This window comes from Streptomyces sp. S4.7, from assembly GCF_010384365.1.
Taxonomy (GTDB): domain Bacteria; phylum Actinomycetota; class Actinomycetes; order Streptomycetales; family Streptomycetaceae; genus Streptomyces.
Genome location: NZ_CP048397.1, coordinates 6975192 through 7090534 on the forward strand (window position 1 = coordinate 6975192; position 115343 = coordinate 7090534).

The following is a 115343-nucleotide window of genomic DNA, read 5'->3' on the forward strand; positions in this document are numbered from 1 at the left end:
GGACGACGTCGCGGAAGTGCCGGTGCGTTCCGGGTCCGGGTCCATCAGCCGTTCGATGTCCCAGCCGCGATCGGTCGGGAAGTCACCGATCCCGTCCCGTCCTTCGGCGAGCAACTCCCACAGGTCCTCCGGCGAGGAGACCTCACCCGGGAAGCGACAGGCCATTCCGATGATGGCGATCGGCTCGTCGTGCGCGATCGGCGCCGCGGCGCCGATCGCGGTGGCCGGCAGCGTGCCGAGCAGTTCCGTGAGGAGGAAGCGGGCCGCCAGGATCGGCGTCGGGTGGTCGAAGATGAGGGTCGTCGGGAGCTGGAGACCGGTCGAGGCGGTGAGCCGGTTGCGTACCTCAACGGCGGTCAGCGAGTCGAAACCCAGCTCCCGGAACGTGCGGTCGGCCTCGATGGCCGCCGCGTCACCACGTACCAGCACGGTCGCCACATGGCTCCGTACCAGGTCCAGAAGGTGACGCTCCCGCTGCTCGGGGGCCAGCAGGGACAGCGCCTCCGCCAGTGAGCCGCCCTTGCCCGTGGACGCGCCCGAACCCCGAGCCGCGCGGGACACACTGGCGCGCCGGGGCTGCACCAGAGCGCGCAGAAGCGGCGGCGGGGCCGTCGAGCCCAGAGCCCGGGTGTCCAGCCCGGTGGGCAGCAGGAAGGGCCGGTTCTCGGCCAGACCCATATCCAGCAGTGCCAGCCCCTGGGGCGTCGTCAGGGGTACGACCCCCGCGCGGCTCACCCGCGCCACATCCGCGCCGTCCAGGTGCTGTGTCATCCCACTGGACTCGGCCCACAGTCCCCACCCGAGTGAGGCCGCGGGCAGACCCCGACGGTGGCGATGGGCGGCCAGGGTGTCCAGGAAGACGTTTGCCGAACCGTAGTTGGCCTGGCCCGGCGCACCAAATGTCGCGGCGGCGGAGGAGAAGAGGACGAACGCGTCGAGGTCGGATTCCGCTGTGAGTTGGTGGAGGTTCCAGGCGGCGTCGACCTTGGGGGCGAGCACGGCGGTGAGCTGCTCGGGGGTGAGACGGTCGACCGTCGCGTCGTCGAGGACGCCTGCGGTGTGGATGACGGCGGTGAGGGGGTGTTCGGCGGGGATGGTGTCCAGCAGTGCGGTGAGCTGTTCGCGGTCGGCGGCGTCGCACGCGGCGATGCGGACGTCGGCGCCCAGCGCGGTCAGCTCTTCCTGAAGCTCCCGCGCCCCACCCGCGTCCGGGCCGGACCTGCTGGTCAGCAGCAGGTGCCGGGCGCCGTGTTCGGTGATCAGATGGCGGGCCGTCAGCGCACCGAGCGTTCCCGTGCCGCCGGTGACCAGGACGGTGCCCTCGGCGCGCAACGCGGACGGCAGCGTCAGCACGACCTTGCCGATGTGCCGGGCCTGGCTCAGGTAGCGCAGCGCCTCCGGTGCGCGTCGGATGTCCCACGCGGTGACGGGGAGCGGGCTCAGTACCCCCTCCTCGCACAGCGTACGGAGCTCCTCCAGCATCTCCTGAATGCGCTCGGGCCCCGCGTCGCCCAGGTCGAACGCCTGGTAGACGGTGCCCGGGTACGCCTCCGCGACGGCCTCGGAGTCCCGGATGTCCGTCTTGCCGATCTCGATGAAGCGTCCTCCGTCGGAGAGCAGCCGCATCGACGCGTCGGCGAAGTCCCCGGCGAGAGAGTTGAGTACGACGTCGACACCCGCGCCCTCCGTCGAGGCGCGGAAGTGCTCCTCGAAGTCGAGGGTGCGTGACGACGCGATGTGCGCGTCATCCAGGCCGTGCGCGCGCAGGACGTGCTGTTTGCCGGTGCTCGCGGTCGACAGGATCTCGACCTGCCAGTGCCGCGCGAGCTGGAGGGTGGCCATGCCGACGCCACCGGCGCCCGCGTGGACCAGAAGCCGCTCACCGGGCTCTATCGCGGCCAGGTCGACCAGCCCGTAGTACGCGGTGAGGAAGACGATCGGGACGGTGGCGGCCTCCGCGAAGGTCCAGCCCTGCGGGATACGCGTCAGCAGCCTGGCGTCCGTGACGGTCACCGGGCCGGTGCTGGTGAACAGTCCCATCACCCGGTCGCCGGAACGCAGGTGCGTGACGTCCGGCGCCACCTCCAGGACCACACCGGCGCCCTCACCGCCGACGGCGCGTACATCGCTGACCATGCCGAGGGTGACGACGACATCGCGGAAGTTCAGGCCCGCCGCGCGGACGGCGACCCGTACCTCACCGGGGGCCAGCTCCGCCGACGCCTCGGGCGACTCGACCAGGGCGATGTGGTCCAGGGTTCCCTGCCCCGTCACACCGAGGCTCCAGTCCGACGCGCCCGCGGGGACGGCCAGCGCCTCCTTGGTCGAGTACCGGCCCAGACGGGCCGCGAGCGGCCGGCCCTCACGTACGGCCACCTGCGGTTCGCCGCTGAGCACGACGGCCGGCAGCGCGGCTGCCGACTCCGGTTCACCGTCCACGTCGACCAGCAGGAACCTGTCCGGGTGCTCCGACTGCGCCGAGCGCAGCAGACCCCACACGGACGCGGATACGACGTCGGAGACCGGGTCCCCGGGCTCGGCGGCCACCGCCCCGGACGTCACCACGACGAGTCGTACCGCCGCCAGCGACTCGTCACGCAGCCAGCGTTGGACGAGCGCGAGCAGGCGGGTGCCGAGCTGCCGCACCCGGGCGGGCACAGGCTCGTCGTCCGCATGCATGCCGCGGTCCATGACGGGGAGGAAGACCGTCGCCGGTACTTCGTCCCCCTCTGCCAGTCGGTCGAGGTCCGTCGTCCCCTCGCAGCCGACGGCCGCGGCCAGCGAGGCGGCGAACTCGGCTGCATGGTTGGTGCTGTTGTCGTCCGAGCTGCTGCCGTCCGCGAGCGGGGCGAGAACGGCGTACTGGCCGCTGCTCCCGGCACCGGCTTCCGGAAGCGGGACGGGCGACCAGTCCAGGCTGAACAGAGTGTCGCGGTACGGATCGGACTCGCCGGCCCGGTGCAGCTGGGCGACGTCGAGAGGCCGCAGCGTCAGCGTGTCGATATGTCCAACCGGCTGGCCCTCCGGGTCGGCGAGAGTGATCCGGGCGGTGGTGGGTGTCAGCCTGCGGACATGCGCCCGGAGAGCCGACGCGCCGGTGGCGTGGAGGTCGACTCCGCTCCAGGAGAAGGGGAGTTGGGCTTTCCCGTTCTCGTACCCGTCTTCGTCCTGCTGGTCTGTGCCGGGGGCCAGGCCGAGGGCGTGGAGGGTGGCGTCGAGGAGTGCGGGGTGGATGCCGTAGCCGTCCGGGTCGGCGTCCTCGCCGAGCGTGATCTCCGCGTACACGTCGTCGCTGTCGCCCGAACGCCAGGCCGCCGTCAGACCCCGGAAGGTGGGGCCGTAGTGGTAACCGTGCTCGGCGAGGTCGTCGTACAACGTGTCGACGGACAGCGCCTCGGCACCGGCCGGCGGCCAGACCGTGAGGTCCTCGGCGGGGGCCGGGGGCGTCGTCGTGAGATGGCCGGTGGCGTGCAGGGCCCACGACTCACCGTCCTCGGCGCGCGAGTGGACGGTGACCGGACGCCGTCCGCTCCCGTCCTCGTCGGCACCGGCGGTCACCTGGAGATGGACGCTGCCGGTCTCCGCCATGACGAGCGGGGCCTGGAGCGTCAGTTCCGCCAGGTGGGGATGGCCTGTGTGCTCACCTGCGTGCAGGGCGAGGTCCACGAACGCGGTGCCGGGCAGCAGCACGGCTCCTGCGACCGCGTGGTCCGCGAGCCACGGGTGCGTGCGCAGACTCAGGCTTCCCGTGAACGTCACGGCGCTCCCGCCGTCCGCGAGCTCAACCGCGGCACCTAGCAGGGCGTGTGCCGTACGGCGGAGTCCGAGACTCGCCGGATCGCCGCTGTTTGCCGGTGCGTTGAGCCAGTAGTGGTGGTGTTGGAAGGCGTAGGTGGGGAGGGTGGGGTGGTGGTGGGTGGGGTGGGTGGTGGTGGGCCAGGTGAGGGGGGTGTGGTGGGTGTGGAGTGTGGCGAGTGCGGTGTGGAGGGTGTGGTGGTGGGGGTGTTTGGGGTGGAGGGTGCCGATGGCGGTGGCGTCGGGGAGGGTTTGGGTGGTGAGGGTGGTGAGGGTGGTGTCGGGTCCGAGTTCGAGGTAGGTGGTGGTGCCGGTGGTGTCGAGATGGTGGGTGATGTCGGTGTAGTTGACGCTGTGGCGGAGCTGTTCGGTCCAGTAGTCGGGTGAGAGGGCCTGTTCGGGGGTGAGGGGCTGTCCGGTGCGGTTGGAGATGACGGGCAGTGTGGGTGGCTGGGGGTTGAGGGTGGTGAGGGTGGTGCGGAAGGTGTCGAGGACGGGGTCCATGTGGGCGGAGTGGAAGGCGTGGCTGACGTTCAGCGCACGGGTCCGGATGCCCGCCTCGGCCGCGCGTGCGGTGAGGGTCTCGATGTCGGAGACGGTGCCGGAGACGACGGTGTTGGTGGGGGAGTTGCGGGCGGCGATCTCCAGGGTGGTGCCCTCAAGAAGAGGGGTGATGTGGTCGGGGGTGGTGTGGAGGGTGAGCATGGTGCCCTGCCCGGCGGGCAGCTCCCCCATCAGCCGGGCACGGGTGGTGACCAGAACGGCGGCGTCGGTGAGGGTGAACACGCCCGCCGCGTGGGCGGCGGTGAGTTCGCCGATGGAGTGCCCGGCGAGCGCGTCGGGGCGCACCCCGTAGGACTCCACGAGCCGGTAGAGGGCTGTCTCCAGGGCGAAGAGGGCGGGCTGGGTGTGGGTGGTGTGGTGCAGGAGGTCCGCCTCCGGGGTGCCGGGCCCGGCGAACATCACGCTGAGCAGCGGCACCGGAAGGTGCGGGTCCAGGGCTGCGCACGCCTCGTCGAGGGCGTCACGGAAGACGGGGTGGGTGGTGTAGAGGCCGTGTCCCATCCCGGGGTACTGGGAGCCCTGGCCGGTGAACAGCACAGCGAGCTTCCCGGCCTGGTATCGCCCGGTCACCCCGTGCGGGGTCGGGGTCCCTGCGGCGATGCCGGCCAGCGCGTCCAGCAGCTGCCCGCGTTCGGTGCCGAAGACGACCGCCCGGTGATCGAGAGTCGCACGCGTACGTCCCAGTGCGTCGGCGACGGCGGGGAGATCGGCGTCGGGGTGGTCCTCCAGCCACGCGTGCAGCTGCGCAGCCTGCGCGGCCAGAGCCGGGGCCGTATGACCCGACACCGGCCACACCACCACACCCGAAGACCCGGACTCGCTGGGCTCTGTCTCACCCTCAACGGGTGCGATCGCGGGCGCCTGCTCAAGAACCACATGCGCGTTCGTGCCACTCAGCCCGAAGGAAGAGATGGCTGCCCGGAGCGGCCAATCAGGATGCGACCAGTCCTGCTGCTCCGTCAGCAGACGGACGGTTCCGCTCGACCAGTCGATGTGTGACGACGGCTCGTCCACGTGCAGCGTTCGGGGGAGTACGCCCTCCCGCATCGCCATGACCATCTTGATGATGCCCGCGACACCGGCCGCCGCCTGCGTGTGCCCGATGTTCGACTTCAGCGACCCCAGCCACAACGGAGCATCTTCCGACCGGCCCTCACCGTAGGTCGCCAGCAGCGCCTGCGCTTCGATCGGGTCGCCGAGGGCCGTGCCGGTGCCGTGTGCTTCAACAGCGTCGATGTCGGCAGGCGTGAGCCCGGCGTTCACCAGCGCCTGGCGGATGACGCGCTGCTGCGAGGGGCCGTTGGGCGCGGTAAGGCCGTTCGACGCGCCGTCCTGATTCACTGCCGAGCCACGCAGGACGGCAAGCACCTGGTGCCCGTTGCGCTTGGCGTCCGACAGCCGCTCCACCAGCAGCAGCCCCACACCCTCCGACCAGCCCGTACCGTCCGCACCCGCCGCGAACGGCTTGCACCGGCCGTCCGGCGCCAGACCGCGCTGCCGGCTGAACTCCACGAACGTGCCGGGAGTGGCCATCACCGTGACACCGCCCGCGAGTGCGAGCGTGCACTCACCCTGCCGCAACGCGTGCGCGGCCAGGTGCAGCGAGACCAGTGAAGACGAGCACGCCGTGTCGACGGTGATGGCGGGGCCCTCGAGCCCGAACGCGTACGACACCCGGCCGGACGCGATGCTGCCGGCGCTGCCGTTCCCGACATGTCCCTCGAAGCCGGCCGGGACCTGATGCATCAGGCGGGAGGAGTAGTCGTTGTACATCACGCCCGTGAACACACCGGTGCGGCTGCCGTGCAACGACTGCGGGTTGATCCCCGCCCGTTCGAAGGCTTCCCAGGCGGTCTCCAGCAGCAGCCGCTGCTGCGGGTCCGTCGCCAGCGTCTCCCTCGGACTCATGTGGAACAGGTCGGCGTCGAAGTCCGCGGCCTTCTCCAGGAACCCACCCTCGCGCACGTACGACGTGCCGGGGTGATCCGGGTCGGGATGGTAGAGGGACTCGATGTCCCAGCCGCGGTCGGTGGGGAAGCCACCGACCGCGTCCCTTCCGTCCGCGACGAGCCGCCAAAGGTCCTCCGGCGATCGCACTCCGCCCGGGAAGCGGCACGCCATCCCTACGATCGCGATCGGCTCGTGCTCCTGGGACTCGGCGTCGTGCAGCCTCTGCCGGGTCTGGTGCAACTCGGCAATGACGCGCGTGAGGTAATCCCGAAGCTTGCCTTCGTCCGCCATTTGTACTGCTCCCATTGCCTTACCCGAATGGATTGCTGACCTTTGACCGCGTCCCGGAGAGCCGATTGGGCTCAGAGTCCGAGATCCTTGTCCACGAAGCTAAAGAGCTCCTCATTGCTGGCTTCGCGGAGCGAATCGAGTACGTCCTCGCTGCTTTCGCGCGACCGTGCGCCGGACACCGAGAGAGTCGACAGCAGGACTTCGAGACGCTCCACGATGGCGACGCGTTCCGAGTCGTCCGCCCGCCTGGCGGAAAGTGCGGCGTCGAGACGGTTGAGGTCGTCGACGGTGACCAGCCCTCCTGCTGCAGCGCTTCGGGCCGTGATCCGCGATCGGAGGTACTCCGCGAGTGCGAGCGGCGTGGGGTAGTCGAAGACGAGAGTCGCCGGAAGCGGCTGCTCGACGAGTGCTCCCAGGCGGTTACGCAGTTGTACGGCGGTGAGGGAGTCGAACCCCAACTCCGAGAACGGACGGGTGCGTTCGATGCCGTGCCCGTTGTCGTGCCCGAGAACGTCCGCCACCTCGCTCGTCACCAGTACGAGCATTCGCTCGCCCCGCTTCTCGTCGTCCAGACCGGCAAGCTCGGCGAGCAGCCGGGAAGGCTGCTGCGCCGCAACTGCCGCTGTGGTGCGACGGGTCCGGACGAGGTTGTGAAGGATGGCGGGTGCGTTTGCCGTGTCGAGTCGGGTGGTGTTGATGGTGATGGGGATGAGGTGGGGGTGGGTGGTGGCGGTGTCGAGGAGGGTGAGGGCTTGTTGGGTGGTGAGGGGGGTGATTCCGGTGCGGGTGAGGCGGTTGATGTCGTTGGTGGTCATGTGGGCGGTCATGCCGGTGGGTTGTGCCCAGTAGCCCCAGGCGAGTGAGGTGGTGGGTTGTCCGTTGTGGTGGCGGTGGTGGGCGAGGGCGTCGAGGAAGGTGTTGGCGGTGGCGTAGTTGGCTTGTCCGGTGGCGCCGAGGGTGGCGGCGGCGGAGGAGAAGAGGATGAACGCGTCGAGGTTGTGGTCGGCTGTGAGTTGGTGGAGGTTCCAGGCGGCGTCGACCTTGGGGGCGAGTACGGTGGTGAGCTGTTGGGGGGTGAGGTTGTCGATGGTGGCGTCGTCGAGGACGCCTGCGGTGTGGATGATGGCGGTGAGGGGGTGTTCGGCGGGGATGGTGTCCAGCAGTGCGGTGAGCTGTTGCCGGTCGGCGGCGTCGCACGCGGTGATGCGGATGTCTGCGCCGAGCGCGGTCAGTTCTTGGTGGAGTTCGTGTGCGCCTTCGGCGTCGGGGCCGGTCCTGCTGGTGAGGAGGAGGTGGCGGGCGCCGTGTGTGGTGACGAGGTGGCGTGCTGTGAGTGCGCCGAGGGTGCCGGTGCCGCCGGTGATGAGGGTGGTGCCGTGGGGGTTGAGGGTGAGGGTGTTGCCGGGTGTGGGGGTGTGGCGGGCGAGGCGGGGGACGAGTGTGTCCCCGTTGCGGAGGGCGAGTTGGGGTTCGCCCGTTGCGATGGCGTGGGTGAGTTGCTGCTGGCTGTTGGGGTGGTTGTCGGTGTCGATGAGGGTGATGCGGTGGGGGTGTTCGTTCTGGGCGCTGCGGATGAGGCCCCAGAGGGGTGCGTGGGTGAGGTCCGTTATGTTCTCGCCGGGGTGGGTGGTGACGGCGTGGTGGGTGAGGACGATGAGGTGGCGGTCGGTGTTGGCGGGGTTGGTGAGCCAGTCCTGGAGGTGCTGGAGGGTCTGGGCGGCGGCGTGGTGGACCTGCTCGGGAAGAGGCAGGTCGGTGTGGTGGTCGAGGTGGGTGCAGGTGTCGGTGGTGGAGGTGAGGCCGTCGGGCGTGATGCCGGCGAGGATCAGGTCGTGCGGGACCAGTTCTGGTGTGGCGGATGCGTCGGCGGCCGCGGTGAGGGGTGTCCACTCGACCGCGAACAGCCGGTTGTGGGTGCTCGTCCCGGCCGCCGCCAACTGCGCCGTATCCACAGGACGTACCGACAGCGACTCGATCCTGGCTACGAGCTGTCCGGCGCCGTCCGCGAGAGTGATCTCCGCTGTCGTCTCGCTGGTGTGCCGGAGATGGGCGCGAACGGTCGACGCGCCGGTGGCGTGGAGGTCGACTCCGCTCCAGGAGAAGGGGAGTTGGGCTTTCCCGTTCTCGTACCCGTCTTCGTCCTGCTGGTCTGTGCCGGGGGTCAGGCCGAGGGCGTGGAGGGTGGCGTCGAGGAGTGCGGGGTGGATGCCGTAGCCGTCCGGGTCGGCGTCCTCGCCGAGCGTGATCTCCGCGTACACGTCGTCGCCCGAACTCCACGCTGCGGTGAGGCCCTGGAAGACGGGGCCGTACTGGTAGCCCTTGACGGCCAGGTCGTCGTACAGCGTCTCGACGGGCAGTGCCTCGGCACCGGCCGGCGGCCAGACGCTGAGATCCACAGCGGGACCGGCTGCGGAAGTGCCGAGCCGCCCTGAAGCGTGCAGAGCCCATGGCTCGTCCCGCCCCGCGCGGGAGTGGATCGTGACGGGACGTTCGCCGTCATCATTCTCCGAGCCCACGATCATCTGGAGGTGCACTGTGCCCTGTTCGGGAACGAGCAAGGGGGCTTCCAGAGTCAGGTCGACGAGGTGCGCGTGCCCTGTGTGGTCACCGGCGTGCAGGGCGAGGTCCACGAACGCGCTGCCTGGCAGCAGTACGTTCCCGAAGACCGAGTGGTCGGCGAGCCACGGGTGCATGCGCAGGGACAGCCTTCCCGTGAACGTGACGGCCCCGATTCCGTCTGCCTGCTCCATGGCCGCGTCGAGTAGCGGATGGTCGATCGTCCCGAGACCCAGGCCCTCCAGGTCTGCCACTGCTGGGGTGTCGTTGAGCCAGTAGTGGTGGTGTTGGAAGGCGTAGGTGGGGAGGGTGGGGTGGTGGTGGGTGGGGTGGGTGGTGGTGGGCCAGGTGAGGGGGGTGTGGTGGGTGTGGAGTGTGGCGAGTGCGGTGTGGAGGGTGTGGTGGTGGGGGTGTTTGGGGTGGAGGGTGCCGATGGCGGTGGCGTCGGGGAGGGTTTGGGTGGTGAGGGTGGTGAGGGTGGTGTCGGGTCCGAGTTCGAGGTAGGTGGTGGTGCCGGTGGTGTCGAGATGGTGGGTGATGTCGGTGTAGTTGACGCTGTGGCGGAGCTGTTCGGTCCAGTAGTCGGGTGAGAGGGCCTGTTCGGGGGTGAGGGGCTGTCCGGTGCGGTTGGAGATGACGGGCAGTGTGGGTGGCTGGGGGTTGAGGGTGGTGAGGGTGGTGCGGAAGGTGTCGAGGACGGGGTCCATGTGGGCGGAGTGGAAGGCGTGGCTGACGTTCAGCGCACGGGTCCGGATGCCCGCCTCGGCCGCGCGTGCGGTGAGGGTCTCGATGTCGGAGACGGTGCCGGAGACGACGGTGTTGGTGGGGGAGTTGCGGGCGGCGATCTCCAGGGTGGTGCCCTCAAGAAGAGGGGTGATGTGGTCGGGGGTGGTGTGGAGGGTGAGCATGGTGCCCTGCCCGGCGGGCAGCTCCCCCATCAGCCGGGCACGCGTCGCGACCAGAACGGCGGCGTCGGCGAGGGTGAACACGCCCGCCGCGTGGGCGGCGGTGAGTTCGCCGATGGAGTGCCCGGCGAGTGCGTCGGGGCGCACCCCGTAGGACTCCACGAGCCGGTAGAGGGCTGTCTCCAGGGCGAAGAGGGCGGGCTGGGTGTGGGTGGTGTGGTGCAGGAGGTCCGCCTCCGGGGTGCCGGGCCCGGCGAACATCACGCTGAGCAGCGGCACCGGAAGGTGCGGGTCCAGGGCTGCGCACGCCTCGTCGAGGGCGTCACGGAAGACGGGGTGGGTGGTGTAGAGGCCGTGTCCCATCCCGGGGTACTGGGAGCCCTGGCCGGTGAACAGCACAGCGAGCTTCCCGGCCTGGTACCGCCCGGTCACCCCGTGCGGGGTCGGGGTCCCTGCGGCGATGCCGGCCAGCGCGTCCAGCAGCTGCCCGCGTTCGGTGCCGAAGACGACCGCCCGGTGATCGAGAGTCGCACGCGTACGTCCCAGTGCGTCGGCGACGGCGGGGAGATCGGCGTCGGGGTGGTCCTCCAGCCACGCGTGCAGCTGCGCAGCCTGCGCGGCCAGAGCCGGGGCCGTATGACCCGACACCGGCCACACCACCACACCCGGAGTCTCTTCCAAGTCCGTTGCGGACTCGACGGGTTCGACGGCCGGGGCCTGCTCAAGAACCACGTGCGCGTTCGTGCCGCTCATCCCGAATGAAGAAATACCCGCACGTCGAAGGATCTCCGGCTTGTCAGCCCAGGGCACTTCATCGCGGAGCAGCTCCACGGCTCCCGCCGACCAGTCCACGTGCGGCGTCGGCTCGTCCACGTGCAGCGTTCGGGGGAGTACGCCCTCCCGCATCGCCATGACCATCTTGATGATGCCCGCGACACCGGCCGCCGCCTGCGTGTGCCCGATGTTCGACTTGAGCGATCCGAGCCACAGCGGAGCGTCCTCCGGCCGGTCCTGGCCGTAGGTGGCGAGGATGGCCTGCGCTTCGATGGGGTCGCCGAGAGCGGTGCCGGTGCCGTGTGCTTCCACGGCCTGGACGTCCGCCGCCGACAGACCGGCGTTTGCCAGTGCCTGACGAATGACGCGCTGCTGCGAAGGCCCGTTGGGCGCGGTAAGGCCGTTCGACGCGCCGTCCTGGTTGACCGCCGAACCCTTTACCACCGCGAGGACTTCGTGCCCGTTGCGTACGGCGTCCGACAACCGCTCCACCAGCAGCAGCCCCACACCCTCCGACCAGCCGGTGCCGTCGGCACCGGCGGCGAACGGCTTGCACCGGCCGTCCGGGGCCAGACCGCGCTGCCGGCTGAACTCCACGAACATGCTCGGACTCGCCATCACCGATACACCGCCGACCAGGGCCAGATCGCACTCGCCCTCCCGCAGTGCCTGGCCCGCCATGTGGAGCGCCACCAGGGACGAGGAGCAGGCCGTGTCGACGGTGATCGCAGGACCCTCAAGCCCGAACGCGTACGACACCCGGCCCGACGCGACGCTCCCGGCACTGCCGATGCCGACCTGCCCCTCGTATCCCTCAGGGATGCTGGACAGCCGGGAGTAGTAGTCCTGCGAGATGACGCCGGTGAACACACCGGTGCGGCTGCCTTGCAGCGACTGCGGGTTGATCCCCGCTCGCTCGAAGGCTTCCCAGGCCGTCTCCAGCAGCAACCGGTGCTGCGGGTCGGTGGCCGTGGACTCGCGCGGACTCATGCCGAAGAGCTCGGCGTCGAATGCGGCGGCATCGTGGAGGAAGCCGCCTTCGCGGACGTACGAGGTCCCGGCATGGTCCGGGTCCGGGTCGAACAGGGAATCGGTGTCCCAGCCACGGTTCTCGGGGAACCCCCCGATCGCGTCGCGGCCCTCGGCAACGAGCTGCCACAGATCCTCGGGAGTGCGGATGCCACCTGGGTAGCGGCACGACATGCCGACGATCACCACGGGATCGCTGTTGTCCCGGCTGGTGACGGCTGCGGCCTCGGAAGGCCGCTGCAGCACGCCGAGGACCGTGTCACGCAGGTAATCGGCGAGCGCGGCGGGCGTGGGGTGGTCGAAGACGAGCGTGGCGGGCAGCCGCAGCCCGGTCGCGCTGCCGACACGGTTTCGCAGTTCGACGGCCGTGAGAGAGTCGATTCCCAGGTCCTTGAACGGGCGGGACGCCGCCACGGCGTCCTCCCCGTGCCCAAGCACCGCGCCGACGTGACCGGACACCAGGCGCAGCAGGAATTCCTGCTGCTCGGCCCGGCCGAGCCCGGTCAACTGCTGTGCCAGCGCTGACGGTTCGGCCGCGCCTTGGGCGCTTGCCGAGACGGCGGTACGGCGCTGCGCGCGCAGAAGCCCCCGGAAAAGTGCGGGTGCGTTTGCCGTGTCGAGTCGGGTGGTGTTGATGGCGGTGGGGATGAGGTGGGGGTGGGTGGTGGCGGTGTCGAGGAGGGTGAGGGCTTGTTGGGTGGTGAGGGGGGTGATTCCGGTGCGGGTGAGGCGGTTGATGTCGTTGGTGGTCATGTGGGCGGTCATGCCGCTGGTTTGTGCCCAGTAGCCCCAGGCGAGTGAGGTGGTAGGTTGTCCGTTGTGGTGGCGGTGGTGGGCGAGGGCGTCGAGGAAGGTGTTGGCGGTGGCGTAGTTGGCTTGTCCGGTGGCGCCGAGGGTGGCGGCGGCGGAGGAGAAGAGGATGAACGCGTCGAGGTTGTGGTCGGCTGTGAGTTGGTGGAGGTTCCAGGCGGCGTCGACCTTGGGGGCGAGTACGGTGGTGAGCTGTTGGGGGGTGAGGTTGTCGATGGTGGCGTCGTCGAGGACGCCTGCGGTGTGGATGACGGCGGTGAGGGGGTGCTCCGTGTCGACGCTGTCGAGGAGGGTGGTGAGCTGTTCGCGGTCGGCGGCGTCGCACGCGGCGATGCGGACGTTGGCACCCAGCGCGGTCAGTTCTTGGTGGAGTTCGTGTGCGCCTTCGGCGTCGGGGCCGGTCCTGCTGGTGAGGAGGAGGTGGCGGGCGCCGTGTGTGGTGACGAGGTGGCGTGCTGTGAGTGCGCCGAGGGTGCCGGTGCCGCCGGTGATGAGGGTGGTGCCGTGGGGGTTGAGGGTGAGGGTGTTGCCGGGTGTGGGGGTGTGGCGGGCGAGGCGGGGGACGAGTGTGTCCCCGTTGCGGAGGGCGAGTTGGGGTTCGCCGGCGGTAGTGGCGGCGTGGACGGCGCCGGGGAGGTGCTTGTTGCTGTCGGGGTGGTTGTCGGTGTCGATGAGGGTGATGCGGTGGGGGTGTTCGTTCTGGGCGCTGCGGATGAGGCCCCAGAGGGGTGCGTGGGTGAGGTCCGTTATGTTCTCGCCGGGGTGGGTGGTGACGGCGTGGTGGGTGAGGACGATGAGGTGGCGGTCGGTGTTGGCGGGGTTGGTGAGCCAGTCCTGGAGGTGCTGGAGGGTCTGGGCGGCGGCGTGGTGGACCTGCTGGGGGAGGGGCAGGTCGGGGTCGGCCGGATCGAGTTCGAGGTGGGTGATCGACTCGGGTGGGGCGGTGGCGGGTGTTCCGGCGGTGAGGATCGTCCAGGATTGGTGGTCGCCGGGGTTGCTGTCGGCGTCACTCGCCAGGGCGGTCGCGGTCCACTCGACCGCGAACAGCCGGTTGTGGGTGCTGGTGCCGGCCGCCGCCAACTGCGCCGTATCCACAGGACGCAGGACGAGTCCACCGACGTCGGCGATCGGCCTTCCCGCGAGGTCGGCCAGCGCCACGTCGACTGTCGTGTCGTTCAGACGCGTGACCTGAACGCGGGCCGCCGAGGCACCCGTTGCGTGCAGAGCTACGTCATTCCAGGAGAAGGGGAGATGAACGTCGCCGTCAATGTCCTCGGTGATACCCAGAGTGTGGAGTGCGGCGTCGAGGAGTGCGGGGTGGATGCCGTAGCCGGTGACGTCGGTGTCGGGGTCGAGTTCGATTTCGGAGTAGAGGTTGTCGCCGTCGCGCCAGGCCGCGGTGAGCCCTTGGAACGCGGGACCGTACTCATTGCCGCGCGTCGCGAACGCCTCGTACAGCGCGTCGACCTTCATCTCTTCGGCGCCCTGGGGAGGCCACACGGTGAGATCGGCCGAGGCGGTCTGCTCGCCGGCGGCAGTGCCCAACTGTCCTGTGGCGTGCAGGGTCCAGGGTTCGTCGTCGGCTTGACGGGAGTGGATGGTGACGGGGATGAGGTCCTGAGTGGCCGGGTCTTCGGGGCCGGTGGCTATGTGGAGTTGGACGGTTTCGTTTTCGGGGATGGTGAGGGGGGTTTGGAGGTTGAGTTCGGTGAGGTGGGGGTGGTTTGTGTGGTGTCCGGCGTGGAGTGCGAGGTCGATGTAGGCGGTGCCGGGGAGGAGGATCGTGCCGGTGACGGCATGGTCGGCGAGCCAGGGGTGGGTGCGCAGTGAGAGTGTGCCGGTGAAGGTGGTGGTGTGGCTGTCCGGGTGCTGGATGGTGGCAGGCAGCAGTGGGTGGTTGGTGTGCTGGAGTCCGAGGGTGGTGGGGTCGCTGCCGACGCCGGCTGGTGTGTCGTTGAGCCAGTAGTGCTGGTGTTGGAAGGCGTAGGTGGGGAGGGTGGTGGGTTGGGTGGTGGGGGTGGGCCAGGTGGTGGGTGTGTTGTGGGTGTGGAGGGTGGCTTGGGCGAGGCGGAACTGGGTGGGTCCGTGCTGGTGGCGTCGGAGGGTTCCGGTGACGGTCAGCGGTGTGTCGTTGCCGTTGCCCGTCTCGGGGTTTTCGTTTGTTTGGTTGATGGGGGTGGTGAGGGTGGGGTGGGGGCTTGTTTCGATGTAGGTGGTGTGGCCGGTGTTGTTGAGGTGGGTGAGGGTGGTGTGGAAGTGGACGGGTTGGCGGAGGTTGTCGTACCAGTAGGTGTTGTTGAGGGTGGTGGTGTCGGTGGGCCGGTCGATGGGATGGGTGGTGGAGTGGAAGGGGATGCTCGCCGCTTGCGGCACGATGTCCGCGAGAGCGGTCAGCAGTTCCGCTTCGAGGGCTTCGACGTGGGGGCTGTGGGAGGCGTAGTCGACGGGCAGCAGCCGTGTCTGGACGTTGTTCGCCTGGCAGTGGTCGAGGTAGGTGTGGATGTCCTCGGTGGTGCCGGAGATGACGGTGTGGGTGGGGGAGTTGATGACGGCGACCGACAGGCTGTCGTATCCGGCGATCTGTTCGGTGACCTGTTCGTGCGGCAGGGTGACCGAGGCCATGGTGCCGCGGCCGGTCAGTGTGGTGAGGGCCTTGCTCCGCAGCGCGACGATCTTCGCCGCGTCCTCCAGGCTCAGCGCCCCGGCGATGTGGGCCGCGGCGATCTCGCCCTGCGAGTGACCGATGACCGCGTCCGCGCTGGTCCCGTGGTGCTCCCACAGCCGGGCGAGGGAGACCATGACCGCGAACAACGCGGGCTGGACGACGTCGACACGCTCCAGCAGTCCCCCGGCCGGGTCGGTCAGGACATCCCTCAGCGACCAGTCGACGTACGGGGCCAGGGCTTTCGCGCACGCGTCGATGGACTGGGCGTAGACGGGCTCGGTCGTCAGGAGGTCGGCGGTCATCAGGGGCCACTGGGCCCCCTGGCCGGGGAAGACGAACACCGTCTTGCCCTGCGGTCGTGTCACACCGCTCACGACATGCGCACTGGGAGCACCCTCGCCCAGGGCCGCCAGCCCCTCCATCAGCTCGGCGTACTCCGTCGCGACCACCGCACCCCGGTGGGCGAGTGCCGCGCGAGTCGTGGTCAGGGCGTGCGCGACCTGCTCGGCCGTGATCTCGGGGTGCGCGGCAAGGTGTGCGTGCAGCCGGGAAGCCTGCTCGGCCAGGGCGTCCGATGTGTGACCGGATACCGGCCACACCACCACACCGGAAGAAGACCCGGACTCCGTTGCGGGCTCGGTGACTTCAGCCGCCGGGGCCTGTTCCAGAATGACGTGCGCGTTCGTGCCGCTCATGCCGAACGAGGACACACCGGCCCGCCTCGGCCGGTCCTCCCCGGCGACCCAAGGGGTGTTCTCCGTCAGGAGCTCCACCGCCCCCGCCGACCAGTCGATGTGTGATGACGGCTGGTCGACATGCAAGGTGCGGGGCAGTACCCCTTCCCGCATTGCCAGGACCATCTTGATGACGCCGCCGACACCGGCAGCCGCCTGCGTGTGGCCAAGGTTCGACTTCAGCGATCCGAGCCACAGCGGAGCATTCTCCGGCCGGTCCTTGCCGTACGTCGCGAGCAGCGCCTGGGCCTCGATCGGGTCACCCAGCGTCGTGCCCGTTCCGTGCGCCTCCACCGCCTGGACGTCCGCCGCCGTCAGCCCGGAGTTCGCGAGTGCCTGACGGATCACGCGCTGCTGCGACGGCCCGTTCGGAGCCGTCAGACCGTTCGACGCACCGTCCTGGTTGACCGCCGAACCCTTCACCACCGCGAGTACCTGGTGCCCGTTGCGCTTGGCGTCCGACAGCCGCTCCAGCAGCAGCAGGCCGACACCCTCCGACCAGCCCGTGCCGTCCGCACCGGCCGCGAACGGCTTGCACCGGCCGTCCGGCGCCAGACCACGCTGCCGGCTGAAGACGACGAAGGCATGCGGCGTCGGCATTACGGTCACACCACCGGCCAGCGCGAGGTCGCACTCGCCGTTCCGCAGCGACTGGGCGGCCATGTGCAGGGCGACCAGCGACGACGAACACGCCGTGTCCACCGTCACCGCCGGCCCCTCCAGGCCCAACGTGTAAGCGATACGCCCCGACGCGATGCTGCCGAGCGTGCCGGTGCCCATGAAGCCCTCGTACTCCTCGGGCACGGAGGAGAGACGTGTCAGATAGTCCTGATTGACCAGCCCGGTGAAGACACCGGTCGCGCTTCCCTGGAGCGTCGTGGGATCGATGCCGGCGCCCTCGAAGGTCTCCCACGCCGTCTCCAGCAGCAGCCGCTGCTGCGGATCCGTCGCCGTCGCCTCACGCGGACTGATCCGGAAGAAGTCGTGGTCGAACTCGGCTGCGTCGTAAAGGAATCCACCCTGCCGCACGTACGAGGTACCGGGACGGGTCGGGTCGGGGTCGTAAAGGCCGTCGGTGTCCCACCCGCGGTCGGTCGGGAACTCGCCGATCCCGTCGCGCCCCTCTTCGAGCAGTCGCCACAGGTCCTCCGGCGAGGCCACTCCGCCCGGGAAGCGGCACGCCATGCCGACGATCGCGATCGGCTCGTCCTCCACGGCGGTGCCGCTCGGCGACGCGGGACGCGCCGCGTCCGCCGATTCGGTACCCATGAGCTGGGTGAGAAGGAAGTCCGCCAGCAGCGCGGGCGTCGGGTAGTCGAAGATCAGGGTGGCCGGGAGGGCCAGACCCGTCGCACCGCCGACGCGATTGCGCAGTTCGACGGCGGTCAGCGAGTCGAAGCCCAGCTCCTTGAAGGGCCGCGCGGAGTCGACCGCCGTTCCGCTGTTGTGTCCCAGCACGGCGGCCGCATGAGCGGTCACCACGTCCAGCAGCCGCTGGCGGCGGTCAATCCCGCTGAGACGGGCCAGCTGTCCTGCGAGTCCGGAGCCGCTGTCCGCGTTGCCGCTCGCGGCGGCGCGCCGTGTGCCGCCGCGCGTCAGCCCGCGCAGCAGGGCTGGTACGGGTTCGGTGAGCCTGGCCGTCTGCACCGCGGCGGAGACCAGCATCGGCCGACCACTTAGCAGACCTTCGTCGAACAGCCGTATGCCGAGTTCCGTGCTGAGGGGGACGACTCCGCCGCGTTCCATGCGGGCGAGTCCGTCGGCGTCCATGTGCTTGGTCAGACCGGTGGCCTCGGCCCAGAATCCCCAGGCGAGGGAGAGGGTGGGCAGACCCTGGTGCCGCCGGTGGGCGGCGAGGGCGTCGAGGAAGGCGTTGGCGGCCGCGTAATTGGCCTGTCCGGGCGCGCCGAGGACACCGGCGGCCGACGAGAAGAGCACGAAGGCGTCCAGGTCGGAACCCGCCGTCAGCTCGTGCAGATTCCATGCCGCGTCCACCTTCGGACGCAGTACGTCGCGCAGCCGCTCGGGGGTGAGGTTCGTGACCGTGGCGTCGTCCAGCGCCCCGGCCGTGTGGACGACGGCGCTCAGCGGGTGCTCGGCGGGAACGCTCTCCAGCAGCTCGGCGAGCTGTTCGCGGTCGGCCGCGTCGCACGCGGCGATACGCACCCGCGCGCCGAGCCCGGCCAGTTCCTCGTGAAGCACCGCCGCTCCGGGCGCCTCCGGCCCGGACCGGCTGATGAGCAGCAGGTCACGCACCCCGTGGTCCGTGACCAGATGCCGCGCGATGTGTCCGCCGAGTACGCCGGTGCCGCCGGTGATCAGCACCGTGCCCTCGGGAGAGATCCCGGTCGGCAGGGTGAGAACCACCTTTCCGATGTGCCGGGCCTGGCTGAAGTACCTCATCGCGGTCCGGGCGTCGTGGAAGTCCCACGTCGTCACCGGGAGCGGTCGCAGAGTCCCCGCTTCGCACAGCTCGCGCAGCTCGGCGAGGATCTGCTGTACGCGCTCGGGCGTCGCCTCACCGAGGTCGAAGGCGCGGTACGAGACCCCCGGACGATCTCCGCGGACCGACTCGGCGTCGCGGATGTCGGTCTTCCCCATCTCCATGAAACGGCCGCCGCTCCCGAGCAGCCGCAGAGACGCGTCCACGAAGTCCCCGGCGAGCGAGTTCAGGACGACATCGACACCGGCATCACCCAGCGTCGTACGGAAGTGGTCCTCGAAGCCGAGCGTGCGCGAGGAGGCGATGTGGGCGTCGTCCAGACCATGCGCGCGCAGCACGTGCTGCTTTCCCGGGCCGGCCGTGGCGAACACCTCGACACCCCAGTGGCGGGCGAGCTGGAGCGTGGCCATGCCCACGCCGCCCGCACCGGCATGGACCAGCAGCTTCTCCCCGGGCCGGATCTTTGCCAGATCGACGAGACCCAGATACGCGGTGAGGAAGACGATCGGCAGGGTCGCCGCCTCGGCGAAGCTCCAGCCGCTCGGTACGGTTGTGACCATCCGTGCGTCGGCGACGGTGACGGGCCCCGTACCGTCGATCAGACCCACCACCCGGTCGCCCACCGCGAGGTGGCTGACGTCCGGCGCCACTTCGAGCACCACGCCCGCACCCTCACCACCGAGCGCGCGTGCGTCGTCCACGACCCCCAGCGCGACCGCCACGTCCCGGAAGTTGAGCCCCGCCGCGTGCAGCCGTATACGGATCTGCCCGGAGCCGAGCGGTGCGTCCGCCTCCGGGAACTCGACCAGCCCCAGGTCGTCGAGCGTCCCCTTCCCCGTCACGCCGAGCCGCCTGCGCAGACCGTCGTGCGGTTCCAGGAAACGTTCCGGTGTGGGGAAGGGGGTGAGGCGGGGGGTGAGTATGTTGCCTTCGCGGAGGGCGAGTTGGGGTTCGTCGGTGGTGGTGGCGGTCTGGACGGCGTGGGTGAGGTGGTCGGTGCTGTCGGGGTGGTTGTCGGTGTCGATGAGGGTGATGCGCTGGGGGTGTTCGCTCTGGGCGCTGCGGAAGAGGCCCCAGAGAGGTGCGTGGACGAGGTCGGTGAGGCGTTCGCCGGGTTGGGCCGTAACGGCGCCGTGGGTGAGGACGACCAGATGGCGGCGGGTGTTGTCGGGGTCGGCGAGCCAGCGCTGAAGAAGTGCGAGGGCCTGTTCGCTCGCAGTCCGAACCTGCTCGGGCAGCGACAGCTCACTGTCCACCGGCTCGAAAGCCGCGTGTACGGGCAGGTCGCCGAGCGACTCCAGGGGGACCCCGACCGGTAGGACACTCCAGTCCTGGGCGGCGTCCGGGGCCGGAGCGGCGTCGAGAGCCGGGACGGGCGTCCACTCGACCGAGAACAGCGAACCGTGCGGGCGGGCCGCCCCGGAAGCCTTGAGCTGCGACGGGTCGATCGCCCGCAGCGTGAGTCCGCCGATCCTGGCGACGATCTCGCCGGTGGGGTCGGCGAGCGTCAGCTCAACCGTCGACGGAGTACCGCGGGTGACCTTGACCCGAAGCGCCGTCGCACCGGTGGCGTGGAGCTCAACGGCCGTCCAGGAGAAGGGAAGCAGCACCTCTCCGGTCTCGGCGCCCTCCAGTGCGAGGGTGTGGAGTGCGGCGTCGAGGAGTGCGGGGTGGATGCCGTAGCCGGTGACGTCGGTGTCGGGGTCGAGTTCGATTTCGGAGTAGAGGTCGTCGCCGTCGCGCCAGGCCGCGGTGAGCCCCTGGAAGGCGGGGCCGTAGCCGTAGCCGTGGGTGGCGAGGTCGTCGTAGAGGCTGTCGGTGCTGAGCGCGGTGGCATCGGCGGGCGGCCACGAGGTGAGGCCGTCGGCAGCCGAGGACACCGGCGACTGGACCGAGAGCGTTCCCTCGGCGTGCGTGGTCCAGGGCTCGTCGTCGGCGCGTCGCGAGTGGACGAACAGCGTACGGAGGCCCCCCTCGTCAATGGGGCCCACTGTCACCTGGAGTTGGACGGTTTCGTTTTCGGGGATGGTGAGGGGGGTTTGGAGGGTGAGTTCGGTGAGGTGGGGGTGGTTTGTGTGGTGTCCGGCGTGGAGTGCGAGGTCGATGTAGGCGGTGCCGGGGAAGAGGACGGTACCGGCGACGGCGTGATCGCTGAGCCAAGGATGAGTGCGCTGATTTAGTGTGCCGGTGAAGACAGTGGTGTGGGTGGTGCTGACGGCGAGTTGTATCGCCGCGCCGAGGAGTGGGTGGTTGGCGGGGGTGAGGCCGGCGGTGGTGAGGTTTGCTTGTGTGGGTGTGTCGTTGAGCCAGTAGTGCTGGTGTTGGAAGGCGTAGGTGGGGAGGGTGGTGGGTTGGGTGGTGGGGGTGGGCCAGGTGGTGGGTGTGTTGTGGGTGTGGAGGGTGGCTTGGGCGAGGCGGAACTGGGTGGGTCCGTGCTGGTGGCGTCGGAGGGTTCCGGTGACGGTCAGCGGTGTGTCGTTGCCGTTGTCCGTCTCGGGGTTTTCGTTTGTTTGGTTGATGGGGGTGGTGAGGGTGGGGTGGGGGCTTGTTTCGATGTAGGTGGTGTGGCCGGTGTTGTTGAGATGGGTGAGGGTGGTGTGGAAGTGGACGGGCCTGCGGAGGTTGTCGTACCAGTAGGTGTTGTTGAGGGTGGTGGTGTCGGTGGGAGTCTGGGTGGGGTGGGTGGTGGAGTGGAACGGGATGCTCGCGGCCCGCGGGGTGATGTCCGCGAGGACTGTGAGGAGGTGTTCTTCGAGGGCTTCGACGTGGGGGCTGTGGGAGGCGTAGTCGACGGGCAGCAGCCGTGTTTGAACACCGTTGGTGGTGCAGTGGTCGAGGTAGGTGTGGATGTCCTCGGTGGTGCCGGAGATGACGGTGTGGGTGGGGGAGTTGATGACGGCGACCGAGAGGCTGTCGTATCCGGCGATCTGCTCGGTGACCTGCTCGTGCGGCAGGGTGACCGATGCCATGGTGCCGCGCCCGGTCAGTGTGGTGAGGGCCTTGCTCCGCAGCGCGACGATCTTCGCCGCGTCCTCCAGGCTCAGCGCGCCGGCGATGTGGGCCGCGGCGATCTCGCCCTGGGAGTGACCGATGACCGCGTCCGCGCTGGTTCCGTGGTGCTCCCACAGCCGGGCGAGGGAGACCATGACCGCGAACAACGCGGGCTGGACGACGTCGACACGCTCCAGCAGTTCCCCGGCCGGATCGGTCAGGACATCCCGCAGCGACCAGTCGACGTACGGGGCCAGCGCCTTCGCGCACGCGTCGATGCTCTGGGCGTAGACGGGCTCGGTCGACAGGAGGTCGGCGGTCATCAGGGGCCACTGGGCACCCTGGCCGGGGAAGACGAACACCGTCTTGCCCTGCGGTCGCGTCACCCCGGTGACGGTGTGCGCGCTGGGGGTGCCTTCGCCGAGAGCGGCAAGCCCGTCCATCAGCTCGGCGTACTCCGTCGCGACCACCGCACCCCGGTGCGTAAGCGCCGCACGAGTGGTGGTCAGGGCGTGTGCGACCTGCTCGGCCGTGATCTCGGGGTGCGCGGCAAGGTGTGCGTGCAGCCGGGAAGCCTGGGCACCCAGTGCGTCGGATGTGTGACCGGACACCGGCCACACCAGCACACCCGCCCCGTCCTCAGGGTCGGACTCCGTTGCGGGCTCGGTGACTTCAGCCGCCGGGGCCTGTTCCAGAATGACGTGCGCGTTCGTGCCGCTCATCCCGAACGAGGACACACCGGCCCGCCTCGGCCGGTCCTCCCCGACCGCCCAGGGGGTGTTCTCCCTGAGGAGTTCAACGGCTCCCGCCGACCAGTCGACATGCGGCGTCGGCTCGTCCACGTGCAGCGTCTGCGGGAGTACGCCCTCCCGCATCGCCATGACCATCTTGATCACACCGGCGACCCCCGAAGCGGCGCGCGTGTGCCCGAGGTTCGACTTCAGTGATCCGAGCCACAACGGCTGCTCAGCAGGGCGGTTCTTGCCGTAGGTGTCCAGCAGCGCCTGCGCCTCGATCGGGTCGCCCAGCGTCGTACCCGTCCCATGCGCCTCCACCGCGTCCACGTCCGCCACCGACAGACGGGCGTTGACGACGGCCTGCTCGATCGCCTTGCGCTGGGCGGGGCCGTTCGGAGCCGTCAGGCCGTTCGACGCGCCGTCCTGGTTGACCGCCGACCCCCGCACCACCGCGAGGATCTCGTGCCCGTTGCGCTTGGCGTCCGACAGCCGCTCCAGGAGGAGCATGCTCGCACCCTCGCTCCAGCCGGTGCCGTCGGCACCGGCCGCGAACGGCTTGCACCGGCCGTCCGCGGACATGGCCCGCTGTCTGCTGAAGATCACGAAACAGGCAGGCGTCGCCATCACGGTCACACCACCGGCCAGCGCCAGCGAAGACTCGCCCTTGCGTAGCGACTCGCACGCCAGATGCAGCGCCACCAGCGACGACGAGCACGCCGTGTCCACCGTCACCGCCGGTCCCTCGAAACCGAAGGTGTAGGAGACACGACCGGAAGCGACGCTCATCGAGGCGCCCGTGCCGATGTACCCCTCGTACTCCTCCGGCACGGAGTGCAGACGGCTGATGTAGTCCTGGTCCTCGACTCCGGCGAAGACGCCGACCTGGTGGCCGCGCTCGGCCGTCGGGTCGATACCGGCCCGCTCGAAGGCCTCCCAGGACGTCTCCAGCAGCAGCCGCTGCTGCGGATCCATGGCCGTCGCCTCGCGCGGCGAGATACCGAAGAACTCGGGGTCGAACTGGGCCGCGTCGTGCAGGAAGCCGCCGTGCCGCGAGTAGCTGGTGCCCGGATTGTCGGGGTCGGGGTTGTAGAGCGAGTCGGTGTCCCACCCACGGTCCGTGGGGAACTCCGAGATGGCGTCGGTCCCGTTGGAGACCAGTTCCCACAGATCCTCGGGCGACGAGACATCACCCGGGAGACGGCAGGACATACCGACGATGGCGATGGGTTCGTCGCCGTCCGTTTCGAGCTGGCGCACCCGCTGGCGGGCCTGCCGCAGCTCGGCGGTGACCCACTTGAGGTGGTCGAGAAGCTTCTTCTCGTTCTCCATTAGCGCAAGCTCCTTGAGTCGTCGGGGAAGTGCATGTGTGCGTCCGGTCCGCTTGTGGTCGCCATCACGACTTCCCGAACTCGTCGCTGATCAGGTCGAAGAGCTCTTCCGCGGTCACCGCGTCGAGATCCTGGTGTGAACTGTCTTCATCCGTCTGGTCCGGGCCGTCCCCCCACTTGGAGAGCAGGACTTGCAGCCGGCCCGCGACCCTCCGCCGGCCGCTGTCCGCCAGGGCGAGGGACCTCAGGGCGTCGTCGAGCCTCTCCAGCTCCGCCAGGAGCGTCGCCTCGGTGACGGTGTCCTCCTCGGTGATCTCGGTGAGGAGGTACTGGGAGAGAGCGAGAGGGGTGGGGTAGTCGTAGAGCAGAGTGGCCGACACATTCAGCCCGGTTGCCGCGTTGACGGCGTTGCGGAGCTTGATGCTGCCCAGCGAGTCCAGGCCCACTTCGCGGAATGCCTTGTCGCCCTCGACGAGATCGGCCGAGCCGTGGCCGAGCACCGTCGCGAGGCGGGACTGCACCAACTCAAGTACAACCTGCTCGCGTTCGGCCTTCGAACCCGCGCCCTGGAGCTTGTCCCGGAGAGCGGTGGCGGCCAGCGCGCCATCGGCTGCCACCTGATCGGCTGCCTGCCATACCGCCCGTACCTCCGGGAACTCGCCGAGCAGCGGGTCCCGGCGGGCGGCGTCGGCTGCGGAGGCGGCGACGAGCTGCCAGTCGATGTCCGCGACGACCAGCCGCGTCTCGTCCCGGTCGAGAGCCTCCTGCAGCGCCGCGATCGCGACGTCGGGGGCCAGCGGCCGTACGCCGGTGTCGCGTATGTTGCGGTCGACCGCCTCGTCGGCGGCCATGCCATCGCCACTCCAAGGGCCCCAGGCGATCGAGGTCGTGGGCAGCCCGGCTGCGCGCCGGTACTCGCTGAAGGCATCCAAGTGGGCATTGGCGGCTGCGTAGTTGGCCTGCCCCATGCTGCCCAGGACCCCGGCGATCGAGGAGAAGAGGACGAAGGCCGACAGGTCGAGGTCCTTGGTCAGTTCGTGCAGATTCAGCACGGCGTCCGTCTTCGGCCGCAGCACGCGCTTGAGGCGCTCCGGGGTGAGTGCGTCGAGCACGCCGTCGTCCAGCAGCCCTGCTGTGTGTACGACAGCGGTCAGCGGCTGCTCCGTGGGCACGGCCGCCAGTACGGAGGCGAGCTCGCCCCGGTCGGCCACGTCACAGGCCGCGATGGTGACCGTGGCGCCCAACTCCGCCAGTTCCGCGCGAAGTTGCCCGGCTCCCGGAGCGGACTCGCCCCTGCGGCTGGTGAGGAGGAGGTGCGCCGCTCCCTTGCCGGCCAGCCACCGGGCGACGTGCGCGCCCAGCGCACCGGTTCCGCCCGTGACCAGTACGGTGCCGGCCGGGCGCCAGTCGCGGCGCGGCGGCCGGCCGCCCGACGCGGTCCGCAGCCGACACCCGAAGACGCCGCCGGGCCGGATCGCGACCTGGTCCTCGCCACCATTCCCGGCCAGCGTGGCGGCCAGCAGCCCACCACTGCGCTCGTCGAGCTTGCCGACGACATCCACCAGTCCGCCCCAGCGGTCGGGGTGTTCTGCCGCGGCTACCCTCCCCAGACCCCAGACATGAGCCTGGGCGGGGTGTGTGACGGGGGCCGAGACCCCGGTGGAGACAGCGCCGCTGGTCAGACTCCACATCGGTGCCTGCAACCCGGCGTCGCCGAGAGCCTGGATCAGCGCGGCGGTGGCGGACAACGGTACGTAACCGGTCGCGTCCGTGCCGGTGAGCGCGAGCAGGGACAGAACACCGGCCGGGGGGTGTTCGTCGCCAGGCAGATTGCCGAGCGCCTTGACGAAGTCGGCGCGATCGACGGAGGGGCCGTCCGTCTTCAGCTCCACGACCTCGGCACCGGCGCGGCGCAGGGCCGCGGTGCACCAGGCGGTCCAGTCCGCAGAGGATCCGGCTTCTCCGTGTTCCCCGGCTTCTCCGGCATCCTCGGCGGAGACGACGAGCCATCGACCGGAGAGCGCGGCGGAGGACGGGGTGTTGACCGGTGTCCAGCTCAGTTGGTAGCGGGAGTTGCTCACCGCGGAACGCTCCGCGTGCTGCTTGCGCCACGAAGACAACATCGGGAGCACGGGCGAGAGCGCCGTCATCGTCGCCTCGGCCGAGTCCGCGTCGCCCGGGAGCCGGAGTGCGGTGGCCAGGGCGTCGAGATCACCCTGCTCGATCGCCTGCCAGAACCGCGCTTCCTCGGCGCTACCGACCTGCCCCGAACCGCTGTTGTTCGTCGGTGCGTTGAGCCAGTAGTGGTGGTGTTGGAAGGCGTAGGTGGGGAGGGTGGGGTGGTGGTGGGTGGGGTGGGTGGTGGTGGGCCAGGTGAGGGGGGTGTGGTGGGTGTGGAGTGTGGCGAGTGCGGTGTGGAGGGTGTGGTGGTGGGGGTGTTTGGGGTGGAGGGTGCCGATGGCGGTGGCGTCGGGGAGGGTTTGGGTGGTGAGGGTGGTGAGGGTGGTGTCGGGTCCGAGTTCGAGGTAGGTGGTGGTGCCGGTGGTGTCGAGATGGTGGGTGATGTCGGTGTAGTTGACGCTGTGGCGGAGCTGTTCGGTCCAGTAGTCGGGTGAGACGGCCTGTTCGGGGGTGAGGGGCTGTCCGGTGCGGTTGGAGATGACGGGCAGCGCGGGAGCCTGCGGGTTGAGGGTGCTGAGGGTGGTGCGGAAGGTGTCGAGGACGGGGTCCATGTGGGCGGAGTGGAAGGCGTGGCTGACGTTCAGCGCACGGGTCCGGATGCCCGCCTCGGCCGCGCGTGCGGTGAGGGTCTCGATGTCGGAGACGGTGCCGGAGACGACGGTGTTGGTGGGGGAGTTGCGGGCGGCGATCTCCAGGGTGGTGCCCTCAAGAAGAGGGGTGATGTGGTCGGGGGTGGTGTGGAGGGTGAGCATGGTGCCCTGCCCGGCGGGCAGCTCCCCCATCAGCCGGGCACGCGTCGCGACCAGAACGGCGGCGTCGGCGAGGGTGAACACGCCCGCCGCGTGGGCGGCGGTGAGTTCACCGATGGAGTGCCCGGCGAGCGCGTCGGGGCGCACCCCGTAGGACTCCACGAGCCGGTAGAGGGCTGTCTCCAGGGCGAAGAGGGCGGGCTGGGTGTGGGTGGTGTGGTGCAGGAGGTCCGCCTCCGGGGTGCCGGGCCCGGCGAACATCACGCTGAGCAGCGGCACCGGAAGGTGCGGGTCCAGGGCTGCGCACGCCTCGTCGAGGGCGTCACGGAAGGCGGGGTGGGTGGTGTAGAGGCCGTGTCCCATCCCGGGGTACTGGGAGCCCTGGCCGGTGAACAGCACAGCGAGCTTCCCGGCCTGGTACCGCCCGGTCACCCCGTGCGGCGTCGGGGTCCCTGCGGCGATGCCGGCCAGCGCGTCCAGCAGCTGCCCGCGTCCGGTGCCGAAGACGACCGCACGGTGATCGAGCGTGGCACGGGTATGTCCCAGTGCGTCGGCGACGGCGGGGAGATCGGCGTCGGGGTGGTCCTCCAGCCACGCGTGCAGCCGCAAGGCCTGGGCACGCAACGCATCAGCCGTATGACCCGACACCGGCCACACCACCACACCCGCAGTCTCTTCCAAGTCCGTTGCGGCATCGACGGGTTCGACGGCCGGGGCCTGCTCAAGAACCACGTGCGCGTTCGTGCCACTGATCCCGAACGAGGACACACCGGCCCGCCTCGGCCGGTCCTCCCCGACCGTCCACGGGGTGTTCTCCCTCAGGAGTTCAACCGCCCCCGCCGACCAGTCCACGTGCGGCGTCGGCTCGTCCACGTGCAGCGTCCGCGGGAGCACACCCTCCCGCATCGCCATCACCATCTTGATCACACCGCCCACACCGGCAGCCGCCTGCGTGTGACCGATGTTCGACTTCAGCGACCCCAGCCACAGCGGAGCGTCCTCCGGCCGCCCCTCCCCGTACGTCGCAAGGATGGCCTGCGCCTCGATCGGGTCACCCAGCGTCGTACCCGTCCCGTGCGCCTCCACCGCCTGGACATCCGCCGCCGACAGACCCGAGTTCGCCAGCGCCTGACGGATCACCCGCTCCTGCGACGGCCCGTTCGGAGCCGTCAGACCGTTCGACGCACCGTCCTGGTTGACCGCCGAACCCTTCACCACCGCGAGCACCTCGTGCCCGTTGCGCACGGCGTCCGACAACCGCTCCACCAGCAGCAGCCCCACACCCTCCGACCAGCCCGTACCGTCCGCACCGGCCGCGAACGGCTTGCACCGGCCGTCCGGCGCCAGACCGCGCTGTTGGCTGAACTCCACGAACATGCTCGGACTCGCCATCACCGTCACACCGCCGGCCAGCGCCAGCGACGACTCGCCACTGCGCAGCGACTGGCACGCCAGATGCAAAGCCACCAGCGACGACGAACACGCCGTGTCCACCGTCACCGCCGGACCCTCAAGCCCGAACGCGTACGACACCCGGCCCGACGCGATGCTCGGCGCACTGCCGTTTCCGATCTGACCTTCGAACCCCTCGGGCGTGTCAGGCAGGAGCCGGGCGGCGTAGTCGCTGTACATGACTCCCGCGAAGACTCCGGTCTGGCTGCCGCGCAGCGACCGCGGATCGATACCGGCCCGCTCGAAGGTCTCCCACGCCGTTTCCAGCAGCAGCCGCTGCTGGGGGTCCGTCGCCAGGGCCTCCTGTGGGCTCATGCCGAAGAGCGAGGGGTCGAACTGGCCGGCGTCGTGCAGGAAACCGCCCTCACGCACGTACGAACTGCCGCGCGTGCCGGGAACGGGATCGTAGAGCGAGTCGAGGTCCCAGCCGCGGTTGTCCGGGAAGTCGCTGATGGCGTCCCGGCCTCCCTGGAGAAGTTCCCACAGGTCGTCGGGTGTCGTGACTCCGCCGGGGTAGCGGCAGGCCATCCCGACGACGGCGATCGGCTCCGTGTCCTGGAGCTGTGTGTGGGCCGAGGGCCGGACGGTCGCCGTCTCCGCGAACCGGGTGCTCAGGTACGCGGCCAGCGCCTGCTGCGTCGGATAGTCGAAGACGAGCGTGGACGAGAGCTGGAGGCCGGTCGCGGCACCGAGCTGGTTGCGGAGTTCCACCGCGGTGAGCGAGTCGAAGCCGAGCTCGCTGAACGTCCGCCCGGGGTCGAGCTGTTGGGAGTCCACGTGCCCCAGTACGGCGGCCACCAGGGTCGTGACCAGTTCCGTGAGGCGGGTAAGACGGGCCTCGGGCGGCAGTTCGGCCAGCCCTTGCCCCCCTGCGCCGGACGCGGAGCCGGACGGGCGGCCCGCAACGGCCATGGTGACGGCGCGCCGCTTGCGGACGAGCCCGTGCAGCAGCGGCTGCGCGGAGTCCATGGCCAGCGGCAGTAGGTGGGCGGGCGCCGCCTGGGCGAGTGCGGCGTCGAAGAGTTCGAGCGCGCGCTCGACACTGAGCGGAACGGCACCGTTGCGCGCGAGCCGGGCGCGGTCCCGTTCGTCGAGGTGGCCCGTCATGCCGGCGTCCTGGGCCAGGAAGCCCCAGGCGAGGGAGAGACCGGGCAGACCGTGGTGCCGCCGATGGGCGGCCAGTGCGTCGAGGAAGGTGTTGGCGGCGGCGTAGTTGCCCTGCCCGGCGGTACCCAGCGTCGCGGCGCCCGCCGACACCAGGATGAACGCGTCGAGTTCCAGGTCCCGGGTGAGTTCGTGCAGGTGCCACGCGGCGTCGGCCTTGGGGCGCTGTACCCCGCGCAACTGCTCCGGCGTGAGCTGGGCGAGCGTGCCGTCGTCCAGGACACCGGCGGCATGGACGACCGCCGACAGCGGCCGGTCGGCGGGGATCGCGGAGACGAGCGCGGCGAGGCCGTCGCGGTCGGCGGCGTCGCAGGCGGCGACCACGACTTCGGCGCCGAGCCCGGTCAGCTCCTGGCGCAGTGCGGTGGCCGGCTCGGTGTCCGGCCCGGACCTGCTTACGAGGAGCAGATGACGTACGCCGTGGGCGCTCACCAGGTGCCTGGCGATACGGGCGCCGAAGGCGCCGGTGCCGCCCGTGATCAGAACGGTGCCGTCGGGCCGGAACGTCGTGGCCGAGGCCGTCCGGCTCGCAGTCGCGGACTCCTGTGTTGGAGCGCCGGCGTCGTGGCGTACGAGCCGGGGGACCAGCGTCGCCCCCGCCCTGAGCGCGAGCTGTGGCTCCTGCCGGGCGACCGCCGTCGTCACGGCTGAGGGCAGGGCCGCCAGCGACGCCGGGTCGTCGTCCACGTCGACCAACAGGAAGCGGTGCGGATGCTCGCTCTGGGCGCTGCGGAGCAGGCCCCACAACGGTGCGTGGACGAGATCGATGTCGTTCTCCGGAGTGACGGAGACCGCGCCACGGGTCACCACCACGAGGGGCGCCCCGGAGGCCGAGTCGTCCGACAGCCAATCCCGGACCACGCGCAGGGTGTGCGCTGTGGCGGTGAACACCCGCTCGGGCAGCGGGAGTTCGAGGTCGCGGGGCGGCAGCGCGGCGAACACGGACGTGTTGGACCCGACTGCGTTGAACTCGCCGGTGTCCGGACCCGCGGCGAAGATCCGCAGATCGGACACCACCGTCTCTGTTGTCTCCTCGACAGGACTCATCTCTGTCCAGTCGAGGACGAACAGGTGACCGTCACGGTCCGAGCCGGCCGAAGTGTTGAGCTGCTTGGCGTCGACGGAGCGCAACGTCAACACGTCGATTGCCAGGAGAGGTTGGCCGGTCGCGTCGGAGAGTGTGACCGTCGCCGTCGTCTCGCTCGTGGGTGTCAGCCGTACCCGCGCGGCGGTCGCACCGGTCGCGTACAGGCGGATACCGGACCAGGAGTAGGGCAGTTTGACCTCGTCGCCGCTGTGCCCGCTCGTCCTGGCGTCCAGCGCGAGGGTGTGCAGCGCGGCGTCGAGGAGCGCCGGGTGGACGCCGAACCCGTTGACGTCGACGTCAGAGGCGAGTTCCACCTCCGCGTAGACGTGACCGTCGGCCTGCCACGCAGCGCGCAGTCCTTGGAACGCGGGGCCGTAGGCGTAACCCTGAGCGGCGAAGTCCGCGTAGAGAGCGCCCACGTCCACCGTTGCCGCCCCGTGCGGGGGCCAGGCTTCCAGACCGGTGGCGGGAGCGTCCGATCGCTCTTCCGCCGGCGCCAGCAGACCGGTGGCATGGGCCGTCCAAGGGCTCTCGAACCCTTCCGGACGGGAGTGGATCGTCACGATCCGCTCCCCGGACGCCCCCTCTTGCGCGACGGTGACCTGCAACTGGACGCTGCCCTGCTCGGGTACGGCGAGCGGAGTGGCCAGCGTGAGATCCGTGAGCCGGTCGCATCCCAGGTGCAGTCCCGCGTGCAGGGCGAGGTCCACGAACGCGGTGCCGGGCAGCAGCGCCCGGTTCGCGATGGTGTGGTCGGCGAGCCACGGGTGTGTGCGCAGGCTGAGGGAGCTGGTGAAGACGGCCGAGTCACCCTGCGCGAGGTCGACGGTTGCGCCGAGGAGTGGGTGGTCGGTGGTGGCCAGCCCTGCGGAGGTGAGGTCCCGGATGGCTGGGGTGTCGTTGAGCCAGTAGTGGTGGTGTTGGAAGGCGTAGGTGGGGAGGGTGGGGTGGTGGTGGGTGGGGTGGGTGGTGGTGGGCCAGGTGAGGGGGGTGTGGTGGGTGTGGAGTGTGGCGAGTGCGGTGTGGAGGGTGTGGTGGTGGGGGTGTTTGGGGTGGAGGGTGCCGATGGCGGTGGCGTCGGGGAGGGTTTGGGTGGTGAGGGTGGTGAGGGTGGTGTCGGGTCCGAGTTCGAGGTAGGTGGTGGTGCCGGTGGTGTCGAGATGGTGGGTGATGTCGGTGTAGTTGACGCTGTGGCGGAGCTGTTCGGTCCAGTAGTCGGGTGAGAGGGCCTGTTCGGGGGTGAGGGGCTGTCCGGTGCGGTTGGAGATGACGGGCAGTGTGGGTGGCTGCGGGTTGAGGGTGCTGAGGGTGGTGCGGAAGGTGTCGAGGACGGGGTCCATGTGGGCGGAGTGGAAGGCGTGGCTGACGTTCAGCGCACGGGTCCGGATCCCCGCCTCGGCCGCACGGGCCGTAAGAGTCTCGATGTCGGAGACGGTGCCGGAGACGACGGTGTTGGTGGGCGAGTTGCGGGCGGCGATCTCCAGGGTGGTGCCGTCGAGGAGGGGGGTGATGTGGTCGGGGGTGGTGTGGAGGGTGAGCATGGTGCCCTGCCCGGCGGGCAGCTCCCCCATCAGCCGGGCACGCGTCGCGACCAGAACGGCGGCGTCGGTGAGGGTGAACACGCCCGCCGCGTGGGCGGCGGTGAGTTCGCCGATGGAGTGCCCGGCGAGCGCGTCGGGGCGCACCCCGTAGGACTCCACGAGCCGGTAGAGGGCTGTCTCCAGGGCGAAGAGGGCGGGCTGGGTGTGGGTGGTGTGGTGCAGGAGGTCCGCCTCCGGGGTGCCGGGCCCGGCGAACATCACGCTGAGCAGCGGCACCGGAAGGTGCGGGTCCAGGGCTGCGCACGCCTCGTCGAGGGCGTCACGGAAGACGGGGTGGGTGGTGTAGAGGCCGTGTCCCATCCCGGGGTACTGGGAGCCCTGGCCGGTGAACAGCACAGCGAGCTTCCCGGCCTGGTACCGCCCGGTCACCCCGTGCGGGGTCGGGGTCCCGGCGGCGATACCGGACAGCGCGTCCAGCAGCTGCCCGCGTCCGGTGCCGAAGACGACCGCACGGTGATCGAGAGTCGCACGCGTCCCCGCAAGAGCATCCGCGACCGCCGGAAGATCGGCGTCGGGGTGATCCTCCAGCCACGCATGCAGCCGCAAGGCCTGGGCACGCAACGCATCAGCCGTATGACCCGACACCGGCCACACCACCACACCCGAAGACCCGGACTCGCTGGGCTCTGTCTCCCCCTCAACGGGTGCGATCGCGGGCGCCTGCTCAAGAACCACGTGCACGTTCGTGCCACTGATCCCGAACGAGGACACACCGGCCCGCCTCGGCCGGTCCTCCCCGACCGTCCACGGGGTGTTCTCTGTCAGGAGTTCAACCGCCCCCGCCGACCAGTCCACGTGCGGCGTCGGCTCGTCCACGTGCAGCGTCCGCGGGAGCACACCCTCCCGCATCGCCATCACCATCTTGATGATGCCTGCGACACCGGCAGCCGCCTGCGTGTGCCCGATGTTCGACTTGACTGCCCCGAGCCACAGAGGCGTGCCGTCCGATCGGTCCTGCCCATAGGTGGCCAGCAGTGCCTGGGCTTCGATCGGGTCACCCAGCATGGTGCCCGTGCCATGGGCTTCGACCGCGTCCACATCGGCCCCCGACAGACCCGAGTTGGCCAGCGCCTGACGGATCACCCGCTCCTGCGAAGGCCCGTTGGGCGCGGTAAGGCCGTTCGACGCGCCGTCCTGGTTGACCGCCGAACCCTTCACCACCGCGAGCACCTGGTGCCCGTTGCGTACGGCGTCCGACAGACGTTCCACCAGCAGCAGCCCCACACCCTCCGACCAGCCGGTGCCGTCGGCACCGGCGGCGAACGGCTTGCAGCGGCCGTCCGGCGCCAGACCGCGCTGCCGGCTGAACTCCACGAAGAGATCAGGGCTTGCCATCAGCGAGACGCCGCCCGCGAGGGCTATGGTCGACTCGCCGCTGCGCAGCGACTGGCACGCCAGATGCAAAGCCACCAGCGACGACGAACACGCCGTGTCCACCGTCACCGCCGGACCCTCAAGCCCGAACGCGTACGACACCCGACCCGACGCGACACTCGGCGCCGTACCGATACGGCGGTACCCCTCGAACTCGTCGGGTACGGAAGAGAGACGGGACAGGTAGTCGTGGTTCACCACACCGGTGAAGACGCCGGTGCCGGTACCGCGGAGGGATGTGGGGTCGATGCCCGCACGCTCGAAGGCTTCCCAGGCGGTCTCCAGCAGTAGCCGCTGCTGCGGGTCCGTTGCGAGGGCCTCCCGCGGACTCATGTGGAACAGGTCGGCGTCGAATTCGGCGGCATCGTGGAGGAAGGCGCCGTGACGCACGTACGACGTGCCGGGGTGATCCGGGTCCGTGTCGTAGAGCCGTTCCACGTCCCAGCCGCGATTGGTGGGGAAGTCGCCGACCGCGTCCCGCTCGTCGCGGAGGAGCTGCCACAGGTCCTCCGGGGACCGCACGTCGCCGGGAAACCGGCATGCCATCCCCACGATGGCGATGGGCTCGTCCTCGGCCGTTCGCACCGCGGCGACCGACCGGCGTGGGGCGGCGGTGGTCTGCAACAGCAATCCACGCAGGTGGTCGGCGAGTTCTTGCGGCGTCGGGTAGTCGAACACCACGGTCGTCGGCAGTGCGCTGCCGATGGCCCTGGCGAGGCTGTTGCGCAGCTCGACCGCCGTCAACGAACCGATTCCCAGTTCACGGAACGGCCGGTGAGGAAGGAGAGACGTACCGTCCGAATGGCCAAGTGCGACTGCCGCGTGGGAGACGACGAGAGTGACCAGCCGTTCACGCTGCTCAGACTCCGGCAGAGCGCGGAGTTCCTCGGCGAAACCGCCCATGGTGACGGTGGACCGGGCCGCTGTGGTGCGTCGTGGCCGGATGAGCTTGCGGAGGACGGGGGAGGCGGTGTCGGGGTCGATGGTGGTGGTGTTGATGGCGGTGGGGATGAGGTGGGGGTGGGTGGTGGCGGTGTCGAGGAGGGTGAGGGCTTGTTGGGTGGTGAGGGGGGTGATTCCGGTGCGGGTGAGGCGGTTGATGTCGTTGGTGGTCATGTGGGCGGTCATGCCGCTGGGTTGTGCCCAGTAGCCCCAGGCGAGTGAGGTGGTGGGTTGTCCGTTGTGGTGGCGGTGGTGGGCGAGGGCGTCGAGGAAGGTGTTGGCGGTGGCGTAGTTGGCTTGTCCGGTGGCGCCGAGGGTGGCGGCGGCGGAGGAGAAGAGGATGAACGCGTCGAGGTTGTGGTCGGCTGTGAGTTGGTGGAGGTTCCAGGCGGCGTCGACCTTGGGGGCGAGTACGGTGGTGAGCTGTTGGGGGGTGAGGTTGTCGATGGTGGCGTCGTCGAGGACGCCTGCGGTGTGGATGACGGCGGTGAGGGGGTGTTCGGCGGGGATGGTGTCCAGCAGTGCGGTGAGCTGTTGCCGGTCGGCGGCGTCGCACGCGGTGATGCGGATGTCTGCGCCGAGCGCGGTCAGTTCTTGGTGGAGTTCGTGTGCGCCTTCGGCGTCGGGGCCGGTCCTGCTGGTGAGGAGGAGGTGGCGGGCGCCGTGTGTGGTGACGAGGTGGCGTGCTGTGAGTGCGCCGAGGGTGCCGGTGCCGCCGGTGATGAGGGTGGTGCCGTGGGGGTTGAGGGTGAGGGTGTTGCCGGGTGTGGGGGTGTGGCGGGCGAGGCGGGGGACGAGTGTGTCCCCGTTGCGGAGGGCGAGTTGGGGTTCGCCGGCGGTAGTGGCGGCGTGGACGGCGCCGGGGAGGTGCTTGTTGCTGTCGGGGTGGTTGTCGGTGTCGATGAGGGTGATGCGGTGGGGGTGTTCGTTCTGGGCGCTGCGGATGAGGCCCCAGAGGGGTGCGTGGGTGAGGTCCGTTATGTTCTCGCCGGGGTGGGTGGTGACGGCGTGGTGGGTGAGGACGATGAGGTGGCGGTCGGTGTTGGCGGGGTTGGTGAGCCAGTCCTGGAGGTGCTGGAGGGTCTGGGCGGCGGCGTGGTGGACCTGCTGGGGGAGGGGCAGGTCGGGGTCGGCCGGATCGAGTTCGAGGTGGGTGATCGACTCGGGTGGGGCGGTGGCGGGTGTTCCGGCGGTGAGGATCGTCCAGGATTGGTGGTCGCCGGGGTTGCTGTCGGCGTCACTCGCCAGGGCGGTCGCGGTCCACTCGACCGCGAACAGCCGGTTGTGGGTGCTGGTGCCGGCCGCCGCCAACTGCGCCGTCTCCACGGGACGTAGAGCCACGCTCTCGATCTTGGCCACCGGCTGCCCGACCGCATCAGCGACGAGCACACGGGCCGAGCCAGGACCGGACCGCCCGAGGTGCACACGCAGGGTGGTGGCGCCCGTGGCGTAGAGGCTGATGTCCCGCCACAGGGCGGGCAGTTGCGGTTCGTTGGCGTCCGACGGTGACGTGTCAATGCCGAGGGTGTGGAGTGCGGCGTCGAGGAGTGCGGGGTGGATGCCGTAGCCGGTGACGTCGGTGTCGGGGTCGAGTTCGATCTCGGCGTAGAGGTCGTCGCCGTCGCGCCAGGCCGCGGTGAGCCCCTGGAAGGCAGGGCCGTACTCATTGCCGCGTGCGACGAGCTCGGTGTAGACATCGGCCGGCGCCACGGGCCGGGCGTCCGCGGGCGGCCAGGCGGTGAGATCGGCCTCCGCTGCCGGAACCGCTGCGGACAGGGTGCCGGTGGCGTGCAGAACCCAGGCGGCGTCCAACTCCTGTCGTACGTGAACCGTGACGCGCAGGTCGTCGGAGTCGGGCAGAGGCGCCGTCATTACTTGGAGCTGGAGCGTGGCCTGTTCGGGGATGACCAGAGGCTTGTGCATTTCCAGCTCGGTCAGCCGGGGGTGGTTCGTGTGGTGTCCGGCATGGAGTGCGAGGTCGACGTAGGCCGTTGCGGGGAGAACGGTGATTCCGGTGACAGTGTGATCGCTGAGCCAAGGATGAGTGCGCTGATTTAGCGTGCCGGTGAAGACAGTGGCGTGGGTGGTGCTGTCGGCGAGCTGTACCGCCGCGCCGAGGAGTGGGTGGTTGGTGTGTTGGAGTCCGAGGGTGGTGGGGTCGCTGCCGCCGCCGGTAGGTGTGTTGAGCCAGTAGTGCTGGTGTTGGAAGGCGTAGGTGGGGAGGGTGGTGGGTTGGGTGGTGGGGGTGGGCCAGGTGGTGGGTGTGTTGTGGGTGTGGAGGGTGGCTTGGGCGAGGCGGAACTGGGTGGGTCCGTGCTGGTGGCGTCGGAGGGTTCCGGTGACGGTCAGCGGCGTGTCGTTGCCGTTGYCCGTCTCGGGGTTTTCGTTTGTTTGGTTGATGGGGGTGGTGAGGGTGGGGTGGGGGCTTGTTTCGATGTAGGTGGTGTGGCCGGTGTTGTTGAGGTGGGTGAGGGCGGTGTGGAAGTGGACGGGTTGGCGGAGGTTGTCGTACCAGTAGGTGCTGTTGAGGGTGGTGGTGTCGGTGGGAGTCTGGGCAGGGTGGGTGGTGGAGTGGAACGGGATGCTCGCGGCCCGCGGGGTGATGTCCGCGAGGACTGTGAGGAGGTGTTCTTCGAGGGCTTCGACGTGGGGGCTGTGGGAGGCGTAGTCGACGGGCAGCAGCCGTGTTTGAACACCGTTGGTGGTGCAGTGGTCGAGGTAGGTGTAGATGTCCTCGGTGGTGCCGGAGATGACGGTGTGGGTGGGGGAGTTGATGACGGCGACCGAGAGGCTGTCGTATCCGGCGATCTGTTCGGTGACCTGTTCGTGCGGCAGGGTGACCGAGGCCATGGTGCCGCGCCCGGTCAGGGAGGTCAGGGCCTTGCTCCGCAAGGCGACGATCTTCGCCGCGTCCTCCAGGCTCAGCGCCCCGGCGATGTGGGCCGCGGCGATCTCACCCTGCGAGTGACCGATGACCGCGTCCGCGCTGGTCCCGTGGTGCTCCCACAGCCGGGCGAGGGAGACCATGACCGCGAACAACGCGGGCTGGACGACGTCGACACGCTCCAGCAGTCCCCCGGCCGGATCGGTCAGGACATCCCGCAGCGACCAGTCGACGTACGGGGCCAGGGCTTTCGCGCACGCGTCGATGGACTGGGCGTAGACGGGCTCGGTCGTCAGGAGGTCGGCGGTCATCAGGGGCCACTGGGCCCCCTGGCCGGGGAAGACGAACACCGTCTTGCCCTGCGGTCGCGTCACCCCGCTCACGACATGCGCACTGGGAGCACCCTCGCCCAGGGCCGCCAGCCCCTCCATCAGCTCCCCACGGTCAGCGGCAACCACCGCACCCCTGTGAGACAGAGCAGTACGAGTCGTGGTCAGAGCATGCGCCACCTGCTCAGGTGTGACCTCCGGATGCGCGGAAAGATGCGCGTGCAGCCGGGAAGCCTGCGCGGCCAGCGCGTCCGATGTGTGACCGGACACCGGCCACACCACCACACCGGAAGAAGACCCGGATGCGTCATCCGTCTCCGTGGTCTCGACCGGTTCGGCCGCCGGGGCCTGTTCCAGGATCACGTGCGCGTTCGTACCGCTGATGCCGAATGCCGAGACACCCGCCCGCCTCGGCCTGCCCTCACCCTCGGGCCAGGGAGTGTTCTCCCCCAGCAGCCGAACGGTCTCCGACGACCAGTCGATGTGTGACGACGGCTCGTCCGCATGCAGAGTGCGGGGAAGTACGCCCTCCCGCATCGCCAGCACCATCTTGATCACACCGGCGACACCGGCAGCCGCCTGCGTGTGACCAAGGTTCGACTTCAGCGATCCGAGCCACAGCGGAGCATTCTCCGGCCGGTCCTTGCCGTACGTCGCGAGCAGCGCCTGGGCCTCGATCGGGTCACCCAGCGTCGTACCCGTCCCGTGCGCCTCCACCGCGTCCACGTCCGCCACCGACAGACCGGCGTTCGCCAGCGCCTGACGGATCACCCGCTGCTGCGAAGGTCCGTTGGGCGCGGACAGCCCGTTCGACGCACCGTCCTGGTTGACCGCCGAACCCCGCACCACCGCCAGGATCTCGTGCCCGTTGCGTACGGCGTCCGACAGCCGCTCCACGAGCACGACTCCCGCGCCCTCCGCGAGTCCGGTGCCGTCCGCTCCGTCGGAGAACGCCTTGCACCGGCCGTCCGGTGCCAGACCACCCTGGTAGTCGAAGTCGACCAGCATGCCGGGCGTGGCCATGAGGGTGACGCCGCCGGCCAGCGCGAGGTCGCACTCGCTCTGCCGCAGAGACTGGCACGCGAGATGCAGCGCCGTCAGCGACGACGAGCACGCCGTGTCCACCGTCACCGCCGGACCCTCCAGTCCCAGGGTGAAGGCGACACGGCCCGAGATGACGCTCGGCAGGCTGCCGGTCATCAGATGGCCCTGGACGCCCTCGGCCGGCTCACTGAGCCGGGGGCCGTAGTCCTGGTGGGTGGCACCGATGAACACACCCGTACGCCCGCCGCGCAGTGAGCGCGGTTCGATGCGGGCGTGCTCCACCGCTTCCCAGGCGATCTCCAGGATGACCCGCTGCTGGGGGTCCATTGCCAGCGCCTCGCGCGGCGAGATGTTGAAGAACTCGGCGTCGAATCCCGCGATGTCGTCGAGGAACGCCCCCTGCGGTTCGCGGCCTTCGGGACGCAGTGTCTCGGACTCGCCCACGGCGCGTTCCAGGTCCCAGCCGCGGTCGGTGGGGAACGTGGAGACGGTGTCGACACCGTCGGCCAGGACGCGCCACAGGTCCTCGGGGGAGGCGACACCGCCGGGGAAGCGGCACGCCACGCCGACGATGGCGATGGGTTCCTGCTCTCCCGACACGGCGGCGTCGAGTCGCTGCCGCGTGCGGCGGAGGTCGGCTGTGACGCGCTTCAGGTAGTCGCGAAGTTTGTCCTCGGTGCTGATACTCATCCGCTACCGTCCGCCCTTTCACAGCGTTGGCGGGCCCGATTTCGAGCCGCACAGGAAATCGGCCTGCGCCGCCTGCGTAGTTCGGGCGAGGAGCGGCAAGTGACGGTGAACGGGGTCCCGGTACGCAGGAGGGCGCTTCTTGATCCGTACAAGCGGCTTGACGCTAAGCACGCCGACTAAAGCGGACCTAAGAGTCCGTTCCGTCCGCCGAGCCCTGCTCCGGGCGGGCTTCCACCGCTCTTAGCTGGGCTTTAGCGGTCATGGACAAGGTGAGGCCGGGTAGGGTGCGCGCCGCAGGTGCGACGCATGCGAATGAATTCGTCCGACGCACACAGGAAGTCCTCCACCATGACCAGCACCTCCACGTCCGTGCCCCTTCCTCAGCGATTGCTCGCCATCTGGCGTGACGTCCTGGATACACACCAGGTGGGTAGCGACGGACTCACCATTGACGCGGATCTGCCCGACCTGGGGACGCGTTCGATCCTGATCATCGAGATCGCGATGCGTATTCAGCGTGAGATCGGTGTCGACGTACCGCTGGAAACGTTCATCGAGACGCGGACGATTGACCAACTCGCCAAATCCATCATGGAGATGGACCCGGAGGCGGACTCCCGATGACCGATGTCTCCGTCGAGACACCTGGCACGAACACGAACGGCGATGCGAGCGCCGACGGGAACGAGAACCCCGACGCGACCACGGACGCGAACCCGGACGCGAACGCCGACGTGACGGCGATCGGCCCGCTCACCGAGCTGGCGGACGACGACCTCGAACTGCTCCTGCTCATCCGGCACTTCGAGCGCAAACTGCTCGACCTCTTCGGGCAGGGCGAGCTGAACGGCACCACCCACACCTGTCTGGGACAGGAGTACGTGCCGGTCTCGCTGCGTCCCCTGCTGGAGGATCGCGACTTCGTCTTCAGCAACCACCGGGGGCACGGCCACTACCTCTCCCGATTCCGCGACCCGGCCGGTCTGCTGGCAGAGATCATGGGCCGTGAGGGGGCCGTGTGTTCCGGTGTCGGCGGCAGCCAGCACATCCTGCGTGACCGCTATCTCTCCACCGGCGTGCAGGGTCAGAGCCTCCCGGTGGCCGTCGGCGCGGGACTGCACCAGCTGCGGACCGACCCGGGCTCGCTCGTCTGCGCGTTCATCGGTGACGGCACATGGGGCGAGGGCGCGGTGTACGAGGCGCTGAACATGGCCCAGCTCTGGCGGGTGCCGCTGCTGGTGGCGGTGGAGCACAACGGCATCGCCCAGTCGACCCCGGCCGAGGCGAACATGGCCGGCACCATCGAGGGCCGGGCCGCCGCCTTCGGAATCCGGTACCAGCGGGTCGCCTCGCTGGACGTGAACGCCGTCCGTGCCGGCCTGGCGCCACTGGTGCGAGAGGTGCGGGAGCAACGCAGCCCGCTGGTGGTCGAGTTCGTCACGCATCGGATCGGACCGCACAGCAAGGGGGACGACACCCGGACGCGCGAGCAACTGGCGCACGCCCGGGAGCACGACTGGTACCGGCTCTACGGTGCCGCCTTCCCGGAGCACTTCGAGAGCTGGGACGGCAAGGTCAGGGCCGAGGTGGACGAGATCGCGCGGGACGTCGCCGGACGGCCGCCCGCGGTGTGGAGTGGCTCATGCGCGTAGCCGAGAACCTCAACCAGTCGCTCCACAGCCTGCTGGAGGCGGAGCCCCGGGCGTATGTCCTCGGGGAGGACATCGCCGATCCGTACGGGGGCGCGTTCAAGGTCACCAAGGGCCTGAGCGACAGCTTCCCGGGCCGCGTCCTCACCACGCCCATCAGTGAGTCGGGGATCGTCGGCGCGGGCGCGGGACTGGCACTCGCGGGTGACGTGGCGATCGTCGAGATCATGTTCGGTGACTTCGTCGCGCTCGCCTTCGACCAGATCGTCAACTTCGCGAGCAAATCCGTGTCGATGTACGGCCGCCGGGTGCCGATGCCGCTGGTGGCACGCTGCCCGATGGGCGGCAGGCGCGGCTACGGGGCGACCCACAGCCAGAGCCTCCAGAAACACTTCATCGGCGCGCCCGGTCTGTCGCTCTACGAACTGTCTCCGTTCCGCGATTCCTACGAGCTGCTGTCGGAGATCGTGGAGCGGGAAGAGCCGGCGATGCTCTTCGAGGACAAGGTGCTCTACACGAGCCAGATGTTCACCGACGGCGTCGTGGACGACCTGCTCTCCTTCGACCGGCATCCTCAAGCGCCGGACGTGGCAAGGGTGTTCGTCGATGATCCCGACCGTTACGACGTCGTGCTGATCGCGGCGGGCGGCATGGCGCACCGGGCCTGCGAGGCGGTGCGAGACCTGCTGGTCGAGGAGGAGATCACGGCGCTGCTGCTGGTGCCCACCCGCCTCTACCCCTTCGCGGCGGAGCCGCTGCTCGGCACGCTGGGCGCGGCCGATGTGATCTGTGTGGCCGAGGAGGGCACGGCCGGCGGCACCTGGGGCGCGGAGGTGGCGCAGCAGTTGCACCAGCGGATGTGGGGCACGCTGCGCCGTCCGGTACGGCTCGTCCACTCCGCGGACAGCGTCATTCCGAGCGCCGCCCACCTGGAGGAGCGCGTTCTGGTGAGCGGAGACACGATTAGGCAAGCGGTTGTGGAGGCCCTGCGTGACTGAGATCCGTGTGCCCAAGCTCAACAACAACGACACCGAGTACACACTCGTCGAGTGGCTGGTCGATGACGGCAAGCCGATCGCCGAGGGCGATCCGGTGGCCTTGGTGGAGACCTCGAAGGCGGCGGAGGAGCTGGAGTCCGCGGCCGAGGGTGTTCTGCGTCAGTCGCTGGCGGCCGGGGCGGTCTGTGCTCCCGGTGATGTCATCGGGCATGTACTCGCCCCCGGTGAGACCGTGGAGGCGGCCCCCGTCGCTCCTGTCGCGTCCGCCGCTCCGGTTCCGGGGGCCGAGTCGTCTCCCGCCGGCGTGACGATCACCAAGCCGGCACGGGTGTTGATGTCGGAGTGGGGGATCGGCGAGGAGCAGGTCCTGGGGTGGGGGCTGAAGGTCGTCAGGCGGACGGATGTCGAACGCCTCGCCGGGCCGCCGCCGGCCGGAACGACGGAGACGGTGGGGGAAGCGGAGACGGTGGGGGAGACGGAGACGAAGCCCGCTTCCCCGGCTCCCGCTTCTCCGGCCCTCGCTTCCCCGGCTCGAACTGCCCCGACCCCTGCTTCCCCGGCTCCCGCTGCCCTGACTCCGACCGCGCCCACGCACTCCGCGAAGGGCACCGTTCCGACGCTGTCGCAGGCGCTGCCGTCCGTTCAACAGGCTGTCGGACGCAGCGTTCTGACGTCACATCAGACGATTCCCGCGGCGTACACCGTGGTCAAGGTGGATGTCACCGGGGCGCAGACCCTGGCGGCGCAGGAGGGCAAGCGGCTCCGGCGACTGGTGGGTCTGCCGGAGCTGCTGCTGTCGGCGGTGGCCCGCTCGTACCGTGCCTTCCCGCTGTGCTTCGCCCGCCTGGCCGACGCCCGCACGGCCGAACTCGCCGACGCCGCCCATGTGGGTGTCACGATGGACGTCGGCCAGGGACTGTTCGTGCCGGTGGTGGAGCGTGCGTCGGACCTGGCGTTCGAGGAGATCGTCGAGGCGGTGTCGGGCTTCCGGCGCACCGTCATGTCGGGCACGTTCCGGGAGTCGGAGCTCTCGGGCGGCAACATCACGGTCACCCTGCACAACGACCTCGATGTGGTGGCGGCAGTGCCGTTCGTCTTCCCCGGACAGGCGTGCGCGCTCGCCCTCGCGGGCCCCCAGCAGGAGTTGTTCCTGGACTCCGACGGGGCGGTGACGGCGCGGACGGTGGTCAACGTGGGCCTCGCCTACGACCACCGGCTCCTCAACGGCCGGGACGCCGTGCTGTTCCTCCAGCGCGTCAAGGCGCTGCTTCAGTCGCCGGAGAAGCTGCTCGGCGAGGCGTGACACGGCGTGAAGCGACCGGCTGCGGTCCGCCCCGATGTCAGGGGGACCGCAGCCGCGCGTCCGGACCGTAGCCGAGCGCTCCGTACCCGGGCGGTTGGTAGTCCGGTGTGAAGGCTTCCAGCCTGCTCTTGAGCTCGGTGAGTACGTCGGCCGCTTCGGCGCTGTCGACGATGCGGTGGTCGACAGCCAGGCTCAGCCGCATCATGGGCGCCACCGTCACCACGCCCCCGCGGACGACCGCGCGGTCCACGACCCGGCCCACGCCGACGGTGACGGCGGTGCCGCCGACGAAGTGGAAACTGTCCACGGCGCGGTGACCGAGAGAGGTGATGGCGACCGTGCCGATCAGCTCCGGGCGGTGCCGCAGCGAGCGGGTCCTCAGCTTGAACAGCGCCCGGCCCAGGGGGGTCGGCAGCCGGTGAAGGGCACGTATACGCGCGTACTCCGGCATGGTGTCGGGATCGCCGCCCCGGAAGTGGTTCACCTGTTCCTGGATGGTGTCGAGCGAGGCGTCGTCCAGGGACGGTATGACAGTGGAGAGGACGACCCGCCTGCCGTTCAGCGAGGAGTCGAGGGTGAGCTTCCCGCTGACCATCGAGTACCGGGCGACGCGGGGACGCATCCGGCCGCGGATCGCGGCGTTGACCTCTGGATGGTTGCTGAGGACCCGGCCGACGGCGTGCATGACGTAGGCGACCACGGAGTAGGCCTTCGGAGCCTCGCGTGCGCTGACTCGGTGCTGCTGGACCCTGCTCATGTCGACCTCGGTGTCGAGGAAGGCCGCCGCCGCGGCGCGGTTCTCCTCGCAGAGGTAGAGAGTGTGGCGGCGCTCGGGGTGGAACGCGGTCGCGCTCATCGCCGCGCCACTGTCCTGTGCGTGCCCGCCGGGGCGCCGGTCTCCGGCCGGTCCCGCTCGGGGACGCTGCGCCCGGCGCGTTTGTCGGGCGCGGTGGCCGCCGGGCCGGGGCTGTCGCGGGTCAGGGCGGTGAAGTCGTCGATGGCGTTCACGCAAGTTCCTCCGATGGTCGAATCGGATACTCGCGCCCGAAGCTAAAAAGCTTCTTAAATCATGGACGAGTCCCGCTGGACCGTTCGGAATCAGACGAGACAGAACTCGTGGCCCTCCGGATCCGCCATTTCCATATGGTCCGGCCTGCCCTGCGACTCGTGTTCGCGTATCACCGTCGCTCCCGCCGCCGTCAGCCGTTCGACCGCGGCGAGGACCCGTGGCCACCGTGTCTCCCAGGGGGTGTCCCGGCCGCCCCCGACCTGGATGTCCAGATGCAGCCGGTTCTTGACCACCTTCGACTCGGGGACCTTGAGGAAGGACAGGGCCGGGCCCACGCCGTCCGGATCAGCGAGATAGGCGCCGTCGTCCCACTCCTCCTCCGGAACCCCGAAGTGCCCGAACCACGCCTCCCAGGTGGGGAAACCGGTGGGCGGCGGCTTCTCGGCATACCCCAGGGCGAGTGCCCAGAACTCCGCCAGCTTCGCGGGGTGCGCGCAGTCGATCGTCAGACTCCACTTGGTGGCCACCATGCCTCCTCGGTCGTGTGTGCGAACCGTATCGGGCAGCACTGACAGTGCGGCCGCACGCCGTGGAGCCGGTGCGGCGGGAGAGTAGGGGTTGATCGGCACGGACGCTTGCCCAATTCTTGTCGAATGCGCTACTTGCGGGCACGCCGAGTTCGGAGCGATTACCGATGACCTATGAGATACGTGGTGCGTCGCCGCCTTCGGCCGCCACCGTACCTTCCCTCGTGGAGCCCGCCCCTTTCCCGGCGAGGCCCGGACGGCTCGTCGCGACGAGCGATCTGCACATCCGTTACCCCGAGAACCGGAAGATCGCCGATTCCCTGCGGCCCGAGTCGGAGCACGACTGGCTGCTCGTGGCCGGTGACATCGGCGAGCTGGTGTCCGACATCGAATGGACCCTGCGCACGCTCAGCGAGCGGTTCGCGAAGGTCATCTGGGTCCCCGGCAACCACGAGCTGTGGACCGCGCCCGACGACCCGGTCAAGCTCCGGGGTGACGCCAAATACCGTCATCTCGTCGAGCTCTGCCGGGAGATGGGCGTCGTCACGCCGGAGGATCCCTACCCCGTCTGGGAGGGCGAGGGCGGCCCCGCCGTGATCGCACCGCTGTTCCTCCTGTACGACTACTCCTTCCGGCCCGCCGGAACGTACTCCAAGGAAGCGGCCCTCGCCGTGGCCGAGGCCGCCGGTGTCGTCTGCACCGACGAGTTCCTGCTCCACCCCGACCCGTATCCCACCAGGGAGGCGTGGTGCCGCGCCCGGCTCGCGGCCACCGAGCGCCGGCTCATGGAGATCCCGCCCGAGCTGCCCACCGTCCTGATCAACCACTGGCCGATCGTGCGCGAACCCACGAACGTGCTGTGGCGACCGGAGTTCGCGCTGTGGTGCGGTACGGAGGGCTCGGCCGACTGGCCGCGCCGATTCCGGGCCGCCTCGGTCGTGTACGGGCATCTGCACATACCCCGGCTCATGTGGTGCGACGGAGTGCCTCATCAGGAGGTCTCGCTGGGCTACCCGAGGGAGTGGGGACGGCGCGCGCAGGAGCCCGGCCGGCCCGTGCAGATACTGCCGCTGCCGGTGCGGGGCGAAGCGGGGGTGCCGAGGTGATCGAGCGCATCGTGCCCGCCGAGGCGGAGACGGCCGAGGCTTACGGAGACCTTCCCGAGGCCACGCTCTTCCCGGAGGAGGCGCTGCTGGTGAAGTCCGCCGTCGCGCAGCGCCGTGGCGAGTTCACCACCGCGCGGCACTGCGCGCGGCAGGCCCTGACGCGGCTGGGCGCCCCGGCGGGGGCGATCCTCACCGGCGAGCGCGGCGCGCCGCTGTGGCCTGAGGGTGTGGTCGGCAGCATCACGCACTGCGCGGGCTACCGCGCGGCCGTGGTGGCCCGCCCCGCGCACGTGGCCGCGATCGGTGTCGACGCGGAGCCGGCGCTGCCGCTGCCCGAAGGCGTCCTGGAGGCGGTGGCCCTGCCCGACGAGCAGATCGCGGTGAAGGAACTCCTGGTGACCGCGCCGGGCGTGGCCTGGGACCGGCTGCTGTTCAGTGCCAAGGAGTCGGTCTACAAGGCGTGGTTTCCGCTGACGAGGCGCTTCCTGGAGTTCGAGGAGGCCCGGCTCGTCTTCGACCCGGCGGGAGGGACGTTCACCGCGCACCTCCTCGCCGGGCCGGCGCGGGCCGGGGGCCGTACGCTGCACAGGTTCGAAGGACGCTGGCTGTCGGACGGCGGCATCGTGCTGACGTCCGTGACGGTCCCGGCCTAGGCGCGGCGCGGGGTGCCGGACGGTCCGCACAGGCGGTCCGTCCGGCACCCCGGACATTCAGACGCGGCACATTCGGCGCACGTCGCGCATGCCGTGCACGCGGCGCTCAGGCGATCGACGCCGACACGATCGCCGACACCGCGATGTTGCACGACGCCGTCACCCAGACCGCGGGGTGCGGCTCGGCCTCGACCAGCGTCGCGCCGAGCTTGCCCGGGGTCACCAGGTCCACGACCAGGAACGCCACGGCCATCATCACGAGGCCGAGCACCCCGAACGCGGCCGTGGACGCCAGGCCCTTGCCGAAGTCGTCGTACGTCGTCCAGATCGACGTGAAGACGATGCCGCCGATACCCAGGAGCGCCGAGCTGAGCAGGAGTGCGGCGTTGCGGTTCCGGTCCTCCCAGATCTGCTTCCCGAGCTTCCCCGGAGTCAGCACGTCGATGAGGACGATGCCGAGGATCAGAAGGACCACACCGAGCGCGCCGTAGGCGCCGGCCCGGCCAAGTCCGTTGACTATGTCGTTCATTGAGAAGCCCGTCTCCGCTGCTGAAGATGATCGTGGCAAAGGCGTCGCAAAATGTATCGCACGGGGCGTGAGCCGCGAGAGGGAGCCGGAAACCGCGGCCGAACCGCGCCCGGACCGTTGCCGGAAGCTCACCGGACGGGGCGGCGCACCCTCCTTACTACGATCGGTGCGACCGCCGTCGCGGCAGCCGCGCCGGCACGCGCGTCCGCCGCCGCCGGCGGCCCCGCGCCCGCCACCGAAAGGACCTCAGTCGTGCAAGCCGCCACCCCGGTCAGCTCCCCGGACACCCCGTCGGCCAGGACCGATCCGTACGACCGTCCCGTCGCCGAACTGCTCGCCCGGATGACCGACGAGGAGAAGCTCGGCCAGCTCCAGCAGCTCGCCTGGGCCGGCGCCACCGGCCCCGGCGGCACCCAGACCCGGGAGGCCGAAGAGGCGGCCCGCGCGGGCCTGTTGGGCTCCGTGCTGAACATCCACGGCGCCAGGGAGAGCAACGCGCTCCAGCGGATCGCCGTCGAGGAGTCCCGGCTCGGCATCCCGCTGATCTTCGGTCTCGACATCATCCACGGCTTCTGGACCACCTTCCCGATCCCTCTCGCCCAGGCGGCGAGCTTCGATCCCGCCGTGTCCGAGCTGGACGCGTCCGTCTCGGCGGCCGAGGCGCGGTCCAACGGCGTGCACTGGACGTTCGCGCCGATGATGGACGTCACCAGCGAGCCCCGCTGGGGCCGTATCGCCGAGTCCGGTGGTGAAGACCCCTATCTGAACGGCGTGTTGGCGGCTGCCAAGGTGCGCGGTTACCAGGGCGGCGACCTGAAGGCGAAGGACCGCATCGCCGCCTGCGCCAAGCACTACGTCGCGTACGGCGGGGCCGAGGGCGGCCGGGACTACAACACCGTCGACGTGTCCGAGGCGCGGCTGCGCAACCACTACCTGCCGCCGTTCAAGGCGGCCGTGGACGCCCAAGTGGCCACGGTGATGGCCGCGTTCAACACGATCAGCGGCGTACCCGCACACGGCAACGAGCACACGCTCACCCGGATCCTGAAGGAGGACTGGGGATTCGACGGCTTCGTCGTCAGCGACTGGTCCGGTGTCCAGGAGCTGATCCCGCACGGATTCGCCGCCGACGGCGAGGACGCGGCCCGGCTCGCCCTGGGCGCAGGTGTCGACATGGAGATGGTCAGCACCCATGTCGTGGACCACGGAAGGAAGTTGCTGAGCGAGGGGCGGATCGACGCCGGACGGCTCGACGACGCGGTCACCCGTGTCCTGCGCGTCAAGTTCCGGCTCGGGCTCTTCGACGACCCGTACGTCCCCGAGCAGGCCGAGATCGCCGGACCGACGCCCGAGGCCCGGTCGGCGGCCCGTACGGCCGCCGCGCGCTCCATGGTGCTGCTCAGGAACGAGGGCGGCGCGCTGCCGCTCGCGAAGACGGTCCGCTCCCTCGCCGTCGTCGGGCCGTTCGCCGACTCCGACGATCTCCAGGGCACGTGGGCGGGGCCCGGTGCGGAGAAGTTCCGGTCGGTCACGGTGCTCGACGCCGTACGGGCCACCCTCCCGGACGCCACCGTCACCCACGCCCTCGGCATCGACGCCGCCGGCCAGGACACCGGCACGATCCAGGACGCCGTCGGGGCGGCGCGGGCCGCCGATGCCACCGTCGTCGTCGTGGGGGAGAGCCCGGACATCAGCGGCGAGGCGAACTCGCGCAGCGACATCGGACTGCCGGGCAGACAGGAGGAGTTGATCGCGGCCGTCGCGGCCACCGGCAAGCCGTACGTGGTCGTCCTCGTGAACGGCCGTCCGCTCACCCTCGGCGACTGGGCCGACGACGCCCCGGCCGTGCTGGAGGCGTGGCACCCCGGTATGGAGGCCGGGAACGCGATCGCCGACGTGCTGTTCGGGGACGTCGACCCCGCAGGCCGGCTCCCGTCGTCCTTCCCCCGGACGGTCGGCCAGATCCCGGTCAACTACAACCACGAGCGGACCGGCCGCCCCTACGACCCGGCCGATCCGGACCAGCGCTACGTCTCCCGGTACCTGGATGTGCCGGACGGCCCGCGCTACCCGTTCGGCCACGGTCTGAGCTACACGACCTTCACCATCTCCGAGCCCACGCTCAGCCGCAGCTCCATCGGCGCGCGGGCCCTGCGCGAGGGCGACACGGTGGAGGTCGCCGTCACCGTACGCAACACGGGTGAGCGGGACGGGGACGAAGTCGTCCAGCTCTACCTCCACGACCCCGTCGCGAGCATCGTTCAGCCGGTCCGGCGGCTGCGCGGATTCAGCCGGGTGGGCGTCGCGGCCGGGAAGTCCACGACCGTGCGCTTCAGCCTCGGCGCGGCGGACTTCGGCTTCTGGACCAATGACCCGGACGGCCGGTTCGTGCTGGAGGAGGGCGCGGTCGACATCATCGTCGGCGCCGACTCGACAGCCACCGCCAAGGGCACGCTGACGATCGTCTGAGGACACGTGCCCGCGGCGTCGGGGGGAGTGCCGCCCGGAGGCCGTGGGCACACTCCCGCAGCGTGAGCTTGCCTCACGGAGGGACCCGCCGGATGATTTCGGCGGGCCCTCTCCCGCGCGGGGAGCGACCTGGAGAGCCCCCTGGGGAGCGCTCGCCCGACGACCACGACCAGGGAGACACCCGCCATGACAGAGACCGACATCCGTGACGACCGGGCGCGGGGCAGGTTCGAGGCGTACGAGGGTGACGAGCTCGTCGGCGTCATCGGCTACTTCGTGATGGCCGGAGCGCCCGCCGCGCTCGTGGCCGTCCACACCGTCGTGGAGAAGGGCCACGAGGGCAAGGGCATCGCGGGCGCGCTGGTGAAGGAGTTCTACGCGACGGCGGCCCGCGAGGGCGTGCCCGTCGTACCGCTGTGCCCGTACGCGGCCAGGTGGACGCGGCGGCACCCGGACGAGGCGGCCGTGGCTCCGGCCGCGTCCGAGGACACGGTGCGCGCGGCGGAGGCCCAGCTCAAGGCGGACTCCGGGCGCTGGTGAGGCCGGCGGGGGATCGAGGGGCCGCCCGGATCCCGGTGCACCGGGGCGACCATGAGTGGACCCGGCGCGCGTGGGCACGTGCATCGGGAGACATTGGGAAAGCACGAGTCCGTACTTTTGGAGGACTGGCATGACCCATCCGTATCCCGACCCCGTACCGCCCTCGCCGACCCCGCCGCCGGGGCCGCCCGGTCCCGAACCGGGTCCGGCGCCCGGACCGGTGCCGGGACCGGCGCCCGTCCCCGGGCCGCCTCCGGGCCCGTCACCGGACCCGATTCCCAGTCCGCCTGGCCCCGACCCGGTCCCTGACCCGGAACCGGCACCGGGACCGCTCGGCCAGACACCCGCCCCAGGTGGGTGTCCTCAATCGCCGGACGGGCTCCGAACGCAGCCCGTCCGGCGGTAGAGGACAAGCGCGGGCAGATCAGCCCGAGACCTCGGAGCGGTCCCCGCCCCACAGCGTGTGGAACGAGCCCTCGCGGTCCGTGCGCCGGTAGGTGTGCGCGCCGAAGAAGTCACGCTGACCCTGCGTGAGCGCCGCGGGCAGCCGCTCGGCGCGCAGCGCGTCGTAGTACGAGAGCGCAGCCGCGAAGCCCGGCGTCGGCACACCCTGCCGTACCGCCGTCGCGATCACCTCTCGCCAGTCGTCCTGCGCCGCGCCGATCTCCTCGGCGAACTGCTTGTCGGCCAGCAGGCTCGGCAGATCGCGCTGCGCGTCGTACGCGCCCCGGATCCGGTCCAGGAACGCCGCCCGGATGATGCAGCCCGCACGCCAGATCGCGGCGACGGACCCGAGGTCGATGTTCCAGCCGTACTCCTCGCTGCCCGCCTGGATCTGGTGGAAGCCCTGGGTGTACGACACGATCTTCGACGCGTACAGCGCCTGCTCCACACGGTCCGCGAAGCGCGCCGCCTCCTCCTCGCTCAGCGCGGTCGCCGCCGGGCCCGGCAGCGTCTGCGAGACGTCCCGCAGCGCGGCGTGCCCGGACAGCGAGCGCGCGAAGACCGCCTCGGCGATGCCGGAGACCGGCACACCGAGGTCGAGTGCGATCTGGACCGTCCAGCGCCCGGTGCCCTTCTGCTCGGCCTGGTCGACGACGACGTCGACGAACGGCTTCCCGGTGGCGGCGTCCTGGTGGGCCAGCACCTCGGCCGTGATCTCGATCAGGTACGAGTCGAGCCGCCCCGTGTTCCACGTCCGGAACGTCTCGGCGATCTTCTCGGGGGAGTAGCCGGCGACCGCGCGCAGCAGGTGGTACGCCTCCGCGATGAGCTGCATGTCGGCGTACTCGATGCCGTTGTGCACCATCTTGACGAAGTGCCCGGCGCCGTCGGGGCCGATGTGGGCCACCGTCGGGGTGTCGTCCGGAGCCTTCGCCGCGATCCGCTCCAGGAGCGGGCCGAGTGACTCGTAACTCTCCTTCGAACCACCGGGCATGATGCTCGGTCCGTGCAGCGCACCCTCCTCGCCGCCCGAGATACCGACGCCGACGAAGTGGATGCCGCGCTCGCGCAGCTCCTTCTCCCGGCGGCGGGTGTCGGCGAAGTGCGCGTTGCCGCCGTCGATGATGACGTCGCCCTCTTCGAGCAGCGGAGCGAACTCCTGGATCACGGCGTCGGTCGCGTCGCCGGCCTTGACCATGATGACGAGACGGCGCGGGCGCTCCAGCGCGGCGACGAACTCCTGCGCGGAGTCCGCGGCCACGAAGGCGCCCTCCTCGCCGAACTCGTCCACCAGGGCGTGGGTCTTCGACGCCGTGCGGTTGTGCAGGGCGACGGTGAAACCGTTGCGGGCGAAGTTCCGGGCGAGATTGCGGCCCATCACCGCAAGCCCGGTGACGCCGATCTGGGCAGTACCACTCATGCGTGTGCTCCTGGGTCTCCGTCGGATGTGCCCCGTCCGGCGGTAGGGGTACGTACCGCCGGACGGGGCTGTTCATCGATCTTCAAGCCGCCCGCATTCTGTCGCATTCCGGGTCGGACGCGTCGCGACCGTTCACCTCTTGGGCGGAAGGGGCGTCGATGCGGACCATCGTTCACCAACTCTTGACACTCTCTCAGCGGCGGCGTAACACTGGCCTGGTTTTGGAGAGCGCTCTCCCGCAGTGATCCCGGTGTTCCTGACGGTCCCGGATCGGGGAGCCGCTGTCCGCGGTGCACCGTCCAGTACCACTCTCTCCCCCCACCGCATACGGCGCGTATGCGGACGAAGAGCGGCATGGAGGTCCGCATGGCCGAAAGACTTCGCAGAACCACCCTGGTGTCCGCGTTGCTCGTGTTCACCGCCCTGGCCCTGGTGGCCATGGGGCTGACCGCGATCACGGACACCGCCACCGCCGACCCCAGAGACGACCGCGGCGCCACGGCCGCGTCCCACGCGGGGCACAAGATGCCACCGGCCGTCCCCGTTCCCTCGGGCGACGACCCCGACGGTGACGGCTACATACCGGCGAACCCGCCGGTCACCGGCGTCGAGCCGTCGGACGAGATCCCGCCGCGCCGCTACTTCCACGAGTTCCAGGCGAACTGCGACGTCACCCACACCAGGCCGGACGACCCGATCGTCTACCCGGGCCAGCCGGGCGCGTCGCACGACCACACCTTCATGGGCAACCGGACCACCGACGCCAGTAGCACCACGGCGTCGCTGGACGCCGGCACCACCGCGTGCAAGGCGCCGGGCGACCGGTCCGCGTACTGGATGCCGACGCTGCTCAACGACAACCAGCCGGTACGGCCCATCGGTCCGCAGACCATCTACTACAAGGCGGGAGTCACCGACTACCGGACCGTCAGGCCGTTCCCGAAGGGGCTGCGCTTCGTCGTCGGCAGCCCCACCCAGACGGCCGAACAGTTCCGAAACCATCCGGGCTGGGTGGAGGGCTGGGAGTGCGGTGAGTCGTACAACAACACCGAGATCCCCTCCAGTTGCCCGACCGCCCGCGATGTCCAGCTCAACCTCCGCTTCCAGGCGCCCAGTTGCTGGGACGGAAAGTATCTGGACACCCCGGACCACAAGAGTCACATGGCCTATCCGCTCGTTCAGGGCGCCAACCAGGACGTCTGCCCGACGTCGCACCCGGTGGCGCTGCCGATGATCGAGTTCAAGATGGCCTGGCCGGTGAACGGAGACATGTCCAAGGTGAGACTCGCCAGTGGGACGGGGCACTCGTTCCACTACGACTTCTTCAACGCCTGGGACGACGCCACGCTGGCCGCCATGGTCAACCACTGCGTCGTCGGCGGCCTCCAGTGCGACGCGCGCGGCTACGACCAGAACAATCCACAGGCCGGCGCGGCCTTGAACGAGGACCACGAACTTCCCTGACCGGTCTCCCCCGACCGGCCTTTCCCGACCGGGACCGCTCTCCCGCCGGGGTGTACTCCGCCCTGGCGGGAGAGCGCTCTCCCACTCGTTTTCCCCACCTGCTGTCCGCGCTTCCCGTATCCCCGCCCGCACTCTCCCCACAGGTGACTCATGAGCGATTCACGACTCTTTCCGAGATCCGCGCCCGGCCGGCTGCGCACCATGGCATCGGTCGCCGCCGCCACACTTCTCGCCGCCTTCGCCGTGACCCTCCCGGCCGCGCAGCCCGCGCACGCTGCGGGCAGCGTCGTCAAGGTCGCCGGCTCACAAGGCGCCTGGCAGCTGACCGTCGACGGAGCGCCGTACCAGGTCAAGGGTCTGACCTGGGGCCCGTCCGTCGCCGACGTCGACAAGTACATGCCCGACGTGGCCTCCATGGGCGTCAACACCATCCGGACCTGGGGCACCGACGGCACCACCAAGCCCCTCCTCGACTCTGCCGCCGCAAACGGCGTCAAGGTCATCGCCGGGTTCTGGCTCCAGCCCGGCGGCGGCCCCGGCAGCGGCGGCTGCGTCAACTACCTCACCGACACGCGGTACAAGAACGACATGCTCGCCGAGTTCCCGAAGTGGGTGGAGACCTACAAGGACCACGCGGGTGTGCTGATGTGGAACGTCGGGAACGAGTCCGTACTCGGCCTCCAGAACTGCTACAGCGGCGACGCGCTGGAGCAGCAGCGCAACGCGTACACCACCTTCGTCAACGACATCGCCAAGAAGATCCACGCCGTCGACCCGAACCACCCGGTGACCTCGACCGACGCCTGGACCGGGGCGTGGCCCTACTACCAGCGCAACTCGCCCGACCTCGACCTGTACGCGGTCAACTCCTACGCCGACGTGTGCAACATCGAGGAGACCTGGAACGCCGGCGGCTACACGAAGCCCTACATCGTCACCGAGGGCGGCCCCGCCGGTGAGTGGGAGGTGGACGACGACGTCAACGGTGTGGCGTCGGAGCCCGCCGACACGGCGAAGGCGCAGGGCTACAAGGACGCGTGGAACTGCGTCACCGGCCACGAGGGTGTCGCGCTCGGAGCGACGCTCTTCCACTACGGCACCGAGTACGACTTCGGCGGCGTCTGGTTCAACCTGCTCCCCGCGGGCCAGAAGCGTCTCTCGTACTACGCGGTGAAGGAGGCGTACGGCAGGAGCACCGCCGGCGACAACAAGCCGCCGGTGATCTCGAACATGGCCGTCGACGGCGCCACGTCCGTACCCGCCGGACGCCCGTTCAAGGTCACCTCGGACGTGACCGACCCGGACGGTGACACCCTCAGCTACGAGGTCCTGGTCAACAGCAAGTACATCGACAACGGCGGGCAGTTGACGCCCGCTCAGTTCACCGGCGAGGGCAACGGGGACTTAACCGTGACCGCGCCCGACAAGCTCGGCGTGTGGAAGGTGTACATCAAGGCGTCCGACGGCAAGGGCAACGTGGGGATCGAGACCAAGTCCTTCAAGGTCGTGCCGCCGCCCGTCGACGGCACCAACGTGGCCAAGGGCAAGCCGGCCACCGCGTCGTCCTTCCAGCCCGACAGCGTCGGCTGCCCCTGCCCGGCGGCCAACGCCGTGGACGGCGACTTCGGCAGCCGGTGGGCCAGCGAATGGGCCGACCCGCAGTGGATCCAGGTCGACCTGGGCACGCGGACCGCGTTCAAGCACGTACAGCTCGCCTGGGAGGCCGCGTACGGCAAGAGCTACACCGTCCAGACCTCCGACAACGGGCAGGACTGGAACACGGTGCGGACCGTCACCGGCGGCGACGGAGGAATCGACGACATCGCGGTCAACGGCGAGGGCCGTTACGTACGCGTCAACGCCACCGAGCGCGGCACTCCGTGGGGCTACTCGCTCCACGAGTTCGGCGTCTACAGCTGACCGCCGGCCGTGGGGGCCCGGTCGGCCGTCTCCGGCCCGGCACCCACGGCCGACCACTCCTGCCGCGCCGCGCCCACCCCGCCGGCGGCGCGGTGGTCCCGCGGCGGGCCACGGAAGATCCGTGGCCCGCCGCGGGCGTTTCGCGCGCCCGCATGCCCGCTCCCGCCCGCGAGCGCCCGTTTCCGCGCTCCCGCGGCCCGCATTTCGGGCGCGTGTCGGCCGCGATTCGTACGTGGTCCGTACATGTTTCCGTGCCCGTTTCGCTGACCGTTTTGGGGGGCGGACGGGACGCAGCTCACGTTTAGACGGCCGACACACGGGAGTCCGCCCACCGCTTCGGGCGCCGTTCGGGCAGTGATCAGCGCCAATCGGGCGCCGAACCGGGCGCGGGAGGGGGTTACCCCCCGTATCACCTGCGCATACGCTGATGGGGAAACGGGCATGAACGGTCACACTCAAAGCGGCGAAGAGCCTGGTCGAGCCGGGTCTCTTGCTTGTACAAACGACCCATGAGCCCGAACGGGTGCTGAGCCCCAGCAGAGCAGGGATGTGTGTGTCGTGGACACGGACGAACGCCGACGAGAAATTCTTGAGATCGCCCGACGTGAGGGGTCGGTGGAAGTCACCGCGCTTGCCACGAAGTTGAGCGTGGCCAAGGAGACCGTCCGGCGTGACCTGCACGCCCTGGAGGAGCACGGCCTGGTACGGCGTACCCACGGCGGCGCCTACCCCGTCGAGAGCGCCGGCTACGAGACGACCCTCGCGGTGCGGACCACCCGCCTCGTACCGCAGAAGTCACGGATCGCGGCAGCCGCCGCCGATCTCATCGGCGACGCCGAGACGGTCTTCGTGGACGAGGGCTTCACCCCCCAGCTCGTAGCCGAGGCCCTGCCCCGGGACCGCCCGCTGACCGTCGTCACCGCGTCCCTGGCGGTCGCCAACGGACTGGCCGACGCCGACAAGATCGCCGTCCTGCTGCTCGGCGGCAGGGTGCGCGGCGGCACCCTCGCCACTGTCGACCACTGGGCGACCCGGATGCTCGCCGACTTCGTCATCGACCTGGCGTACGTCGGCGCGAACGGCATCTCGCGCGAGTACGGGCTGACCACCCCCGACCCGGCCGTCAGTGAGGTGAAGGCCCAGGCCATGCGCAGCTCGCGCCGCAAGGTGTTCGCCGGGATCCACACCAAGTTCGGCGCCGTCAGCTTCTGCCGGTTCGCCGACGTCGGCGACTTCGAGACGATCGTCACCGACGTCGGACTCCCGTCGGCGGAGGCACAGCGCTACTCGCTGCTGGGCCCCCAGGTCATCCGCGTCTGACCCGCCGCACCCGCTCCCGGACCCCCGCCGTACCGGCCAGGGGGCGGGAGGGGTACGGCCCGACGACGCCCCCGATTTTTCCCCCACCCTTTCAACCCCTCAGCCACCAGCAGTTTTTCGACCGAACGATCAGGAGAAACTCATGCCCCTCCAGCAGCGACGACGTGGAATAGGCGTACGTGTGGGCGCGGGAGCGGCCTTGACGGCACTCCTCGCCGGGTGCAGCGGCGCCGGCGGCACCGGCTCGGACGGCGGTGACACGCTCAACGTGCTGATGGTGAACAACCCGCAGATGGTCGAGCTCCAGAAGCTGACCGCCGCCAACTTCACCAAGGACACCGGCATCAAGGTCAACTTCACGGTGCTCCCGGAGAACGACGTACGCGACAAGATCAGCCAGGACTTCTCCAACCAGGCCGGCCAGTACGACGTCGCGACCATCAGCAACTTCGAGGTGCCCTTCTTCGCGAAGAACGGCTGGCTGCACACGCTCGACGAGTACGCGCAGAAGGACAAGAAGTTCGACCAGGGCGACATCCTCAAGCCGCTCCAGGAGTCGCTGACGGCCGAGGACGGCAAGCTCTACGGTCAGCCGTTCTACGGCGAGTCGTCCTTCCTCATGTACCGCAAGGACGTGTTCGACGCGAAGAACCTGAAGATGCCCGCCAACCCCACCTGGCAGGAGGTCGCCGACCTCGCGGCCAAGACCGACGGCGCCGAGAAGGGCATGAAGGGCATCTGTCTGCGCGGTCTGCCCGGCTGGGGCGAGGTCATCGCCCCGCTGACGACCGTCGTCAACACGATGGGCGGCACCTGGTTCACCGAGGACTGGGAGGCGCAGCTGACCTCGCCCGAGTTCAAGAAGGCCACCAAGTTCTACGTCGACCTCGTACGCGAGCACGGCGAGGCGGGCGCGCCGCAGGCCGGCTACGCCGAGTGCCTCAACAACATGACGCAGGGCAAGACGTCCATGTGGTACGACGCCACGGCGGGCGCGGGCTCGCTGGAGGCCAAGGACTCACCGGTCAAGGGCAAGATCGGCTACGTGCCGGCGCCCGTCGACAAGACGGACAGCTCAGGCTGGCTCTACACCTGGGCCTGGGGCATGCAGAAGGCGTCCAACAACACCGACAACGCCTGGAAGTTCATCTCCTGGGCGTCCGGCAAGGAGTACGAGAAGCTCGTCGGCGAGAAGATCGGCTGGTCCAACGTCCCCGCCGGCAAGCGCGCTTCGACCTACATCAACCCGGACTACCGCAAGGAGGCCGCCGCGTTCGCCGATGTGACGTCGGAGGCCATCTCCAGCGCCAACCCGCGTGACCCGGGCACCCAGCCCCGCCCGACCGTCGGTATCCAGTTCGTCGGCATCCCCGAGTTCACCGACCTCGGTACGAAGGTCTCCCAGGAGATCAGCGAGGCCATCGCCGGCCGCCAGTCCGTCGACGAGGCCCTGGAGGCTTCCCAGAAGCTGGCCGAGAAGGTAGCCGAGGAGTACCGGTGAGCACTTCCGTCAGCGCGGCGCCGCCGCCCGCCCCGCCGGACCCGTCCCCGCCGGCCGAGTCCCGCCCCCCGGCGGCGCCCCGGTCCGGACGGGCCCGCGCCTGGGCCACCCGGGCCCCCCTTCTGCCGGCCCTGATCTTCCTGATCGCGGTCACCCAACTGCCCTTCGTGGCAACGCTGTTCATCTCGCTGTTCGACTGGAACTCGCTCAACCCGGACGCCCGCAGCTTCGCCGGACTGTCCAACTACGGCTCCGTGTTCACCGACGCGGACCTGCGTGACTCGGTCTTCACGACGATGCTGCTCACCGCCACCGTCGTGATCGCCAGCGTCGTGCTCGGACTGCTGCTCGCCCTGCTGCTCGACCGCAAGTTCATGGGCCGTGGCTTCGTCCGTACGCTGCTCATCACCCCGTTCCTGCTGGTGCCCGTCTCGGCGGCGCTGCTGTGGAAGCACGTGCTGTACAACCCCGAGTACGGCCTGCTGAACGGCGGTTGGGCCTGGTTCACCGGACTGTTCGGTGTCGAGGACCCGTCGCAGCCCGACTGGATCTCGGACATGCCGCTGCTCGCCGTCGAGGCGTCCCTCGTCTGGCAGTGGACGCCGTTCATGATGCTCATCCTGCTGGCCGGGCTCCAGAGCAGGCCGCTGGACATGATGGAGGCGGCGCGGCTCGACGGCGCGAACGCCTGGCAGATGTTCGCCTTCCTGACCCTGCCGCATCTGCGCCGCTACCTCGAACTCGGCGTCCTGCTCGGCTCGATCTACATCGTGCAGAACTTCGACGCCGTGTTCACCATCACCGCGGGCGGACTCGGCACGGCCAACCTCCCCTACACCATCTACCAGACCTTCTACCAGGCTCACGAGTACGGACTGGCCTCCGCGGCAGGCGTGGTCGTCGTGATCGGCACCATCGTGATCGCGACCTTCGCCCTGCGCGTCGTCTCGTCCCTCTTCAGTGAGGAGGCGAGGCGCGCATGAGCACACTCTCCGCACCGAAGACCGCCGGCGCCCCCGGCAAGGCGTCCACCCCCGCCCAGCACCAGGACAAGTACGGCCCCGCGGCCCGGCGCGCCAAGCGGCGCTCCACCGCGCTGGGTCTGCTGGCCTGGGTGATCGGTATCGTCTTCTGCTTCCCCGCGCTGTGGATGCTTCTGACGTCCCTGCACTCGGAGTCGGACGCGGCGACCAACCCGCCGTCCCTCACCGCGCCGCTGACCTTCGACAACTTCAGCGCGTTCTTCGGCGCCGAGGGCGGTGCGAGCCCCTGGCCGCCGCTCATCAACTCGGTGACGGCCTCCGTGTTCTCCACCCTGTTCGTCCTCGTGCTGGCGCTGCCGGCGGCGTACGCGCTGTCCATCAAGCCCGTCCGCAAGTGGACGGACGTGATGTTCTTCTTCCTCTCCACGAAGATGCTGCCGGTGGTCGCCGGACTGCTGCCGGTCTATCTCTTCGCGAAGAACGTGGGGATGCTGGACAACATCTGGCTGCTCGTCATCCTCTACACCTCGATGAATCTGCCGATCGCGGTCTGGATGATGCAGTCCTTCCTCGCGGACGTGCCGGTCTCCATCATCGAGGCCGCGCAGGTGGACGGCGCCCGGGTGCCCACCGTCCTGATGCGGGTGGTGGCGCCCGTCGCCGCCCCCGGTATCGCCGCGACGGCGCTGATCTGCTTCATCTTCAGCTGGAACGAACTGCTCTTCGCCAGGGTCCTGACCGGCGTCACAGCTCAGACAGCGCCCGTCTTCCTGACCGGATTCGTCACCAGCCAGGGCCTCTTCCTCGCCCAGCTGTGCGCCGCGTCCGTCGTCGTGTCACTGCCGGTGCTCGCCGCCGGCTTCGCCGCCCAGGACAAGCTCGTCCAGGGCCTTTCTCTTGGAGCCGTCAAATGAGGGCAGCGATCGTCGAGGGTGTCGGCAAGGTGTCCGTCACCACGGTCCCCGATCCGACCCCGGGCCCGCGCGACGTCGTCGTGTCCGTCGCCGCGTGCGGCATCTGTGGCACCGATCTGCACATCCTCCAGGGCGAGTTCGCGCCGACCCTGCCGATCCTGCCGGGCCACGAGTTCGCCGGTGAGGTCGTGGGCGTCGGTGCCGACGTCACGGAGCTGGTCGTGGGCGACAAGGTCGCCGTCGACCCGTCCCTGTACTGCCACGAGTGCCGTTACTGCCGGGCCGGTCGCGGCAACCTCTGCGACCGGTGGAACGCGATCGGGGTCTCCGTGCCCGGCGGCGCCGCCGAGTTCGCCGTCGCGCCCGTGGCCAACTGCGTCAAACTCCCCGACCACGTGGACGTGCGGGACGCGGCGCTCATCGAGCCGCTGTCGTGCGCCGTACGCGGCTACGACGTCCTGAGCAGCACGCTCGGTGCCGACGTGCTGATCTACGGCTCGGGCACGATGGGTCTGATGATGCTGGAGCTGGCCAAGCGCACCGGCGCCGCGGGCGTCGACATGCTGGACGTCAACCCCGAGCGGCTGGCCACCGCGTCGAAGCTCGGCTGCTCACGGGCGGCCGCCTCGGCGGAGGAGTTCGACCGGCCCGGCGGCTGGGACGTCGTCATCGACGCGACCGGCAACGCGGGCGCCATCCAGGACGGCCTCGGCCGGGTGGCCAAGGGAGGAACGTTCCTTCAGTTCGGTGTCTCGGACTACGCGACGAAGGCCGTCATCGAGCCGTACAAGATCTACAACCAGGAGATCACCATCACCGGCTCGATGGCGGTGCTGCACAGCTACGAGCGGGCCGCCGCGCTGTTCGCCACCGGGGTCCTCGACCCCGCGGTGTTCATCAGCGACCGGCTGCCGCTGGAGCAGTACCCGCAGGCCATCGAGCGGTTCAAGGCGGGCCAGGGCCGCAAGATCGTGGTGGAGCCGTGACCGAAGCGCCCGGCGCGGCACCGGGCCCCGAACCGGGCTCCGGCGCCGTCCTGGTGATGGGCGAGGCGCTGATCGACCTGGTGCCGACGGCCGGCGACGCGGAGGAGCACCGGGCCCAGCCCGGCGGCGCCCCCGCGAACGTGGCCACCGGACTGGCCCGGCTCTCCACGCCGAGCTGGTTCGCCGGTGCCCTCGGAAACGACGGGTTCGCCCGGTCGATCGAGCGGCGGCTGGTCTCGGCGGGAGTCGAGCTCGGCCTCTGCGCCCGACCGGACCTCCCCACGGCGCTGGCCGTCGCGGACCCCGGCCCCGAGGGCACCGGCTACCACTTCCACCTCCAGCACACGGCGACCTTCCAGCTGCCCGACCGTACGGACGTGGAGCGCTTCGCCGCCGTGTACGTGGGCGGTCTCGCCGCCGTCGTCGAACCCGCGGCCTCGGCCGTGGTGACGACGGCGCGCGCCGCGGCGGCTGGCGGATCGCTGCTGGTGGTGGATCCGAACGTGCGCGAGGACCGCACGCTCGACGCGGAGGGCGGGGCGGCGAAGCTGCGCGAACTCTGCGAGCTGGCCCAGGTCGTCAAGGCCAGCGACGAGGACCTGGCGCGCCTGTGGCCGGAATCGGCGCCGGAGGAGACCTGCCGCAGGCTCGCCGGCGGCGGCCGACTGGTCGTCCTGACCAGGGGTTCGCGGGGCAGTACGGCCTACACCGGCTCCGCCGAACCGGTGTCCGTGCCCGCCGTGCCGGTCGAGGTGGTCAACACCATCGGCGCGGGTGACGCCTTCATGGCGGCGATGATCACCTGGATGGTCTCGGGCGGCGTCCACCCGGCCGCGGGCGCAGGTGAGTTCACCCGCGCACAGGCCCTGGAGATGCTGGGCTTCGCCTCGCGGGTGGCGGCCTCCGTGGTCGCCCAGGCGGGCACGGAGCCGTCGCTCCCGGAGGCGCGCGTCTGACGATCCCTCGGTTCCGGTCCTCAACTCCCGTCCCCGGCAGCGGCGTCGACCGCTGCCGGGGACGGGAGCGTGGCGAGGACATCGACTGGTGCGTGTCCGTGAAATCCCCCTGGCCTGCGGCGGAGTCGGCCGAGTACGGCCGGTCCGTCCACCACACCGGTCCTCCGGCCTTGCGATGCACCGCACCAGCCGCCGGGGGCCCGCCCCGCGGCCGGACGGCGCTACTTCCCGGACACGCTCCAGCGCTTGCGCGCCGCCGACTCGCGGATGATCTCGGCGTACCGGTATCCGCTGGACTTGATCGTCCGCCGCTGCGACGCGTAGTCGACGTGGACGAGGCCGAACCGCTTGTCGTAGCCGTACGCCCACTCGAAGTTGTCCAGCAGCGACCACGCGAAGTACCCGGCCAGCGGCACCCCCTTGCGTACGGCACGCGCGCAGGCCGCCAGATGCTCCTCCAGATAGCGGGTGCGCTCCGGGTCGTCGACCGTGCCGTCGTCCCGCAGGACGTCCGGGTAGGCCGAGCCGTTCTCGGTGACGTACACGCGCTGTGCGCCGTACTCCTCGGTCAGCCGCACCAGCAGCTCCTCCAGGCCGTCCGCGTGCACCTCCCAGTCCATCGCCGTGTGGCGCACGCCCGGCAGATAGACCTGCTTGGCGTACGGCGCGGGCCCGGCCGGGTCGTCGGCGACGACCTGGCGGAAGTAGTAGTTCAGCCCCAGCCAGTCCAGCGGCGCGGCGATGGTCTCCAGATCGCCGGGGCGCTCGGGCAGCTCCACCCCGTAAAGGTCGAGCATGTCCTGCGGGTAGCCGCGCCCGTGGACCGGGTCCAGCCACCAGCGGTTGATGTGACCGTCGGCCCGCACGGCCGCCGCCCGGTCCGCCTCGCGGTCGGTGGCCGCCTCGATCGGACTGAGGTTGTTCACGATGCCGACACGGGCGTCGGAGGACGCCGCGCGGATGGCCTGGACGGCGAGACCGTGACCGAGGTGCAGATGGTACGAGGCGTGCACCGCGGCCTTGATGTCGGTGAGACCCGGCGCCATCCTGCCCTCCAGATGGCCGATCCACGCGGAGCACAGCGGCTCGTTGAGGGTCGCCCAGTCCTTGACCCGGTCGCCCAGACGCTCGGCGACGACGGAGGCGTAGGCGGCGAAGTGCTCGGCCGTCTCGCGGGCCGGCCAGCCGCCGCGGTCCTGGAGCGTCTGCGGGAGGTCCCAGTGGTAGAGCGTGGCGAAGGGGGTGATGCCCGCCTCCAGCAGGCTGTCCACCAGCCTGTCGTAGAAGGCGATCCCGGCCTCGTTCACCGGCCCGTCCCCGCCGGGAACGACACGCGGCCAGGCGAGCGAGAAGCGGTACGAGCCGACCCCGAGCCGCTTCATGAGGCCGATGTCCTCGGGCACCCGGTGGTAGTGGTCACAGGCGATGTCCCCGGTGTCGCCGTTGTCGACCTTGCCCGGGGTGTGGGAGAAGGTGTCCCAGATCGAGGGCGAGCGGCCGTCCTCGGCGACGGCGCCCTCGATCTGATAGGCGGCTGTGGCGACGCCCCAGAGGAAATCGTGGGGGAGGGCGTTGAGGTCGTTCACTGACTGCCTTTCCGCGGAGGTCACTTGAGGTATTGACTGACGACGGATCACCTGACGTACGGTCACTTCACCGCTCCCGCCGTCAGACCGGCGACGAGATAGCGCTGGAGGAGCAGGAAACCGGCGACGACGGGCACGCTGACGACCAGCGACGCCGCCATGATCTGGTTCCAGTACACGTCGTTTTGGGTGGCGTAGCCCTGGAGACCGACGGCGAGCGTGCGGGTCTCGTCGTTCGTCATCACCGACGCGAAGAGCACTTCTCCCCAGGCCGTCATGAACGCGTAGACCGACACGGCCACGATGCCGGGGATCGCGGCCGGTACGACCACCCGGAACAGCGCGCCGAACGGACCGCAGCCGTCCACCATCGCCGCCTCGTCCAGATCTCTCGGGATGGAGTCGAAGTACCCGATCAGCATCCAGATGGAGAAGGGCAGCGAGAACGTCAGATAGGTGAGGATGAGCCCGCCCCTGGACCCGTACAGGGCGACGCCCGTGCTGTTGCCGATTTTGACGAAGATCAGGAACAGCGGGAGCAGGAAGAGGATCCCCGGGAACATCTGTGTGGAGAGCACCGTGACGGTGAAGACGCGCTTGCCCCTGAACCGGTAGCGGCTCACGGCGTACGCGGAGAACACCGCGATCGTCACCGACAGCACCGTCGCCGCGCCCGCCACGATCAGCGAGTTCACGAAGTAGTGCGCGAGCGGGACGGTGTCCCAGATGTCGAAGTACGGCCGGATGGTGATCTCGGACGGTATCCACTGGAACTTGCCCGTCACGTCCTCCAGCGGCTTCAGCGAACTGCTGACCATCACATAGACGGGCAGCAGCGCGAAGGCGGTGAGGAACGCCAGGATGATCCGGCGGGTCCAGAGGAAGGACGCCGGAGGAGCGAGGGGAGATCTGGCCTTGCCGGCCAGGGCCTTAGACGGCACCGGAGCCCTTCCTTCCGCGCGAGGTGGCCACCAGGTAGACCGCCGTCACCAGCAGCAGGAAGAGCAGCAGCAGGACGGACATCGCGGAGCCCGTACCGAAGTTCCAGGTGACGAACGACGACTGGTAGATATGGATCGAGATCAGGTTGGCCGCCTCGGGCGCCGAGTCGCCGAACAGTACGTACGGCGTGTTGAAGTCGTTGAACGTCCACAGGAACAGCACCAGCACCAGCACCTGGTTGACCGGCCGCAGCGACGGCAGGGTGATCTTGCGGATCTGCTGCCAGACGCCCGCGCCGTCGATGGACGCCGCCTCGTACAGCTCGCGCGGGATGTTCTGGAGCCCGGCCATCAGCATGAGGAAGGCGAACGGCCAGGACTTCCAGACCGCGACGACGACGAGCGCGATGAAGCTGTTGTCACCGATCAGCCAGAAGGACGGCTCGTCGGTGAGGCCGAGCTGGTCGTGCAGGACGTGGTTGATGATGCCGTTGTCGCGCTGGAACATGAACGCCCAGGTGATGACGGCGGCGTACACGGGCAGCGCGTACGGCGTGAGGAAGACGGCCCGCAGCAGCCCCCGGCCGCGGAAGTTCTCCTGGAGCATGATCGCCGCGGCCATGCCGAACAGCCAGGACAGGCCGACCGTGATGACCGTGAAGAGGCAGGTGACGTAGAAGGAGTGGAGCAGCGCCTCGCCGAGCGGGGCGTCGAAGTCGACGACGATCTTGTAGTTGTCGAACGCCCGCCACGGCGCCTTGTCCCAGTTGTTGATGTAGAACTGCGTCAGTTCGCGGAAGCTCATGACGATCCCGATCACCATCGGGACGATGTGCACGAGCAGTTCGAGCAGGACGGCGGGGAGCAGCAGCAGGTAGGGCAGCCCGCCGTGGCGGATCCGGTCGGGGATACGCGGCAGACGCCGCCGCCGCGCACCCCCGTCGCCCCGGTCCGCGCCGCTGCCCGTCTTGCGTACGGGGGGAGTCACGGTGGACGTCATGGGCGGTGCCTCACTGCTGCATCTGCTGCTGGGCCTTGTCCAGCCGCTTCTTGACGGACTCGGTCGTCACCGGGGTCCCTGAGGCGGCGTCCGCCCACAGGTCCTTGACCGCGGTCCCGACGGCGGTCTCGAACTGCGACTCCTCGGGCACCTGGGGCAGCGGCGCCGCGCTGCCCGCGAGGGTGTCGCGCAGGACCTTCAGGTCGGGCGCGGCGAACGCCGGGTCGGCCTGGGCCGCGGCGACGGGCGGGATCGACCCGTAGGTCTTGTTGAGGAGCTTCTGTTCGGCGTCGCTCGTCATGAACTTGACGAACTTCTTGGCGCCGTCGACGTTCTTGGTGTTCTTGAAGACGGCGATGTTGATGCCGGCGACCATCGAGTTGACCTGCTTGTCGGCGCCGGGCGCGCCGGACGGTACGGGCACGGGCGCGGCGCCCCAGTCCTCGGGCTCCATGCCCTGCGAGGCGAACGTCGAGGCCGCGGCCTGCCACAGCACCATCGCCGTCTTGCCCTTGGCGAAGTCGGTCAGCGACTGGTTCTGGGCGTACTCCGCGTTGCCCGGGGCGATGATCTTGTCCTTGGCCATGAAGTCGACGTACTGCTTCACCGCCGCCACATTGCCGTCGGTGGTGAAGGTCGGCTCGCCCGACGCGTCGAAGAAGTCGGCGCCGTGCTGCTGGCTGAGCGCGAAGACCTGGTGGATGTTGTTCGACAGGTTGCCGCCCTCGGCACCCAGCGCCCACTTGCCGTCCTTGGACAGCTTCTTGCCGTCGGCGACCAGCTCGTCCCAGGTGGCGGGCGGCCCGTCGATACCGGCGTCCGCGAACATCTGCTTGTTGTAGTAGAGCGCGTAGGCGAGCGAGTACAGCGGTACGGCCGCCGGGGGCCGGCCCTCGGCGCCGGCCGAGGCGACCGCCGAGTCGACGAAGCGGTCCCGGCCGCCTATCGCCTCGAAGTTCTTGTCGTCCCACGGCAGCAGCGCGCCGGTCGCCTGGAGCGAGGCCGACCAGGTGTTGCCGATGTTCAGTACGTCGGGGCCCTGCCCGGACGTGGTGGCGGCCAGGATCCGGGTGAGCAGATCGGACCAGGGCACCACCTCTAGCTTCACCTTGATCCCCGTCTCCTTCTCGAACTTCTTCAGCTCGGGAGTGAGGATCTTCTTGTCGGCCTCGATGTTGGGGCCCTGGTTGGACGCCCAGTAGGTGAGGGTCTTCGGCGAGTCGTTGCTGCCGCCCTCGCCGGTGGACGTTCCGCCGCCGCATCCGGTGACGGTGGCGGCGAGGGCGGTGGTGAGGGTGATGACTGCTGCGGCTCTGATTCGGCGCATGGGACTGCCCCTTTCCGGGGTGGCTGCGTTCGAGAGTCGAACGCTGCCTCACGGCTTAATTTATGTCGTGATTTAAGAGGTGAGAGAAGGTCGCGTCAAGGTCTGGGACCGGGGTATGTTGCCTGCTGGGAAGGAGCACCATGGCCGAGCGGGACAGAAGAACAGTGCGTGACCTGCGCAGGGGCAACCGGGCGAGGGTGTTGCAACGGTTGTATTTCGACGGGCCCCTGAGCCGTCAGGAGCTCGGCCCCGCCACCGGACTGAGTTCAGGTTCCATCAGCAACGTCGTCACCGAACTCGCCGCCGAACGCCTCCTGGAGGAGGCGGGCGTGGTCGACTCCGACGGCGGCAGGCCGCGCACGCTGCTGCGCGTTGCTCCCGGCGGCGCGCTCCTCATCGGCATCGACATCGGGGAGACCCGCGTCCGTGTCGAACTCTTCGATCTGTCCCTGACCGAACTCGCCCGCACCGAGAGGCTGTTGGCCCAGCACGGCCACGACGTCGAACGCATCGTCGCGCACGTGCGCACCGGCGTCGCCCATGTCCTGCGCGACGCCGGTGCCGACCCGCGCGAACTCCTCGGCATCGGCATCGGTGTCCCCGGCATCATCGAACGCGACGGCCCCGAGGGCGCGGTCGTCCACGGCCAGACCATGGGCTGGAGCGCGGTGCCCTTCGAGAAACTGCTGCGTGCCGCCGTCGACATACCCGCCGAGGTCCCGCTCTTCATCGACAACGGCGCCAAGACGCTGGGCCAGGCGGAGATGTGGTTCGGCGGCGGGCGGGGGACCGGCACCGCCGCGATCGCGCTCATCGGCTCCGGCGTCGGCGCCAGCGTGATTCACGGTGGCGAAGGCGGCACGCTCGACGAGAACCAGCGCAGCAGCGCGCTCGAATGGGGCCACACCACCGTGCAGATGCGGGGCCGGCGCTGCCGCTGCGGCTCCATCGGCTGCCTGGAGGCGTACGCGGGCGCGGAGGCGATGCGCGAGCGCTGGCAGGAGGCGGGGGGCCCGCTGCCGGCCGACGCGGACGACGAGACGGCGCTGGCGGCCCTGCTGGGCGCGGCCTTTCCGCCGCCGGGCGGGGCGGCGCCGGACCCGGTCGCGGTGGCGCTGCTCGACGAGACCGCCGAGTGCCTCGGGGCCGCGGTGGCCGACCTGATCAATCTGTTCCTGCCGGAACGGGTGCTCCTCGGCGGGTGGGCGGGCCTTCTGATCGGCCCGCACCTGCTGCCGGACATCCGCCGCTACGCCCGTGAGTACGCACTGCGGCACACCGCGGCGCGGGCGACGGTCGAGATGGGACGGCTCGGCCCCGACGCGGTGACGGTAGGCGCGGCGACGCTGCCCCTGACGGACTTCCTCGCCCGCGGCGGCACGCGCCCCCTGCCGCCGGCCCCGGACACGGGCCCCCCACCACGATGGGCCCGGGCCCCGACGTAGGCGGGTCCCCGGGCCGGGGTCTTGTCCTCCATCGCCGGACGGGCTGGAGCGGGCCGAACTTGCGGGCAGACCCCAGCCCGTCCGGCGATGGAGGACGAACCTCGGGCCGTAGGGACCGCTCCCCTGCGCACGGGAGCCGCAACTCGCTCGGGCCCGCCTTTCGGCGCGCCCGCACAACCCAGCCCGTCCGGCGATGGAGGACAGAGCCGGGCCTGCCGGGCCCGTCCTTGCGTGCACGTGTGTGCCGACTCGCCTGGGGGCGGTGTTCAGCCCGTCCGGCGTTTGAGGACGAAGGCCCGGGCCCCGGGCCGGGGGCATCAACCAGCCCGTCCGGCGATTGAGGACAGGACCCGGCCGGTCAGGCCGAGGCGCGCAGGACCAGCGTGGGCTCGAAGATCACCGACGTCACCGGACGTTCCGGCCGCGCCAGGCGGTCCAGCAGCAGCCGTGCCATCTCCGCCGCCATGTCCTCCACCGGCTGCCGCACCGTCGTCAGCGGCGGCCGGCAGGACGCCGCCGCGCGGCTGTCGTCGAAGCCGATCACCGCGACATCCTCCGGCACCCGCCGCCCGAGCTCGCGCAGCACCCGGCACGCGCCCACGGCCATCAGGTCGTTGGCCGCGAACACCCCGTCCAGGTCCGGGTGTTCCGCGAGCAGCCGCTCCATCGCCGACTCGCCGCTCTCCTCGGTGAACTGGCCCTCCGCCACGGGGACGTACGGATGCCCCTGCCGGGCCATCGTCTCCCGGAAGCCCGCCAGCCGGTCCTGCCCCGCCGGTACGTCCAGCGGTCCCGCGATCGTGACGATCCGCCGGCAGCCACGGGCGAGCAGATGCTCGGCGGCCAGCCGGGCGCCGTCCTGGTGGGCGAGGTCGACGTAGCTGATCCGTACGGGACGGGCGGGGCGCGCGTACAGGACGGCGGGCAGACCGGCGTCGGTGATGAGCGCGGGCAGCGGGTCCTCGGCGTGTGTGGAGACGACCAGCGCGCCGTCGGCGCTGCCCTGACGCAGGTAGGACACCGCCTCGTCCCGCGCCCGTGAGGTCTCGGCGAACATCAGCACGGGGTGAATCCCGCGCGGGCGAAGGAAGGTGACGACGCCCGTCACCACCCGCCCGAAGAACGGGTCGGCGAAGACGTCCGTCATGAAGGAGCCCATGCCCCCGCCGAATCCGGCGCCCTCGCGACCGCAGTCGTCACCCCCGCCCCCCGCCGTCGCGGCGACCGGCGGCGGGTCGTCGCCCGCGCCCGACACCACCAGGGCGATCGAGTCGGCCTTGCGGGTGACGAGCGAGCGGGCGGCGCGGTTCGGGGTGTACCCGGTGACGGACACCGCGTCCCGTACGGCCGCCTGGATCACCGGATCGACGTTGCGTACGCCGTTGATGACGCGTGAGACGGTGGCGCGCGAGACCCCGGCCGCCTTGGCGACATCCTCCAGCGTGGGCGCGCCGACCGCTCGTGAATCCTCCGTCATGAGCGCATTTATAGCATCAGCGGAGAGCGCTCTCCATCGACGCGTCCGGCGCGAGCGGCCCCGGCGCCGCCACCGTGAGCGTCGTGCGCAGCGGCAGCTCTCCCGCCGAGGAGCCCGCCAGGAGCGTGAACGTCCCCGGTTCCGTCTCCCAGCGCCCGTGGTCCGTCGACCAGTGCGACAGTGCCCGCGCCGCGAGCCGTACGGTCGCCACGGCCTCCTCGCCCGGGTCGGCCTCCACCGACGCGTACCCCGCGAGCGCCCGTACCGGCCGGTCGACCGCCGTGTCCGTCCTGGCCACATAGACCTGGACGACCTCACGCCCCCGGCGCGGGCCGGTGTTGCGCAGACGTACGCGTACCTCGACACCGGCCCCGTCCCCGCTCACGGCGGAAGGCGCCTCCATGCCCTCGTACGTCCACGTCGTGTAGCCGAGCCCGTGTCCGAACCAGTACGCGGGCCGGGCCCCGGCGCGCAGCCACGCGCGGTGGCCGATGTGGACGCCCTCCTCATAAGGAAGGCGTCCGTCGCGCGGCCGGGTGTCGAGCACCGGTACGTCCTCCTCGGCGAGCGCCCAGGTCGTCGGCAGCCGTCCGCCGGGCTCGGCGCGGCCGAACAGCACGTCGGCAAGGCCGTGTCCGGCCTCCTGGCCGGGGAACCAGGAGAGGAGCAGCGCGGGCACCTCGCGGTGCCAGGGCATCGCGACCGGGCCGCCCGAGTTCACGAGCACCACCGTGCGCGGGTTCGCGCGGACCACCGCCCGTACCAGCGCGTCCTGCCCGTCGGGCAGCGCCAGCGAGTCGCGGTCGCGGCCCTCGGACTCGCTCTCCTGCGTCGTGCCCACCACGACCACCGCGACATCGGCCGCCCGCGCCGCGGCCTCGGCGGCGGCGAGCGCCGTCGGCGCGTCACCCGGCGGCGGGGCGGCGGCCAGCAGCGTCGCCACACCTGTCCCGGCGTCCAGCCGCCGCCGCGCGACCACCTCCGACTCGACGCCCTCGGTCAACTCGGCCCGTACGCACCGGTAGGGCGGGGAAACGTGTACGCGGGTCGGGTCGTCGCTGTCGAGCGGGAACTCGTCGGACAGCAGCGTCCGGCCGTCCACGGACAGGGAGATGAGCCCCCAGCCGCCCACACCCAGTGTCCAGCTCCCGCTCCGCGCGGGCCGGACGAGCGCGCTGATCTCCACGGTGACGGCGCCCGCGACACGGGCCGGTTCCACGATGCGGCCCGACAGGCGGTGTTCGGCGTGCAGTTCGGCGCCGTGGGCGTCCAGCAACCGCACGAGGACGCCCGGTTCGCCACCGCGCGGATCGCGTGTCCAGGCCGGGTCGAGCGGCCGGGGGCGGGTGTGCGGCGGGAGTCCGGGCGTGTACGTCACCTCGGGCCGGTAGCCGTCACCAGCTTCCACGGGCGCTTCGCCCAGCGCCGCCTCGATCCCCTCCAGCGGCGTGACCACGGACGAGGGGAACACCTCCGCGCTGCCGCCCCCCTGGATCCGTACGGCCGTTGCCTGCGGGCCGATGACGGCGACGCGGCGCAGCCGGGCCGGATCCAGCGGCAGCACGTCCCGCTCGTTGCGCAGCAGGACCGTACCGGCGGCGACGGCCCGCCGCAGCAGCGCCCGTTCACCGGCGGGCGGGATCAACGGCCGTCGGCGCGGGGCCGGTTCGCCCAGCGCCCCGACGCGCCGGGCGAGCCGCAGCAGTCTCCGTACCTTGTCGTCGATCCGTGCCTCGTCGATCAGGCCCGCCGTCACGGTGGCGAGCAGCCCGGCCGCCCACGGGCTCTCCGGCCCCGGCATGGCGAGGTCCTGGCCCGAGCGCGCGCTGCCGAGCAGCGAGCGCACCGCCCCCCAGTCGGAGAGGACGAGCCCGTCGAAGCCCCAGCCGCCCTGGACCGGCCCGTTCCCCGGCAGCGGCCGGTCTCCCTTCAGCGGCCACTCCAGGAGCGGACTCGCCGACATGGTCACGCCGTTGACCTTGTTGTACGCGGACATCACCGCCCAGACACCGGCCTCCACCGCCGCCTCGAACGGCGCCAGATACAGCTCACGCAGCGCCCGCTCGGTCACCCGCACATCGACGTGCAGCCGGTCGGTCTCCGCGTCGTTGGCGACGAAGTGTTTGGCGGTGGCCGCCACTCCGCCCTCCTGTACGCCCTTGACGAACGCGACACCCGTGCGCGCCGTCAGCAGCGGGTCCTCGGAGAAGCACTCGAAGTGCCGCCCGCCGAGCGGTGACCGGTGCAGGTTGAGCGTGGGGGCGAGGAGCACCTGGACACCCTTGCGGCGCGCCTCGGTGGCCAGCAGCCCGCCGAGGTCGCGGACCAACTCCTCGTCCCAGGACGCCGCGAGGGCGGTCGGCGACGGCAGGACGAGGGAGGTCCGCCGCTCGTCCCACGTCTCGCCGCGTACCCCGGCGGGTCCGTCGGACATCGTGAGAGGACGCAGCCCGACGGCCGGTTCGGCGTACGTACGCCAATTGCTGGCGCCCGTCAGCAGACGGATTTTCTGCCCGAAGTCGAGCTTCTCCAGCAGTCGCCCGGTCTCGTCCTCGGCCATGCTGCCCCCTTCTATGTTGTTGGAGAGCGCTCTCCCGTCGGCTTGCCCCAGACTCTCCGGACGGTGCGGGACCTGTCAATGCCGGCCTTTGGGCCGCGATGACGCACAACGGGCGCACACATGCCGCGCGGGCTACTGATGTGAGCCCTTGTCATTGCACATGCGACTGGCCTAAGTTGACCGATTGCGACGTGTCCCAGACGTCCTTACCTGCCAGTGGGGGAGCCGAGATCATGGCCGCAACCGGTCGGCACCGCAGATACCAGCCGAGCCGTATCAACCGAGCGTCGCTCACCGTCACGGCGGGCGGTGCGGGCATCGCCCTGCCGCTCATCGGCGCGAGCACGGTCAACGCGGCTCCCGTGGAGACCTGGGAGAAGGTCGCCGCCTGCGAGTCCACGAACAACTGGCAGATCAACACCGGCAACGGCTACTACGGCGGGCTCCAGTTCAGCCAGTCCACCTGGGAGGCGTTCGGCGGCGGGCAGTACGCGCCGCGCGCCGACCTCGCCACCAAGGACCAGCAGATCGCCGTCGCCGAGAAGGTCCTCAAGGGCCAGGGACCCCAGGCGTGGCCCCACTGCTCGGTCAAGGCCGGCCTCACACGCGGCGGCGACGCCCCCGACGTGTCACCGGCCAAGGCCCGCGACACCGGGGACAGCCGGGACGCCGCGTCGGCGCGCAAGGCGAGCGACACGGCGAAGCGCACCCCCCGGAGCGATCCGAAGAAGGCCGCGTCGCCCACGTCGGTGCCCACCGAGCGCGAGGGCTACACCGTGGCGGGCGGCGACTCGCTCTCCGGGATCGCCGCCGCCCAGGAGCTGCGGGGCGGCTGGCAGCGGCTGTACGAGGAGAACCGCAAGGTCATCGGCAGTGATCCCGATCTGATCTTTCCCGGCCAGAAGCTCGTCCTGCACGTCCCGGCCCCGGCGAAGGACAAGCCGGCCGCCGAGGCGCCCGCTCCTCCCAAGGAGGAGGCGAAGAAGCCCGCCGCGCGGCAGGCGCAGCCGCCGAAGCAGGCCGAGAAGCCCAAGCCGAAGCCCCAGGCGGAGAAGCCGAAGGAGCAGCCCGAGCAGCGGCAGGTCTCGAAGCCGAAGACCGCGGAGAAGCCGAAGCAGTCGTCGGGCTTCAGCGCGCCCGTCAGTGCGGGCACCGGCACTCCGTACCGCAAGGCCGGCTCCTGGGCGAGCGGCTACCACACGGGCGTCGACTTCCCCGTCCCCACCGGCACGTCCGTGAAGGCCGTGGCGGGCGGCACGGTCGTGTCGGCTGGCTGGGAGGGCAGTTACGGCTACCAGGTCGTCATCCGGCACACGGACGGCAAGTACAGCCAGTACGCGCACCTGTCCGCGCTCAACGTGCGTGACGGTCAGAAGGTGAACGCGGGTCAGCGCATCGCGCGCTCAGGATCGACCGGAAACAGTACGGGACCGCATCTCCACTTCGAGATGCGTACGGGGCCCGGCTACGGCTCCGACATCGACCCCATCTCCTACCTGCGGGCGGCCGGCGTCCGCATCTGAGCGGACGGTCCGCCGCACGGTGCGGCGCACCGCCTTGTGCTGCGGCTCGTGCGTCCCCTTGCGCGGGATCAGGTGCCAGGGCAGCCGGTGGTCCGGTCCGGCGTGGTGGTGCGTGGCCGTCGCCCCGGCGGTCCCGGGGCCGGGTGCCGCCTCCGGCTCGGCGGGCTCCGCGCCGGCGGGCTCCTCTTCGAGGGCCGCTGCCGTCTGCGCGGCGAGCCGCTCCGTCGTCAGCAGGACCAGTCCGCCCGCGGTCACCACACCGAAGCCGAGGGCCAGCAGGGCGCCCGTGAGGCCGTACCGGAATCCCTCGCCGAAGAGGGTGAGCCCGACGGCGGCCGCGACCACCGGATTCACGACCGTGACCGTGGCCAGCGGGGCCGCGAGCCCCGCACCTCGGTAGGAGGCCTGCGAGAGCAGCAGACCGGCCGCCGCGAGGCCGGCGATCACCAGCAGGCTCGGCACCTGACCGTTGAACGTGCCCTCGGTCCAGTTGACGGCGACGGTCTTGGTGAACACCGAGGCGATACCGAAGGCGACACCGGCCGACGCGGCCAGCAGCACACTGCGCACGGCCGGACGGTGCACGGCCTGCGCGATCAGGAACAGCAGCGCCACCACACCCACGGTCGCGCCCGCCACCACCATGCGCTCGCCCGAACCCAGCGAGTGGGAGCCCGCGGAGCCGGCCAGCGCGAGCAGCCCGGCCAGTCCGAGCGTCGCCATGAGCGCGCCGCGCCAGGCGGCGGCCCCCGCCTTGCGGCGGACGAAGACGGCCGCCATCGGCAGCGCGAAGACGATCGTCAGCGCGCCGAGGGGCTGTACGAGGCTCAGAGGGCCGTAGGCCAGGGCGACGACGTGAAGCAGCGCACCGACCCCGTTCAACGCCACAGCGGCCCACCACACACCGTGATGCAGGGGCGCGTAGGGGCGGGCGGGCGTGGCTGCCGCGACGCGCTCCTGGAGGATCGCCCCGGCCGCGTAGGCGACCGCGGAGACCAGTGACAGCAGCACGGACAGCGCGAGTGCACTCATATATCCACGATCTCTCGCCTGGTGCGATTAGTCGTCGTCCTGAAGACGGCATTACGGCGTACTGCTGTAGTAGTACGCCGGGAGGGCCGCAGTCATTCCCGCGGCGGTGGCCCCGACCCGTGGGTGGAGACACCGGGTGCGATCGCTGCCACGATCCGGGCACCCGGCGTGGGGACCGGACGTTACGGAAAGTGACACAGGGCGACGAGCTGGGGGAGTGTGGATGGATCTCGCGGAGGTGGGATCGGTGGGCGGGTTCTTCGCCCTGCGGACAGGAGAGCTCGGCGGGCCCGCCGAGCCGGGGGCGCACGCCCGCGCGTACGTTCCGTTCGCACAGATCTACGAGGGCGACATCGCGCCCCTTTCGGCGCGCGTCGACAGGGTCGCGGTGAAGCTCGGCGCGCCCGAGCGCCGGATCGCCGCGTCCGTCGCCCAGCTGGGGCTCGCCGCCCGGCTCTGGTCGATCGCCCTGGGCTCGGCCGCGCTGCACGGCGAGGTCCCGGACCTGGACCCCGCGCGGCTGTTCTGGGATCCCCTCGGCTCCTCGCCGGACGATCTCCGGCTGTCCGGTCCCCGCCCCCTCCCGGCCGCCAACGGCGCCGCGGGCGCATCCGTGGACGGCCTCGCGGACCTCGCGGTGGCCGTGAGGGACGTGGTCCAGCACGGCCATCTCGTCCCCCTCGCGGCTGCCCTGCGCGCCGACGGCAGGATCTCGCCGGGACTGCTGTGGGGCAACGCCGGCTCCGCCCTCACCGGCGCCGTACGCGAACTCGGCGCCTGGAGCCGCAGGGCCGGCCGGCCCGAGGCGGGCGAGCGGGCCGCCGCCATCGGGGCGGCGCTGTTCACCCATCCCGACCTGCGCACCACCGGCGTCTCGTGGAACGGATCCTTCCGGCGCCGGAGCTGCTGCCTCTACTACCGTTGCCCGTCCGGCGGCCTCTGCGGGGACTGTGTCTTCGACCGGCCACCGCAGCGCCCTTCCGCATGAGAGGTTTCCGGGTGACCATGACATTGCAGAGATCGTCGGGCGACGGGGGTATGGCGTGAAGGTCGGGCTGCTGACCCGGGAGTACCCGCCGGACGTGTACGGGGGCGCGGGCGTCCATGTGGAGTTCCTGGCACGCGAGTTGCGTGAGCTGACCGACCTCGGCGTGCACTGCTGGGGTGAGCACGGCGGCAGTGACGAGGAGCGTGCCCTGGGCGTCGTACGGCACCGGGCCGCGCCCGGACTCGAAGGCGCCAACGACGCGCTGCGCACCTTCTCCGTCGATCTCGCGATGGCCGCCGCCGTGAATGGCAGCGACCTGGTGCACTCGCACACCTGGTACGCCGCGCTCGCCGGCCACGTCTCCAAGATGCTCTACGGCATCCCGCACGTGATGACCGCCCACTCGCTGGAGCCGCTGCGGCCATGGAAGGCCGAGCAACTCGGTGGCGGATACGCGCTGTCCGGCTGGGCCGAACGCTCGGCGATCGAGGCCGCGGACGCGGTCGTCGCCGTCTCGCACGGTATGCGCGCCGACATCCTCGACTGCTACCCCTCGCTCGACCCGGACCGCGTGCGGGTGATCCACAACGGCATCGACACCCGCCTCTACCACCCGGACCCGGGCACCGACGTGCTGGCGCGGATCGGCATCGACCCCGACCGCCCCTTCGTCCTGTTCGTCGGCCGCATCACCCGGCAGAAGGGCGTCCCGCACCTGCTGCGCGCCGCCCGCGCGCTCGATCCGGAGGCACAGCTCGTGCTCTGCGCGGGAGCGCCCGACACACCGGAGATCGAGGCCGAGTTCCGCGAGCTGGTGGACGAACTGAGCGGCAGCCGCGACGGGGTCTTCTGGATCCCCGAGATGCTGCCGCGCCCCGACGTGGTGCAACTGCTCGGCCACGCGACCGCCTTCGTCTGCCCCTCGGTTTACGAACCGCTGGGCATCGTCAATCTGGAGGCGATGGCGTGCGGCACCGCGGTCGTCGCCTCGGCCGTCGGCGGTATCCCGGAGGTGGTCGACGACGGGAGCACGGGCCTGCTGGTGCCGTACGACGAGCGGCACCCCGAGGACTTCGAGTCGGCCCTCACCGAGACCCTCAACCGGGTCCTGGACGATCCGGAGTCGGCTGCGGCGATGGGCGCGGCGGGGAGGGACCGGGCGGTGCGCGAGTTCGGCTGGGACCGGGTGGCCCGGCGTACGTACGAGGTGTACGAAGAGCTGCTCAAGTCCCGCTAGCCGGGTAGATGGATCGGAACGACCGGTAGAGGGTCGCGGACAGAAGGAGCGGCGATGCGTGGTGGACCTTCGGTGCTCGGGATTGTGCTGGCGGGCGGGGAAGGCAAGCGGCTGATGCCGCTGACGGCCGACCGCGCCAAACCGGCGGTGACCTTCGGCGGTACGTACCGCCTGGTGGACTTCGTCCTGTCGAATCTCGTCAATGGCGACGTCATGCGCAACTGCGTGCTGACGCAGTACAAGTCGCACTCGCTGGACCGCCATGTCAGCACCACCTGGCGGATGTCCAGTCTGCTGGGGAACTACGTCACGCCGGTGCCCGCCCAGCAGCGGCTCGGCCCGCGCTGGTACCTCGGCAGCGCGGACGCGATACTCCAGTCCCTCAATCTCGTCCATGACGAACAGCCGGACTACATCGCGGTGTTCGGCGCCGACCATGTGTACCGCATGGACCCCCGGCAGATGCTTCAACGGCACATCGAGAGCGGCGCCGGGGTCACCGTCGCCGGCATCAGGGTGCCGCGCGCCGAGGCCTCGTCGTTCGGGATCATCACGCCCGGACCGGACGGCACCCGTGTCGACCGGTTCCAGGAGAAGCCGTCCGACGCGCCGGGACTGCCGGGCGACCCCGAGCACGTCTTCGCCTCGATGGGCAACTACCTCTTCACCACCAAGATCCTGGTGGACGCGCTGCACCGCGACGCCGAGGACCGGACCTCGGTCCATGACATGGGCGGCTCGATCCTGCCGATGCTCACCGAGCAGGGCATGGCGCAGGTCTACGACTTCGACGACAACCACGTGCCGGGCGAGACCCCGCGCGAGCACGGCTACTGGCGGGACGTGGGCACGCTCGACTCGTACTACGACGCGCACATGGATCTGATCTCGCACCAGCCGGAGTTCAACCTCGACAACAGACGCTGGCCCATCTACACGCACGCGGGCCAGCTCCCGCCCGCGCGGTTCGTCGCCGGCGGCATCGCGAGCGAGTCCATCGTGGGCCCCGGCTGTGTCATCCGCGGCCAGGTGACCCGCTCCGTCCTGTCTCCGGGCGTGGTGATCGAGGAGGGAGCCGTGGTGCAGGGGTCGGTGCTCCACGACAACGTACGGGTGGGCCGCGGCGCGGTCGTACGCGGCTCGATACTCGACAAGAACGTGGACGTCCCGCCCGGCGCCACGATCGGCGTCAATCCCGGGCGGGACGAGGAGCTGTACACGGTCTCGAAGAACGGGGTCATCGCACTCGGGAAGGGCCAGCCGGTTCTCTAGGGGTGTCTCGCCGATCCCGGGAATGTCGTCACCTCACGTGCCGGGCGGTCCGACCGTCCGGCACGTGAACGACCCACCCCTCACATCATCCGGCGCCGCCTCCCCAGCCACGTCTGGGCGATCACCACCACCGCCAGGAACGCGCCGCTGACGACCTGTTGGTACGCGGAGTCGAGCGAACCGATCTGGTTGATGACGTTCTGGATGACCTTCAGCAGCAGCACGCCCACCAGTGAGCCGCTGATGAAGCCGAAGCCGCCGGTCAGCAGCGTGCCGCCGATGACGACGGCCGCGATCGCCTCCAGCTCCATACCGGTGCCGAGGATCGTGACGCCCGAGACCAGCCAGGCCGCGTTCAGCGCCCCCGCCAGCCCGGCGCACAGGCCCGAGAGGGTGTAGACGGCGATCTTCGTACGGGCCACGGGCGCGCCCATCAGCGCCGCCGCGTCCTCGTTGCCGCCGACCGCGTACACGTACTGGCCGAACCGGCTGCGCCGCAGCATCACCGCGCCCGCGACGAACAGCGCCGCCGTGATCCACACCGGCACCCCGACACCCAGCAGCTTCTCCTGGCCGAGGCTCGCGAAGAACGACTTCTCGTCCACCAGATAGGTGTTGGAGCCCTCGTCGGTGATCGCCAGCAGGATGCCGCGGGCGGCGAGCATCGCCGCGAGGGTGACGATGAACGGCGCGAGCCGCGCCTTCGCGATCAGCAGGCCGTTGACCAGTCCGATCAGACCGCAGACGGCGAGCGGCAGGAGCAGCGCGACGAGCGTGCCGTACTGCGAACCCCAGGCGCCGAGCACCCCGCCGAGCGCGAACAGCGAACCGACGGACAGGTCGATCCCACCGGTGATGATCACGAAGGTCATGCCCAGGGCGACGATCGCCAGGAACGCCGACGAGACCGCCATGTTCTCCAGGTTGTCGCCGGTCAGGAAGGTGTCGAAGCCGATCGACGCGCCGATGGCGACGAGCAGCAGCGTGACGAGCGCGCCGTGCTGCTGGGCGAGCGCGCTGAGCCGCTCGGCCCTGCTCGCGCCGAGCGGTGCCTCGTCGGACGGGTCCTCGCCGGGGGAGGGGCCGGTGCCCGTGGCGCGGGCCGGACGCTCCGTGTGGGTGTGGGTCATCGCTTTCCCCGTTCGCGAGCCGCGTAGACCGCGAGCACGATCACCACGGCCTGGGCGATCTGCGTCCACGACGGCGGCAGATCGTGCTTGATGAGCGTCGCCGTCAGCAACTGGATCAGTACGGCGCCCGCCACCGTGCCCCCGATCCGGATCCGGCCGCCGCTGAGCGGGGTGCCGCCGACGACCACCGCGGTGATCGCCGACAGCTCCATCAGGGTGCCGAGCGAGGTCGGGTCGCTGGCTTGGAGCCTCGCGGTGGCGAGCACTCCGGCGATCGCGGCGAGCACGCCCGCGATGACGTAGACGAGGATCAGCACGCGGCGCACCGGCAGCCCGGCGAGCTGCGCCGCGGGCCGGCTGTCGCCGATCGCGAGGAGCTGGCGGCCGAAGGTCGTACGCCGCACGGTGAATCCGACGGCGAGTGCCAGGGCGGCGGCGATCAGCACGAGATACGGGATGCCGAACAGATCGCCCGAGCCGAGCGAGGACATTCCCGGGTCCCGTACGTCCTTGAGCTGCGGCAGCAGTACCAGGGCGATACCGCGTCCCGCGACCATCAACGCCAGTGTCGCGACAATGGGCTGGACGCCGATGAACGCGATGAGCGAGCCGTTGGCGAGACCGATGACGGCGCCGCCCAGCATCGCGACGATCAGCGCGACCCACGGCCCGTAGCCGAGGTACAGCGACAGCAGTGAGGTCGAGAGAGCCATCACGGAGCCCACCGACAGGTCGACGCCCTCGCTGCCGATGGCCAGCGCCATGCCCAGCGCGACGATCAGCACCGGCGCCACCTGCACGGCCTGGGTACGGAAGTTCTCCGTCGACAGGAAGTGCGGGGTGAGCGCGATGTTGACCAGCAGCAGGACGGCGACGCCCGCGTACACCCCGTAGTCCTGGAGCAGGCGCAGCAGCCGCGCGCGGTCGAGGGGGGCGCCCTTCAGGGCGAGTTCAGTCATGGTCCCTCTCCCCTCCCGAGGAGGTCTTGTCGACCGGTACGGCGGCGGGGGCCGGCTCCGGTGCCACCGGCGCGGACCCCGGTGCCACGATCGCGGCGGCGTCGGGAGCGACCGTCTTGAGCGCCGCGTCCGACTCGGGGGCCGCCGCGATCGCCTGCAGCAGCCGGTCCTGGGTGACGTCGTCCCCGGTCAGCTCCGCCACGACGGCGCCGTCCTTGAGAACCACCACCCGGTCCGACCCCTCGATCAGCTCCTCCATGTCGGAGGAGATCAGCAGCACCCCGAGCCCCTCGTCGGCGAGTTCGTCGATCAGGCCCTGCACCTCGGCCTTGGCACCGACATCGATGCCACGGGTCGGTTCGTCCAGCAGCAGCACCTTCGGCTGCATCGCCAGCCAGCGGGCCAGCAGCACCTTCTGCTGATTGCCGCCGGACAGCTCGCCGACCTTCTGATGCGGCCCCGATGCCTTGATCCGCAGCCGCTTCATGAAGGTGTTTACGATCTTGTCGACCTTGGTGTCGTCCACCAGACCGAACCGGGAGAGGCCGGGCAGTGCGGCCAGCGCGATGTTCTCCCGGACCGAGAGGCCGGGGACGATGCCCTCGGCCTTGCGGTCCTCCGGCAGCAGGCTGATGCCGGCCCGGATGGCGGCGGGCGTGGAACCCGTACGTACGGCGGAGCCCGCCACCACCACCTTCCCGGAGTCCGGCGGCAGCGCGCCCGCGATGGCCTTCGCCGTCTCGCTACGGCCCGAGCCGAGCAGCCCGCCGAGGCCCACGACCTCACCGGGCCGCACCTCGACCGAGACCTCGTGCAGCGTATGGCGGACCGTCAATTCGGTTGCGCTGAGCACCGGTTCACGGCCCGCGTGGTGGTCCCCGGTGAATCTGGTGACCCCCTCGCTGCTCACCTCTCCCATCTCCCGGCCGAGCATCAGCGACACCAGACGCAGCCGGTCGAGCTCCGCGATCGGCCCCGTGTGCACGAGCTTGCCGTCCCGCAGGACCGTGACCTTGTCGCAGACCTCGTACAGCTCGTCCAGTCGGTGGCTCACGTACACCACCGCGATGTCGCGCTCCTTGAGCATCCTGATCACGCCGAACAGGGTGCTCACCTCGCGGGGTTCGAGCGACGACGTCGGCTCGTCCATGATGACCACCCGCGCGTCGACGGAGACCGCCCTGGCGAGCGCCACCATCTGCTGCGCGCCGACGCCGAGCGTGCGCAGCGGACGCTTGACGTCGACCCGGAGCCCGAGCGAGCGCAGCGCCTCGTCGGCCTCGCCGTGCATCCGGCGGAAGTCGATCAGGCCGAACCTGTTCCGGGGCTCGCGCCCCAGGAACAGATTGCGCGCCACGCTCATCAGCGGGACGAGATTGACCTCCTGGTAGATCGTGGAGATCCCGGCGTGCTGCGCCTCCAGAGGGGTCTGGAAGCGCACGGGAGCGCCCGCGTGGACGATCTCGCCCTCGTCGGGCTGGTACACACCGGTGAGCACCTTGATGAGGGTGGACTTCCCGGCGCCGTTCTCGCCGATGAGCGCGTGGACCTCGCCCGGAAGGGCGGCGAAGTCCACGCCGTCGAGCGCGCGTGCGCCCGGGAACGTCTTGGTCAGACCGGTGACCGACAGCACGTCAGAAAGCCTTGCCCAGATCGGCCTTGGCGTTCTCCGGGGTGTACGCGCCGTCCTGGATGACGATGTCCTGCGCGACCTTCTCGCCCTTGGTGAAGGTGTCGAGGGTCTGGAAGGCGAGCGGACCGAAGCGCGGGTTGGACTCCACGACCCCGGAGATCCAGCCGTCGACGATGCCCTGGACGGCGTTGCGCGTGCCGTCCACTGTCACGATCTTGATGGCGCCGGCCTTCTTCCCCGCGCCCTTCAGGGCGTTGACCGCGCCGAGGCCCATCTCGTCGTTCTCGGCGTAGATGCCCTTGATGTCGGGGTTCGACTGGATGAGCTGCTCGGTGACCTGCTGGCCCTTCTCGCGGGCGAACTCACCGGTCTGCTCGAACACCACCTTCAGATCGGGGGCCTTGGCCGCGATCTGGTCCTTGAAGCCCTTGGTGCGCTCGGTGGTGACGTTGTTGCCCGCGGCGCCGAGCAGGATCGCGACCTCGCCCTTGCCGCCGGTCGCCTCGATCATCTGGTCGGCCGCGCGCTTGCCCTGCTCGATGAAGTCCGAGCCGATGAAGCTCACATAGTCCTTGCAGGCGGTGGCGTTGATCTTGCGGTCGATGGTGACGATCGGGATCTTCTTCGCCGCGGCGCTGCGCAGCACCGGGCCCCAGCCGTCGGAGTTGAGGGGCGCGATCACCAACAGGTCGGCGCCCTTGGCTATCAGGTCCTGCACGTCGCTGATCTGCTTGGAGAACTGCGTCTGGGCGTTGGCGGTCAGGAGCCTGATCCCGCGCTCCTCGGCCTCGGCCTTGATGGACGCGGTCTCGGCGATCCGGAAGGGGTTGGCCTCCTTCTCGGACTGGGAGAAGCCGACCGTGGCGGTCTTCAGGTCGATCTTCTCGCCCCCGAACTGCGCGATGTCACAGGTCTTGTCGTCGGCGCCGGGTGTGGCGACGACCTGGCCGCTGTCCTTGTCGCCGGCCGACGAGCTCTTGTCGGAGCCGTCGTCCTCGGACTTGGCACAGCCGCTGAGTGCGAGAGCGCCGACGAGGCTCGCGGCGAGGACGGTAGTGGTGGCGGTACGGCGGGCGGCGGAAAGCTTCATGGTGATCCCCATTTCGGCGCGGGCCCGACGACCGGGACGCTCGCGGGAGGTCTGCTCGTACGGACTGACGGACTGCTGCGTGGATGTGCTGGAGTCGTTCGGAACGGTTTTTACATCGTTGTACGGAGGCTGTAAAGCCTTCGCGCGATAACGGGCCCACGTGTGCCCGCCGCGGAGCGGCTGACGACCCGTCGGTGCGGGGGCGCCGCGGGGCGCGAGGATCGGCGTGGCGGACGGTGCGGGCGTACTCGGCCGCTCCGGCGGCGCGCCGCGACGCGCGTGCGACGCTGCCGGGCAGCGCCCGCCGGGCGGGACGCGTCAGACGCGGCCCAGCGTGCTCTCCCGCTCCACCAGCCGGAAATCGGCGCGGAGTTCACGGGGGCCGGCCCCGACCGGGTCCCCGGTGCCCAGCAGCCGGTTGACGACGGAGCGCACCGCGAGGCGGGCGATGGTCTGTTTGTCCGGCGAGATCGTGGTGAGGGTCACAGCGCCGTAGCGCCCCTCGGTGATGTCGTCGAAGCCGACGACGGCGACGTCCTCGGGGACCCGCAGCCCCCGCTCGGAGAGCACCCGCATCGCCCCGATGGCGATCAGGTCGTTGTACGCGAAGACCGCGTCGGGGGTCGCGCCCGAGTCGAGGAGCTGGTTCATCGCGTCGGCGCCGTTGGCGTGGTCCCAGCCGCCCGTCGGGGCGATCAGGGAGTCCGGCGACGGCAGCCCGGCCGCCTTCAGCTCGGCGCGCCAGCCGCGCAGCCGCAGGTGCGACGGCTCGTTCACCCGGTCGGTCCTGGCGCCCAGGAACGCGATCCTGGACCGGCCGAGATCCAGCAGGTGCCGTACCGCCGTCCGGGCGGCGGCCACGTTGTCGATCGCGATGTGGTCGTACGGCAGGTCGTACTCCCGCTCCCCGAGCAGCACCAGCGGCGCGTCCTGGTCGCGGCCGAGCAGATCCTCGGTCTCCAGCTCGATGGGGCTCAGGATCAGCCCGTCGATCACCCGTGCCCGGAACCCCTGGCTGACCAGGACCTCCTGCTCGCGGCGGCCACCGGTGTGGTCGAGCAGCACGGTGTACTCGTGCTCCGCGGCCACGTCGATGACCGAGCCCGCCAGCTCGGCGAAGTACGGGTTGCCCAGCTCGGGCACCGCCAGGGCGATGATCCCGGTGCGCCCCTTGCGCAGATGGCGGGCCGTGAGATTCGGCCGGTAGCCGAGTTCGTCGATGGCCAGCTGGACCCGGGCCCGCATCGCCGGCGTGACATGCCGGTAGTTGTTCACCACGTTCGAGACGGTCTTGATGGAAACGCCCGCTCGTTCCGCGACGTCCTTGAGGCTGACGGTCACCGTATTTCCCCTCCGAGGCCGGCCCGAAGGTCGCCCCTGCCCAATCTGTACAACGTTATATACGTTGCGGGACGGGTCTTTGTCATGGCCCTGGACAGCAAGTGGAACGGCATGTTGTCATGCCAACTGCCGTTCCTTCCAACGTTGTACAGACTGTCGCAACGAGCCGCCACCCTCGGACCCTGCCGGATGACCTCCGAATCGCCGGCCACCCGGCAGGGGCCAGCAGCAAGGAGGATTTGTGCGCATCCGAAGAAAAATCGCCCTTTTGCTCGCCGCCGCCCTGGGCGTCGCCGGACTCACGGCGGTCCCAGCGGCATCGGCCGCGGACGACCCGGTCGTGCCCCACGGACTCAGGGGTGACTACTACTCGTCGTCCGCGCCCGGCGCCTTCGACTTCCACGAGCTGAAGGCCACCGGTTTCGACCCCCAGATCGACTTCGACAGCCTCGAATCCCGGCTCTCCACGGCCACCGGCAGCGCCGACCACGCCACCGTCCGCTGGACCGGGAAGATCGTCCCTGAACAGAGCGGCCCGCACACCTTCTCGATGATCGGCGACAACGGGTTCCGGCTGTGGGTCGGCGGCGAGATCGTCATCGACCACTGGGTCGACGACTGGGAGAACGAGCAGACCGCCGACCCGGTCGACCTCACCGGAGGCCAGGAGTACGACATCAAGGTCGAGTTCTTCGAGAACGTCGGCGGCTCGAACCTCCATCTCAACTGGACCGAACCCGGTGGCGCGAAAGAGCCTGTGCCCACCTCCGCCTTCCGCCTCCCCGACGGCTACGCGTACGACGGTGCCATCGCCACCACCGTCCTGGCCGACGGCCGCACACTGCGGATGGAGTTCGCCCAGGAGCTCGCCACGCCCCCGGCGGGTATCGCCGGCCACCTCGACGCGATCATCGGCGGCGCCCAATGGCCGCTCGGATCGGTCAGGAAGGACCCGGCCGACGCCCGCAGTCTGCTTGTCGGCCTGGGGGAACCCGTGGTGGGCAAGGGCGGTACCGCCGACATCCGCTACGACGGCCGGGGCGGGCTCACTTCACAGGACGCCGACCCCGTGGGCGCGTTCTGGAGCAGCGGACCGAACAAGTCCGAGTACCAGCTCGCCACGCCGTGGGCCAAGGACGTCGGCCCGGACAACGCGCTGCCCGAGTACCCGCGTCCGCAGATGACCCGCGACGCCTGGCGCAATCTGAACGGTGAGTGGCAGTTCGCCGCCGCCGAGAAGGGCGAACGCCCGCCGGTGGGCAAGGAGCTGCGCGAGAGGATCCTGGTCCCCTACCCCGTCGAGTCGCAGCTCTCCGGACTCGAACGGCACGAGGACCGGATGTGGTACCGCAGGACCTTCACCGTCCCCGAGAGCTGGGACATCTCCGCCGCCGACCGCGACCGGCACGGCAAGGCCGGCCAGCGTCTCAAGCTCAACTTCGACGCCGTCGACTGGCAGTCCGAGGTGTACGTCAACGGCAGGAAGGTCACCGAACACAAGGGCGGCTACGACAGGTTCTCCGTCGACATCACCGACGCGCTCAAGCCCGGCCGCACGCAGGAGCTGATCGTCGGCGTGTACGACCCGACCGACGCCGCGGACGGCGAGAACCCGCCCATGGGCAAGCAGCGCCTCGACCCGAGCGGCATCTTCTACACCTCGTCCTCCGGCATCTGGCAGACGGTCTGGATGGAGCCGGTCGCCGCCGACCACGCCGACTCACTGAAGCTGACCCCGGACATCACGGCGGAGAAGCTGGCGGTCGAGGTCCGCGGCGTACGCGCCGGGGTGCCGGTCACGGCCACCGCGTACGACGGCAGGCGCAAGGTCGGCACGGTCAAGGGCCGTGCGGGAGCGCCGCTCAGCGTCCCGGTCCCCGACCCGCGCCTGTGGTCACCGGAGGATCCGCATCTGTACAGGCTCGACGTGCGCATCGGCGGCGAACGCGCCGACGGCGACCGGGTGGGCGGCTACTTCGGTATGCGCTCCATCGCCGTCGAGAAGGTCGACGGGGTGCCGCGCACCGTGCTCAACGGCAAGCCCGTCTTCCTGATGGCCACTCTCGACCAGGGATTCTGGCCGGACGGACTGCACACCGCGCCGACCGACGAGGCGCTGGCGTTCGACCTCAAGAAGCACAAGGAACTCGGCTACAACTCCGTGCGCAAGCACATCAAGGTGGAGCCCGACCGGTGGTTCTACTGGGCGGACAAGCTGGGACTCCTCGTCTGGCAGGACATGCCGTCGATGCCGAAGTCCCCGGCGGCCCCCGCCGCGGCCCAGTTCGAACACGAGATGAAGGAGATGATCGACCAGCACGCGAGCAGCCCATCGGTGATCATGTGGGTCCCGTTCAACGAAGGCTGGGGCCAGTACGACCAGGCACGGATCGCCGACCAGGCCAAGGGCTGGGACCCGACCCGGCTGGTCAACAACATGAGCGGCGTCAACTGCTGCGGGGCCGTCGACGGCAAGAACGGCGACATCGCGGACGCGCACGGCTATCCGACACCCCTGCTCCCCGCGCCCGACGGGAAACGGGCGCTGGTCAGCGGTGAGTACGGCGGCCTCGGCCTCGCCGTACCGGGCCACGCCTGGCCGGTCCAGCACACCTATGTCGGTGTCGACAAGGAGAAGTACACGGACGAGTACCTGGGGCAGCTCGACAACGTACGCGACCTCGCCTGCCGGGGGAGCAATGGAGCCGTCTACACCCAGATCACCGATGTGGAGGGTGAGCTCAACGGGCTGCTCACCTACGACCGCAAGGTCATGAAGCCCGACGTCCAACGGCTCAAGGCGGCTCACGACGCCCTGATCCAGGACGCGTCGGACCCGGCCTCGATGGAGTGCGCGAACTCCTGACCGGACTTCCAGGGCGCCGCACGGGCTTCATCCCCCGTGCGGCGCCCGTCTGTTGGCCCGCCGTCCGCCCCCGTCCCTCCGTGAGTTGGATGAACAGCGCGTTTCACCGGGAATAAGCAGGTCGGAGCCCGGACTTGAAACTGCTGCCCACCGCGCACACGATCCGGCGCGGCCACCGACGTCAGCAGTCAGAGCGAGGGATCACATGCCCAAGGCGTACGTCTACACCCGGTTCGGCGGTCCGGAGGGCGAAGACTTCCTCGACCTGCCGAAGCCCGTCCCCGGCCCCGGTGAACTCCTCGTCGCCGTCCGCGCGGCCGGCGTCAACCCCGTCGACTGGAAGCTGCGCACCGGCTACACCCGGCCGGGTGCCACGCCGAAGCCGCTGCCCACCGTGTTCGGCAGCGAGGCGTCCGCAGTGGTCGAGCAGATCGGCGAGGGCGTCCGGGGATTCGCCGTGGGCGACGCCGTCTTCGGCAACCCCGTCACCGGCGGATACGCCGAGTACACCCTGCTGCCCGCCGCGATCACCGCGCACAAGCCGGACGCGGTGTCGTTCACCGACGCGGCGGCCCTGCCGGTCGCGGCCGCGACCGCCTACGACGGCATCAACCAGCTGGACCTGCCCGCCGGCGGGACGCTGCTGATCACCGGCGCCGGCGGCGGAGTCGGCGTGGCCGCGACACAGATCGCGGTCGCGAACGGCATCCGCGTCGTCGGCTCCGCGAGCGCGGGCAAGAAGGACTTCGTGGAATCGCTGGGCGCCGTCCACGTCCCGCCCGGCCCCGGACTCCAGGAGCGGGTGCGGGCCGCCGCGCCCGACGGCGTCGACGCGGTCTTCGACCTCGTCGGCGGTGCGGACCTGGAGGCCGTCGCCGGACTCGTTCCCGACCTCGCCAAGCTGATCAGCGCGGGGGACAAGCCGCGGGTCGCGACCCTCGGCGGAGCGGCGGTGGTACGGCTCCGCACGGCCGCCGTCCTCGAAGAGGTGGCCGAGCTGGTGGTGGCGGGCACCCTGCGGCCGTACGTGACCCGGACCTTCCCGCTGGCCGAGGCGGCGCAGGCGCTGCGCGCGGTCGAGGAGGGGCACGCCCTCGGCAAGATCGTCATCGAGGTCGGCGCGTGAGCGCCGCCGGACGGTCGGCCCCCACGTCGTACCACCCGCTCGACAATCCCGTGCTCGCCGCGCTGACCGGCCCGCACGCCCACTTCGCCGAGCGGCGCGGCCGGGTGCTCGGCTACCGGCCCGAGGTGTCGACCTGGCTGGCCCTGCCCGAGGAGCCCGACGCGCACGACTGGGCGGACGCCGCCCCCCTCGTCGGAGCGGGCGGGACGGCCACCCTCGCCGGGACGCGTGTGGTGCCCCCGGACGGCTGGGAGATCACCTTCGAGGTGGACGGTGTCCAGCTCGTCGACGAGTCGGTGGACGCGGTCCACTACGAGGAGGCGGTGGTTCTCGGCGGCGCCGACGTACCCGAGATGCTGGACCTGGTGGAGCGCACCAGACCGGGGCCCTTCCGGCCGCGCACGATCGAGTTGGGGACATATCTGGGGGTCCGCCGCGACGGTGAGCTGGTGGCGATGGCGGGGGAGCGGATGCATCCGCCCGGCTGGACCGAGATCAGCGCGGTCTGCACGGCCCCCGAGTACCGCGGCCAGGGGCTGGGCGGCCGGCTCATCCTCGCGGTGGCCGCGGGGATCAAGGAGCGCGGCGAGGTCCCGTTCATCCAGGCCGCCGGGGACAACGAGAACGCTGTACGGCTCTACGAGGCGCTGGGATTCCGGCTGCGCCGCCGTATCCCCTTCCTCGGGGTCCGCGTCCCGCAGCCGTCACGGGTCCCGGCGACGGCGGGCGGCTGAGCCGCAGCGGGCCGCGTCGAGCCGGGCCGAGCCGTACTCGGGAGGGACGGCGCCCGCGGTGGGCACACGGACCACAAGCCGACGGGGCGGGCGGACGGCCTGTGACGGCCGTCCGCCCGCCCCGGGCGGGGGTATCTGGGCTACGTCTGAGTCTGGTGACTCATCTCGCTCGCCCGACGGCCCGTCCGATTGCGCATGCGGCCCGCCCTCATGGCCGCGGCGCCGCAGATGAGGCCCAGCACGGCGACGAGCGCACCAGCGATGACGTTGCTGAGGAACACACCGCGGTCGGGGCTGGAACCGACGACCCATGGTGCGGCGACCATCCAGGCGCCCATCAGGCACAGGGCCCAGCTGAAGCCGTACGTCCGGGTCGGTGTCGCGGAGAACACGAGGGCCAGGCCGGCGATCGCGGCACCCATGATCACGTTGTGGACCACCAGCACCGGCTGGTTGGCCGTGTAGTGAAGGATCCACGGTGAGAGGGCGATGAACAGGCCGGCGAGAAAGATCGGCCCGTCCAGCAGTGCCACATCACGTCCACCGAGCACGCGGGCGTACCTGGCCCGCATCTCTGGTACGTCAGGGTGAGCACCTATGTCTCCCCTGGTGTCGGTAACACCGGGGCGAGAACCTGTGTCTCCCCTGGTGTGTGAAACATCGGCCATGAGTCTCGACTCCTTCGGTCATGAGAGGTTCGACCGCGTTGCTCTGGATCGAGCCGTACATCACCATTCTGCCCCCTATTCACCCTTATGTGTAGTTGGGCGGTGCACAAACCGCCCTGTACCTCATGGCAAACTGTTCGAGGCCGCTGGGCCGGACGGCCCTGTCCGCCACGGATCCGACCGGCTCCGAACGGGTGATGACGAGTGATAGGGAACGGCACCGGCGATGACGTTGACAGATGACGGGACCACGCTCGGCGAGAGGGGACCGGTCGCCGCGTACGGCTCCGGCGACCACGGCCCGGACGTCCACGGCCCCGGTATCGACCCCGAGCGCATGGCCGTCTGTCTCGCCGTGCTCGACGAACTGGACAAGCTCGACGTCGACCACCCCGACGCCGTGGCCGTACGCCGCGCCACCGCCGGGATCTACCGGACCGTCAAGCAGCGCCGCCGCCAGGAGCGTCGGGCGGCGAAGACCGCCAACGACAAGGCGGTCACCGAGGCGACGGCCACCGGATCCGCCGAGCGCATCGACGACGAGACGCAGGGACTGCTGCCGTCGTCCTCGGCCGCGGGCGAGATCGCGGGCATCCTCCAGCGGCCGCGCTCCTGCTACATCTGCAAGACCCGCTACGTCGAGGTCGACGCCTTCTACCACCAGCTCTGCCAGCCGTGCGCCGCCGAGAACCGGGCCCGCCGGGACGCCCGTACGGACCTCACCGGCAAGCGCGCCCTGCTGACCGGGGGCCGCGCCAAGATCGGTATGTACATCGCGCTGCGCCTGCTGCGCGACGGCGCGCACACCACCGTCACCACCCGTTTCCCCGGCGACGCGATCCGCCGCTTCAAGGCGATGGAGGACAGTGCCGACTGGATCCACCGCCTCAAGATCGTCGGGATAGACCTGCGCGACCCCGCCCAGGTGGTCGCCCTCGCCGACTCCGTCGCCGCCGAGGGGCCGCTGGACATCCTCATCAACAACGCCGCGCAGACGGTACGCCGCTCCCCGCAGGCCTACAGCGAACTGCTGGCCGCCGAGTCCGCGCCGCTGCCCGCCGGTGAACTCCCCTCCTCGCACGTCATCGGCGCGTTCGGCAGCGGCGCGCAGGCCGTGCTGCCCGCCGGGGGCGGCGAGGCGCTGAGCGCGTCGGACATCACCGGTCTGGCCCTGGTCGGCGGTTCGGCCACACTCGCCCGTATCGAGGCGGGCACGGCGATCGACGCGGGCGGGCTCGTGCCCGACCTGCACGACACCAACAGCTGGATCCAGACGGTTTCCGACGTCGATCCGGTGGAGCTCCTCGAAGTCCAACTCTGCAACTCCACCGCGCCGTTCATCCTGATCAGCCGACTGCGTCCCGCGATGGCGGCAGCGGCGGCCGAGCGGACGTACGTCGTGAACGTATCGGCGATGGAAGGCGTGTTCAGCCGCGGCTACAAGGGCGCCGGCCATCCGCACACGAACATGGCGAAGGCCGCGCTCAACATGCTGACCCGCACCAGCGCGCAGGAGATGTTCCAGTCCGACGGGATCCTGATGACCGCCGTCGACACCGGCTGGATCACCGACGAGCGCCCGCACCCGGACAAGATGCGGCTCGCCGAGGAGGGCTTCCACGCCCCGCTCGACCTGATCGACGGCGCGGCCCGCGTCTACGACCCGATCGTGCGCGGCCAGGGCGGCGAGGATCTGTACGGCTGCTTCCTCAAGGACTACGCGCCGGCCAACTGGTAATCCCCGCCAACTCACGGCGGGCGGGGTGCCGTCCGGCGTGTTGTCCTGATCGTTGTCCGGAAGTGACCCACGGAACGGGCCCCATCGAGCGCGCTCGCGCTCATTTGGTTAATGTATGGCGCACGGACGCCACCCGGGAACCCACGAAGGTTCCTCGGCCGTCCCGGGACCGGCCTGCAACCAGGCCACCACCCCGCCCGAAAACCGGCGCCACCGCGACCGAACTGCCCTTGCCCCTGCCCCGTTCGGCGGTCGGAGCCCGGTGAGAGTCCGGAGCCGGCGTGCCCGGGGTTGCGCGACCCAGAGGAGTGCGCGGTGACACCTGAGAAGGCTCAGCACGAGAACAGCCCGGCCGAACCGGCCGGCGGACGGGGCGCCGGCCCCGAGAAGCTCCGGAACATCGAGGTGTGGGCCAGGTCCGCGCCGATCAGGCTGGCGGGCTACGAGGACGACCTCGCGGAGCCCCACATCCTCCAGGGCATCGACTAGCTCCGGGGCCCGGAGCCCTGGATCGAACGTTCCCGGACGCCGGGCGGGCCGCACATGCGGCCCGCCCGGCGCCGGTTGGGTCCCGGTGCTCCACCTGCGTCCCCCCGCTTGCGGGGTGGCTCCGTGTCCGGCAGATATGGAGTCACAGTCCGGGACGAACAGCTGGGAGACCCTGTGGAATGCCTGTCCATTCGCCCCCGGCACGCCGCGCTCGCCGTGCTGTCGGCCGGCATTCTGATCATCGCCGGCTGCGGCGAGGACGGTGTCGGCAAGGACTCGCGGGCGGCGAAAGCCGCGAACGCGGCGTCCGCGAAGGTCCTCCTCCAGCCGTTCGCGGCCCCCGGCCCCGCCCCCTTCACCGAGTCGACCGCGGCGCCGCTGCCGGACGCCACCCCCTCCGTCCCGCCGTCGCCGAGCGCACCGGCCGAACCGAGCGCCCCCGGTGAGCGCGCCCAGGCGGTGCGCTCCGTCTCCGGCGCCACCGCCGGGCTGTACGGCGGCACGAAATCCCTCACCAGCTGCGACGTCGACGCACAGGTCCGGCTGCTCACCGCCGACCCCGGCAAGGCCACCGCCTTCGCCCGCGGCGCCGGCGTCGGCGCCGCCTCCGTCCCGAATTTCCTGCGCGGACTCACCCCTGTCGTACTGCGCGCCGACGTACGTCTCACCAGCCACGGCTACCGGGGCGGGGCGGCTGCCGCCCACCAGGCCGTACTCCAGAGCGGCACCGCCGTCCTCGTGGACGACCGTGGGCTGCCCAGGGTCCGCTGCGCCGGCGGGAACCCGCTGCGCCCGGCCGTCGCACCGCGCTCCGACGTGGTCCGCCAGGGAGAGCCCTGGAGCGGCTACCGGCCCGACCGGGTCGTCGTGGTCAACCGGAGCACCCGGGTGCTGACCGCCCTGCTGATCGTCGCCGGTGACGAGTGGATCGAGCGCAGGACCGGCACCGACGGCGACCAGGACAAGAAGCCCGACGTACCGCCCCCGTACTCCCCGGACACCGACATCATCGACCCGTCGGTGGAGCCGCCGGACCCGACCGGCACGACCCCGGGCACCCCCGAGCCCGACGCCCCCCGCAGTGACCCGGCCCCCTCGCCCGACTGCCTCACACCGGACGCCCCCGAGCCCGACGAGCCCGAGAACATGGCGGTCCCCTCCGACTGCCCCTCGGCCACCCCCACGGGGGAGCCCGACGGCGGTGTCGACCCGGACTACCCGGTGATGCCGATGTCCCCGGAGCGGGAGGGCTCCGGCCCGACGCTCGACGGCGGCCCCGGCGCGCTGTCCGACGACGGCCTCACCCCGTCGGTGCCCGGGGACGACCCGGCCGGGCCCCTCACCTTCCAGGGCTGACCGGGAGCGGCCCGGCCCGGTCCACCCGCGGACCCGTGCCGGCGACCGCCCGACCAGTCGAGATATCCGACAAATGATGACAGAGTGACTCCATGGTTGATCGGGAAGCGGGGCCCCCGTCGCTCCCCGACGACTGGCCCGCGAAGCCGGAACTGAGCCTGTCCCTCAACGGCATGGGCTGTTTCGACTGGGATCTCGGTATCGGTCTCCTCCATCTGGACCAGGTGGCGCTGGGCATCCTCGACATGAGCGAGGACGAATACGACGGCACCCGCGCGAGCGTCCTGGAGCGCCTGCCGAGCGGCGAGAACGAACGGCTCGACGCCTTCGTCGGGGAGGCGATCAGCAGCGGCGACGACGGTTGCGGCGCGTACTTCCGCGTCCGGCGCCGAGACGGCACCCTGCGCTGGACACACGCGCAGGGCTCCGTCCGCCGCGACGCGACCGGCCGTCCGCGCCGTCTCATCGGCATCATGCGCGATGCCACCCAGGAACTCGCCGACTCGATGGCACGGCTCGAACTGGACGAGGAACGCCGGCGCAGGACCACCGTCGTCGAGGGCGCCACGGCCGCCCTCGCGCACGCACGTACGGTCCAGGACGTCATCGACGTGCTCAAGTACTCCGACGGACTCGAACACCTCGGTGCCACCAGCATGGTCATAGGTCTCCTCGACTCCGGACGCATCCATCTCGTCGCCGAGGGGCCCGCCGGCTCCTTCGTGCCGGGGACCCGCGTCACACGGGTGGACGAGGAGTACCCGATGAGCGAGGTGATCCGCACGCTCAGCCCGCGGTTCATCGAGTCCGCGGACGACTTCGCCGTCTCCTACTCGGGTCTGTGGCCCCACATCAGCCATCTCGGCATCACCTCGGCGGCCTATCTGCCGCTGGTCGCGCAGGGCCGCCCCATCGGGGCCGTCGGGCTGCTCTACGGCGACAAGACCGGCTTCACCACCGAGGACCGCAATCTGCTGGTCGCCCTCGGCAGCAGCATCGCCCAGAGCCTCCAGCGCGCCGTCCTGTTCGAGCAGGAGCACGATCTCGCCGAAGGGCTCCAGCAGGCGATGCTCCCGCGCCGCATCCCGGCCGTGCCCGGTGCGGAGATCGCCGTCCGCTACCGGTCGTCCCGGCTCGGCAGGGACATCGGCGGCGACTGGTACGACATCGTCCCACTGCCCGGCGGCCGGGTCGGCGCCGTCATCGGAGACGTACAGGGGCACGACACCGACGCCGCGGCCGTGATGGGGCAGCTGCGAATCGTCCTGCGGGCGTACGCGGCCGAGGGTCACACCCCGGCCACGGTGATGGCGCGCGCCTCTGTCTTCCTGCACGAACTCGACACCGACCGCTTCGCGACCTGCATCTACGCGGAGGCGGACCTGGCCACGGGCGTCGTCCGGGTGGTCCGGGCGGGCCATGTCGATCCGATGATCCGCGACACCGACGGGAGTTGCCGCCGACTGCCCGCGGAGGGCGGGCTGCCGCTCGGGCTGTCTGCGGAGTTCGGCCGGCTCGACTACCCGGTGAACACCGTCGAGCTGGATCCCGGTCAGACGCTGGTCCTCTACACCGACGGTCTGGTGGAGATCCCCGGAGTCGATCTGGACGAGGGGATGCAGAGGCTGGCCGGACTGGTCGCGGGCGGGCCGCGCGACCTCCAGAAGCTGGCCGACCGGCTGTGCGATTCGGTGGACGAGCGGGGCGGCGAGGACGACATCGCCGTACTGCTGCTGCGCAGGCGGGGCGCGTACGCGGGCAGGACCGGCGGCAAGCTCCAGCAGCACGTGGGGCAGGGCGACCCCGAGGCGCTGTCGTCGGCCCGCCACATGGTCCGGGCGGCGGTGCGCGCCTGGGGCGCGGGGGACCGGTCGGACGATGTCGAGCTGGTGGTGGACGAGCTGATGACCAACGCGCTGACGCACACCGAGGGCGGTTCGATCGTGACCGTGCGGGTGCTGCCGGGGGTGGAGCGGCGGCTGCGGCTGGAGGTCGAGGACCGGTCGAGCGCGCTGCCGAGGATCCGGGACGCGGGTGAGTCGGGGGTCTCGGGCCGCGGTCTGGTGCTGGTGGACGCGCTGTCCGACGAGTGGGGCGTGGAGTCGCGCGGCAGCGGCAAATGCGTGTGGAGCGAGTTCGTGATCTCTGGCCGCCCGGACCGGGACGGCTGAGAGGGCAGCGCGGGGTACGGGGCATTACAGTCTCACTAACTGTACGTAACGTGTTCGTACTTGACCGTAACCGACCGCAGGCGATTGACTGCGGCTCCCGGCCACCCTCCGCGAGACATGAGGCCCCCTTGACCACCGAGCTGCTGGCACCTCTCGATCTGGCCTTCTGGCATCTCGAATCCCCGGACCACCCGATGCACCTCGGCGCGCTCGCCGTCTTCGAGGCGGCGCCCGGCGCGCGGACCGGTGCCGACGACGAGGCGCTGCTGGAGCTGCTGGCCACCCGCGCGGCGGCCGTCCCCCGGCTGCGGATGCTGGTGCGGGACGTCCTGCTGCCCGTCGGCGGCGCCGCCTGGAGCGTGGACAAGGACTTCGACGTACGCAGACACGTCAGGCTCGTCGGGCTGCCGCCCGGCGACTTCGCCGAGGAGGCCTCGCGGCTCGCCGGGGAGCTGATGGAACGGCCGCTGGAGCGCGGCATCCCGCCCTGGGAGATGTACGTCCTGGCGGGCGGGCCGGCGGGAGACGGGGCGCCGGGCGGTGACGGACCGGCCGCCGGTACGCCGCCGGGCGGCCGGCCCTTCGCCGTACTGGTGAAGCTCCACCACGCCCTCGCGGACGGCATGCGCGCCGTGGCCATCGGCGCCGGGATCTTCGACCAGATCGCCGACGCGCGAGCCGCCGGCACCCGCCGCACCCGCCCCGCACCGCCCCGTTCCCGGCTGCCCGGCCCCTGGCAGCTGGCCGGCATGGCGAGGAACCGGCTCGGCGACCTGGGCCGGGCGCTCGGGATCGGCGCCTCCGTCGTCCGTGCCAGCCGACTCGACATGCGCGGTACACCCGCCCTCACGGCGGGCTCCAGCGGCACCCGGCAACTCGCCACCGCCGTGCTCCCGCTGGAGGACGTACGGCAGGTGCGCAGGACGCACGGCGGCACGGTCAACGACGTCCTCCTCGCCACCGTGGCCGGCGCGCTGCGCCGCTGGCTGCTGGAGCGGGGCGAACAGCTGCCGGACCGGGACCCGCGCTCCGACCCGCGCGCCCTGGTGCCGGTCTCGGGACGGCGGCCGAGCCGGGCCAGACAGGGTACGGGCGCCGGCGGGGGCTCCGGCTCGGGCAACATGCTCTCCGCCTATCTGCTCGGCCTGCCGGTCTCCGAGCCCGATCCGCGCTCCCGGCTGACCGCGGTGCGCGGCGCCATGGACCGCAACAAGAAGGACGGTCCCTCGCGGGGCGCCGGAGCCGTCGCCGTACTCGCCGGTCAGCTGCATCCGCTCGCGCACCGGCTCGGCGCACCGATCGCGGGCAGCGCGGCCCGGATCCTCTTCGACGTGCTCGTGACGAGCGTGCCGCTGCCGCGCGCGACGCTCTCGTTCGGCGGCTGCCCGCTGCGTGAGATCTATCCGATGGCGCCGCTGGCACGCGGACAGTCCCTGGCGGTGGGGCTGACGACGTACGGCGGGCAGGTCCATGTCGGTCTCGTCGCCGACGGCAAGGCCGTGCCCGACCTCGCAGGGCTGGCGAAGAACATGAACGAGGAGCTGAACGAACTGCTCCGCGCCACAGTTCCCACCGCAGCGGCCGTGGTCGCGGCCCCCGCGGCCCCCGCGGCCCCCGCGGCCCCCGCGGCCCCCGCGGCCCCCGCGGCCCCCGCGGCCCCCGCGGCCACCGTCTCCGCCGCCACCGTCCCCGTCGAACGCGACATGTCCGCTCTGCCCGCCGTGTCCGCAGGGGCCGACCTGGTCGGATAGATCGGACAATTCCCGACGCGCGCCTCCGGCCCGCGTGACGTCCTCAAGCGCCGAACAGACCGAACAGGCCGAACGGACGCGGCCTGGACACAGCCCGGACACAGTCCCCGGCGCGGCGGACTTCGCTGCCTCGAAGGTGTTGACGCCACCCAGTCATCCGATGAATATTCTGGGGTGTCAACTTCGGGAGGCACAGCGCAATGCGGCAGAACACGCTCGGAAGCGGCGAGGTCGGCGTATCCGAGCTCTCCTTCGGAACGGCCGGAATCGGCAATCTCTACACCCCCGTCGAACCGGAGCGGGCCGCGGCGGCCGTCGACGCCGCCTGGGACGCGGGCATCCGCTACTTCGACACCGCACCGCACTACGGCCTCGGCCTCGCCGAACGCCGCCTCGGCGAGGCCCTGCGCTCCCGCCCCCGCGCCGACTACACCCTGTCGACCAAGGTGGGCCGGCTGCTGGAGCCCCTGCCGTTCGCCGACGGCGACGACCTCGACAACGGCTTCGCCGTCCGTGCCACCCACCGCCGCGTCTGGGACTTCAGCGCCGACGGCGTACGACGGAGCATCGACGACAGTCTGGAGCGGCTCGGCACCGACCGGATCGACACCGTGTATCTGCACGACCCGGACGATCACGTCGCCGACGCCTTCGCACAGGCGTACCCCGCGCTGGAACGGCTGCGGGCCGAGGGAGTCGTCGGCGCGATCGGCGCCGGGATGAACCAGACGGCCGTGCTCACCCGCTTCCTCCGGGACACGGACGTCGACGTCGTCCTGTGCGCGGGCCGCCACACCCTCCTCGATCAGTCCGCCCTCGCCGAACTCCTGCCCGAGGCCGCCGCGCGCGGCCGCGGCGTGGTCGTGGGCGGCGTCTTCAACTCCGGCCTGCTCGCCGACCCGCGCCCCGGCGCGACCTACGACTACACGGCCGCACCGCCCGCGCTGCTGGAACGCGCCCTGCGCATCAAGGCCGTCGCCGAGCGGCACGGTGTCCCGCTGCGCGCCGCGGCGATCGCCTATCCGCTGCTTCACCCGGCCGTCGTGAGCGTCCTCGTCGGCACCCGGTCCGCGCGGGAGGTCGAGGACGCGGCGGACATGTACGGCCGCACCGTCCCCGACGCGCTCTGGGACGACCTGCGCGCCGAGGGCCTGCTGGAGGGCGACGCCCGATGAACGAAGCCCCGCCCCGACCACCGACCGCGTCGGCGCCCGTCGTCGACGCCCACCACCATGTGTGGGACCTGTCCGTACGGGACCAGGACTGGATCACCGGCCCCGCCATGGCACCCATCCGGCGGAACTTCGGCATCGCCGATCTCGCACCCGAGGCCCGGGCGGCCGGAGTCGGCGCCACCGTTCTCGTCCAGACCGTGACGGTCGCCGGGGAGACCCCCGAATTCCTCGCCCTCGCCGACACGAGCGAGCTGATCGCCGGTGTCGTCGGCTGGACCGACCTCACCGCCCCCGACATCGCCGACACCCTCGCGGCGCTGCGCGAGATGCCCGGCGGCGACAAGCTCGTGGGCATCCGGCACCAGGTCCAGGGCGAACCCGACCCCGAGTGGCTGCTGCGTCCCGACGTACGGCGCGGACTCACCGCCGTGGCCGCCGCCGGGCTCGCCTACGACCTGATCGTCCTGCCGCACCAGCTCCCGGCCGCGATCGCGACCGCCGCGGCGCTGCCCCAGCTGACCTTCGTACTCGACCACCTCGGGAAGCCGCCCGTCGCCACGGGCGACCTCGCCCCCTGGGCAGGTCACATCCGGGCGCTGGCCGCCAGGCCCAACGCCGTCTGCAAGCTCTCCGGGCTGGTCACCGAGGCCGCGTGGGACTCCTGGACGGCGGACACGCTGCGCCCGTACACCGAGACGGCGCTCGACGCGTTCGGCTCCGCGCGGCTGATGTTCGGCTCGGACTGGCCGGTCTGCCGGCTGGCCGCCTCGTACGCCGAGGTCGTGGCCGTCACCCGTACGCTGACCGGCGATCTGAGCGAGAACGAGCGGCGGGCCGTCTTCGGCGGGACGGCCACGGCGGTCTACGGGCTCTGAACCGGCGCCCGCCGGGCGTTCGCGCCGGTGCTGCGGCACGCTTGACGCATGCCGGAAGTCCCCGAAGTCGAAGCGCTGAGAGAGTTCCTCGACGGCCATCTGGTCGGCAAGGAGGTGGCCCGCGTCCTGCCCCTGTCGATCAACGTCCTCAAGACGTACGACCCGCCGCTCACCGCGCTGGAGGGCGCCACCGTCAGCGGGATCGAGCGGCACGGCAAGTGGCTCGACATCGTGGCGGGCGACTCCGGGCTCCATCTCGTGATCCATCTGGCCCGCGCGGGCTGGCTGCGCTGGAAGGACGAGTTCCCGGCCACCCCGCCGCGCCCGGGGAAGGGACCACTGGCGCTGCGGACCGTCCTGGCCGGGGGCGACGGCTTCGACCTGACCGAGGCGGGCACCACCAAGCGCCTCGCCGTCCACCTCGTACGCTGCCCCTTCGAGGTGCCCGCCGTCGCGAGCCTCGGCCCCGACCCTCTGGACGAGTCCTTCGACCGGGACGCCCTCGCCGCGCTGCTCGCGGGGGAGCGGCGGCAGCTCAAGGGCGCCCTGCGGGACCAGCGGCTGATCGCCGGGATCGGCAACGCGTACAGCGACGAGATCCTGCACGCGGCGAAGATGTCCCCCTTCAAGCCGGTCCAGAATCTGACCGACGACGAGATCACCGTCCTCCACGACGCGATGCGCACGACGCTGAACTCGGCGATCGAGCGCTCGCGGGGTGTCGCCGCGGGCCGGCTCAAGGCCGAGAAGAAGAGCGGTCTGCGGGTGCACGGCCGGGCCGGCGAGACATGCCCCGTCTGCGGCGACACCATCAGGTCGGTCGCCTTCGCGGACTCGTCGCTCCAGTACTGCCCTACCTGCCAGACGGGCGGCAAACCGCTCGCCGACCGCCGGACGTCCCGGTTCCTCAAGTAGCGGTGACCACCTCCGTACGAAGGCGGCGCCGGCCGCCCCGTACCGTCACCCGCCCCGAACCGTCATCACCCGGTGGCCCTGCGCCGTACGCACCTCGAACCGGTCGATCTCGTACGGCCGCAGCGCGGCGCCGCCCCACGTGACCATCGGCCCGTCGCTCCCGGCACGTGCGGACCAGGTCATCACGGTCTCCTCCGACCCGTCACGGCCGACGGCGATCAGCGCGCACACCCCGGCCGCCGCCGACTTCGACAGCTCCAGTGCGATGTCCGTGCCCCAGCCCCGTTCCGCCGCCGTCACGACCGCGGCCGTCCCGGTCATGCGGTCCTTCGCCGTCCACCGCTCGGCCGTCGGCACCGCCGGGGAGCCGCCGCCCCGCTGCGCGTCGACGATCGCGAACGGGCCGCCCACCGCGATCACCATCGCCGCCGCCAGCAGGGCCAGCCGCCGTCTGCGGCTCACCCGCCGCCGGGCGGCCGTCCCTTCGAGCATCCGGTGCAGCAGCTCGGGCCCCGCCGACACGATGGGCGCCACCCGCGCGGGGGTCCCCCGCGTGTACTCGTCGAGCTGACCCCTCACCGCGTCGAAATCGCCCAACAGCAGTGTGCAGTGCGGACAGTCCATGAGATGGTCCTCGAAGCGGAAGGCGTCTGCCGCGTCGAGGACGCCGAGCGCGTAGGCGCCCACGTCGCGATGGATCTCCGGGGTCCGCATGCCCCCTGATACGGGGCGCGACGGCGAATCACTCAAACGACATCCCTGTCCACGCATCGATATCCGTTCCCGATCCGGGCCCACCACGCCCCGGAGCCCTTAAACTTCCGCGTCATGCTGCGTGTACTGGCCGTGGACGACGAAGAGCCCGCCCTCGAAGAGCTGCTGTACCTCCTGCGGGCCGACCCGCGGATCCGCGGTGCCGAGGGCGCCACCAGCGCGACCGAGGCGCTGCGCCGTATCGGGGCCGCGCTCGACGCGGGCCCGGACGATCCGGCCGCCGTCGACGTCGTCTTCCTCGACATCCACATGGCGGGGCTCACGGGTCTCGACGTCGCCAAGCTGCTGGCCGGTTTCGCCGAACCCCCGCTGATCGTCTTCGTCACCGCCCACGAGGGCTTCGCCGTCCAGGCGTTCGACCTCAAGGCCGTCGACTACGTGCTCAAGCCCGTCCGCCGGGAGCGGCTGGCCGAGGCCGTGCGGCGCGTCGCGGAGCTGGTGGGGGAGCGCGGCCCCGTCGTGGACACCTCCACCGACCAGATCCCCGTCGAGCTCGGCGGCGTGACCCGCTTCGTCCCCGTCGCCGACATCGTCTACGCCGAGGCCCAGGGCGACTACGCCAGACTCCACACCGACACCGCCAGCCATCTGGTGCGCATACCCCTCACCACCCTGGAGGAGCGCTGGCGCTCCCGCGGATTCGTACGGATCCACCGCCGGCATCTCGTCGCCATCGCCCGCATCGACGAACTGCGCCTCGACGCGGGCGCCATGAGCGTGCGCGTCGGCGAGGCGGAACTGGCGGTCAGCAGACGTCACTCCAGGGCCCTGCGTGATCTGCTGATGCGCCAGCCCGGCCGCTGACCTGGCCCTTCGCCGGGCGGTCGGTAACGGGCCGGGGCTTCCCTCCGCCTCGGCGGTCTGCTTAGACTCCGGCCCTGGCACCGGTGCCCGGGACGAAGGGGGAGCAGAGACCATGACCGCGGAATCCCACCCCAAGCGGGAGGTCGTCACCGGCGAGCCCCGTCGCGTACGCCCGCTGCCCCGCTACCGCGCCCAGTCCGAGATCGACGAGCAGACCGCGCTCGGTGACGCCTACGTCCGCTCCCTCATGCGCAGCCAACTCCGCGCCGGACTCACCGCGTTCGCCCTGCTCGCCGCAGTCGTCGGCACGCTCCCGCTCGCCTTCGCCGCGCTTGGCGACTCCACCGTCGTCTGGGTGGTGCTCGGCGTCGCCGCCTATCCGCTGCTGACGCTGCTGGCGTGGTGGTACGTGCGGCGCGCGGAGCGCAACGAGCGGGACTTCGCCCGGCTGGTGAAGGGCCGGCCGCTGCCGTGAGCCAGAGCTGGACGGTGACGGCCGTCGCCGTCGTCGTGGTCGCCACCGTCCTCGTCGGCGGCTTCGGCCTGCGCATATCGCGCACCACCTCCGACTTCTACGTGGCCTCCCGCACCGTGCGGCCCGGCCTCAACGCCGCCGCGATCAGCGGCGAGTACCTCTCCGCCGCCTCCTTCCTCGGCATCGCCGGACTGCTCCTGCTGCACGGCCCCGACATGCTCTGGTACCCGGTCGGCTACACCGCCGGCTATCTGGTCCTGCTGATCTTCGTCGCCGCCCCGTTGCGGCGCTCCGGCGCGTACACGCTGCCCGACTTCGCGGAGGGACGCCTGGAGTCCCGCCCCGCCCGGCGCGTGGTCAGCGCGCTGGTCGTCGGTGCGGGCTGGCTCTATCTGGTGCCGCAGCTCCAGGGCGCGGGCCTCACGCTGGAGATCCTGACCGGTGCGCCGAACTGGTTCGGCGCGGTCCTGGTCGCGGTCGTCGTGGTGGTGGCCGTCGCGGCGGGCGGCATGCGCAGCATCACCTTCGTGCAGGCGTTCCAGTACTGGCTCAAGGTCACGGCCCTCCTCGTCCCGGCGATCTTCCTGCTGCTGGCCTGGCAGGGCGACGGCCGGCCCCCGATCGACTTCGACCTGACCGAGATGTCGAGCCGCGCCGACCACCCCATGTACGCGACGTACGGGCTGATCGTCGCCACCTTCCTCGGCACCATGGGCCTGCCGCACGTCGTGGTCCGCTTCTACACCAGCCCCAACGGCCGGGCGGCGCGCCGGACCACCGTCGTCGTGCTCGCCCTGATCGGCGGCTTCTATCTGCTGCCGCCGGTCTACGGCGCGCTCGGCCGGCTGTACGCGCCGGCGCCCGCCCTCGGTACGGATGCCGACGCGGCCGTGCTGCTGCTGCCCGATCTGGTGATCGGGGGCACGGCCGGCGATCTGCTGGGCGCGCTCGTCGCGGGCGGCGCCTTCGCCGCGTTCCTGTCCACCGCCTCCGGTCTGACCATGGCGGTGGCCGGGGTGCTCACCCAGGACGTGCTGCCCTCGCGCGGGGTACGGCACTTCAGGCTGGCCACGCTGCTCGCGATGCTGATACCGCTCGGCGGTTCGCTGGTGGTCAGCGGCATGCCGGTGGCGGACGCCGTCGCGATGGCCTTCGCCGTCTCCGCGTCCTCGTTCTGCCCGCTGCTGGTGCTCGGCATCTGGTGGCGGCGGCTGACCCCGCCCGGCGCGATAGCCGGACTGCTGCTCGGCGGCGGCTCGGCGTTGGTGGCCATCGGGATCACGGTCAGCGGCGCCGTACGGTCGGGGTGGCCGCACGCGCTGCTCGCCTGGCCCGCCGTCTGGTCGGTGCCCGTCGGGTTCCTCGCGATGATCCTGGTGTCGCTGGCCACGCGCTCGCGGATACCGCCGGGGACCAAGGCCGCCATGACCCGCTTCCATCTGCCGGAGGCCCTGATGCCACGGGCCCGGGGAGGCCCGCGATGACTCCGATCACCCCGATGAGAGGTTCACGATGAGCGGCGCCGCCCTCGCGGTACTGATCGTGCTCGGCGCGCTGCTGTCCGCCGGGGGCTTTGTGCTCGGCCGCCGTACCGGGCAGGGCCGCCCGGACCGGACCAGTGACGTCGGTACGCCCGTCGAGCACGCCACCTTCGAGACCCTGCACACCGCGTCGCTCGCGGCCCCGCCGCTGCGCGCCGGGCTCACCGAGGAGAGCGCCGGCAAGGCCGCCCGCCGGCTGCGCTCACTGCTGGGGACCGACGCGCTCTGCCTCACCGACCGGGACCGGGTGCTGGTCTGGGACGGCCTCGGGGAGCACCACGGCAAACATGTGATGGACCATGTGCAGGGGCTGCTCGCCAGCGGGCGCGACACCGCCTTCGCCAGCGGCTGCGGCGATCTGGACTGTCCGCTGCGCTGGGGCGTCGCCGCGCCGCTGACCGTCGACCACCGGGTGCTCGGCACTCTCGTCGCCTATGCCCCTCGGGAGTCCGCGGTCCTCGCGCGGGCGGCGGGTGAGGTCGCCCGCTGGGTCTCCGTACAGCTCGAACTCGCCGAACTCGACCGCTCCCGCACCCAGTTGATCGAGGCGGAGATCAAGGCGCTGCGCGCCCAGATCTCGCCGCACTTCATCTTCAACTCACTGGCCGCGATCGCCTCGTTCGTCCGTACCGACCCCGAGCGGGCGCGCGAACTTCTCCTGGAATTCGCCGACTTCACCCGGTACTCGTTCCGCAGGCACGGGGACTTCACCACCCTCGCCGACGAACTGCACTCCATCGACCAGTACTTGGCGCTCGTCCGGGCCCGCTTCGGCGACCGCCTGTCGGTCACCCTCCAGGTCGCCCCCGAGGTGCTGCCGGTCGCGATGCCGTTCCTCTGTCTCCAGCCGCTCGTCGAGAACGCCGTCAAACACGGCCTCGAAGGCAAGATCACGATGAGCCACATCACCATCAGCGCGCTCGACGCGGGCTCGGAGGCGGAAGTGGTGATCGAGGACGACGGTGTGGGCATGGACCCGGAGCGGCTGCGCCGGATCCTGCGCGGCGAGGGCGGCCTGTCCACGGGCATCGGACTGCTCAACGTGGACGAGCGGCTGCGCCAGGTCTACGGGGACGACTACGGGCTCGTCATCGAGACGGGGGTGGGAGCCGGGATGCGGATCACGGTACGGATCCCGAAGTACCGCGCGGGTGTGCACGGCACCTGAGGGGGGCCCGGCGGCCCGGGAACGCCGAGGACGCCCGTCGTTTCAGAACAGATGGATCGCCAGATGCCCCAGCGGCAGCCCCAGTTGCCACGCCGGGGTCCACACCTGTGGCCCTTCCTCCTCGTACCGCTCCGCGTTCCTGCGGCCGGCCGCGAGCGGATCGCCGGGCGCGCCCATCGCGTCGAGGTCCGGCGCCAGCAGCTCGGTCTCCTCCAGCCACCGCCAGGCGGCCAGGGCCAGTTCGAGATCCGGGTCGTGGACGGCGGTGCCGGTCCGCTCCGCCTGGAACACCCGGGTCTCCAGCAGGTCGAGCTGGTGACAGACCCATTCACGCCAACCGGTGCCGTACTCGGTCAGCGTCCGCCACTCGTCCATCCGTGCCACGCCGCCGGGCCCGCCGACCGCTCCGTCGGACAGGAAGATGGTCAGGGCGAGGGCGTCGCGACCCGCCCGGTACTCAAGTGTGGTGGGCGGCATCAGATCGCCGGTGCGCAGTAGTTCGTCGGCGATGTACTCCGCGTACATCCATGCCATGGGGACGAGCAGGCCGCCTCCACCGCCTTCGTCATGACGTTCCGGACGCATTGTTTTGCGCCTTCCTTCCCCTCCGTGGACGCTGCTTCACGGAGCATTGAACCGGCGGCCGGTGCCCAGCGTGGCCAGAAGAGCAGGATCCGACAGAGGACCGGAGGCGATTGTGACGGGTGAGGCCGGCGGTGACCCGCATGTGCGGTCGCAGCTCGGTGCCTACGCGCTGGGAGCTCTCACGCCCGAGGAGGACCGGCTCGTCGCCGGACACCTGGACGGCTGTGCGAAATGCGCCGCCGCCTATGCGGAGGTGGCCGATGGCGCGGCGCTCCTCGCACTCTTCGACGAGGAGGACCTGTGGTAGCCCGGCAGGGAGCGGCCGAGGGCGCGGAGCGCGTAGTAGGAGCGGGACTTGACGGTGCCGGCCGGGATGCCGAGCACCTGCGCGGCCTCGACCACGCTCAGACCCCTGAAGTAGATCTGCGCGAGTACGGCGCGGTGCTCCGGGCTCAGCGACTTCACCGCCTGGCGGACGTCGAGCGCGGCGACGGAGCGCTCCGTGGGGTCGCCGGGCTCCGGGGTGGCTTCGAGGACGCCGTCGCTGACCTCGGTGGGGCGGGCGAGACGTGAGCGGCGGGCGTCTATCGCCAGTCGGCGGCCGACGGTGAAGAGCCAGGGCCGCATGGACTCGTAGGGGCCCTCGAAAGCCTCGGGATGCTGCCAGGCGCGGACCAGAGTCTCCTGGAGCAGGTCTTCGGCGCGCTGCCGGTCGCCGTAGGTCAGACCGAGCAGGAAGTGGAGCAGTGCGGGGCCGTGGTCGCGCTGCAACTCCGCCAGCGCCCGCTCGTCGGTCGTCGCCGTGGCCGTGGCGGTGGTCATCGTGAACGTCCCTTCTCGCGGGGGTCGCTGCCGTCGGCGTCGTTGCCGTTGGCGTATCGGAACGCATGGGGTGCGTCCGGGGACAGACGGCTCACAAGGGTCTGCGACGAGCGGTCGCTCCGCGCGGCGAGTGGTGCGGTGAACGGTTCGGCCGATCCGTTTCGTCCATTTCGAGTGATTAGCCACGTCTGGTGTATTAATCAAATTAATATGAAGATATTCATGCGTTGACCGTTTGGTCGCCTTCCTCGTCAATGAAGGGGCCTGACCGATGACGACGCGCATGCGACACGGAGCGGTGGCCGCCGCCGCCCTCATGCTCGGTACGACCGCCGGATGCGCCGGGCCCGGCGCCGGGAGAGCCGCCGGCGACCTGCCCGTCACGAGCGCCGCCGGGTCCGGCACTTCGGCGGCGGGCGGCGCCACACCGCGGCGCGGGTTCACGCTCGTCGCCTCCGGAGACGTCCTGCCGCACGCCTCCGTCATCCGCCAGGCCAACGCGGACGCGGGCGGCGCGGGCCACGACTTCGTACCGATGCTCGCCGGGGTGAAGCCCGTCGTCTCGGCCGCCGATGTGGCGATCTGTCACATGGAGACGGTGTACGGCCCCGACGGCGGACCCTTCACCGGCTACCCGTCGTTCAAGTCACCGCCCGAGATCGCCGCCGCGCTCAGGGCGACCGGCTACGACTCCTGCTCCACCGCGTCCAACCACTCCCTGGACGACGGTGCCGAGGGCATCAGCCGCACCCTCGGGGCCCTCGACAAGGCCGGGGTCAGGCACGTCGGCTCGGCACGCTCGGCGGACGAGGACACCCGGCCCGTACTGCTCGACGCGGGCGGCGCGAAAGTCGCCCAACTGGCGTACACCTACGACACCAACGGCAGGCCGCTGCCCGACGGACAGCCCTGGGCGGTCGACCTCATCGACGAGGAGAAGATCGTCGCCGACTCACGGGCCGCCCGCGCGGCGGGCGCCGACGTCGTCGTCGTGAGCCTCCACTGGGGTACGGAGTGGCAGACGGCGCCCGACGAGAAGCAGCTGACCCTCGGCGGGCGCCTCACCGCGTCCAGGACCGGGAGCCGTCCCGACATCGACCTGATCATCGGCACGCACGCCCATGTCCCGCAGGCCTACGAGAAGGTCAACGGCACCTGGATCGTCTACGGCATGGGCGACCAGATCGCCGGCGAGATGATCAACCACGCCGGACAGTTCGACCCGCGCGGCACCCAGGGCTCGATCGGCCGGTTCACCTTCGCACCGCCCGCCGCCGAGGGGGAGCGCTGGTCGGTGACGAAGGCGGAGTTCGTCCCGCAGACCATGGACAACACCGTCGGGCGGGTCGTCAATCTGTCCCGGGCCCTGGACGACGACCCGGCCAGGGACGACTACCGGACCACACGGTCGGCGATCGAGGCCGCGGTCCTCGGGCGCGGCGCCGCCAAGGACGGGCTCACGATGGGCCGTTGACGCCGGACCTCGGCAAAGAGGCCCGTACGCCGCCCTACGGGACGACCGTCACCGGCCAGCGGCCCGCCTTGACCAGCCGTACCGCCACCGAGCCGATGAAGCGGTGCCCCGCCGACTCGGACGCGCCGACCACCACGGCGTCCGCCTTCAGGTCGTCGGCCGCGGAGACCAGTCCGTTGTAGGGGTCACCGCGCAGGGTGTGGAACTCCCAGCGGACGTCCCAGATGCCCCTGACCCGCTCGGCGCTGGTGCGGATCTCCTCCGCGAGACCTTCGGCGATCTCCTCGGTCGTATCGGCGACCGGGGCGCCGAGCGCGGCGCCCGTCGACATCAGCGGCTGCACGTACACGACCGCGAGCAGGGCGTTCTGCCGCCGGGCGAGACCACCGGCGTAGGCCGCCGCGCGCAGGGACGACTCGGAGCCGTCCACACCGGCGACGATCACCTTGGGGCCGTCCGTGCCGCGTTCGAAGGGGGAGGGCTGCTGATCCGTCACGCCAGGAGGCTACCGGCTCCCGGAATCCGGGCCACCGGGGGTGCGCCCGGAGGCCGGTCCGTCCCCGGTCGCCGGAGGCCGGCGACCGGGCAGCGGCCGGGGCGGGATCCGTTCCACGGGCGAGGCGCGACTGACGCTCATAAGATCATCCCATCGGGTGCTTTCCCCGCGCTCGCCGGTGTCGATGAGGTGCGGGAGCCGTCGGCCGTGCGAGCCATTGGCCATGGAACCCACCAAGATGAACCAGATGGTCCCGGGGCGACGGGCCGTGCTGCGCCTCGCCGCCGTCCTCGGGGCCGTCGGCCTGGCCCGGCTGATGACCACGGGTGAGACCCACACGCCGGTCCGTCCGGCGACCGGTAGCCCCCCGGCGGGTGGCGCTGCGGCCGGACCGCCCCCGGCGCTCCCCGGCGGGTCGTCCGCCTACAGGCTGAGCCCCATGACGGACTTCCAGCCGCCCGGATACCGCCCGACCCGTCTGCCCGTGCGCGCCGAGCCCTTCATGGAGATGCCCGGCCTGGGCCGCTCGATGGTGCTCACCTTCGACGACGGGCCCGACCCCAAGTACACCCCCGGCATCCTCAGGGCGCTGCGCGCGCACGACGTACGGGCGATGTTCTTCGTCTGCGGCGGTATGGCCGAGGGGCAGGGGGACCTGCTGCGGGAGATGGCCGACGACGGGCACATCGTGGCCAACCACAGCTGGTCGCACCCGGAGCTGCCCACGCTGAAGCCGGCCAGGATCCGTGAGGAGATGGAGCGCACCAGCGAGGTGATCGAGCGGGCGCTCGGCCTTCCGCCGGTCTGGTTCCGCGCCCCGTACGGCTCCTGGAACCGGCACACCTTCAGGATCGGCGCCGATCTCGGTATGGAGCCGCTCGCCTGGACCCTGGACACCCTCGACTGGAAGTCACCGGGCACCGGGAAGATCGTCCGCAGGGTGCTCGACCGGGCCGCGCCCGGAGTCGTGGTGCTGTCGCACGACGCGGGCGGCGACCGCTCGCAGAGCGTGGCCGCGCTGCGCGACTACCTGCCCGGGCTGCTGAAGAAGGGATACACCATCACGGTGCCCAGGCGCGGATACGGCATCACCGCGCCGAAGCCCTGACACCCGCGAGCGGGTGGGGCGGCGCACGCCGCCCCACCCGCTCCGTGCTGATCCGGCGCGGTCCCCTCAGCGGGTCTCCACCAGCCGGGCGAAGACCACGACGTTGCCGTCGTAGCCGCCCGCCTTCGAGTAGCCGCCGCCACAGGTGATCACGCGCAGCTCGGAGTGGCCGGTGTCGCCGTACACCCGCGCGCCCGGGAAGTCGTTCTTGGAGAAGACCTCGACGCCGTAGATCTCGAACACGGCCACCCGCTCGTCGAATCGGGTGACTTCGATGTGCTCGCCCTTGCCCAGCGAGCCGAGACCGTAGAAGACCGCGGGGCCCGCCTGGTTGTCGACGTGGCCCACGACGACGGCGGTGCCGCGCTGGCCCGGGGCGACGCCGTTCTGGTACCAGCCCGCCATGTTCGCGTCCTGCGGCGGCGGGGCGGCGATCCAGCCCTCCGGGTCGAGCCCCACGTCCATCACGGGCGCGTCGACCTTGATCGCGGGAATCGTGACACGGGACATGGGTGCGTACGGCAGGGGCTTCACGATGGGGACGGTCCCGGGCTCGGCGACCTGCTCCTGCCGGGTGTCCAGCGCCGCCGCCGAGGCGGGCTGGGGCGGTCCGAGGGACACGTCGGCCCCGTTCCGCATCAGTGCGAGACCAGAGAGCATGACGAGAGCCAGGACGCCCCAGGGCGAGCGTTTCCTCGACTCCGAGCCGCTGTGGGCCAGGCCCATGGTTCTCCCTTCGTGGGCGCCTGGTACGCACGCTAGGTGCGGTCGTCCGTGCCCGCGAGAGCTGGAGGGCGAATGGGTGGCGCGGCCGTCCGTGCCCGTGCCGCTGCCCCATTCGAGTAGTCGTCATATAAAAACTTCTGACGGTCTGTGACCTGCGGGTCCGTCAGGCCCGGTCAGGTTCTGTCGGCGTGTCGCCTCACCATGGTGGAGCAGTGCCGAAATGCGTCGAACGCGCCAGTTGGTGATGGTTCGTCATGGAGGGCGTACTCGTCGAATTTCCCGGAGCACCGCTTTGGGGCGTCTTCCACTGGAGGCTCAACGATGCGTGCTTCACGCGCTCTCATGGTGACTGCCGCGGCCTGCGCCGCCGTGGCGCTCTCCGCCCCACTGGCCGGGGCAACCAGCGGCCCGACCAACGTCCGCGTCAACCCGTTCGCCGTCCACCAGGGCGGGACGCTGCACATCACCGTCGACGGCTGCGGCCACGGCGGCACTGTCACGTCCAACGCCTTCCCCACGGCGCAGCTCTCGGTGAACTCCTCGGGCCACTCGGAGGCCAGGGCCCGTATCCACAACAACGCCACGCCCGGTGACTACAACCTCTCCGTCAAGTGCAGCGACAACAGCCGCATCGCGACCCACCGCTTCCGGGTGCTCTCCGGCCAGGGCGCGGAGGGCGGCATCGGCGGCTCCATCGGCCCCAGCTCGACCGAGATGGCAATCGGGGCCGGTCTCGTCGGCACCGCGGCGGTCGGCGGCACGTACTTCATCGCACGTCGCCGTCGTGCGGGCAACGCGCTCGTCTGACCGGCCGGACCTCCGTACGCCGAACGTCCGTCGCCCCAAGCCTCCTCAGGGACTTGGGGCGACGGACGTTCGGTCCGCTCCCCGGACCGGCGGGGGCGGGGAGGGCGGGGGACGGTGGAGGGGTCAGTGCAGACGGTTCGCCGAGCGACGGCGCACGACCAGAACGGTGCCGACGGTCGCCGCGGCGACCAGACCGGTCCCGATCGCGAGTTCCGTGCCGTTCATGCCCATGAAGCTGCCGCCGAGACCGCCCTTGACGCCGCCGGGAGGCGCGATCGCCGTGGAGCTGGTGGTGCCCGTCCTGGTCGGGGTGGCGGTCGTCGTCCCGGTCGGCGACACGGTCGGGGTGGGAGTCACGGTCCCGGTCGGCGTCACGGTCGGGGACGGCGTCGGGGACGGGGTGCCGCCCGCGATGGTCAGGTCGGTGGTGCCCTCCTCGCCGTTGCAGATGAAGGTCACCTCGTACATCGCGCCGGGCTTGGCGTCCCAGAAGACGGAGGCGCGCGCCGATCCGCCTGAGGGGATGGGGGTGTCGTCGAACACCCCGGACTCGGCGGTGGCGGTGCTGCTGCAACCGGTGACCGTGAGGGTCACCTCCCCGCCTGCGGCGACGACCGAGGGGGTGACGGCGAAATCGAACGGTGGGTCGGGGGCCGCCGCCGTGGCCGTGGCCATGGCCACGGCAGGCGTAGTCAGTGCGAGTGCGGCCGCTCCCAGCAGAGCGGCGGACGCGGCACGTATCGCGCGCATGGTCGATCCTCCGGGTCTTCGAGGGGGAGTGCGGAACTGATTTCCGCGGATGGCGGGAAATGCACCTCGATACCCGGCACGCTAGGAGCCCGCCGCCACCGCCGCGATCGCAGTCCGGCGAACGGGTTGTCCTGTCACCCGACCGGCCGCGCGCCCTCCCGGCCGCCGCCGGGGCCCTCGTCGACCGCCGGACGGGCCTGTTGAGCCCGTCCGGCGGTCCCGGGTCCGTCCTAGGTACGGATGTGCGGGAAGAGATCGACGAACGGGGCCGCCGTCGCGGAGATACCCCGACCGTACGGAGCGTCGAAGTCCCAGATCAGGAAGAGCAGAAACGCGATCAACGCGCTGAAGAGACCCGCCAGCAGCAACTCCCGCCAGGTGCGGCGGATCTGGAGCGTGAAGATCAGCCCGACCGTCACGACGGCCCCGATGATCAGGCCGAACCAGACGACCCCCGGCATCGTCGCCCCCGCGTTCTCGCCCCTGGCACCTCGCGCGTCGTCGGCCGCCGCCACCTGGTCGACCAGAGGCTGATACGCCTGCGCCTCGTGGTCGTCGGCCGGTACGTAGTCGGTGACGCTCCGCCGCACCTGTTCCAGCAGCGCCGTGCCCTTCTCACTGAGGCTGTTGTGCTCCGACATGTGCGGCCACTCGGTGTGGACCACGTAGGAGACGTACGCGTCGACGTCGCCCCGGATCCGGTCGCGCACCTCGGCCGGGTAGACCTCCGACCGTGCCTGCACCTCGTGCAGGGCCTGCGCCTCCTGGCGTACGGACTCCTGAGCGCCGCCACGCGCCTCCCAGACCCCGGCGATCGCCAGGCCCAGCACGATCGCGTAGACCACGCCGATCATCATCGTCATGTATTCCAGGACGTCAGGGCTCTCCGAGGGGTCGTCGTCGGCCGGTACCCGGCGGTTGTTGATGAGGACGATGGTCACGACGACCGCGCAGGCGGCGGCCATCGCGATGGTCAGGACAAGCCATTCCGACATGGGTCTCCGTCAGCTAGTGGGAACGGGGGCGAAGGATGGCGGCGGCCAGGACCGCGGGTGCCGTGAGCAGCAGCATGAGCATCACGACCGACGTGCTGTTCGTCGGCTGCCTGCGGGCCGGCGCCTTGTACGCGGGCAGTACCCGTACCTCCGGCGGATCGGCCTTCGGCGGCGGCGAAGGCTCCGGTGCCGGCGAGGGAGTGGCCGGTGACGGCGGAGGGGGCGGGTCCGCGGCGGGCCGGACCGGTGGCGGCGCGAGCCGTGGCGGTACGGGCACGGGCTCGGCGACCGCGGGCGGCTCGGGCTCCGGTTCGGGCCGGGGTGGCGGCGGTGAGGGTTCGGGCGGGGGCTCGGGAGACGGCGGCGGGGGCGGTGGCGGAGGCTCCGGCGGGGGCTCGGGAGACGGCGGGGGCGAGGGCGGCGGTGTAGGCGGCGGTGAGGGCCAACAGGGCCCGTCTCCGATGACGACGACCGCGCCCGCACCGCCCGGCCCGGTCCAGGCCGAGACGCAGACATCCGCGGCGGCCGGCACGGGCGTGCTGACTATCCACAGGAGCCCCGTGACCACCAGGGTCCGCACGACAAGTGATCGGTTCACGGCCGCAGCATGAAACAACGCCGCCCGCGGCATGCCGAAATACCGCTGGATTCGCCTGATCGTGGGGAATCGGGGCTTTCCGCGTTTCTTTCTGAAGATTCTTTGAAGCCCGTTGAACGCTCCTCACCCTCCCGTGCGTACTTAAGACCATGAACGGCGCGGCCTGGCGCCTCAACTGGCTTACAAAATACGGGAGTTGACATGAACACCTGGCGGAACGCCTCGCTCGCGGTGACCGCGGTGGCCGTACTGGCCCTGACGACGGCGTGCGGTCAGGAGAAGGGTGAGAGCCCCAACGGCCAGGCGGTGGGCGCCGCCGCACCCGCCGACGGCGGCTACGGATCGGACGCCGGCTACGGCGACGAATCGGCGACCGAGCCCAAGACCGCCGGTCAACTCGCCGTGTGGGACAGCAAGAAGCTCGGCGAGGTCGTCACGGACAGCGAGGGCATGACGCTCTACCGGTTCGACAACGACACCGCCGAGCCGCCCAAGTCGAACTGTGCCGGTGAGTGCGAGAAGGCATGGCCGGTCGTCGCCGCGGGCGACGTCAAGGCGGCGGCGGGTACCGACGCGTCGAAGATCGGAGAGGTCACCCGCGCCGATGGCACCAAGCAACTGACCCTCGGCGGCTGGCCGATGTACCGCTACGCCAAGGACGTCAACCCCGGTGACGCCAACGGGCAGGGTGTGGGCGGCACTTGGTTCGCCTCCGCCCCCGACGGGAAGAAGGCGGCCCTCGGTGCCTCCGGGGGCGAGGAGGCCGGTGCCTCCGAGGCCGATCTCGCCGGGCTGTCCGTCCGGAAGGACCCCAAGCTCGGTGAAATCGTCGTGGACTCCAAGGGTATGACGGTATATCGGTTCAAGAAGGACAGCGCGTGGCCGATGAAGACCGCGTGCACCGGCGCCTGCCTCGAAAAGTGGCCGGTCGTCGCACCGGTCGACAAGAACGACACAGAAGGCATCATCAAGAAGGGCTTCGTGACGTTCGACCGGCCGGACGGAATCAAGCAGCAGACCATCGACTGCTGGCCGATCTACACCTTCGCCGGCGATGCCAAGCCCGGTGACACCAATGGTCAGGGCGTCGGCGGCACCTGGTACGCCGTCGCTCCCGACTCCAAGCTGGTCGGAGCGCCCAAGTAGTCCCCACGTCGCGCCCTCCGACCGAGCGGTCCGCCGTCACGCCCCCGTGCGTGACGGCGGGATGTTTGCATGTCAGGGTTCGGGTGTGACCGAGAACGGACCGCTAATTTCCGTTTCAGCTCGCTCTCTTGGCGGGCGATCAGTAGCCTCGGCTCGAACACCGGCCATGTACAAGGCCGTTCACCCGTGGCGACTTGTTGGAGATCTCGATGGAGCGTCCCGCCTGGGCACCGCAAGGCATCGACATATCGGTGCCGAGCGTTTCCCGCATTTATGACTACTATTTGGGCGGTTCGCACAATTTCGAAGTGGACAGGGAAGCGGCCCGCAAGGCAATGGAGTTCATGCCGGGACTTCCCAAGATCATGCAGGCGAATCGGGCGTTCATGCGCCGCGCCGTCCGTTTCGCCGTCGGCGAGGGCGTGACCCAGTTCCTCGACATCGGCTCCGGCATCCCGACGTTCGGCAATGTCCACGAGGTCGCCCAGGCCGCAGACCCGGCCGCCAGGGTCGTCTACGTCGACCACGACCCGGTCGCCGTGGCACACAGCAAGGCGGTGCTCGAAGGCAACGACAAGGCGGGCGTCGTGGCCGCCGATCTCCGCAGACCCCGGCAGATCCTCGACAGCCCCGAGGTCCGGGAACTCCTCGACCTGAGCCGGCCGGTCGGCCTGCTGCTGGTCTCCGTCCTGCACTTCCTGGAGGACGAGGACAAACCTCTCCAGGCCGTCACCGAGCTGACCGAAGCCCTCGCCCCCGGCAGTGTCGTCGTCGTGTGCCACGCCTCGTACGCGGGCATCCCGCTGCCCCAGGACCGGGTCGCCGGCACGGTCGGTGTCTACAAGGACATCCGCAACCCGCTGGTCATGCGGACGCGAGAGGAGATCGCCCGGTTCTTCGACGGCTGCG

The 115343-nt window shown here is 70.6% G+C and carries 71 protein-coding genes (2 of these 71 cut by a window edge); 43 read left to right on the plus strand and 28 right to left on the minus strand.

Going from position 1 to position 115343, the window contains the following annotated elements:
• The 3 genes from SSPS47_RS36085 to SSPS47_RS36090 form a co-directional block, all read right to left on the minus strand.
• Nucleotides 1-6600, minus strand: the start of a protein-coding gene (locus SSPS47_RS36085) for a type I polyketide synthase (protein ID WP_164253763.1). The gene continues 11505 nt to the left of window position 1, outside the view; 6600 of the gene's 18105 nt are visible here — the first part of the coding sequence; it begins with the start codon at nucleotides 6598-6600; its stop codon lies beyond the left edge, outside the window.
• Between the two features lie 71 nt (nucleotides 6601-6671).
• A complete protein-coding gene (locus tag SSPS47_RS30775; RefSeq protein ID WP_164253764.1) occupies nucleotides 6672-23573 on the minus strand; it encodes a type I polyketide synthase in 16902 nt (5633 codons plus the stop codon).
• A gap of 64 nt (nucleotides 23574-23637) precedes the next feature.
• Entirely contained in the window at nucleotides 23638-39069 is a 15432-nt protein-coding gene (locus SSPS47_RS36090) for a type I polyketide synthase (RefSeq protein ID WP_164253765.1), read from the minus strand.
• A 348-nt stretch (nucleotides 39070-39417) separates the two neighbouring features.
• Here SSPS47_RS36090 and SSPS47_RS30785 point away from each other — a divergent pair, with 348 nt between their 5' ends.
• Genes SSPS47_RS30785 through SSPS47_RS30800 form a run of 4 tightly spaced genes read left to right on the plus strand, consistent with a single transcriptional unit; the run spans nucleotide 39418 to nucleotide 43019 of the window.
• Entirely contained in the window at nucleotides 39418-39693 is a 276-nt protein-coding gene (locus tag SSPS47_RS30785; protein WP_164253766.1) for a phosphopantetheine-binding protein, read from the plus strand.
• The gene (locus tag SSPS47_RS30790; protein ID WP_164253767.1) at nucleotides 39690-40721 is read left to right on the plus strand and encodes a thiamine pyrophosphate-dependent dehydrogenase E1 component subunit alpha; all 1032 of its coding nucleotides are present in this window, start codon (nucleotides 39690-39692) and stop codon (nucleotides 40719-40721) included. Before SSPS47_RS30785 ends, SSPS47_RS30790 begins: the two co-directional genes overlap by 4 nt.
• Nucleotides 40712-41716 (plus strand): transketolase C-terminal domain-containing protein, encoded by a 1005-nt coding sequence (locus SSPS47_RS30795; RefSeq protein ID WP_164253768.1) that lies wholly within the window; start codon nucleotides 40712-40714, stop codon nucleotides 41714-41716. The genes SSPS47_RS30790 and SSPS47_RS30795 overlap by 10 nt, the downstream gene beginning before the upstream one ends.
• Nucleotides 41709-43019, plus strand: a complete 1311-nt coding sequence (locus tag SSPS47_RS30800) for a 2-oxo acid dehydrogenase subunit E2 (RefSeq protein ID WP_164253769.1) — start codon at nucleotides 41709-41711, stop codon at nucleotides 43017-43019. The genes SSPS47_RS30795 and SSPS47_RS30800 overlap by 8 nt, the downstream gene beginning before the upstream one ends.
• Before the next feature lie 37 nt (nucleotides 43020-43056).
• Here the strand turns inward: SSPS47_RS30800 and SSPS47_RS30805 are convergent, their stop codons facing one another.
• From SSPS47_RS30805 to SSPS47_RS30815, 3 genes are all read right to left on the minus strand, one after another.
• Nucleotides 43057-43875 carry a 2-oxo acid dehydrogenase subunit E2 gene (locus SSPS47_RS30805; RefSeq protein WP_147877900.1) on the minus strand — a complete coding sequence of 273 codons (819 nt, stop codon included), beginning with the start codon at nucleotides 43873-43875 and terminating at the stop codon, nucleotides 43057-43059.
• Nucleotides 43872-44027, minus strand: coding sequence for a hypothetical protein (locus SSPS47_RS30810; RefSeq protein ID WP_164253770.1), 156 nt, complete (start codon nucleotides 44025-44027; stop codon nucleotides 43872-43874). Before SSPS47_RS30810 ends, SSPS47_RS30805 begins: the two co-directional genes overlap by 4 nt.
• A 90-nt stretch (nucleotides 44028-44117) precedes the next feature.
• Complete coding sequence (locus tag SSPS47_RS30815; RefSeq protein WP_147877911.1) at nucleotides 44118-44555, minus strand: VOC family protein; 438 nt, start codon at nucleotides 44553-44555, stop codon at nucleotides 44118-44120.
• A gap of 167 nt (nucleotides 44556-44722) precedes the next feature.
• Between SSPS47_RS30815 and SSPS47_RS30820 the strand changes: the two genes are divergently transcribed.
• On the plus strand, nucleotides 44723-45661 hold the full coding sequence (locus SSPS47_RS30820) for a metallophosphoesterase (RefSeq protein WP_147877899.1): 939 nt from the start codon (nucleotides 44723-44725) through the stop codon (nucleotides 45659-45661).
• Nucleotides 45658-46314: a 4'-phosphopantetheinyl transferase superfamily protein gene (locus SSPS47_RS30825; protein WP_147877898.1), complete on the plus strand. Its 657-nt coding sequence runs from the start codon at nucleotides 45658-45660 to the stop codon at nucleotides 46312-46314. Before SSPS47_RS30820 ends, SSPS47_RS30825 begins: the two co-directional genes overlap by 4 nt.
• Nucleotides 46315-46420: 106 nt before the next feature.
• Here SSPS47_RS30825 and SSPS47_RS30830 read toward each other — a convergent pair whose 3' ends face one another.
• The gene (locus SSPS47_RS30830) at nucleotides 46421-46843 is read right to left on the minus strand and encodes a DUF350 domain-containing protein (protein ID WP_164253771.1); all 423 of its coding nucleotides are present in this window, start codon (nucleotides 46841-46843) and stop codon (nucleotides 46421-46423) included.
• A 342-nt stretch (nucleotides 46844-47185) separates the two neighbouring features.
• Between SSPS47_RS30830 and bglX the strand changes: the two genes are divergently transcribed.
• Nucleotides 47186-49312: a beta-glucosidase BglX gene (bglX, locus tag SSPS47_RS30835; RefSeq protein ID WP_239065358.1), complete on the plus strand. Its 2127-nt coding sequence runs from the start codon at nucleotides 47186-47188 to the stop codon at nucleotides 49310-49312.
• A 186-nt stretch (nucleotides 49313-49498) separates the two neighbouring features.
• Entirely contained in the window at nucleotides 49499-49852 is a 354-nt protein-coding gene (locus SSPS47_RS30840; RefSeq protein ID WP_164253773.1) for a GNAT family N-acetyltransferase, read from the plus strand.
• A 424-nt stretch (nucleotides 49853-50276) separates the two neighbouring features.
• Here the strand turns inward: SSPS47_RS30840 and gndA are convergent, their stop codons facing one another.
• Nucleotides 50277-51716: an NADP-dependent phosphogluconate dehydrogenase gene (gene gndA / locus SSPS47_RS30845; protein ID WP_164253774.1), complete on the minus strand. Its 1440-nt coding sequence runs from the start codon at nucleotides 51714-51716 to the stop codon at nucleotides 50277-50279.
• 366 nt (nucleotides 51717-52082) lie between these two features.
• On the opposite strand from gndA, the gene SSPS47_RS30850 reads away from it, so the two are divergent.
• From SSPS47_RS30850 to SSPS47_RS30885, 8 genes are all read left to right on the plus strand, one after another.
• On the plus strand, nucleotides 52083-53180 hold the full coding sequence (locus SSPS47_RS30850; protein ID WP_164253775.1) for a DUF1996 domain-containing protein: 1098 nt from the start codon (nucleotides 52083-52085) through the stop codon (nucleotides 53178-53180).
• A 150-nt stretch (nucleotides 53181-53330) separates the two neighbouring features.
• On the plus strand, nucleotides 53331-55100 hold the full coding sequence (locus tag SSPS47_RS30855; protein WP_164253776.1) for a discoidin domain-containing protein: 1770 nt from the start codon (nucleotides 53331-53333) through the stop codon (nucleotides 55098-55100).
• A 558-nt stretch (nucleotides 55101-55658) separates the two neighbouring features.
• Nucleotides 55659-56420: a DeoR/GlpR family DNA-binding transcription regulator gene (locus tag SSPS47_RS30860; protein ID WP_164253777.1), complete on the plus strand. Its 762-nt coding sequence runs from the start codon at nucleotides 55659-55661 to the stop codon at nucleotides 56418-56420.
• Nucleotides 56421-56562: 142 nt separating this feature from the next.
• Nucleotides 56563-57921, plus strand: a complete 1359-nt coding sequence (locus tag SSPS47_RS30865) for a sugar ABC transporter substrate-binding protein (RefSeq protein WP_164253778.1) — start codon at nucleotides 56563-56565, stop codon at nucleotides 57919-57921.
• Nucleotides 57918-58904: a sugar ABC transporter permease gene (locus SSPS47_RS30870; protein ID WP_164253779.1), complete on the plus strand. Its 987-nt coding sequence runs from the start codon at nucleotides 57918-57920 to the stop codon at nucleotides 58902-58904. Before SSPS47_RS30865 ends, SSPS47_RS30870 begins: the two co-directional genes overlap by 4 nt.
• Nucleotides 58901-59818 carry a carbohydrate ABC transporter permease gene (locus SSPS47_RS30875; RefSeq protein ID WP_164253780.1) on the plus strand — a complete coding sequence of 306 codons (918 nt, stop codon included), beginning with the start codon at nucleotides 58901-58903 and terminating at the stop codon, nucleotides 59816-59818. Before SSPS47_RS30870 ends, SSPS47_RS30875 begins: the two co-directional genes overlap by 4 nt.
• Nucleotides 59815-60804, plus strand: coding sequence for a zinc-dependent alcohol dehydrogenase family protein (locus SSPS47_RS30880; RefSeq protein WP_164253781.1), 990 nt, complete (start codon nucleotides 59815-59817; stop codon nucleotides 60802-60804). The genes SSPS47_RS30875 and SSPS47_RS30880 overlap by 4 nt, the downstream gene beginning before the upstream one ends.
• Before the next feature lie 56 nt (nucleotides 60805-60860).
• On the plus strand, nucleotides 60861-61760 hold the full coding sequence (locus tag SSPS47_RS30885; protein ID WP_164255217.1) for a carbohydrate kinase: 900 nt from the start codon (nucleotides 60861-60863) through the stop codon (nucleotides 61758-61760).
• A gap of 221 nt (nucleotides 61761-61981) precedes the next feature.
• On the opposite strand, the gene SSPS47_RS30890 is transcribed toward SSPS47_RS30885, so the two are convergent.
• From SSPS47_RS30890 to SSPS47_RS30905, 4 genes are all read right to left on the minus strand, one after another.
• Complete coding sequence (locus SSPS47_RS30890) at nucleotides 61982-63346, minus strand: GH1 family beta-glucosidase (protein ID WP_164253782.1); 1365 nt, start codon at nucleotides 63344-63346, stop codon at nucleotides 61982-61984.
• A gap of 62 nt (nucleotides 63347-63408) precedes the next feature.
• Nucleotides 63409-64287 (minus strand): carbohydrate ABC transporter permease, encoded by an 879-nt coding sequence (locus SSPS47_RS30895; protein WP_239065127.1) that lies wholly within the window; start codon nucleotides 64285-64287, stop codon nucleotides 63409-63411.
• On the minus strand, nucleotides 64277-65287 hold the full coding sequence (locus SSPS47_RS30900) for a sugar ABC transporter permease (protein ID WP_164253783.1): 1011 nt from the start codon (nucleotides 65285-65287) through the stop codon (nucleotides 64277-64279). The genes SSPS47_RS30895 and SSPS47_RS30900 overlap by 11 nt, the downstream gene beginning before the upstream one ends.
• 10 nt (nucleotides 65288-65297) lie before the next feature.
• A complete protein-coding gene (locus tag SSPS47_RS30905) occupies nucleotides 65298-66614 on the minus strand; it encodes a sugar ABC transporter substrate-binding protein (RefSeq protein ID WP_164253784.1) in 1317 nt (438 codons plus the stop codon).
• A gap of 140 nt (nucleotides 66615-66754) precedes the next feature.
• Here SSPS47_RS30905 and SSPS47_RS30910 point away from each other — a divergent pair, with 140 nt between their 5' ends.
• Nucleotides 66755-68059 carry an ROK family transcriptional regulator gene (locus SSPS47_RS30910; RefSeq protein ID WP_147877882.1) on the plus strand — a complete coding sequence of 435 codons (1305 nt, stop codon included), beginning with the start codon at nucleotides 66755-66757 and terminating at the stop codon, nucleotides 68057-68059.
• A 358-nt stretch (nucleotides 68060-68417) separates the two neighbouring features.
• Here SSPS47_RS30910 and SSPS47_RS30915 read toward each other — a convergent pair whose 3' ends face one another.
• Nucleotides 68418-69536 carry a LacI family DNA-binding transcriptional regulator gene (locus tag SSPS47_RS30915; protein WP_164253785.1) on the minus strand — a complete coding sequence of 373 codons (1119 nt, stop codon included), beginning with the start codon at nucleotides 69534-69536 and terminating at the stop codon, nucleotides 68418-68420.
• Nucleotides 69537-69552: 16 nt separating this feature from the next.
• Nucleotides 69553-72096, minus strand: a complete 2544-nt coding sequence (locus tag SSPS47_RS30920; protein ID WP_164253786.1) for a glycoside hydrolase family 3 C-terminal domain-containing protein — start codon at nucleotides 72094-72096, stop codon at nucleotides 69553-69555.
• Nucleotides 72097-72329: 233 nt separating this feature from the next.
• On the opposite strand from SSPS47_RS30920, the gene SSPS47_RS30925 reads away from it, so the two are divergent.
• On the plus strand, nucleotides 72330-73619 hold the full coding sequence (locus SSPS47_RS30925; RefSeq protein WP_164253787.1) for a transglycosylase family protein: 1290 nt from the start codon (nucleotides 72330-72332) through the stop codon (nucleotides 73617-73619).
• Here SSPS47_RS30925 and SSPS47_RS30930 read toward each other — a convergent pair.
• On the minus strand, nucleotides 73500-74651 hold the full coding sequence (locus tag SSPS47_RS30930) for a DMT family transporter (protein WP_164253788.1): 1152 nt from the start codon (nucleotides 74649-74651) through the stop codon (nucleotides 73500-73502). The genes SSPS47_RS30925 and SSPS47_RS30930 overlap by 120 nt on opposite strands.
• Nucleotides 74652-74874: 223 nt before the next feature.
• Here SSPS47_RS30930 and SSPS47_RS30935 point away from each other — a divergent pair, with 223 nt between their 5' ends.
• Genes SSPS47_RS30935 through glgC form a run of 3 tightly spaced genes read left to right on the plus strand, consistent with a single transcriptional unit; the run spans nucleotide 74875 to nucleotide 78148 of the window.
• Nucleotides 74875-75639 (plus strand): (2Fe-2S)-binding protein, encoded by a 765-nt coding sequence (locus SSPS47_RS30935; protein WP_164253789.1) that lies wholly within the window; start codon nucleotides 74875-74877, stop codon nucleotides 75637-75639.
• Between the two features lie 55 nt (nucleotides 75640-75694).
• Entirely contained in the window at nucleotides 75695-76876 is a 1182-nt protein-coding gene (glgA, locus tag SSPS47_RS30940; protein WP_164253790.1) for a glycogen synthase, read from the plus strand.
• A gap of 54 nt (nucleotides 76877-76930) precedes the next feature.
• Nucleotides 76931-78148 carry a glucose-1-phosphate adenylyltransferase gene (glgC, locus tag SSPS47_RS30945; protein WP_164253791.1) on the plus strand — a complete coding sequence of 406 codons (1218 nt, stop codon included), beginning with the start codon at nucleotides 76931-76933 and terminating at the stop codon, nucleotides 78146-78148.
• 80 nt (nucleotides 78149-78228) lie between these two features.
• Here the strand turns inward: glgC and SSPS47_RS30950 are convergent, their stop codons facing one another.
• From SSPS47_RS30950 to SSPS47_RS30970, 5 genes are all read right to left on the minus strand, one after another.
• Nucleotides 78229-79278: an ABC transporter permease gene (locus SSPS47_RS30950; protein WP_164253792.1), complete on the minus strand. Its 1050-nt coding sequence runs from the start codon at nucleotides 79276-79278 to the stop codon at nucleotides 78229-78231.
• A complete protein-coding gene (locus SSPS47_RS30955) occupies nucleotides 79275-80237 on the minus strand; it encodes an ABC transporter permease (protein WP_147877873.1) in 963 nt (320 codons plus the stop codon). Before SSPS47_RS30955 ends, SSPS47_RS30950 begins: the two co-directional genes overlap by 4 nt.
• Nucleotides 80230-81870 carry a sugar ABC transporter ATP-binding protein gene (locus SSPS47_RS30960; protein WP_203557972.1) on the minus strand — a complete coding sequence of 547 codons (1641 nt, stop codon included), beginning with the start codon at nucleotides 81868-81870 and terminating at the stop codon, nucleotides 80230-80232. Before SSPS47_RS30960 ends, SSPS47_RS30955 begins: the two co-directional genes overlap by 8 nt.
• A 1-nt stretch (nucleotide 81871) precedes the next feature.
• Nucleotides 81872-82960 carry an ABC transporter substrate-binding protein gene (locus SSPS47_RS30965; RefSeq protein ID WP_164253793.1) on the minus strand — a complete coding sequence of 363 codons (1089 nt, stop codon included), beginning with the start codon at nucleotides 82958-82960 and terminating at the stop codon, nucleotides 81872-81874.
• A 318-nt stretch (nucleotides 82961-83278) separates the two neighbouring features.
• Nucleotides 83279-84301 carry a LacI family DNA-binding transcriptional regulator gene (locus tag SSPS47_RS30970; protein WP_164253794.1) on the minus strand — a complete coding sequence of 341 codons (1023 nt, stop codon included), beginning with the start codon at nucleotides 84299-84301 and terminating at the stop codon, nucleotides 83279-83281.
• Nucleotides 84302-84542: 241 nt separating this feature from the next.
• Between SSPS47_RS30970 and SSPS47_RS30975 the strand changes: the two genes are divergently transcribed.
• The 3 genes from SSPS47_RS30975 to SSPS47_RS30985 all read left to right on the plus strand — a co-directional run bounded on the left by SSPS47_RS30975 (nucleotide 84543) and on the right by SSPS47_RS30985 (nucleotide 89027).
• The gene (locus SSPS47_RS30975; protein ID WP_164253795.1) at nucleotides 84543-87167 is read left to right on the plus strand and encodes a PA14 domain-containing protein; all 2625 of its coding nucleotides are present in this window, start codon (nucleotides 84543-84545) and stop codon (nucleotides 87165-87167) included.
• Nucleotides 87168-87372: 205 nt separating this feature from the next.
• Nucleotides 87373-88293, plus strand: a complete 921-nt coding sequence (locus SSPS47_RS30980; RefSeq protein WP_164253796.1) for an NADP-dependent oxidoreductase — start codon at nucleotides 87373-87375, stop codon at nucleotides 88291-88293.
• Nucleotides 88290-89027, plus strand: a complete 738-nt coding sequence (locus SSPS47_RS30985; RefSeq protein ID WP_164253797.1) for a GNAT family N-acetyltransferase — start codon at nucleotides 88290-88292, stop codon at nucleotides 89025-89027. Before SSPS47_RS30980 ends, SSPS47_RS30985 begins: the two co-directional genes overlap by 4 nt.
• A 140-nt stretch (nucleotides 89028-89167) precedes the next feature.
• Here the strand turns inward: SSPS47_RS30985 and SSPS47_RS30990 are convergent, their stop codons facing one another.
• The gene (locus tag SSPS47_RS30990; RefSeq protein WP_147877866.1) at nucleotides 89168-89695 is read right to left on the minus strand and encodes an SPW repeat protein; all 528 of its coding nucleotides are present in this window, start codon (nucleotides 89693-89695) and stop codon (nucleotides 89168-89170) included.
• A 337-nt stretch (nucleotides 89696-90032) separates the two neighbouring features.
• On the opposite strand from SSPS47_RS30990, the gene SSPS47_RS30995 reads away from it, so the two are divergent.
• The 8 genes from SSPS47_RS30995 to SSPS47_RS31025 all read left to right on the plus strand — a co-directional run bounded on the left by SSPS47_RS30995 (nucleotide 90033) and on the right by SSPS47_RS31025 (nucleotide 100165).
• Entirely contained in the window at nucleotides 90033-91433 is a 1401-nt protein-coding gene (locus tag SSPS47_RS30995; RefSeq protein ID WP_239065359.1) for an SDR family NAD(P)-dependent oxidoreductase, read from the plus strand.
• A gap of 315 nt (nucleotides 91434-91748) precedes the next feature.
• Entirely contained in the window at nucleotides 91749-91922 is a 174-nt protein-coding gene (locus tag SSPS47_RS34980; protein WP_203557973.1) for a hypothetical protein, read from the plus strand.
• 174 nt (nucleotides 91923-92096) lie between these two features.
• Entirely contained in the window at nucleotides 92097-93278 is a 1182-nt protein-coding gene (locus tag SSPS47_RS31000) for a DUF6777 domain-containing protein (protein ID WP_203557974.1), read from the plus strand.
• 92 nt (nucleotides 93279-93370) lie between these two features.
• Nucleotides 93371-95449 carry a SpoIIE family protein phosphatase gene (locus SSPS47_RS31005; RefSeq protein ID WP_164253799.1) on the plus strand — a complete coding sequence of 693 codons (2079 nt, stop codon included), beginning with the start codon at nucleotides 93371-93373 and terminating at the stop codon, nucleotides 95447-95449.
• Between the two features lie 128 nt (nucleotides 95450-95577).
• Entirely contained in the window at nucleotides 95578-97200 is a 1623-nt protein-coding gene (locus SSPS47_RS31010) for a wax ester/triacylglycerol synthase family O-acyltransferase (protein ID WP_164253800.1), read from the plus strand.
• A gap of 200 nt (nucleotides 97201-97400) precedes the next feature.
• Nucleotides 97401-98375: an aldo/keto reductase gene (locus tag SSPS47_RS31015; RefSeq protein ID WP_164253801.1), complete on the plus strand. Its 975-nt coding sequence runs from the start codon at nucleotides 97401-97403 to the stop codon at nucleotides 98373-98375.
• On the plus strand, nucleotides 98372-99250 hold the full coding sequence (locus SSPS47_RS31020; protein ID WP_164253802.1) for an amidohydrolase family protein: 879 nt from the start codon (nucleotides 98372-98374) through the stop codon (nucleotides 99248-99250). The genes SSPS47_RS31015 and SSPS47_RS31020 overlap by 4 nt, the downstream gene beginning before the upstream one ends.
• Before the next feature lie 48 nt (nucleotides 99251-99298).
• On the plus strand, nucleotides 99299-100165 hold the full coding sequence (locus SSPS47_RS31025; protein WP_164253803.1) for an Fpg/Nei family DNA glycosylase: 867 nt from the start codon (nucleotides 99299-99301) through the stop codon (nucleotides 100163-100165).
• 45 nt (nucleotides 100166-100210) lie between these two features.
• Here the strand turns inward: SSPS47_RS31025 and SSPS47_RS31030 are convergent, their stop codons facing one another.
• The gene (locus tag SSPS47_RS31030; protein WP_164253804.1) at nucleotides 100211-100879 is read right to left on the minus strand and encodes a zf-HC2 domain-containing protein; all 669 of its coding nucleotides are present in this window, start codon (nucleotides 100877-100879) and stop codon (nucleotides 100211-100213) included.
• 114 nt (nucleotides 100880-100993) lie between these two features.
• Between SSPS47_RS31030 and SSPS47_RS31035 the strand changes: the two genes are divergently transcribed.
• The 4 genes from SSPS47_RS31035 (at nucleotide 100994) to SSPS47_RS31050 (ending at nucleotide 104927) form a co-directional block, all read left to right on the plus strand.
• A complete protein-coding gene (locus SSPS47_RS31035) occupies nucleotides 100994-101743 on the plus strand; it encodes a LytTR family DNA-binding domain-containing protein (protein ID WP_147877858.1) in 750 nt (249 codons plus the stop codon).
• 112 nt (nucleotides 101744-101855) lie between these two features.
• A complete protein-coding gene (locus tag SSPS47_RS31040) occupies nucleotides 101856-102218 on the plus strand; it encodes a hypothetical protein (protein WP_147877857.1) in 363 nt (120 codons plus the stop codon).
• Nucleotides 102215-103702 carry a cation acetate symporter gene (locus SSPS47_RS31045; protein ID WP_164253805.1) on the plus strand — a complete coding sequence of 496 codons (1488 nt, stop codon included), beginning with the start codon at nucleotides 102215-102217 and terminating at the stop codon, nucleotides 103700-103702. The genes SSPS47_RS31040 and SSPS47_RS31045 overlap by 4 nt, the downstream gene beginning before the upstream one ends.
• A gap of 28 nt (nucleotides 103703-103730) precedes the next feature.
• Entirely contained in the window at nucleotides 103731-104927 is a 1197-nt protein-coding gene (locus SSPS47_RS31050; protein WP_164253806.1) for a histidine kinase, read from the plus strand.
• A 42-nt stretch (nucleotides 104928-104969) separates the two neighbouring features.
• Here the strand turns inward: SSPS47_RS31050 and SSPS47_RS31055 are convergent, their stop codons facing one another.
• Nucleotides 104970-105512, minus strand: coding sequence for a hypothetical protein (locus tag SSPS47_RS31055; protein ID WP_164253807.1), 543 nt, complete (start codon nucleotides 105510-105512; stop codon nucleotides 104970-104972).
• A 142-nt stretch (nucleotides 105513-105654) separates the two neighbouring features.
• On the opposite strand from SSPS47_RS31055, the gene SSPS47_RS31060 reads away from it, so the two are divergent.
• The gene (locus tag SSPS47_RS31060) at nucleotides 105655-105819 is read left to right on the plus strand and encodes a zf-HC2 domain-containing protein (RefSeq protein ID WP_329039780.1); all 165 of its coding nucleotides are present in this window, start codon (nucleotides 105655-105657) and stop codon (nucleotides 105817-105819) included.
• Here the strand turns inward: SSPS47_RS31060 and SSPS47_RS31065 are convergent.
• Nucleotides 105756-106334: a sigma-70 family RNA polymerase sigma factor gene (locus SSPS47_RS31065; protein WP_147877852.1), complete on the minus strand. Its 579-nt coding sequence runs from the start codon at nucleotides 106332-106334 to the stop codon at nucleotides 105756-105758. The genes SSPS47_RS31060 and SSPS47_RS31065 overlap by 64 nt on opposite strands.
• Before the next feature lie 271 nt (nucleotides 106335-106605).
• Here SSPS47_RS31065 and SSPS47_RS31070 point away from each other — a divergent pair, with 271 nt between their 5' ends.
• Nucleotides 106606-107808: a CapA family protein gene (locus tag SSPS47_RS31070; protein WP_164253809.1), complete on the plus strand. Its 1203-nt coding sequence runs from the start codon at nucleotides 106606-106608 to the stop codon at nucleotides 107806-107808.
• A gap of 34 nt (nucleotides 107809-107842) precedes the next feature.
• Here the strand turns inward: SSPS47_RS31070 and SSPS47_RS31075 are convergent, their stop codons facing one another.
• Complete coding sequence (locus SSPS47_RS31075; protein WP_164253810.1) at nucleotides 107843-108304, minus strand: universal stress protein; 462 nt, start codon at nucleotides 108302-108304, stop codon at nucleotides 107843-107845.
• Between the two features lie 223 nt (nucleotides 108305-108527).
• Between SSPS47_RS31075 and SSPS47_RS31080 the strand changes: the two genes are divergently transcribed.
• On the plus strand, nucleotides 108528-109412 hold the full coding sequence (locus SSPS47_RS31080) for a polysaccharide deacetylase family protein (RefSeq protein WP_164253811.1): 885 nt from the start codon (nucleotides 108528-108530) through the stop codon (nucleotides 109410-109412).
• 66 nt (nucleotides 109413-109478) lie between these two features.
• Here SSPS47_RS31080 and SSPS47_RS31085 read toward each other — a convergent pair whose 3' ends face one another.
• Entirely contained in the window at nucleotides 109479-110138 is a 660-nt protein-coding gene (locus SSPS47_RS31085; protein ID WP_147877848.1) for a class F sortase, read from the minus strand.
• A gap of 321 nt (nucleotides 110139-110459) precedes the next feature.
• Between SSPS47_RS31085 and SSPS47_RS31090 the strand changes: the two genes are divergently transcribed.
• Nucleotides 110460-110945 (plus strand): hypothetical protein, encoded by a 486-nt coding sequence (locus SSPS47_RS31090; protein ID WP_164253812.1) that lies wholly within the window; start codon nucleotides 110460-110462, stop codon nucleotides 110943-110945.
• 123 nt (nucleotides 110946-111068) lie between these two features.
• Here SSPS47_RS31090 and SSPS47_RS31095 read toward each other — a convergent pair whose 3' ends face one another.
• Nucleotides 111069-111695, minus strand: coding sequence for a hypothetical protein (locus tag SSPS47_RS31095; RefSeq protein WP_164253813.1), 627 nt, complete (start codon nucleotides 111693-111695; stop codon nucleotides 111069-111071).
• A 230-nt stretch (nucleotides 111696-111925) separates the two neighbouring features.
• On the minus strand, nucleotides 111926-112690 hold the full coding sequence (locus SSPS47_RS31100; protein WP_147877845.1) for a DUF4239 domain-containing protein: 765 nt from the start codon (nucleotides 112688-112690) through the stop codon (nucleotides 111926-111928).
• 62 nt (nucleotides 112691-112752) lie between these two features.
• On the opposite strand from SSPS47_RS31100, the gene SSPS47_RS31105 reads away from it, so the two are divergent.
• The 3 genes from SSPS47_RS31105 to SSPS47_RS31115 all read left to right on the plus strand — a co-directional run.
• Nucleotides 112753-113301 (plus strand): hypothetical protein, encoded by a 549-nt coding sequence (locus tag SSPS47_RS31105; protein WP_164253814.1) that lies wholly within the window; start codon nucleotides 112753-112755, stop codon nucleotides 113299-113301.
• 188 nt (nucleotides 113302-113489) lie between these two features.
• Entirely contained in the window at nucleotides 113490-114434 is a 945-nt protein-coding gene (locus SSPS47_RS31110; protein ID WP_147877843.1) for an SCO0930 family lipoprotein, read from the plus strand.
• Nucleotides 114435-114643: 209 nt separating this feature from the next.
• Nucleotides 114644-115343 carry the 5' portion of an SAM-dependent methyltransferase gene (locus SSPS47_RS31115; protein WP_164253815.1) on the plus strand. 113 nt of this gene lie beyond the right edge of the window, so only the first 700 of its 813 coding nucleotides appear in the window; its start codon is at nucleotides 114644-114646; the stop codon falls past the right edge of the window.

Excerpts from the sequence above, each read along its gene's own strand:
- SSPS47_RS31090 (WP_164253812.1), top strand. The coding sequence starts at position 110,460 with ATGCGTGCTTCACGCGCTCTCATGGTGACTGCCGCGGCCTGCGCCGCC.
- SSPS47_RS30925 (WP_164253787.1), top strand. The coding sequence starts at position 72,330 with ATGGCCGCAACCGGTCGGCACCGCAGATACCAGCCGAGCCGTATCAAC.
- SSPS47_RS30900 (WP_164253783.1), bottom strand. The coding sequence starts at position 65,287 with ATGACGTCCACCGTGACTCCCCCCGTACGCAAGACGGGCAGCGGCGCG.
- SSPS47_RS31035 (WP_147877858.1), top strand. The coding sequence starts at position 100,994 with ATGCTGCGTGTACTGGCCGTGGACGACGAAGAGCCCGCCCTCGAAGAG.
- SSPS47_RS30785 (WP_164253766.1), top strand. The coding sequence starts at position 39,418 with ATGACCAGCACCTCCACGTCCGTGCCCCTTCCTCAGCGATTGCTCGCC.
- SSPS47_RS30995 (WP_239065359.1), top strand. The coding sequence starts at position 90,033 with ATGGCCGTCTGTCTCGCCGTGCTCGACGAACTGGACAAGCTCGACGTC.
- SSPS47_RS31005 (WP_164253799.1), top strand. The coding sequence starts at position 93,371 with ATGGTTGATCGGGAAGCGGGGCCCCCGTCGCTCCCCGACGACTGGCCC.
- SSPS47_RS31110 (WP_147877843.1), top strand. The coding sequence starts at position 113,490 with ATGAACACCTGGCGGAACGCCTCGCTCGCGGTGACCGCGGTGGCCGTA.
- SSPS47_RS31015 (WP_164253801.1), top strand. The coding sequence starts at position 97,401 with ATGCGGCAGAACACGCTCGGAAGCGGCGAGGTCGGCGTATCCGAGCTC.
- glgC (WP_164253791.1), top strand. The coding sequence starts at position 76,931 with ATGCGTGGTGGACCTTCGGTGCTCGGGATTGTGCTGGCGGGCGGGGAA.
- SSPS47_RS31100 (WP_147877845.1), bottom strand. The coding sequence starts at position 112,690 with ATGTCGGAATGGCTTGTCCTGACCATCGCGATGGCCGCCGCCTGCGCG.
- SSPS47_RS30880 (WP_164253781.1), top strand. The coding sequence starts at position 59,815 with ATGAGGGCAGCGATCGTCGAGGGTGTCGGCAAGGTGTCCGTCACCACG.
- SSPS47_RS31020 (WP_164253802.1), top strand. The coding sequence starts at position 98,372 with ATGAACGAAGCCCCGCCCCGACCACCGACCGCGTCGGCGCCCGTCGTC.
- SSPS47_RS30935 (WP_164253789.1), top strand. The coding sequence starts at position 74,875 with ATGGATCTCGCGGAGGTGGGATCGGTGGGCGGGTTCTTCGCCCTGCGG.
- SSPS47_RS30830 (WP_164253771.1), bottom strand. The coding sequence starts at position 46,843 with ATGAACGACATAGTCAACGGACTTGGCCGGGCCGGCGCCTACGGCGCG.
- SSPS47_RS30820 (WP_147877899.1), top strand. The coding sequence starts at position 44,723 with ATGACCTATGAGATACGTGGTGCGTCGCCGCCTTCGGCCGCCACCGTA.
- SSPS47_RS30795 (WP_164253768.1), top strand. The coding sequence starts at position 40,712 with ATGCGCGTAGCCGAGAACCTCAACCAGTCGCTCCACAGCCTGCTGGAG.
- SSPS47_RS31095 (WP_164253813.1), bottom strand. The coding sequence starts at position 111,695 with ATGCGCGCGATACGTGCCGCGTCCGCCGCTCTGCTGGGAGCGGCCGCA.
- SSPS47_RS30840 (WP_164253773.1), top strand. The coding sequence starts at position 49,499 with ATGACAGAGACCGACATCCGTGACGACCGGGCGCGGGGCAGGTTCGAG.
- SSPS47_RS31080 (WP_164253811.1), top strand. The coding sequence starts at position 108,528 with ATGGAACCCACCAAGATGAACCAGATGGTCCCGGGGCGACGGGCCGTG.
- gndA (WP_164253774.1), bottom strand. The coding sequence starts at position 51,716 with ATGAGTGGTACTGCCCAGATCGGCGTCACCGGGCTTGCGGTGATGGGC.
- SSPS47_RS31055 (WP_164253807.1), bottom strand. The coding sequence starts at position 105,512 with ATGCGTCCGGAACGTCATGACGAAGGCGGTGGAGGCGGCCTGCTCGTC.
- SSPS47_RS31070 (WP_164253809.1), top strand. The coding sequence starts at position 106,606 with ATGACGACGCGCATGCGACACGGAGCGGTGGCCGCCGCCGCCCTCATG.
- SSPS47_RS30775 (WP_164253764.1), bottom strand. The coding sequence starts at position 23,573 with ATGGAGAACGAGAAGAAGCTTCTCGACCACCTCAAGTGGGTCACCGCC.
- SSPS47_RS31040 (WP_147877857.1), top strand. The coding sequence starts at position 101,856 with ATGACCGCGGAATCCCACCCCAAGCGGGAGGTCGTCACCGGCGAGCCC.
- SSPS47_RS30920 (WP_164253786.1), bottom strand. The coding sequence starts at position 72,096 with ATGGCCGAGGACGAGACCGGGCGACTGCTGGAGAAGCTCGACTTCGGG.
- SSPS47_RS30910 (WP_147877882.1), top strand. The coding sequence starts at position 66,755 with ATGGCCGAGCGGGACAGAAGAACAGTGCGTGACCTGCGCAGGGGCAAC.
- SSPS47_RS30930 (WP_164253788.1), bottom strand. The coding sequence starts at position 74,651 with ATGAGTGCACTCGCGCTGTCCGTGCTGCTGTCACTGGTCTCCGCGGTC.
- SSPS47_RS30885 (WP_164255217.1), top strand. The coding sequence starts at position 60,861 with ATGGGCGAGGCGCTGATCGACCTGGTGCCGACGGCCGGCGACGCGGAG.
- SSPS47_RS30955 (WP_147877873.1), bottom strand. The coding sequence starts at position 80,237 with ATGACTGAACTCGCCCTGAAGGGCGCCCCCCTCGACCGCGCGCGGCTG.
- SSPS47_RS30965 (WP_164253793.1), bottom strand. The coding sequence starts at position 82,960 with ATGAAGCTTTCCGCCGCCCGCCGTACCGCCACCACTACCGTCCTCGCC.
- SSPS47_RS31065 (WP_147877852.1), bottom strand. The coding sequence starts at position 106,334 with ATGACCACCGCCACGGCCACGGCGACGACCGACGAGCGGGCGCTGGCG.
- SSPS47_RS30905 (WP_164253784.1), bottom strand. The coding sequence starts at position 66,614 with ATGCGCCGAATCAGAGCCGCAGCAGTCATCACCCTCACCACCGCCCTC.
- SSPS47_RS30915 (WP_164253785.1), bottom strand. The coding sequence starts at position 69,536 with ATGACGGAGGATTCACGAGCGGTCGGCGCGCCCACGCTGGAGGATGTC.
- SSPS47_RS30790 (WP_164253767.1), top strand. The coding sequence starts at position 39,690 with ATGACCGATGTCTCCGTCGAGACACCTGGCACGAACACGAACGGCGAT.
- SSPS47_RS30950 (WP_164253792.1), bottom strand. The coding sequence starts at position 79,278 with ATGACCCACACCCACACGGAGCGTCCGGCCCGCGCCACGGGCACCGGC.
- SSPS47_RS30805 (WP_147877900.1), bottom strand. The coding sequence starts at position 43,875 with ATGAGCGCGACCGCGTTCCACCCCGAGCGCCGCCACACTCTCTACCTC.
- SSPS47_RS30990 (WP_147877866.1), bottom strand. The coding sequence starts at position 89,695 with ATGGCCGATGTTTCACACACCAGGGGAGACACAGGTTCTCGCCCCGGT.
- SSPS47_RS31030 (WP_164253804.1), bottom strand. The coding sequence starts at position 100,879 with ATGCGGACCCCGGAGATCCATCGCGACGTGGGCGCCTACGCGCTCGGC.
- SSPS47_RS30980 (WP_164253796.1), top strand. The coding sequence starts at position 87,373 with ATGCCCAAGGCGTACGTCTACACCCGGTTCGGCGGTCCGGAGGGCGAA.
- SSPS47_RS31050 (WP_164253806.1), top strand. The coding sequence starts at position 103,731 with ATGAGCGGCGCCGCCCTCGCGGTACTGATCGTGCTCGGCGCGCTGCTG.
- SSPS47_RS30850 (WP_164253775.1), top strand. The coding sequence starts at position 52,083 with ATGGCCGAAAGACTTCGCAGAACCACCCTGGTGTCCGCGTTGCTCGTG.
- SSPS47_RS30875 (WP_164253780.1), top strand. The coding sequence starts at position 58,901 with ATGAGCACACTCTCCGCACCGAAGACCGCCGGCGCCCCCGGCAAGGCG.
- SSPS47_RS31025 (WP_164253803.1), top strand. The coding sequence starts at position 99,299 with ATGCCGGAAGTCCCCGAAGTCGAAGCGCTGAGAGAGTTCCTCGACGGC.
- bglX (WP_239065358.1), top strand. The coding sequence starts at position 47,186 with ATGACCGACGAGGAGAAGCTCGGCCAGCTCCAGCAGCTCGCCTGGGCC.
- SSPS47_RS30855 (WP_164253776.1), top strand. The coding sequence starts at position 53,331 with ATGAGCGATTCACGACTCTTTCCGAGATCCGCGCCCGGCCGGCTGCGC.
- SSPS47_RS31085 (WP_147877848.1), bottom strand. The coding sequence starts at position 110,138 with ATGGGCCTGGCCCACAGCGGCTCGGAGTCGAGGAAACGCTCGCCCTGG.
- SSPS47_RS30865 (WP_164253778.1), top strand. The coding sequence starts at position 56,563 with ATGCCCCTCCAGCAGCGACGACGTGGAATAGGCGTACGTGTGGGCGCG.